Below are 91,017 nucleotides of genomic sequence, written 5' to 3' on the forward strand. Positions count from 1 at the left end.
TGACCCCGTGGCTGTGCGACTACAATAGCCGCAGACCCCACTCCGCACTCGGTGGACAACCGCCAACAAGCAGGCTCACCAAGGACAACCTCCTTGGAAACGACATCTAGGTCATCGACGCTGCCCGGCCCCTAGCTCCAGGGTCCGGCTACCACCCCCGCCGCTCCGCCTCCCCCGGCACCCGCCCCTGCGGCGTGAGCGCGTGCACCACCTCCGGCAGCGCCTGGGCCAACTGAGAAAGAAGCGTCTCGCGGTCCATCCCGGTCTGCTGCTGGAGGGTGTCCACCGTGTCGGGGCCGAGCGCCCGGGCGAGCTGGTCCGGGGCCACCGGGCGGTTGGCGCCGTGGTCGATCCAGGCCTCGATCACGTCGCCGAGGCCCCCCTGGCGGAACCGGTCCACCAGCCCGTCGAGGCCGCCGAGATCTCGCGGCGGCAGTCGCGCTCACCAAAAGGTTCCGCGTTCCCGGGCAGCGCCCGCTTGCAAAGCCGAGGCCCGCACGTATCCTCGCGCCATGGTGTTGGCCCGTGCCTATCAGTTCCGCCAGGACGACCCGCGATCGGACCTTCGGGATCTCGATCGCGTCGCGCTGACGGCTGCCGTGGTCAGCGACGACGGGGACGCGCTGCCGCCCGGGACGGAGGGCACCATCGTCAGCGTCTACCGCGACGGGGAGGCCTACGTCGTCGAGTTTCCCACGCCGCTCGGCGCCCTGGCGACGGTTCGGCCCGGCGATCTGAAGCTCATCGAACGCGCCCCGATGTGACAACGGACGTCGCCGCCGTCGTCTGGACCGTCGAACGGCCCAAGATCGTCGGTTATCTGCTCAATCCTGCGCACACGGACGGCGCCTCCAAGGCGAAGTATCTTCTCGCGTTCGGCTACACGGCCGAGGCACCGGAGCGGCTGGCCGACGATCTGGTGAGCCACGCCGTCGCCCATTGGCCGGGGCGTCGGATGCTGCCCCCGCTTGGGAGACCGCGGTTGATCTTCGAAGGGCCTGTGCAGGCACCGGATGGTCGTCGCGTGTCGCTGCGGAGCGTCTGGGAGGAGACCACACCCGTGCAGATGCGCTTCCTTACCGCCTATCCGTGGAAGGCCTGAGCGCTACCACCCCCGCCGCTCATCTTCCCCCGGCATCCGCCCCTGCGGCGTGAGCGCGTGCACCACCTCCGGCAGCGCCTGGGCGAGCTGCGACAGCAGCGTCTCGCGGTCCATCCCGGTCTGGCTCTGGAGGGTGTCCACCGTGTCGGGGCCGAGCGCCCGGGCGAGCTGGTCCGGGGCCACCGGGCGGTTGGCGCCGTGACCGATCCAGGACTCGATCACGTCGCCGAGGCCCCCCTGGCGGAAGCGATCCACCAGCCCGTCGAGGCCGCCGAGATCCCCGCCGACATCCCCTTGCCCCGCCGGCGCGGCGCGGCTCGGGGCCGGGGCGTCGCCGGGGCCGTCGAGCATGCCGGACAGGTCCGAAAAATCGCCGGGCGGCAGGGACGGATGGACGGTGCCGTCCGGGCCGCTGTCGCGGCGGCCGCCATACTGATCCCAGCCGCCGATATCGCCGGTCTCGTCGGGCCGGCGTCCGCCGGCATCGGCGGGGTGCTGGCCGGGATCGCGGCTATAGGGTCCGGCACCGCCGGAGCGGTCGGCCTCGGGGCCGGGCTCGCCCTGGCGCCCGCGCCCAAAAATGTCGCCGAAGCCGCCGCTCGCGCCCTTGGCGAGGAGCAGCATCAGCAGGGCCTTCACCAGGGGCGACATCCCGCCGGCGCCGCCCTTCTGCCCGCCGAACACCTGTCCGAGCACGCCGCCGATCGCCGATTCGAGCAGTCCCATGCGCCCCTCCCCGGTGCCCGCAGCGGGCCCGGGCGAACAACCGGCGAGGTGCGGGGTCGGTTGCCTCGCGGGGGCGGTGGTCCGTCGCTTCATTGGACAGGCACGCGCCCCCCGCGTCTCCCCCTCCCCCCTCTGCGGGGGAGGGTGGCCCCTGCGTCAGCAGGGGTCGGGAGAGGGGAGCGACGGTGCAGAATATGGCTGTGCCCGCGATGAACGTCGCGCCCCTTCCGGAAGCCGGGTTCCCCTCTCCCGACCCCCTTCGGGGGCCACCCTCCCCCGCAGAGGGGGGAGGGAGGGCGCGCGGGCCGCCCCGCCCGATCTCAGCGGCCCGGGCTGGTCAGGGATGCCTGCGCGGTACCGTGGGCGGTGGTGGCGTCGGCGGGCTCGGCCAGCGGCACCGTCGCGGCGGCGAGCGCCAGGGCGGTCAGGAACAGGCCGGTGGCGGCGGCGCCCGCCCGGGGGCGCGGCAGGCGGAGCGTGGCGCGTATCGGGCGCGATCGTCGGTCGGTCATCGACATGGGGACCTCGTCGAACGGGGTGGGCCTCGGGCCCGTCTGACGAGGCAACGCGGGCCGGGGGCGGGACGGTTCCCGGAGGCTCAGCGCCGGGCGACGAGGTGGCGTCCGAGGGCGCCGAGGGCGCAGCCGGCGATGTAGGGCGGCAGGATCAGGGCCGCCCCTTCCAGCCAGAGACCGGCTACACCGGGCACGATCGCGGCGAGCGCCGCCGCCGCCAGGAGGCCGGCGGCCACGAACAGGCCGAGCGGCACGGTATAGCGGTCCGGCCAGCCCGCGAGCGCCCCGACGACGAGGCCGAGCGCTCCCGCCCCGGTGAGTCCGGGCCAGAATCCGGCAAGCAGCAGCATCACGGCCGTGCAGTCTCCAAACGGATGCGGCGCCCCGGTGCATCGGGGCGCGCGGCGGATCGAGGGGGCCTCACGGCAGCAGCGCGAAGGTGACGGCGCCGGCGGGCGCCTGATCCGTCAGGACGCTCACCTGATCCGCCCGGGCGCCGGCCTGGAGCAGATACTCCACCACGGCCTGGGCGCGCAGCCGGGGCAGGTCCTGCGGCGGCTCCTCGGCAGCCGCCTCGGGCTTCTTCTGGGGGGCCGGATTGCCACGCTTGGCGGCGTCCTTGGTGGATCCTTTGCCGGATCCCTTGGGATCAGGCCTGGCCTCTGCCTTGTCGTGCTTGCCGCTTGGCTTTGCATCCGCCTTGCCGGTCGCCGCCGCCTTGGCCGCGCTGGCGATGCGGGTCGGCTCGGGCTCCGGCGGCGCAGCCGGATGGGCGCCCTCCCCCGGGCCGGCGGCCGGTGTCGGCGCGGCCTTCGCGGGATCGGCGGGGCCCGAGACGGCGATGCGCAAGCCGGGGCAGGCCTTGGCCAGGGCCGCCAGGGTGTCGAGGACCGGATAGAAGGCCGGGTCCGGCACCGCGCTGCCCGCCGGGAAGCGCAGATCCGCCCCTGCCAGGGCGGCGGCGAAGTCGGCGCGGCAGGTCGCCGGGTCGCGCCGCTCCGCCGGCTGCCGGGCCGAGACCGCGGCCTGCCCGGTCCAGCCGGGGGGCAGCGCCTCGGCGAGCCGGTCGGGGGCGCGGGCGGCCACCTCGCGGTAGAGGCTCTCGCCGGTCAGCGTCAGCGTCCGGTCGGAGACGCTGGCCTCTCCGGCGGCGAGATCTGCCACCAGCGGCGCCGCTGCGGCCAGCGCCGCCCCGAGATCGGGCGGCGCGCCGTCGGCGAGGCGCGTCCGGTCGAGGATCGGCTCGCGGAACAGGCGCGGCCGCAGGGCATCGAGCACCCGCTCCCGTGTGGCCACATCCGGCACATGCCCGGTGAGCGTCACCGCCTCCGGCGTCCGGCGGATCGCCACCCGGTAGGGCGAGAGCGGCCGCGCCGTCAGCGAGATCCGCCCGGCCGCGACGCCCCCGGGGCGGCCGTCGCGCATCAGCGCTTCGGCGTCGGGGATCGCCTGCCCGTCGATGGCGTCGCCGCTGACCGAGACCGCGCCATCCGCGAAGGTGACGCGGCCCGTCTGGATCAGCGCGGCCAGCCGAAACGCGAAGGCGATCAGGCCCTTCGGATCGATCGCCGGATCGAGCCCCCGGGCGGTCACCAGCCGGTCGTCGACGGCCGCGCCGGCGGTCTCCTGAGCCGCCTCTTGAGCGGCCTCCTGGGCGGCGCGCTTGTCAGCCGCCGAGGGAATGAAACCGTCGAGCACGATCCCGCTGGCCTTCTTCTCGACGGTGAAGCGGTACTGCGCCACCCGCGGCGGCAGGATCTCCACGCGGCCGAGGCTGAACCCCGCCGGTGGTTCCGACAGGGCCGCCCGCAGCGCCTCGTAGGCCGGCACGTCGACGGCCTCGCCCGACAGGCTGAGCACGGTGTCGCTGAGCGCGGCGCGCCCGCCCGCCGCCAGCCCGGAGAGCCGCGCCGCCAGGAAGGCCGCCGCGCTCGGAAAATCCGGCGGCGCGCCCCGTGCGGCCCGGGCGGTGTCGTCGAGGCTGGTGCCCGGGCCGAGCGCCCCGGTGATCCGCGCCTCCAGCGCCCTGCGCCCGATCTCCACCGGACGGCTGCCCTCCAGGGCGACCCGGCCCGGCCCCAGGCGGATCGCCGCCCACGCGAACGGCGTGGCGGTCTCGACGAGGCCGACACCCGAGACGATGCGCCGGGGGCCTTCCAGGACGGCGAGGCGGAACAGCGTGGCGGCGCGGGCGCCCGCATCCGGCGCCTCACCGGCCGCCACGAGGTCGCGGCCCTGCACCGTCAGGCGGAGCCACGGCTCGCCGGTCTCGGTGGCCGTGCCGGCCGCCACGGCCGCCCCCTCGGCTTCGAGCCGCTCGGCGATCCGCGGGGCGGCGTAGAGCGTCGCGCTCGCCCAGACCAGGGCGAGCGCCGGCAGGCCGGCGAGCCAGCCGGCGCGGCGCAAGCCTCGGGCGAGGGAATCGGGCACGGGCACAAAGGTGGGTTGATCGGATCCTGATCCGAGACGACACCGCCTTTCCGGCAGTATGAAGGCCGGGCCGCGGCGGCACGTCGCCGGAACGACCGGGACCCGTTCCGGTTGGGCCTGACATTGGTTGCGCGGAGACCGCCATGCGCGCGTTGATGGTCGCTATCCTGCTCGTTCCGATCGCCGCCCCGGCCTCGGCGCAAAGCCTGTCGGCCACCGCGACGGCGCCGAATGCGGCCTCGCTGGAGCCGATCACCGCGATCGCCAATCCCGGGCAGCTCAGCCTCGGCGGCACGTCCACGACCGGGCCGTTCCCGACCCTCTCGGCCCAGACGGGCGGGATCCTGAATGCCGGCCAGCTCAGCTTCGGCGGCGGCGGTGGCGGCGGCACGATCGGAGCCCCCGGCAGCGGGCTCCGCAGCGCCGGCCAACTCGGGCTTACCTCGAGCACCGGAACCACGGGCGGCGCCGGCGTCACCGGGTTGACGCTCGGCACGAGCCAAACCGGCGCCACTGGCGCGCTGGGCGGCTTCGGCACAGCGCTGGGTTCGACCTCGAATGCGGCCCTCGGCTCGCTCTCGGGAAGCGCGCTCTCCACCACCTTCGGGTCGGCCAGCCTCGGGAGCAACGCGGCGTTCACGACCAATGCCACCGGTCTGACGACGGGCTTGGCGAATGGCCTGAACGCCGGCACCGGCGCGTCCGGCTCGCGGACGTCCGGCTTCGGGACATCCGCGTTCGGGGCATCCGGTACCGGACTCGGCCGGGTATCGGGCGTCGCCGCGGGCCTGGGCACCAACGCGACGACCGGTTCGGATTTGGCGTCCGATGGGACAGCGAATGCCGTCGATGCGGCGGCTCTCGGGGCGGCATCCTCCGGGCTGGGGACGTTCACGACCGGAGGCGGAACGGCGGGCGTCGCAAGCCTCGCGACGGGGGCGATCGCGACCGGGACGGCGGCGGGCACGGCCTCGGGCGGTGCCGGGATCGCGGCCGCTTCGACCGCGGCGGCGGGCCGCGACCTCGTCCTGACGGCGCCCGCCGGGGGAGGCGCGTCCGGCGGCGCCGGCATCAGCGGTGCGGCGGCCGCGCCCGCCCGGGTCAACGATCTCTGCGGCGGCGCCCTCGCGACGGCCTGCCTCGGCGGCGAGGGCGCGTTCTGATCGGCCCGGCCTGGAACCGCCATTCCAGGGCGGCCGTTCCTTCCGAACCGGCACCTCCGCCGGGACAGGAGACGGAGATGAGCGTCACTCTGGGCCGCGCCTCACTCGCGGCTTTTCTCGTTCTGGGTCTGTCGAGTGCGGCTCTCGCGCGCGAGGCCGGCTCTCAGCCGCACGGGGCCGGGAAGGCTTCGATCCACCACCGCCTCGGCTTCAACGAGCCGGCCTTCCGGGCCGATATGCGGGCCGTCAAGGACCAGCCCTACACATGGCCGGTGAGCGACCGTTACCGGCCGATCTCGCAGCCCTATTACGGCCGGGCTTACTGACGACGGCCTGAGGATATTGCCAACCGCGCCGGCGCATAGGTGCCGGTCGCCATTGCCATCGACGCGGAGGGCGTACGGGATGCGTCTGCGATGCCGGCCCGCTCTCGCGCTCCTGCCCCTCGCGATGCTCGCACCGGCCCGGGCGGGCGAGTTCGCCCAAGCGCCCCCGGCACCCGGCATGGCCCTGACGCCGCCCGATCCCGGCATGGCGAACAGCGAGGCTGCCGGAGCGTCCTCACCGGCCGCGCCCCCGGCCTCGCCTCAGATCGACCCCGGCGAGGGCCGGCGCCGGCTCCGGGCGCTCGGCGCCGGGTTCCCGTCCATCGGCGGTCGCCTTCCGAACCAGCGGACCGGCCCCCGGCATGAGCATGTCGTGAACGACATCTGCATCGGCTGCTGAGCGGCGGCCCCGCCCGACGGCTGCGGGTAATCCTATTGAAGGGCGCGCGCCCGGCTGTTGGCCCGGATCCAGTGCGGCGAAAGGATGTCGCCCGCCTCCGTGATGATCCAGGGTCGGGCATCCTCGGCCTCGATCGCCTGCACGGCGACGGCGAGCGCCTCGCGCAGCGTCGCGAATGGGCGGCCCAGCACCGAGTGGCCGGGCGCACGTTTCGGCCAGACTGTCAGCTCTGCGCTTCTGTCGAGATCAGCGGGCGTCATGCCGTCGCTCCGGATGCGTCGCGGTTCGGATTCTCAATAGCGTCCCCGTGTGACGTGGATTTGGCGAACGTGTTGCCGATTCGTGTCGCCACGATCACGATGCTGCGAAAGCCAGATCTCGAACGGTCAACATCCCACGGCGCCGGCAAGATCAAATTCTATCTCACACTCTTTCAAATTTCATTTGAGGTCTGAGCGGATGAACTTTATTTCATTTGCGTCGGACGCATGGCGGTCGGACCGGTCAACTGTGCGTGACGCCCGACAATGACTGTTCAACTTAGCATCACAATGCCGATACGGCGGTATGATGCATTGCACAGTGAACATACCGCAGCGCACAAAGATGTGGTTTCGTTCGGCGTCGGTCGCGTTTTCGCGATTCGACCTGCGATCGAAACGGAGACGCACCATGCGCACGATCTTCATTCTCGCGTCGGCGGCGCTCACCTCGGCCGCCCTTTTCTGCAGCCCGGCCTCGGCCGATGAGCGCCTGAATCTGACCCCGCCTCTCTATCGCGATCAGGCCGTGGCCGCGCAGCAGGGCCGCCGGCTCGCGATTCTGACGACCACGCCCCAGCCGGTCCCCGCCGCGGCGGCCGATCTTCGGATCGCGTCGATGACGAAACGGTCCCTGGTCCAGGCCTCCGCCGAGGCGCACCGCTGAGGGCCCGATCCCGGGGCGATCGACGGGGTCGCCCGGGATTCGAAGGCGCCTGGGGATGCCTGCTCAGAGGCAGGCCCACACCCCGGGCTTCAGACGATGTGCAACGCGCGGGCGGCCTCCGCCGGCGGCACGCCGCGCTGGATCAGCCGGCGTGTCCGCGCCCGCTGATCCGATACCGCATTCAGGGTAATCGTCAGCGTGCGATATCCTGCGACGCATAGATCCAGCCAGGCATAGTGAACCGCCGTCGCTAAGAGGACGGCAAGCTCGGCCTGCCGGAGACTCAGCTGCAGACTCTCATCGGCCAGCCGGCCGATGTCCCGCTCGATCATCTCTAACCCCCAACCCCGCTGGGACCGGCGATGCTTCGGATCGCCGGCCCGCATCCCCGATGCGATCAAGCTCCGCTCAATGCGAGAGCTGCGCGGTCGTTTGCTGGATCTCCTGACCCGCGTGCCGGGCCGCGTCCTGGCCCTGTTCAACGGCCTTCCGAATCGCATCCCCACCCTGCTGCAGCGCGGTGCGGGCGCGCTCGGCGCTCTCATGGAATGCGCGCTGGGCGAGACCGTTCAGATCCTGGGCCTGGGCCTGCAGGGCGGCGAACCGCTCGCGCAGGAACGCGGTCTGGATCTGCGTCGCCTCCGGAAACGAGCGCGCCGCAGCGAGCTTCTGGGCGAGATCCAGAGCGGCGCGGACATTCTGTTCGGCGTAGTCCAACCCCCGGGAGAACGCGTCCCCGGCGTTGGTACGGGCCAACTCGGTCGAGCCGTGCAGTGCGTCGGTGGTGCGTCGCGCGGCGTCGATGAAGCTGGCAAACGCCTTGCGTGCCTGGTCCAGGCTGCTCTCGGCGAAGTCACGCATGTGTGGCGGGACCTCGAAGCTGGGAATATCGGCCATGCTTGGTCTCCTCAAGGCCGCCCGTCCGATGGCGGCCGGAGCCTTGTGTGCATCGCACAAAGGCGGGCGTCCAGCGCGTCCGTCCGAGATCCCGGCTTCAGATCTCAGTTTCCCGACGGAGCACGGCATCCGCATCGGTGCCCTTCTGGGACAGGCCGACATCCGGATCCGCATCGGTCACCGGCAGGGGCCTGTTCGAGACGTCCCGCTCGAGGTCCAGACGCCCGTCCGATTCCGAATCGGTCGAATCGAGTCGGCGTTTCGACGATGGTGTCTCGCGGGCGTTCGTCATCGGGGACCTCGTCCCCCGTCAACGCGATGCGCCCCATCCGGGTCCACGCGCCGTTGCCCCGGGGACAGGAGCGAGACCGCGGCGCTATATGGCGTTCAGACGAGCGAGGAGAATGGTGTGTACACGGTCAAGGGGATCGATCCGTCCGGGCGTGTCATGACCTTCGCCTGCGGGACCGACGAGCAGGCGATGGAGAAGACCTGGGAGCTGGCCCGGCGGGGCTTTCGCGAGATCACGGTCGCCGATCCGAAGGGCAAGGAGATGTCGGCGGCCGCCTTCGAACGGTCCCTGAACATCGACTGGGATTGAGCGCGCCGCTGAAGGACTGCGCCGCGGATGCTGGCGGCCAGGCTTCAGTGCAGCTCGTAGCAGTTCGTCACGACACGGGGGCTGCGCGTCACGTCGTACAGGATCGAGCATTGGACGAGATACGTCCGGTCCCGCTTGCGAAACAGGATCAGGGACGAGCGATTGTCGAATGTCCCCGTGTAGCCGGCGATTTCCCAGCCCTCCGCGTTGAGCCGCTCGATACTGAGCGGCTGCTCGGCGGCCGAGCCCGTGGCGGTCCAGCCGAGCCAGGCGGCGATGCTCAGGGCGCCTCGTGCGGTGCGTCCCGGCGGCACGCCCGTCACAGGCCGGGAACCGCGTCGATATCGGGTGCCGGTTCTGGACGCGGGGGCGCGGGATCGTCGTCCGGGGCCGGCGGCAGCCGCGGAGGCGGCATGTCGCCGGTGTTCGGCGGCATCGGCAAACCCTGCGGCAGGCCCGGCGTCTCCTCCGCGTCGGGTGATCTTGGATCCGACATGGCGTCTTCCCTCCCCGCGGGCCGCCATCCGACTGGCGGCAGCGAAGGGAGAACGGTCAATCCCCGCGAAGGTGCCACACGGCCGAGGGGCGCTGCTTCAGGCCGTCTCCAGTCCGTAGCGCGAATCCGCCAGGATCGGACGCACCGGCGCGGAGGTTTCGGTTGCTGCGCCGATCTCCTCCCGCCGGCGCCAGACGGCCCGGCAGATGAGGATCTCGTTGCTCGCGTCGATGCTGAGCACGAAGCGATCCGGGACGATCTCGGCTTCCGGGAGGGCGATGCGGATGCCGCCGACCGACCGGTCGTACACGATGCAGGGCAGGCTGCGGTGCTCGTCGACCGAGATGCTGCCGGTCTCATTCAGGATCGTACGCGGAGCGCTGCGCCGTTCGAACATCGCTGCCTCATGGAAGGTCGTGCGGCGAGGATCGGCGAAGCACCTTCACGGGGGGTTTGGGCAAAAGATCAAATTGTCGGTTTCGGCCGTTCCCACCGTCATTTCACTGTTTTGTGCGATGCCCATGCCGAATCCGTGGATATCGGGGACGGAGAGACTAATATTGAGATAGGCAGGATGTCCGGCAGGACCGTCCCGCCCGTCTGCCGGAAACCGAGGCGGACGGCGCGATCGCGGCTGCCGGTTTGGCGACGGAGCCGCGTGGCTGGCGCAGATTCTGAGTCGTTGACGTGAACTGCTCTTCGACGCCGGACCGGTATTCGATCCGGCGGAGAAGGCTCTAGCCTGTCACCACTTCAACGAGGGTTGCCAGGAAGCCGAGGGCGATGGCGCCGATCCCACCCATGAACGCCACGTCCCACCCGGCGAATTCCTTCGACCGTGGGGCGCGCATGAAGGCGAAGAACGTCACGGCGGCGCCGCAGACGACGAGGGCAATGGCGAGATAGATCGGGCGCGACATGAGGTTTCCTCCTCCGCCAGTCCCTCGGCCCTTGAGGGCTCTTGTCCGGATGAGCGAGACCGGCGTGATCCGTTTCATTTCATCCGCCGACGAAGGATGGCAGACGAGCGCGCGATGAACAAGGATTTAATTGGTTCTGCAATGCAGAACAGAGCGCCGGACGGGGCGAGATCTGACTATCTCCGAAATCGATAGTTCCGCAGATCAGGGTTCAGGTAAGCGGTCGGGCATGTCCTGTGATAGCGGACCGGTGCGCGACGCGGCGGGGGGCACGGCTCTAAGCTTTTGTTTCAACGCGCTCTCCTGCGCCGGACCGGCGTCCACTTCGGCGGAGAGCGCTCTAATCAAGGAAGACCCGAACGCCGTCGGTGTTGAGGATGTCACGCTGATCGGCGCACCAGCGCTCGGCGCCGACCGTTGCGATCTCCTCGGCAACGCGTTGGCCTTCGATGGCGATGGCAGCCTCGGCCTGATGTCGTCCCGTGGCCGCTTCGAGGGCGCGGCGGGCCGTCCGGGACAGGCCGTCGGAGATCGCGTCATCCACCGTATAGAGCTTCCGGCAATACAGCACGATGCCGGCCTGCGCCCCCACGATTCGGACCAGTCCGTCGAGGGTCTCGGTGCGTTGGGACGCCGCGTCCGATGCGTCCTCGGCCAGGGCCGACCCGCCGGCCAGCGGCGCGGCGGCGAGCAGAACCGCGAGCAGGGTGCGTCTCATCGTCAGCCACTCCTCGACGGCCGGAGCCGGAACACCGGCGTGCGACCCCTGCGCGTCCGGGAAGGCCGGCCGCGCCGCTCGCGCCGATTACTTCCGCGCGGCCATCAGATCATGGGCGAGCACCGTCAGCTTGCCGATCAGGCTGCTGATATCCGCGCTCTTGCACGACCATTGCGTTCCGATCGCCTCGCCATCCGCCGAAACGGAGACGATCGCCACCGAGCGCAGCCGGCCTTCGCGGGCCAGCGCCAGATGATCCTGCAGCACGGCGATGATCGACGCGGTGTCCTCGTCGGCCACGGCGGGGGCGATGTGCGCCGGGAAAGGCACGACCGTATTCGGCTTCGTCTGCTCGCGCTTCATCTCGCCCATCCCTTGGTTTCGTCTCGGGATCAGGCGTGCGCAGACGCTATGGGCAGAGTGTGGCAGCTTGTCCGTGTCGCGCGATGTCGCCGATCAGTGTGGCACCGCGGCAACGACGGGCCGGGCCACCGGTGCGGTGCCGCGGCCAGACGCCCGGGGCCCCGTTGCCGAACCGTGGGAACGGCCCGCAACGAGGCATCCCTTGCGAGCGAGCGACGTCAGGCAGCTTGACGACCCTTGCGCTCGCGCTCGGCCATGGCGCCGGGCTGGCCGAGGCCGATCGCCTTGGCGAGCGCGGAGCGCTGCTCGGCATAGGCCGGGGCGACCATCGGGTAATCGGCCGGCAGGCCGTAGCGGTCCCGGTAGGTGCGCGGGTCGAGCCCGTGGCTGGTCAGGTGACGCTTGAGCGTCTTGTAGGTCTTGCCGTCGATGAAGCTGACGATCCCGTCGGGCCGGACCGACTTGCGGATCTGGGCGGGGCTCGGCCGGTCGATCTCGGCTTGCGCGGGCGCGCCGGCCTCCGCGGTCAGGGTGCCCGAGACGAGGCCGGCGATGGCCCCGTGCACCCGGGCGATCAGGGCCGGCAGCTCCGCGGCCGGGACGGGATTGTTCGACACATAGGCGGCGACGATGTCGCCGGCTAGCTCTATGAAGTTGGGGGTGGGCCCGGTGATTTCTTCTGTCACTTCTGCATTCCTAGTGTGCCCCTCGCAAGTGATTTGCTACTTCCTACCGCTGAATGCAAGTTACAAAATTGTTCATGGGGCGGCATCCGGTGCATGATTGGCATGCCCTGTAGCGCCAGCGGGCGGGTATTTTCGGCAAGCGTCCACCACATCTTGGCGGCAGCGACCCGGCGCGGCGGTCGACTGCGGGAGTGTTTTTCCCAGGCTGCGAAACGTTTCGGCAATGCAGCCAGGGGTCAGGAATATCCACGACCGCGCGCTTGAGGTATTCGCTCGGCGCGGCTGCGGCGCGATATCGCCGTGGTGACGCCGCCGCCGCGGCGTGGCATTGCGCAACCATGCTCCTCCCGGCCCTCATCCTCGCCCTTCTCGTCGTCCTGGTGATGATGTTCGTCCTGCGGCAATGGACCGGCCGGTTGGCCTCGCTGGCGACGCTGCTGGCGGGCGCGATCATGGCGCTCTGGCTGGCCGAGGTCGGGCTGCTCCCGGGCTCCAAGGGACCCCTGACGGCCGAGCGTCCCCTCGTCCCGGGGCTCGACCGGTAACGGTCCGGTAAGCCTGTCGCGGCCAGCATGGACCATGCCTACGCTCTCCGCTCCGCGCCTCCTGACCTTTCTCGTCTCGGCCGTGCTGATTGGTCTCGCCGTCGCCAGCCTGTACACACGGATACCCATGGTCGGACGGACGGTGGTGGCGCACCGGCAATGGTTCTTCATCGGCGCCTACGCGCTTCTGGCGCTTGGGGTGACAACCCGCAGCCTGTGAGGGGTGAGTCCCAGCCCCGGTCCCGCAGGCCGTCCGCACCGCCGCCCGCAGCGAGGAGACGGCCATGGCCCTGAAAACCACCTTCGTGGTCCAACCCTTCGAGCTGCATCGCAATCGCCTGCGCCCTGCACGCCAGGAGCCCGCCCAGAGCGAGTTCGGAGCCCTCAAGAAGGCGGAGGCGCTGGCCGCACGCCTGCCCGGCGCGGCGGCCCTGAAGGTCGTCGCCGATGACGAGACCGGCGAACTCGACAGCGTGGCGATCCTCGGCCAGTTCGGCGCCGTTCCGGACGATTTCGCCGAGAGCCTGCTCGGCGGCTGACGCCTTCACGGGCAAGCCCCCGTCTGCTTGTCATGCGGCGAGTATGACGCAGGTTTTTAGTTCGGCGGAAACTACGTAGAAACAACGGATAATGATTCTTGCGGGCAAATGCGCTCGCTGAGCCAGAGCCCGTGCCCCGCTATTTCATCGACATCCATGACGGCACCAACCTCGTTCGCGACCATGAAGGGTTTGATGTCCCCGATCTGACCGCGGCGCGGGCGCAGGCGGTGCGGATAATGACCCGCATCGCCCAGGGCTTGTCGGATCCGCGGGAGCGGCAGGATTACGTCATCGCGGTGCGGGACGCGCAGGGCGTGGTCCGCCTGCGCCTGCGCCTCTCGTACGACATCGAGCCGGGCTGATAGCGTTCGCGGGAGAGAGGAAGACGGATGAGACGAGCGACAGGTGCGATCGGATCGTTTGCGGCGCTCGCGCTGCTCTGCGCCCTGCCGGCGCAGGCTCAGACGGCACCGCCGCCCCCGGCGGGTTCCGCGACCGCGACGCCCGATAACGCAATCCTGCTGACGGTCTTCCTGCGCCACGACCAGTCGCGGCCGCTCGCCGAGCTGAACGCGCAGCTCGCCCGGCAGGGCTTCTACAAGGCCTTCCCGCCCCCCGGGATCGAGGTCGTGTCGTGGAACGTCGTCATGGGGATCGGGCAGATCATCACGCTGCGGCTGCCCGCGAGCCGGCTCCGGGAGGTCAACCGCGTCCTGGAGGACACCGCCTGGGGCGCCTACCGCACCGAGTTCTACCCCACCTACGATTACAAGGCGGTCGGCCTCGCGGAGCACGAGAAGGCGCGCTGATCGCCGATGGCGGTTCAGCGCTGGCCGCTGTCGCTGTTGCGCTGCGTGCAGCGCCAGCCCGCCCAGCAGGACGGCACGTCGGCGGAGGGCTCGAAGGCCGGGGCGCTGGTCTCATCCTGCCGGCACGATCCGGAATCCAGATGGACGGTCTCGTAGGCCATCTCGCTCCGCGCAAGGATCAGGGTGCGGTCCCGGACGACGCGGGCCCGCAGGGCGGCACAGGTCAGGGCGCGCGTGTCGATCCGCTCCTGCGCCACGGCACCGGTCGCGAAGGCGCCCAGGACGAGGGCACAGGCGAGGCGGATCATGGATTCCTCCGGGGTTTCCGGTCCGATACCGGATTCCGGTATCGCGGATGTGTCCGGATTTCTCTGATCGATCGCCCGATCGCCGCGGTTAGAGGGTGTTATTGAATTTTATCCGGTCACGGCTTGTCGCTACCGGTCGTTTGAGCTTCGATCGAGAGTTTCCAAAGGGCTGAAGCCTTTTGGTGGGTCGCCAGGGCGAAGCCCTGGCTGTTCGCAGGGCTCCGCCCTGCACCCGCAAAAGGTCTCGACCTTTTGAAACCATGATGTTCGAGCATCTTCATGGATCTCTGCCCGGAAATCCAGCGCGAGCCGTCAATAATACGCTCTCGCGATGCCAAAGATCTGTTCGAGACCGAGAACAAACAGTTCCGTTTCTTCCCCTCCCCTTTTGCGGAGGAGGGAAACGCGCGGAGCCGGCGCTCCCGTCAGGGCGCGGGCTGCACCGCGTGGTGCCCGTCGAGCACCGTGTCGCTGCTCGGGACCGTCTCGGCCACGGCCTCGGCCCGGCGGATATCCGGCGCGGTCGCCTCCGCCACGAAGGCCGCCACCGCCTCGGTCAGCGGCAGCGTGCGGGTCTGCTGGCTGCCCAGGCGGCGGATCGAGACCGTCCGCTCCTCCGCCTCGCGCTTGCCCAAAGCCAGCAGCACCGGAACCTTCGCCAGTGAGTGCTCGCGGACCTTGTAGTTGATCTTCTCGTTGCGCAGATCCGCCTCGACCCGCAGGCCGGCCCGCTCCAGGGCGCGCACGACGTCCCGGGCATAGGCGTCGGCCTCGCCGGTGATCGTCGCCACCACCACCTGCACGGGCGCCAGCCAGAGCGGGAAATGCCCGGCAAAATGCTCGATCAGGATGCCGGTGAAGCGCTCCATCGAGCCGCAGATCGCCCGGTGGACCATCACGGGCGGCTTCCTTGCGCCGTCGGCGTCGATGTAGAAGGCGCCGAACCGCTCGGGCAGGTTGAAATCCACCTGCGTGGTGCCGCATTGCCAGTCGCGGCCGATCGCGTCGCGCAGCACGTACTCGAATTTCGGCCCGTAGAACGCGCCCTCTCCCGGATTGACCGCGGTCTTGATCCGGCCGCCGGACTGCTCCTCGATCTGCGCCAGAACCCGGGTCATCACCGCCTCGGCATGGTCCCAGAGGGCGTCGGAGCCGACGCGCTTCTCGGGCCGGGTCGAGAGTTTTACGACGATCTGGTCGAAGCCGAAATCCGCGTAGGTCGAGAGGATCAGGTCGTTGATCTTCAGGCACTCGTCGGCGAGCTGGTCCTCGGTGCAGAAGACGTGGGCGTCGTCCTGCGTGAAGCCGCGCACGCGCATCAGCCCGTGCATGGCGCCCGACGGCTCGTAGCGGTGCACGACGCCGAACTCCGCGAGCCGCAGGGGCAGGTCGCGGTAGGATTTCAACCCGTGCTTGAAGATCTGCACGTGGCCCGGGCAGTTCATCGGCTTGAGGGCGAACCAGCGCTTGTCCTCGGCCTCCTCGCCGGCCGATTGCGCGGCGAACATGTTCTCCCGGTACCAGCCCCAGTGGCCGGAGGTCTCCCACAGGGCCTTGTCGAGAATCTGCGGCGCGTTCACCTCGGCGTAATCGCCCTTCAGGCGGCGGCGCATGTAGGCGATCAGCGCCTGGAAGATCGTCCAGCCCTTGGCGTGCCAGAAGACGACGCCCGGCCCCTCCTCCTGGAAGTGGAACAGGTCCATCTCGCGGCCGAGCCGGCGGTGGTCGCGGCGCTCGGCCTCCTCCAGCCGGTGCAGGTAATCGTCGAGATCGGCCTGGTTCGCCCAGGCGGTGCCGTAGATGCGGGTCAGCATGGGGTTGTTCGAATCACCCCGCCAGTAGGCGCCCGCGACCTTCATCAGCTTGAACGCGGTGCCGACCTTGCCCGTCGAGGTCATGTGCGGGCCGCGGCACAGGTCGAACCAGTCGCCCTGACGGTAGATCTTCAGATCCTCGCCGGGCGGGATCGCGTCGACCAGCTCGACCTTGAATTGTTCCTGCTTGTCCGCGAACAGAGCGCGCACGTCCTCGCGCTTCCAGACTTCCTTGGTGAAGGGCGCGTCACGCGCAATGATCTCGCGCATCTTCGCCTCGATCTTCGGGAAGTCCTCGGGCGTGAACGGGGTCTCGCGGTAGAAATCGTAATAGAAGCCGTTCTCGATCACCGGGCCGATCGTGACCTGGGTCTCCGGCCAGAGCGATTGCACCGCCTCGGCGAGCACGTGCGCGCAATCGTGCCGGATCAGCTCCAGGCTGCGCGGATCGGTGCGGTCGAGGAACTCGATGCGGGCGTCGCGGTCGATCGGATCGTCGAGGTCGGCGACCGTGCCGTCGAGCGCCATGGCGACGGTGCGCTTGGCCAGCGACTTGGCGATGCCCTCGACGACGGTGCGGCCGGTGGTGCCGGCGGCAAACTCCCGGGTTTCGCCATTGGGGAAGGTGAGAATCGGCATGGATCAAGCGTCTCCGGGCTCAGTCCTGCATACGCAGCAGGTAAGCGGTTTCGGGGGAGCGGCCGTGTAGACCGATTTTTTCGGCGAGGGAACAACGGTGCGGCGCATCTCGCCGCATCCCTGACCCGGTTGGCCTGCACCAGCCTGTCCTCGCGGTATGCGCCATCGTCCCCACCCGCCTGCGGCGCCGGGGGCATGGCCCAGGAATGACAAACACGAGGGACGCGGGACGCCGCGGGAACCCAGGTGGTGACATGACGCGCGGGATCCGGTCCCCGCGGCGTCCCGCGGCATCGACCGGGCGTGGTCCCCGATCGCTGCCGTCTTGTCGTCGCGGTGTCTGCTCGACGCTCCCGATCCTGCGACGTCCCGGCAGACGGTCTCGGACGCGGTGACACGCACCGCCGGAACCCGCGAGGGTCTGTGGCCTTCCAGCCGTTTGCCCGCCTCGTCGTGGACGGGTCCGCAGGTCCCTTGGGGTCGGCCCAGACAGAGGGTCGGCGCGGGGGCATTTCCTCCCCCGCCGGGTTCACCCGTTGTTGCTCCGCCCGTAATCCGAGACACGCCCCGTATCGGTCACGCCGCCCGGGGCGATGGCGGCTGAGAGCCACCGACGCGGGCACCGCCCTGTCCGGCACGCCCGCCCGGTCAGCCACCGGGCGGACCCCCGAAGAGCGGAGCCGGATCACCCCGAAGGGTCACCCCGGCACCGCCGCGGACAGGTGGCGGCTAATGAGCACAAAATAGGAACATTGTCAAGATCTAACCGGTGCCGCGCGCTTCCTCCCCCGCAGAGGCTACGATCTTCACACCTCTTCGCCGATGCGCTCTCCTCCCCTGGCGATCCCGGGCCTGCCCGGGAGTTTTGTGAGGAGCTTTAAGCATCGGGACGAGACGTGTGAATCCGCTAGCCCACACAGGGGGGAGGGAAAGACGCGGCGCCCACACTGCCCTTTGAACCGGCCGCCCCAGCCCTTTTAAGGTGTTTGCGGAAGCAACGAGACAGGGGCCAAGCGCACTCTCCTCCCCCTTGTGGGGAGGAGTTGGAGGTGGGGGTGGTGCAGACGGCACCGCTGCGCCTCATCCTGCACCACCCCCACCCCTGGCCCCTCCCCACAAGGGGGAGGGGAAAAGGCGGTGCTCTTTCAGGACGTTAGAGCCACGACTTGCGATTTTCGCAGCTAGCCCAAACACCTTAAAAGGGCTGCCGGCCGCCCCTACCCCACGCGCTGCAACCGGCTCGCGAAAAACCCGTCGAGGCCGCCGCGACCCCCCGGAACCTCGGGCAGATGGCATGGCAGGGTCCGCAGATCGCCGTTGGCGTCGATCAGTTCGGCGGCACCGCCGATCTCCTCGGGCCGCACGGGAACGCGCGTGAAGCGCGAATCCCGCGCCAGGAAGGCCGCGACCTGCGCCTCGCCCTCCTCCGGCTCCAGCGAGCAGGTGCAATAGACCAAGCCTCCACCCGGCCGCACCAGCCCGGCCGCGTGGTCGAGTAGCCTGCGCTGGAGCCCGGCGAGCCGGCCGATATCGGCCTCCGCCTTGGTCCAGGCCACGTCCGGATGGCGGCGGATCGTGCCCGTGGCCGAGCAGGGCGCGTCGAGGAGCACGGCATCGTAGTCCTGCCCCTCCAGCACCAGGGCGTCCGCGACCACGATCTCCACGTCGAAGCCGAGCCGCGCGACGTTCTCGCGCAGGCGTTCAAGCCGGGGTGCGGAGCGGTCGACCGCGGTGACGTGGGCGCCCGTGGCGGCGAGCTGCATCGTCTTGCCGCCGGGGGCCGCGCAGAGGTCGAGCACGCGGGCGCCGGGCGCGGGCGCGAGCAGCCGGGCCGGGATCGCGGCGGCGGCGTCCTGCACCCACCACGCGCCATCCGAAAAACCCGGCAGCTCGGGGATCGCCGGCCCGTTCTCCGGCAGGCGCAGGGCGCCGGTGGGGAGCACCACGGCGCCGAGCCGCTCGGCCCATTCCGCCGGATCGCCCCGCAGCGTCAGGTCGATCGCGGCGCCCGCCAGATGCGCCCGCGCGATCGCACCCGCCCGCTCCGGCCCGTAGGCGGCGCTCCACCGGCGGGCGAGCCAGTCCGGCGTGTTGGTGGCGAGCGCGTCGGCGCCCTCGGCCAGGATGGAATCGCGCTCCCGGGCGATCCGGCGCAACACCGCGTTGACGAGGCCGGCGAGGTGGGCCGTCCGGTTGTCCCCCTTGGCGAGCCGCACTGCGCAATCGACGGCGGCGTGGTCGGGGACCGCGAGATCGAGGATCTGGGCGGTCGCAGTCGCGAGCAGGGCCGTGAGCTGGGGCTTGTCGGTGGGCAGCCCGCGCTCAAGCCGGTGGCTGAGCGCCGCGCGGATCTGGCCGTAGCGCCGGAAGGTCGCGACCGCGATGGCCCGGGCCAGGGCGGCGTCCGCCGGCGTCAGCGCCTCGGCGCGGATCGCCTGCGCGAGGGCCTCGTCGAGGGCCGGCGGCCGCGCCTGGCCGAGCAGCGCCGCGACCGCCTGCTGCGCCGCCCGCCGGGCGCCGAGGCCCGCCGTGTCGGCGCCCGTGCCCTGCGGTGAAGTCTGAACCCGCGTGTTGCGGCCGTTGTCCCGCGATGCCACTTCTGCTCCGGAGCCGAATTCTCTCGGTCCACGCCCTCACATCCGAGCGAGCGCGATGCAAGACCCGAACGAACAGGACCCGAACGCGGCCAGCGCCGCCCCCCGCACGCTCAGCCCCGCGGCGGAACGCGCCCTCGCGGAGGCGGCCGAGCGCCGCGCCGCGATCGACGCCCGCGCGGCCGAGATCAGCGCCAAGCCGGAGCGCCAGGGCCGCGGCGGCCTGGAGCCGGTGCGCTACGACGACTGGGAGGTGAAGGGCCTCGCGGTCGACTTCTGACGCCGGAACGCGGCGGCCCGAGGGCCGTTCCCCCTGCCGGATCGACAGGGAGCAAACGCGATGGCGACGAAGGTATCGGCCCGTGGCGCCGCCGAGGGGCCGCACGGTGAGATCACGCTGGCCCGCGGCGAGCGGCTCGGCATGCGCATGTGGCGCGCCGAGGAGCCGAACGCCGACAAGCCGATGACCACCTCGCCCCACGAGACCGTGGGCTACGTGATCAGCGGCAAGGCGGAGCTGGTGGTGAACGGCGAGACCGTCGCGCTCGCGGCCGGGGATTCCTACTGCGTGCCGGCCGGAGCCGAGCACACTTACCGGATTCTGGAGACCTTCACGGCCGTCGAGGCGACCGCGCCGCCGGCCGGCTGATAATCCGGGATCCCAAAGGGCTTGCCCTTTGGCGGGTTCTCAGGGCGGAGCCCTGAGACGTTTCCCAGGGCTCCGCCCTGGACCCGCGAAAGGTCTGACCTTTCGAAACCATGACCTGGTTTCAGTGCGTCATGTAGACCGGCGTGCCGACATCGACCCGGGCGTAGAGATCGACCACGTCCTGGTTGTACATCCGGATGCAGCCATAGGACGCGTAGGTGCCGACCGAACTCGGCCGGTTGGTGCCGTGGATCGCGTACTGGCCGCCCTGCAGCGTCATGGCGGCCGCGCCCATCGGGTTGTGCGGCGAGCCGCCCGCGATCAGGTTCGGCAGGCGCGGGTTGTCGCGCTTGACCTCGGCGGGCGGCGACCAGGCCGGCGCCACGTACTTGCCGTCGATGGCGGCGGTGCCGAACCATTGCTTGCCGGGCTTGCCCACCGCCACGGGATAGCGGATCGCCGTCCCGTCGCCGTTGACCAGGTAGAGCTTGCGCTGCGTGACGCTGATCACGATCGAGCCCGGCGCGACGCCGTTCTGGAAGGGCACGATCTCGCGCGCCTGCGCGGCGCCGAAGCTTCCGGCCAGCATCGCGCCGGCCAGACCGAATAAAGCCGCCACCCGACCCGACATAACCTGTTCCTCGACAAGCAAGAGTATCCGCGGCCGAGTAATCCACGGCCGAGCTTGTCGTTCCAGGGAAAGCTATGGTTGATGCGTGGATGGCGCCTGAAACCCCTGATCACGGTAAAGCAGCAACGTAAATCCGGCGCCGGGGCGCTCTGCACGACGGCCCACCTTGCGGCGAGCCTTCAGCGCTCGAACAATCGGCGGCCGCGCGCGTCCTCGTCCTGCCAGCCGTGGCGCTCCAGCTCCGGATCGAGGTGCTCCTCCACCGGATGGCCGACGCACAGATAGGCGACGAGCCGCCACGTCTCGGGTACCGCCAGGACCGCGGTCACGGCGTCGGGTTCGAGGATCGAGACCCAGCCGACGCCGAGTCCCCGCGCCCGGGCCGCCAGCCAGAAGCACTGGATCGCCCCGACCACCGAATATGCCAGGGTCTCCGGCATGCTGGCCCGGCCGAGCCCGAGGCCGGTCTCGGTCGCCGCGTCGCAGAAGGCCGCGAGATGGACCGGCGCCTCCCGCAGGCCGGCGAGCTTCAGCGCCCGGTAGCGCGCCGCGCGGTCCGCGTCGTAGGCCTCCGCCGCCGCCGCGTTGCAGCGGCCGAAGCTCGCGATCACCGCGGCGCGCCGGCCGGGGTCCGAGACGCGCACGAACCGCCAGGGCCGGCTGTTGCCGACCGAGGGCGCCCGGTGGGCCGCGGCGAGGCACGCGTCGAGCTGGCCGGCATCGACCGGGTCGCTCCGGAACCGGCGCACGTCCCGGCGCCACGCGAACAGCGCGTCGAGATCCTGCAGGAAGGCGTCGTCGAAGGCGGGCGGACCCATCATGGCGTGGCATACAGGCATCCCGGCCCGGACCGGAACAGAAAAAAGGCCGCCCGGGTGGGCGGCCTGAAGTCTTGGGTCTCGAAACCTCGGAGTGCCGGACCCTGGGAGCCCGACCGGCGACCGATGGCTGGGGAGCTGGGTCGCGGGCGCCGGCCGGTCAGAACCCGGCGAGGTTCGACTCCTGTTGTGCCACCGCAACGCGGCCTGCAAAAGGCGCGAATCGGGCGGAATGGTGTTTTTTGTCGCTTGGGTGTGTCCTGCACGACACGAACCGGCCCTAGGCTCACCCTTGCGGGCGGCTCCGGCGGGGCCCATCATCCGGCAAAGCAATGATGCGCGGGAGTTCGAATGACTGAGCGGATGGGCGCCGGGCCCGGGCCCGACGAGGCGGCGGGCCATGTGATTCCCTTTCCGGCCCGCGCGGCGCCGCCCCAGATCGCCTTCAACCGGGACGAATTGCGCGTGATCTTCAACCTCTATGGACGGCAGGTCGCGGCGGGCGAGTGGCGCGACTACGCCCTCGATTTCCGGCGCGACAAGGCGGTGTTCTCGATCTACCGCCGCGCCTCCGAGATGCCGCTCTACCGGATCGAGAAGGATCCAAAACTCGCCCGCCGCCAGGGCGCCTACGCGGTGATCGCCGCCAGCGGCCAGATCCTGAAGCGCGGCACCGAGCTCGCCCGGGTGATCGCCGTGCTGGAGCCGGCGCCCCGGGCGGTCTGACGCGACGATCTCAGGACAGGGACAGCCCGCGCAGCGTCCCGGCGATCTCGGCCCGGATCTCGGGCGAGAGCGGCCGGATCGGACGCGGCGGCACGGCCCGGCAGAGACCCAGGATCTCGGCGAGCGCGTAGACCACCCGCAGGCTCGAATGGGCCTTGAACAGCGCCCAGAGCGGTTCGAGCGCCGCATTCAGGGCCCGCGCGCGGTCCGCGTCGCCCGCCTCGGCCGCCCGGACGATGGCGCGACAGGTGTTCGGAAACAGGCCCGCGGCCACGCTGAACCACGCGGCGCCCCCGGCGAGCAGGGCCTCGGTGGCGTTCCAGTCGCCGCTGAAGCCGATGGGGAAATCCGCCGGCACCGTTGCGCGGAGCGCGCGGACCCCGGCGATTGCGGCTCCCGGCTCCGGCGCCGGGCACTTGGCGGCGACCACGCCGGGCAGGCGCGCGATCCGGCCGACCAGCGCCGGCGAGAAGCGGAAATGCGTGGTGGCGGGATTGTCGTAGATCACGAGCGGCAGGCCGCCCTCCCCGGCCACGGCCTCGAAATGCTGGAAGACCTCGTCCTCCGTGAGCGGCGTGTAGGAGACGGGCGCGAGGAGACCCGCGGCCGCGCCGGCCGCGCGCGCATCCCGGGCCAGGCGGATCGCCTCGTCGGTGCGCAGCGCGCCGATGCCGACCAGAAGCGGCACGCGGCCGGATACGGTCTCGGCGGCGATCTCCACCGCGCGGCGCCGCTCGTCGCGGGACAGGTAGGCATAGGTGCCGGTGCTGCCGAGCAGGCCGATCGAATCCACGCCGGCCGCCGCCAGCGGCTCCAGCAGCCGGCGCAGGGCCTCGGCCTCGACGCGCCCGTCGGCGTCGCTCGGCGTGATCGGGAAGGCGGAGAGGCCGGTGATTCTCGACATGGCGGCAGGGTAGAGCGCGCGCCACGGAAGTGGAAACAGGTTCGGGCCGTTAGCCGGCGGCACAGACGAGCCGCAGAGCCGTGCGTGCTGGCGCCGCGCACGGGTGTCCAACCCCTCTCCCTCAGGATCAGGGGGGATGGGATCGCCCGACAGGTCGGCGGCTGGCCCGTCAGGCAAACAGAAACCCCGGCGGTGTCCCGCCGGGGTTTCCTCAGTCACTCAGTCCGTCTTGGACCTAGTCCGTCTTGCACTCAGTCCGTCTTGCCTAGCGGCGGTCGCCGATCAGGCTGAGCAGGAACTGGAACATGTTGATGAAGTCGAGGTAGAGCGTCAGGGCGCCGTTGACCGACACCTTGGCCGCGGTCTCACCGTCGAAGTTGCCGTAGAGATACATCTCCTTCAGCTTCTGCGTGTCGTAGGCGGTGAGGCCCGCGAAGATCAGCACGCCCAGCACCGAGATGGCGAACTGGAGGGCCGACGAGGCGAAGAAGATGTTCACCAGCGAGGCGAGGATGATGCCGATCAGGCCCATCATCAGGAACGAGCCCATGCCCGAGAGGCTGCGCCGCGTGGTGTAGCCCCACAGGCTCAGCGAGCCGAAGGCCGCCGCCGTGATGAAGAACACCTGGACCACGCTCGCGCCGGTGAAGACCAGCAGGAGCGAGGACATCGAGGCGCCCATCACGGCCGCGAAGGCGAAGAACATCGTCCGCGCCGACGAGGCCGACATCCGGTCCATCCGCATCGAGAAGACGAAGATGAACGCGAGCGGGGCGAGCATCAGCACCCACTTGAGCGGGCTCAGGTAGAGGGCCTGACCGAACGGGGTCAGGAGCGGGCGCGTGCCCTGGTAGGCCGCGACCGAAGCCATGTTCAGGCCGAGGGCGACGAGACCGGAGATCCCGAGCCCGACGACCATGTTGTTGTAGACGCCGAGCATGAAGGCACGCAGGCCCTGGTCGACCTCGACCTGGGTGCCGGCGTAGCCCGTCGGCTGCTGGGCGCCGTACCGGAAGGGACTGTTTTCGAATGCCATGGGAGTTTCCTTGCGGAGGCTCTCTCAGCGTGGTGTTTCGGGCGAGGCCCACGCAGGACCTCTGGCGCCGGGCTGGCGCCTCGATCCGGAATATGTTGCGCGCGCCGCGTCAGCACAAGTGCCCGGCCACGGTTGCGGGGCCGGTTTTCCGTGTCCGGACGATGTATTTTTGTCCATCGCGATAGGGATTAAAATGCATTCCGGCCGTGCGCCGGCCCGTTCGACTGGCGGTTGCCGGATTCCCATCGTCATAAAGGCTCCGGGCGAAGTCTTAACGGCTTCCTGATGACACGGGTGAACACGGGCACGTTATTGTCGCGCGCGACGATTCGAGAGAGCGGGCCGGCGCCGCGCGTCCTCCCTCCCCCACAGAGGGGGGAAGGAGAGCGGCGGAGCCGGTCGCGCTTTTTCCGACACGGACGACGCGTGAATCCCTCGATAACCCGCGCGGGATCCATCCCCGGCGATGGGCGCTGTCCCGATATCGCCCACGAACCCGACCGGCCATGACCGCACTCGAGACCCTGTTCGGCACCGCGCCGCATCTGACCGCCTGGCAGGAATGCGCCCGCGCCGTGCTGATCTTCGCCTACGGGCTGCTGCTCATGCGGGTCTCGGGGCGACGGACCTTCGGCAAGTGGTCGGCCCTCGACATCGTCGTGTCGATCATGCTCGGCTCCTCGCTGAGCCGGGCGCTGACCGGGAACGCGCCGCTCCTCGGCACGATGGCGGCGAGCGCCGTCCTCGTCCTCCTGCATGGGCTGCTGGCCCAGGCGGCCGCCCGCTCGACCCGGCTCGCGCGGATCATCGAGGGCACGGCCATCACGCTGAGCCGCGACGGGCGCCTCGACGAACGCGCCCGCCTGCACCAGTCGGTCAGCGCGGCCGACCTCGCCGAGGCGCTGCGCCAGACGGGCGTCGCGGATGTGGGCGAGACGGCCGGGATCATCCTGGAGCCGAGCGGCAAGATCACCGTGCGCAAGCCCGGCTGAGGGCGTCCTCAGATCTGCCGCAGGTATGGCGCCGGCTTCTGCCCCAGGATCCGCCACGTGCCGGCAAGCCCGAGCAGGATCGCCAGCGCCACCGCGGCGAGCGCGGCCACGAGCGCCCCGGAGAGATCCAGCCGGAAGTCGAGGTGCATCACCTTGGCGACGATCACCCAGCCGGCGAGCGTGCCGGCCGCCAGCCCGAACAGGGCCGTGGCGAGGCCGAGCGCCGCGTACTCGATGGCGTAGGCGCTGAGCAGCCGCGCGCGGCTCGACCCCAGCACCTTGAGCACCACGGCATCGTAGAGCCGCGCCCGGTGCCCGGCCGCGATGGCGCCGGCCAGCACGAACAGGCTCGCCAGCACCGCCACCGCGCTCGCGCCGCGGATCGCCAGGACCAGCCGGCCGACGAGGTCGCCGATCGCGTCGAGGGCGTCCTTCACCCGCACGGCGCTCACCGACGGGAAGGTCTTCGCGACGTCGCGCAGGATCTGGTTCTCGGCGCCCGAATCCGTGCCGCCGGGGAGCGTCAGCGTGGCGAGGTCCGAGTGCGGCGCGCCGCGGAAGGTGCCGGGCGAGAACACCATCACGAAGTTGATGCCGAGGTTGCGCCACTCCACCCGGCGCAGGTTGAAGATCGTCGCGGTGAGGTCGCGGCCGAGCACGTTCACCGTCACGGTGTCGCCGAGCTTCAGGCCGAGCTGGCGGGCGAGGTCGGCCTCGAAGGAGACGAGCGGCTTGGCGCCCTGCTCCGGGCTCCACCACGCCCCTTCCGTGAGGCTGGAGCCCTCCGGCACCGTGTCGGCGTAGGTGATGCCCCGGTCGCCGTCGAGCACCCAGGCGGCGTCCTCGGGCGGGCGGATCTTGCCCGCCGGCACGCCGTTCAGGGCGACGATCCGGCCGCGCATCATCGGCACGTCCTCGATCTTCCCGTTCGGGGCGGAGCGGGCCAGGAATTCCCGGAACCGTTCGGCGTCCCGCGAAGGAATATCCAGGAAGAAGAGATTCGGCGCCCGGGCCGGCAGGGTCGCGCTGATCGTGCGGCGGACATTGGCGTCGATCAGGCTGAGCGTCACGAGGAGCGTCACGCCGAGGCCCAGCGACAGGACGATGGCAGGCGTCAGGGCGCCCGGCCGGTGCAGGTTGGCGAGCGCCATCCGGGGTGCGGGCCAGCGCGGATGCGGCAGGCGGCGGGCCACCGCCATCAGGCCGAGCGCCACCCCATGCAGCAGGCCGAACGCGATGGCCGCGGCCGCGATGAAGATCAGCGCCACCCGCCGGTCGAAGGCGGTCGCCACCGACAGGCCGACCAGGGCGGCGAGGCTCAAGGCGAGCCAGATCCGGTAGCGCCAGCGCGGGCGCACCCGGGCGGGATCGACCGTATCGCGGAACAGGCCGGAAACCGGCACGTCGTGGGCGCGGCCGAGCGGCGTGATCGCGAAGGCGAAGGCGGTGATCAGGCCATAGGCGGCGGCGAGCGCGAGTTCGCCCGGGGCGAGTGTGGGATTGAGCGGCAGCGGCAGATCGGCCGAGAACAGCGCGTCGAGGAGGAAGGGCAGGCTCGCGCCGATCACGACACCGATCAGCGTACCGAGGCCGGCGATCAGCATCACCTGGGTCAGGTACAGGGCCACCACCTGCGAACCCGGCGCCCCGACGCTCTTGAGGGTCGCGATCGAGGGCCGCTTGCGCTCCACGAAGGCGTGGACGGCGTTGCCGACCCCGACCCCGCCGACGATCAGCGCGGTGAGCCCCACGAGCGTCAGGAACTGCGTGAACCGCTCGATGCTCTTGGCGAAGCGCGGGTCGGCGTTGGTGCGCGAGCGGATCTCCCAGCCGGCCTCCGGGGTCGCGGCGCGGATCCGGGCCTGCGCGGCGTCGAGGTCGGCCTCCGGCGTGCCGGGCGGCAGGATGAGGCGGTAGCTCCAGCGGTTGAGGCTGCCGGGCTGGACCAGGCCGGTGGCGCGGAGCGTCGGCTCGGCGATCATCAGCCGCGGCCCGAAACCGATGCCGCCGGCGATCTTGTCGGGCTCCGACACGATGGTGCCGCGGATCGCGACCGGGTGGCCGGCCAGCGTGATCCGGTCGCCGACCTTGACGGCGAGGCGGGTGAGCAGCGCCGGGTCGGCCAGCGCCCCCGGTACCCCGTCTTGCACCGCCAGCAGGTCGGCGATGGGCTGCTGCGGATCGGTGGCGAGTTCGCCCGCGGCCGGGTAGGTGGCGGGATCGACCGCCTTCAGCTCGACCAGCGCCGCGTCGCCGCTCGGTGCCACCGCCATCGCGCGCAGGGAGGCGACCACGTCGAGCCGGCCTTCCTTCGCGAGGGCCTGCTTCTCCGCGTCGGTCGCCTCGCGGTTGATGAGGTTATAGGCGAGGTCGCCCCCAAGGATCCGCCGGCCCTCCCGGCCGAGCCCGTCCGAGAGCGAGCGCGAGATCGACGCCACGCCCGCGATCGCCATGACGCCGAGCGCGATGCAGGCCAGGAACACCCCGAAGCCCGAGAGACCGGCCCGCAACTCACGCAGCGCGAGGCGCAGGGTCAGCGGGATCCGGCGGGGCGCGGGGTCGGGGCGGGTGATCGTGCCGTGCATGACGCTACACTCCCCCCAGGCGCGACGCCCTCCCTCCCCCCTCTGCGGGGGAGGGTGGCCCCTGCGTCAGCAGGGGTCGGGTCGGGACGAAGTCCCGCAAGGGGGGAGCGACGTTTCCGAAAAGGGGGCGACCTTCATGACGGATACGGCCCCATCCTGCGCCGTCGCTCCCCTCTCCCGACCCCCTTCGGGGGCCACCCTCCCCCGCAGAGGGGGGAGGGCATGCGCACAGACCGTCGCGCTTGAACGCCCCCATCACGCTGCCACCGCTTCCTCGATCCGCCCCGAGCGCAGCCGCACGGTGCGGTCGCACAGGCGGGCGAGGCCGTTATCGTGGGTGACCAGCACCAGCGTGGCGCCGCGGTCGCGCTTCAGGCGGAACAGGAGATCGACGATCTGGCGGCCGGTGGCCTCGTCGAGGTTGCCGGTGGGCTCGTCGGCCACCAGGATCGCCGGATCCGGGGCGACCGCCCGGGCGATGGCGACGCGCTGCTGCTCGCCGCCCGAGAGTTGCGCCGGGTAATGGTGCAGCCTGTGCCCGAGCCCGACCGCCTCCAGCTCGGCGCGGGCCCGCTCCAGGGCGCCGGGCCGGTCGGCGAGTTCGAGCGGCAGCGCCACGTTCTCCAGGGCCGTCATGGTCGGCACGAGGTGGAAGGCCTGGAACACGATGCCGATCCGCCGGCCGCGGAACCGGGCGAGCGCGTCCTCGTCGAGGCGGACGAGGTCGGTGTCCTCGATCACCACGCCGCCGGAATCCGGCCGCTCCAGCCCGGCCATGACCATCAGCAGCGTCGATTTGCCCGAACCGGACGGGCCGACGAGCCCCACCGCCTCGCCCCGGCCGACGCTGAGCGAGATGCCGCGCAGGACATGGACCCGGGCGGCCCCACGGCCGAGGCTGAGATCGATGTCGGACAGCGCGATCGCGGGGGCGCTTCCCACCTTGCCTTGGTTCATCGAGCGGACGATCTGTGGACGATGACGAGCATGGCGCGCGAGGTCCTGTCTTGGGCTCAAACTTGGCGGCACGGGCCGTGGTTGCACCGCGATATGGGTCGCCCATTGGGGCCGCGCCATGACGGCGGCGCCGTGTTCCGGCGCACGGCCCTGTTTGCCGCAGCGCTAGCGCTCATGATTCTCCCTTTCATGACAGCCGCCCAGGCCGCGGGCGGCCCGACCCGGCTCGTCGCCCTCGGCGACAGCCTCACCGCCGGCTACCGGCTCCCGGCCGATGCCGCCTTCCCCACCGTGCTGGAGCGCCTGCTCAAGGCCAAGGGCGAGGACGTCACCGTGGCCAATGCCGGCGTTTCGGGCGACACCGCCACCGGCGGCCTCGACCGGGTCGACTGGTCGGTGCCGGACGGGACCGCCGGGGTGATCCTCGAACTCGGCGCCAACGACATGCTGCGCGGCACCGATCCGAAGGTGACCGAGGGGGCGCTGGCGGCGATCATCGAGCGGCTGAAGGCGCGGGGCATCCCGGTCCTGCTCGCCGGCATGCAGGCCGCGCCCAATCTCGGGCCGGACTACAAGGCGCGGTTCGACGCGATCTACCCGGACCTCGCCAAGCGCTACGACCTGATCCTGTATCCGTTCTTCCTCGACGGGATCATCGGCGACCGGGCGCAGCACCTCGACGACATGCTGCACCCGAACCGGCAGGGCGTGGAGACCATCGCGGCCCGCATGCTGCCGACGGTGGATTCCTTTCTCGACCGGATCCGCCAGGCCCCGGTGCGCTGATGCCGCGCCTGTTCACCGGCCTCGCCGTGCCGCACGCGGTCGCCGCGGCGCTGAAGGCCTACCAGGGCGGCCTGCCCGGCGCCCGCTGGATCGAGCCCGGCGATTTCCACGTGACCCTGCGCTTCATCGGCGATGTCGAGGCGACCGTGGCCGACGACGTGGTGGAGGCGCTCGCCGAGATGCGGGCGCGCCCGGCCCTCACGGTGACGCTCGACGGCCTCGGCCTGTTCGGCGGCGACCGGCCCCGGGCGCTCTACGCCTCGGTGGTGGCCGATCCGGCGCTGATGGATCTCCAGGCCGAGCAGGAGCGGCTGGTCCGGCGGGCCGGTGTGGATCCGGAACGGCGGAAATTCACCCCGCACATCACGCTGGCCCGCCTGCGCCGCGACGCAACGCCGGAGGCGGCCGCGATGTATCTCTCGCAGGCGCCGGTCTTCGCACCGCTGACGTTCGGTGTGGACCGGGTGACGCTGTTCTCGGCGCGGGACTCGACCGGGGGCGGGCCGTATGTGGCGGAGGCGGAATTCCCGTTCGCGTGAAACGGCTGCTCCAATTCTCCACCTCATCCTGAGGTGCCGGAGCGCAGCGCCGGCCTCGAAGGAGACCACCAGCCAGCCGCGCGATCTCTGGAGCCCTCCTTCGAGGCCCGCTGCGCGGGCACCTCAGGATGAGGTGGAGGGTTGGGACTTCGAAGAAACTACAACCGCCGCAGCGCCACGCTCTCGATCCGGTGGCTCGCCCCCTTGGTCAGGATCAGGCTCGCCCGCTGGCGCGTGGGCAGAATATTCTCGCGCAGGTTCGGCAGGTTGATCGTGGTCCAGAGCCGGTCGGCGATGTCGAGCGCCTCGGCCTCGGGGATCTCGGCGTATTTCCGGAAGTACGAGCGCGGATCGCGGAACGCCGTCTGGCGCAGCTTCATGAAGCGCGTGACGTACCAGCGGTGCAGGTCGTCCTCGTGGCCGTCGAGATAGATCGAGAAGTCGAAGAAGTCGGACACGAACGGGATCGCGGTCCCATCCCGCGGCAGGCGGGCGGGCTGGAGCACGTTCAGGCCCTCCACGATCAGGATGTCGGGGCTCTCCACAACCCGCTCCTCCCCGGGCACCCGGTCGTAGACGAGGTGCGAGTAGAGCGGCGCGGTCACGCGCTTGTGGCCGGCCTTCACGTCATGGAGGAAGCGCAGCAGGGCGGCGGTGTCGTAGCTTTCCGGAAACCCCTTGCGCTCCATCAGGCCGTTGGCGGCGAGCTCGGCATTGGGCAGCAGGAAGCCGTCGGTGGTGACGAGGTCGACCTTCGGGGTGTTGGGCCAGCGCGCCAGCAGGGCGGTCAGGATGCGGGCGGTGGTCGATTTGCCCACCGCCACCGATCCGGCGAGCCCGATGATGTAGGGCGCCTTGGTCTCCCGCTCGGCGAGCAGGAATCGCTGCGTCGCCTTGAACAGGCCCTGGGTCGCCGCGACGTAGAGCGCCAGCAGGCGCGACAGCGGCAGGTAGATCGCCTCCACCTCCTCCACGGAGATCGGGTCGTTGATCGATTGCAGCCGCTCCACGTCCTCCTGGTTGAGGGTGAGCGGCGTGTCGGCCCGCAGCTGGGCCCATTCCTGGCGTCCGAAGCGGCGATAGGGCGAGAGCCCGTCCGACGCTTGGAGGATCGCCTCGACCGTGCCCGGCAGCGCGGCCGCGTTCACGCGGGGCGCCTCGCGGCCTTCTCGGCGATGCCGCTCTGCGCCGTGCGCCGCTCCAGCTCGGCCATCACGTCGGCGAGTTCGACCCCGCCGGCGCGGAGCAGCACCACGAGGTGGTAGAGCACATCCGCCGCTTCGTTGCGCAGGCCGGTTTTGTCGCCCTGGACGGCCGCGATGGCCGCCTCCACCGCCTCCTCGCCGAGCTTCTTGGCGGCCTTGGCCGGCCCTTCCGACAGGAGCTTGGCGGTGTAGGAGGTGGCCGGGTCGGTCCCGGCACGGCTCGCCACGAGGGCGGCGAGGTCGGCGAGCGTGTAGGCGGTCATGAAGCGATCTGCATGGTGGGCCGGTCCGGTCGCCGGTTGGAGGCCGAAGTTCGGCAGGAAACTGCGCCACACCTGGCCTGCGGGCAAGCGGGATGGGTGAAGGCCGCCGTGCTTTGTCTGGCCCGACGTCCATGGCACGTCGGCCTGTCGCACGTGCAGGAACTTCGCACTATCCCGCAGCGGGGCGACGTTCGGTAGCGATTGTCAGACGGTAGCTGCATGAACTGGACGGCTCTTAAGCGCGCCGGACTTGAATGCCAGAACGCAAGTGCCTTTGAAATCATCTCTGACGCTGCGCGATACGGATGTGCGAGCGGTCAGGCACCAGTCTGTGGTCAGCGTTGATGGCAACCGGAAGCGCAACCCACGAAGACCTAACATCCTATCTCGCCGTCATGCGTAATCGTGGCGGTCTATCAGGGTCAGAAATGCATCCACGGCCGATGGAGAGTTCAGATAATATTCAATAGATCTACCTAATCGTTGTTAAAAAATCGGTCGATCAGCCTCAATGCGCTGTCAGCAGGCGATGTTCCGGAAAATTCACAATCTTTAAAAGTTAAAAACCGGCTAATATACCTTTTTATTTGTTCGTAATTTACGGAACGATGCCGCATTGATTGTCTTCTTCCTCTAGAGCTAAATATAGATGGCGCATATTTAATGGTTGGTGGAGCGCGATCGGATTTGGCAATGATGCTTTTGACGTGATAACTCGTCCAGGTGACGAACTTGAGTTGGCAGACAAAAGATTCTGAGCAATATCAGCTATGTCAACTCTTGGAATGTCTGCGCCGGTGCCTATTTGTGTGCGCAAATGATTTGGAAACTGCCTGATCATGACGCAAAATATAGATGGAATCGATTTTGCGCATAAATTTTTGATAGGCGAACAGTCTTGCCAGACGAGCAAGTATTCCTGTTTGACAGAGATTATGGGCAGAGTTGATAGAATTTTTCTGGAAGAGGGGGCGAACGGAAATGGCTGAAATGCACGATGAGTTTTCGTTGGTTGTGCATGGCGACAGCAAATCGACATTGTCTGCAACGTTGGTCGAATTTGCATTCGCTAAATCTATGGCCCTTCAACACAGATTGCCAAATTTCGTACTTGGTATGCGAGGAATGTCGGGAAGAAAATATCGATCTTTTATCAATAATCTAATTGCTCTCGTGCCGAACGCACGTTACTTTGAGGTCGGTTCATGGGCGGGATCTACTGCTTGCGCAGCAATGTACGGTAATAAAGCAAAAATAACATGCATCGACAACTGGTCGCAATTTGGCGGGCCACGTAATCAATTTCTGGAAAATGTCGAACGTTGCAGCAATGAAAATATCGATTTTCAGCTTATCGAATCAGATTTCAGGGAGGTAAATTACTCGCAGATTGGGAAGTATAACGTATATCTTTTCGATGGCCCCCATTTGCGTGAAGATCAGCGTGATGGCATCGTTCTCGGCATGCCAGCTCTTGATAGAGAATTTATACTTATCGTCGATGATTGGAATTGGGCCGAGATTCGTGAGGGCACTTTCGCAGGTATTCAAGCGGGTGGTCTCGCTCTCAATTATTGCATGGAAATTAAGACCACCCAAAATGGATCGCACGCATCCGTCCCTGGAGAACGCGGCGAATGGCATAACGGGTACTTTATCGGTGTTCTTACTAAACCGTAGATAGCATCAGCGCAGATGCGGCTGGGTGGCGATCGGGACCAGTCCGAGTTCGAACCTGTTTCGACGCGTTCGCCGCAGAATCGGAAGCTGCTTCGACGACGAACGCGCCAAAGGCATCTCGAGGCCTACCCGTTCGGCAGGTGCCGGGCGAGCGCCTCCAGCACCGCCATGCGCACGGCGACGCCCATCTCGACCTGTTCCCGGATCAGCGACTGCGCCCCGTCGGCGATTTCCGAAGAAATCTCGACGCCGCGGTTCATCGGGCCCGGATGCATCACCAGCGCATCGGGCTTGGCCAGAGCCAGCTTCTCGCCGTCGAGGCCGAAATAGCGGAAATACTCCTTCACGGAGGGGACGAACGAGCCGTTCATGCGCTCGCGCTGAAGGCGCAGCATCATCACGATGTCGCAGCCCGCGAGACCTTTGCGCATGTCCGTGAAGGTCTCGACGCCGAAGCGCTCGATACCCGCCGGCAGCAGCGTCGAGGGCGCGATCAGGCGGACCCGCGCGCCCATGGCCTGGAGCAGGATCAGGTTCGAGCGCGCCACCCGCGAGTGCAGGACGTCGCCGCAGATCGCCACCTGCAGCCCCTCGATCCGGCCCTTGTTGCGGCGGATGGTGAGCGCGTCGAGGAGCGCCTGGGTCGGATGCTCGTGCGCGCCGTCGCCGGCATTGACCACCGCGCAATCGACCTTGCGGGCGAGGAGATGCACCGCGCCGGCCGATTCGTGGCGGACCACGATGATGTCGGGCCGCATGGCGTTGAGCGTCGCGGCGGTGTCGATCAGGGTCTCGCCCTTCTTCACCGAGGACGAGGCCACCGACATGTTCATCACGTCGGCGCCGAGTCGCTTGCCGGCGAGCTCGAAGGAGGATTGCGTCCGGGTCGAGGGCTCGAAGAACAGGTTGATCTGCGTGCGGCCCCGGAGGGTCGTGCGCTTCTTCTCCACCTGCCGCGAGATGTCGACGGCCGCATCGGCGGCGTCGAGCAACCCCTCGATGTCGGGCCGGGTCAGGCCCTCGATGCCGAGGAGGTGCCGGTGCGGGAAGGGCGCGGGCGTCGTCATGATGAGGCCCGGGTGTAGGTGCGTCGCGCCCGGCGGGCAAGGCTGTGATGCTCAGTCATCCCGATTCAGCGCGCGGCGCGCTCCTCTCTCATGTGGTTTGCGGCCTTTCCTGCTGCTTTGGCGAAAGAGAGCAGTCGGCCCCGCATCTCTCCCTCCCCCGCAGGGGGAGGGAGCGCCCTCGGGTTCGCGGTGGCTCCCATACTGCTCACGATGTGGGACCATCGGAGCCTCCCCCTTCGCGCGTGGATCCAAAGACGCCTGCGGCCTTTTTTTCCGGCGGATGGTAACCGGAGCAGCCCGCGCCACGTATTCGCCCGGACGGTCGGGATTCGGACGATTCTCGGCCCTGCGAGACTTGCCCGGGATCCAGACGCTTGGCCGCCTCCCCTGCCCTCGAAGCCCCCGAGACCGTCGACCGGACGGGGCGCCGCTGGTTCTACCGCCACCCGCTGGTGATCCGGCTGGCGCACTGGGTCAACGCCGCGGTGCTGCTCGTGCTGCTGATGAGCGGCCTGCAGATCTTCAACGCCCACCCGGCCCTCTACTGGGGCGCGACCTCGACCTTCGACAATCCGGCGCTCGCCATCACCGACGTGCAGGGAAGCGACGGCCGGAGCCGCGGCGTCGTGACGATCGGTTCCCACACCCTCGACACCACCGGCGTGCTCGGCCTGTCGAAGCAGGGCGGCATCGAGGTGGAGCGCGCCTTCCCGTCCTGGGCGACCCTGCCGGCCGATCAGGACCTCGCCACGGGGCGGCGCTGGCACTTCCTGTTCGCGTGGTTCCTGGTCCTCAACGGGGCGGTCTACCTCCTTTACGGCGTGTTCAGCGGCCAGTTGCGCCGCCGCCTGATCCCGGACGGCGACCAGATCCGCGACTTCGGCGGCTCCGTGAGGGAGCACCTGCTCCTGCGCTTCCCCGAGGGCACGGAGGCCAAGCGCTACAACGTCATCCAGAAGCTGACCTACCTCGTCCTCGTGCTGGGCCTGCTGCCCGCCATGGTGCTGGCCGGCCTCGCCATGTCGCCGGGTATGGATGCGGCCTGGCCCTGGCTCACCGAGCTGTTCGGCGGCCGGCAATCGGCGCGCAGCGTCCACTTCATCGCGGCCGGGCTGATCCTGCTGTTCGTGGTGGTCCACGTGCTGCTCGTGATCGTCTCCGGACTCGTCAACAACATGCGCGGCATGATCACCGGCTGGTTCAGCCTCGGCCGCGACCGGGAGACCGCGCGATGATCCTCCACCGCCGCAAGATCCTCACCGCCGGCGCCGGCCTGATGGGCACCGCGCTCCTCGGCGGCTGCGACCGATTCGCCGGCACCGAGGCGGGGCAGCGCACCCTCAGGGTCGGCGAGGACGCGAATGAATACGTCCAGCGCCTGCTGATGTCGCCGACGACGCTGGCCCGGGAATTCCCGGCCTCGATGATCTCGCCCTGGTTCAAGCCGAACGGCTCGATCGACCCGCCGGACCGCGGCTACCGGGCGCTGGCGGCGCAGAACTTTTCGGACTTCAAGCTGGCGGTGGACGGGCTCGTCCAGACGCCGCTGGCGCTGAGCCTCGCGGACCTGCGCGCCCTGCCCGCCCGGACCCAGATCACCCGCCACGATTGCGTGGAGGGCTGGAGCTGCATCGGGCAGTGGGCCGGCGTGCCGCTCGGCGAGGTTCTGAAGAAGGCCGGGCTGAAGCCGCAGGCGCGCTACGCCGTGTTCCACTGCGCCGACACGCTGGAATACGAAGCCGGTCCCAAGGGTGGGGGCAAGGGGCGGGCCCAGGGGGCCTCCCTGTGGCGCCCGACCCATCCGGGCGCGGTCCGTGAGGCCTATCTCCAGCTCGCGGCCGCCGACGATTGGGGCGGCCCCGCCACCGCCACCGACGCCCCCAAGGACGATTGGGGCCAGGGCAGCCCGGCCCCGGAGCCCGAGGAGACGCGCACGCCGATCCGCTATTACGAGAGCATCGACCTCTACGACGCCTTCAACCCGCAGACGATCCTGGCCTACGACCTCAACGGCAAGCCGCTGCCGGTCTCGAACGGCGCGCCCCTGCGCCTGCGGGTCGAGCGCCAGCTCGGCTACAAGCAGGCCAAATACGTGATGCGGGTGGAGATGGTGGAATCGCTCGCCGGCATCGGCCAGGGCGGCGGCGGCTACTGGGAGGATCGCGGCTACGAGTGGTACGCGGGGATCTGAGGCGCCGATCGGGATTCCGAGCCGCTGACGCGGCAAGTCTCGTGCTGGATCCCGGATCAGGTTCCGCTTCGCTCCACCTGTCCGGGAAAGGGATCATCCAGGATGACGCGCAACCCTTTCCCGGACGCATGCAGCGAAAGCGGAATGCGATCCGGGACCCGGCGCAAAAGTGCCGCGCAGCGGCTCAGCCGAACAACCTCACGATTTGACATCCCGCCGCCCGTGACCCACTTGTCCCCGGCGCGCGGCCCCGGCCCGACGGCGGGCATACGTCCCTCGCGAATTGCGAACAGAATTCGTCCGTCGTGCCCAGGCTCCGTCAGGGGCAGAGGTCTTAATGAAAGTCGTCGTCGTCGAGTCGCCGGCCAAAGCCAAGACGATCAACAAGTATCTCGGCCGCGACTATGAAGTCATCGCCTCCTTCGGGCATATCCGCGACCTGCCGCCCAAGGACGGCTCGGTGGATCCCGAGCAGGATTTCCACATGGTCTGGGAGCTGGCCGACCGGGGCGCGAGCCGGGTCAGCGAGATCGCCAAGGCGGTCAAGGGCGCCGACAAGCTGATCCTGGCGACCGACCCGGATCGCGAGGGCGAGGCGATCTCCTGGCACGTGCTGGAGGCGCTCACCGCCCGCAAGGCGCTCAAGGGCATCCCGGTCGAGCGCGTGACCTTCAACGCCATCACCAAGGCGTCGGTCGAGCAGGCCATGCGCAAGCCGCGGGAGATCGACCAGGCGCTGGTCGATGCCTATCTGGCGCGCCGGGCGCTCGACTACCTCGTGGGCTTCAACCTCTCGCCGGTCCTCTGGCGCAAGCTGCCGGGCGCCCGCTCGGCCGGGCGCGTGCAGTCCGTGGCGCTCCGCCTCGTGGTCGAGCGCGAGATGGAGATCGAGCGGTTCAAGCCGCGCGAGTACTGGACGATCGTCGCCACGCTGACGACCGCCGACGGCGCCACCTTCGAGGCCCGGCTCGTGGGCGCCGACGGCAAGCGCATCCAGCGCCTCGATGTCGGCACGGGCGAGGAGGCGGCCGCCTTCAAGCGCGACCTCGAGCGCGCGACCTTCCAGGTGGCGAGCGTCGAGGCGAAGCCCGCCAAGCGCCACCCGCAGCCGCCCTTCACCACCTCGACCCTCCAGCAGGAAGCATCGCGCAAGCTCGGGATGGCGCCGGCCCAGACCATGCGGGTCGCCCAGCGCCTCTACGAGGGTGTCGATCTCGGCGGCGAGACGGTCGGCATCATCACCTACATGCGGACCGACGGCGTCGACATGGCGCCGGAGGCGATCCAGGATGCCCGCCGGGTGATCGGCAAGGAGTTCGGCGACCGCTACGTGCCGGATGCGCCGCGCAAGTACAGCGTCAAGGCCAAGAACGCCCAGGAGGCCCACGAGGCGGTGCGGCCGACCGATATGGGCCGCCTGCCCAAGATGGTCGCGCGCCATCTGGAGCCCGAGCAGGCCAAGCTCTACGAGCTGATCTGGACCCGCACCATGGCGAGCCAGATGGAATCGGCCGAGCTGGAGCGCACCACCGTGGACGTCACCGCGAAGGTCGGGCCGCGGACCATCGATCTGCGTGCGACGGGGCAGGTGGTGAAGTTCGACGGCTTCCTGGCCCTCTATCAGGAGGGCAAGGACGACCCCGATCCGAACGCGGCCCCTTTGGGGCGCGCTATGGAGGAGGACGAGGAGAGCCGCCGCCTGCCGCCCATGAAGGCCGGCGACCCGCTCAAGCGCGAGCGGATCAGCTCGACCCAGCACTTCACCGAGCCGCCGCCGCGCTACTCCGAGGCGAGCCTCGTGAAGCGCATGGAGGAGCTCGGCATCGGCCGGCCCTCGACCTATGCCGCGGTTCTCCAGACCCTGCGGGATCGCGAATACGTCAAGATCGAAAAGAAGCGGCTGCAGCCGGAGGATAAGGGGCGGCTCGTCACGGGCTTCCTCGAGAGTTTCTTCCGGCGCTACGTGGAGTATGACTTCACGGCCGACCTGGAGGAGCAGCTCGACCGCGTTTCCAACGCGGAGATCGACTGGCGGGCGGTTCTGCGCGACTTCTGGCGCGATTTCTCCGCGGCGATCGGCGAGACCAAGGAATTGCGCGTCACCGACGTGCTGGAGGCGCTGAACGGGCTGCTGGGTCCGCACATCTTCCCCGACAAGGGCGACGGCTCGAACCCGCGCACCTGCCCGACCTGCGGCTCGGGCCAGCTCTCGCTGAAGCTCGGCAAGTTCGGGGCCTTCATCGGCTGCTCGAACTATCCCGAGTGCAAGTATACCCGTCAGCTCTCGGCCTCCGGCGTCGAGGGCGAGGGCGACGGCTCCTCGGCGGAGGGCGGCCAGCCGGGCGTGCGGGTGCTGGGCAACGATCCGGCGACCGGCCTGCCGGTGACGCTGCGCGACGGCCGGTTCGGGCCGTTCCTGCAACTCGGCGAGGCCTCCACCGAGAAGGGGGCGGAGAAGCCGAAGCGCTCGTCGCTGCCCAAGGGGCTCAGCCCCTCTGCGGTGGATCTGGAGAAGGCGCTGGCGCTGCTGTCGCTGCCGCGCGAGGTGGCGCGCCATCCCGAGACCGGCGAGCCGATCCTGGCCAATCTCGGCCGGTTCGGACCCTACGTGCAGCACGGGAAGACCTACGCCAATCTCGGCAAGGACGATGACGTGCTGGAGATCGGGGCGAACCGCGCCATCGATCTGATCGTCGCCAAGGAGCAGGGCGGCGGTCGCGGCCGCCCGGCCGCCGATCCCGGCCGGCCGCTCGGCAAGGACGAGGCGAGCGGGCGCGACCTCGTGGTCAAGGCCGGACGCTACGGTCCCTACGTCACCGATGGCGAGGTCAACGCCACCCTGCCGAAGACGATGACCGCCGAGGCGCTCACCCTCGACGAGGCGATCGCCCTGGTGAACGCCAAGCGGGCGTCGGGCGGCGGCAAGCCGGCGAAGCGCGGGGCGGCTCGGAAGGGCTCGGCCCGGGCGGCGAGCGGCGACAAGCCGGCGGCCAAGAAGACCGCCGCGAAGAAGCCGGCCGCCAAGAAGGCGCCGGCGAAGAAGACGAGTTCGGGCTGAGGGCGGGGCGCCGCCCGCCTCAGACCAGGTAGGTGATCGTCGCCGCCAGAGCGGTGGCGAAGGTCGCCAGCGCGATCGTGGTGGCGTTCACCAGGGTCCGCGCCTGCGGCAGACCGGCCGCATCGTCCTCGCATCCGAAGGCGGCGCCGGCCGCGTGCTCGAAGCGGATCAGCGTCAGGCGGCGGGCCTCGATCGCGGCGTCACTCATGGACGGGGTCTCCCTGGACTGCGGCTCCCTGACCACGGTCAAGTTTTATCTCCGCCGATAACGTGGATCGTACCGAACTGTTCCGGTGGAGATCTGCTGAGATCTGACGGACATGTCGCGAGAAAGCTTTAACCCATCGTTGTGCAACGTCCCGATGACGGTTGGCGGGCCGATCCGCGGCCGGCGCAGCCGATCGCCCCTCGCTCGCGGCGGCGCAGCATGCGATGATGCGGCCGTAGCGCCGAGGCGGAACGCTTCGCGCGAATGGCTTTGATGTTTACGTTTTGTTCCGCTATGATGCGGGGATGAAGGCGCATGCACCACGACCCCAGATCCGTCTGCGCGAAGCCGAGCCGGCCGACGCGCCGCGCCCCCGGAGGCCGCGCGTGAGCGATCCGGCGCGCGATCTGTTCGCTCCGGGCGGGAAGGCGCCCGCCGCCCGCACGCCCGAGCCGCGCCGCCGCCTGGACGCCTCGGCCTCGGTGACGGCGCTCGCCTCGGCGGCGCCCGAGGCCGGCTACACCGCCTCCGATATCGAGGTGCTGGAAGGTCTGGAGCCGGTCCGGCGCCGGCCCGGCATGTATATCGGCGGCACCGACGAGCGGGCGCTGCACCACCTCTTCGCCGAGGTGATCGACAATTCGATGGACGAGGCGGTCGCCGGCCATGCGAGCTTCATCGAGGTGGAGCTTGAGGAGACCGGTGCGCTCGTCGTCACCGATAACGGCCGCGGCATCCCGGTGGACCCGCACCCGAAATTCCCCGGCAAGTCGGCGCTCGAAGTCATCATGACCACGCTGCATGCCGGCGGTAAGTTCGACTCGAAGGTCTACGAGACCTCGGGCGGCCTGCACGGCGTCGGCATCTCGGTGGTGAACGCGCTCTCCGACCTTCTCGAGGTCGAGGTGGCGCGCAACCAGACCCTCTACCGCCAGACCTTCTCGCGCGGCCACGCGCAGGGGGCCCTGGAGCTGGTCGGGCGCGTCCAGAACCGCCGCGGCACCCGGGTGCGCTTCCACCCGGACGCCCAGATCTTCGGCTCGCTGAAGTTCGACCCGCGCCGCCTGTTCAAGATGGCGCGCTCGAAGGCCTATCTGTTCGGCGGCGTCGAGATCCGCTGGCGCTGCGCCCCCGCCCTCCTCGAAGGGCTGGAGGACGTGCCGGCCGAGGCGGTGCACCGCTTCCCCGACGGGCTGCGCGACTACCTCGCCCGGGACCTCGAGGGCAAGGAACTCGTCACCGAGGCGATGTTCTCCGGCAAGATCACCAAGCCGGGCTCGCACGGCTCGCTCGAATGGGCGGTGGCCTGGATGGTCGCCGAGGACGGGATCTCGCATTCCTACTGCAATACGATCCCGACGCCCGAGGGCGGCACCCACGAGGCGGGCCTGCGGGTCGCGCTGCTGCGCGGCCTGCGCGAGCACGCCGAGCGCGTGAACCAGGCCAAGCGCATGACGGCGGTGACCACCGACGACGTGATGGCGACCTGCGCGTCGATGCTCTCGGTCTTCATCCGCGAGCCGGAATTCCAGGGCCAGACCAAGGACAAGCTCGCCACCGTGGAGGCGCAGCGCATCGTCGAGACGGCGGTGCGGGACGCCTTCGATCACTGGCTCGCCGCCTCCCCGGCTCAGGCCAACAAGCTGCTCGACTGGGTGATCGACCGGGCCGAGGAGCGCCTGCGCCGCCGCCAGGAGAAGGAGGTCGCCCGCAAGAGCGCGACGCGAAAACTCCGCCTGCCCGGCAAGCTCGCCGATTGCTCGGCGGCCGGCACCGCGGGTTCCGAGATCTTCATCGTCGAGGGCGATTCCGCGGGCGGCTCGGCCAAGCAGGCCCGGGACCGGGCGACCCAGGCGATCCTGCCGCTGCGGGGCAAGATCCTGAACGTTGCCTCGGCCTCGCGCGACAAGCTCGGCGCGAACCAGCTGATCTCCGATCTCACCCTGGCGCTCGGCTGCGGCACCGGCTCGGCCTTCCGCGAGACCGACCTGCGCTACGAGAAGGTGATCATCATGACGGACGCCGACGTGGACGGCGCCCACATCGCCTCGCTGCTGATCACGTTCTTCTACCGGCAGATGCCGAAGCTGATCGACCGCGGCCATCTCTACCTCGCGATCCCGCCGCTCTACCGGCTGCAGCAGGGCTCGAAGATCGCCTATGCGCGGGACGACGCGGATCGCGAGCGGATCATCAAGACGGTGTTCAAGGGCGGCAAGGTCGAGATCGGCCGGTTCAAGGGCCTCGGCGAGATGATGCCGGCCCAGCTCAAGGAGACCACCATGGACCCGAAGAAGCGCACGCTGCTGCGGGTCGCGGTCCTGGACGAGGCCCGGGAATCGACCGGCGACACGGTCGAGCGCCTGATGGGCAACAAGCCCGAGGCGCGCTTCGCCTTCATCAGCGAGCGCGCGGCCTTCGCCGAGGGGGCGGATCTCGATATCTGAAGCGGGAGGTGTTCAGCCAGGGCTCCGCCCTGGCAGCCCGCCAAAGGGCTTCAGCCGTTTGGGAACCCTGGATGGCCCGTGACGGGCCGGGGCGAAGCTTCAATGCGTGGCTATCGCCTTGGCGGGATCGAAGGGCTGGGCGGCCGAGAGCGTGTCCTTGCTCATGTTGAGCACCGCCGAGAAGCGCTCGCCGCCCGGCCGCAGCACGATGGCGCCGGGTTCCACCGCGATGCGCTTGCTGCCGAGGCCGAGGAAGCCCCCGACGTCGAGCACGACCGCCTTCAGGGTCCCGCCATCGGTGATCAGCAGATCGTCGATCTTGCCGACGCTGTCGCCCGCTTGGTTGCGCACCGCGACGCCGATCATCTTCGAGGTCAGGAACGCCACGGGCTTGAGGCCCTGACGCTTCGCCGCATCCTCGGCATTGGCGGCTTCCATCAGCCGGCTGGCCCCGGTGCCGCTGGTCGAGGTTCCCGGCCCGGTGCCGGGCAGGATGGTGCCGTGGCCGATCACGCTGGCATCCTGGGCGTGCGCCGGAGCGGCCGCGAGGCCGAAGGCTGCCAGCAACAGGAGAAGGATTCGGCTCCGCATGGCTGATCGCTCCGCTGCGCCCGCATCCGTCGAGGCGCCGCGGGCACAATCGCCCGGTTCCGGTCCGGTTCCGGCCCTGCATGTCGCACCCGCCTTCACCGGGCCGGCGGGGCGCCATGCAGGGGGGGCGCCATGCAAGAAGGGGCCCGGCCTTGCGGCCGGACCCCCTCAAGCACGAGCCCGACAACCCGGCTGCGTCGGTCGACCTTAGTACGAGCCGAACTTGTAGTTCACGCCGGCTCGGACGACCGCGAACTCGGTCTTGGCGGCGCCGCCGTTGAGATAGGCCACGCCGTTCGGCGGCAGGAGGCTCGGGACATAGACGCCGGCCGCGGCGTTCTTCTGCCGATCGAGGCTCACGTACAGGCCTTCGACCTTCAGGGTGACGGCGGAGGAGTGGAAGAAGTTCAGGAACGAGTCGGTGGGCAGGGCGTACTCGATGCCGCCGCCGACTGCGTAGCCGGTGCGGAAGCTGTCGCGGAAGCGACGGCCGGCGAAGTTCTGGTCGTCCTGGCCCGAAGCGTAGGCGTAGCCGCCGGTGGCGTACACGAGGGTGCGGTCGAAGGCGTAGCCGAGGCGGCCGCGCGCCGTGCCGAAGTAGTCGAGACCGTTGCCGCTGGTGGCGACGAAGGCGCGCGGACGGCCGAAGGCGTTGCCCGGGTTTCCGAAGCCGACGTAGTCCTGCGTGCCGTTCGCGCGGCGGGCGAAGTCGACGTACTGGGCGTCAGCTTCGAAACCGATCACGACGCCCGAACCCGGCGTGAACTGGTAATTGTAGCCGATCTGCGCGCCGCCGCTGAAGCCGTCGTTGTTCGCGCGATTCCGCACGCTGATGACCGCGTTCGTGTTCTCCGAGTTGACCACGGAACCGTACGGCAGGTTGTAGTTGGTGGTCCGGCGGTTGGTGGCATCGAAGCCGTAGCCGGCGTTCACGCCGAAGTAGAACCCCGTCCAGGTGAAGACCGGCACGGGCGTGAAAGCGGGCGGCGGGGCCGCGCGGCGCGGCAGGTCGGCCGCCGAGGCCGCTGCAGTCATGCCGACGAGCACAGTCGACGCAAGGAGAAGCTTCTTCATAATTCCAAAGGTCCTGGGTTAGCGGGAGCCGGCGATCTTCTAGGCGCTCTCGACCGCAAGGTCTGTCGCTTTCATGCAACAAGGATCGTCAGACTAGGCGGATCGAATCAACAAACTGCGAAGACTTGTTCGCGCTTACATCGACAATAGAGGTCAAATTAATACGTTTCATTGCCTGTTTATTGGAGATATGGTCTTTAGATATCAGATAAATTAGAGCTTATCTTATGGATATGCGATCGAACTGCTGAAATAGCGTCGAGCATTGTACGGTGACGGCGCACCGATGCTGGCCTGACGCCGTCTGGTTTTGGCGTCGTCGGGCGGCGCGTTGCGTAACGTGCGCTTAACTCTGCGGCCGGATGCTTGCCGGCTGAAGGTCGGGCGCACGCTCGGTGAAGTGAGTCGCCCATGCAAAGCCGTCACGATCGGGCGCCGAGACCTTTCGGCAGGCGGCGGCTGACAGACCCGGCCCGCGCATCGGACTGGCAAAGGCCCGATTCATCGGTGAGCCTCCTCGCCTGGACTCTGCGCGTGTCGGCTGTCGTCGGGCTCCTGGCGAGTGTGGGCACGATGCAACTGGCCCGCTGGATCAAAGCCGGCGACGCGCCCACCCGGATTGCCGGCGCGGCGGATCCGGTGACGGCCGACCCCGGGGTGACGGGCGCCATCGCGGTCTCCGGGGCCGCGCGGGCCACGCATCTGGACCCCTGTTTCCTGCCCGCCGCGGACCGCCTGCGGCCCTGATCGCCTGTGCGTGGCGAGGCAGGCCTGCGCATTGCGAGATTGACAAGCCGCGCCAAGCCCCTAACTGACACCGAGAATGCGCCCCGCGGCCCCGGGAGCGTACCAGCGCCCCGCGCGAGCCTTCCCCAGCCGTTGCCGCGACGGTGTCCATCGCGCCGGCCGGGCGCGCAACGGTTCCTGAACGCAGATGCCTTTTTCCGACCTGGGACTGAGCGAGAAAGTCCTGAACGCCGTGGAAGCGGCGGGTTACACCGAGCCGACGCCGATCCAGGCCGAGGCCATCCCCCACGTGCTGGCACGCCGCGATGTCCTCGGCATCGCGCAGACCGGCACCGGCAAGACGGCCGCCTTCACGCTGCCGATGCTGACGCTGCTGGAGAACGGCCGCGCCCGGGCCCGGATGCCGCGCACGCTGATCCTCGAGCCGACGCGCGAACTCGCCGCGCAGGTGGTCGAGAATTTCGACCGCTACGGCACCAACCACAAGCTCAACGTGGCGCTGATCATCGGCGGCGTGTCCTTCGCCGATCAGGACGCCAAGCTGATGCGCGGCACCGACGTGCTGATCGCCACGCCCGGCCGCCTGCTCGACCATTTCGAGCGCGGCAAGCTGCTGCTCACCGGCGTCGAGCTCTTGGTCATCGACGAGGCCGACCGGATGCTCGACATGGGGTTCATCCCCGATATCGAGCGGATCGCCAAGATGGTGCCGTTCACCCGGCAGACCCTGTTCTTCTCCGCGACCATGCCGCCGGAGATCGAGCGGCTGGCCGACATGTTCCTGCACAACCCGCAGCGGGTCGAGGTGGCGCGGCCGGCCTCCACGGCGACCACGATCACGCAGCGCCTCGTCGCCACCGGCTCCGAGGGGCACGCCAAGCGCGAGCGGCTGCGGGACCTGATCCGCGGTGAGGCGGAGCTCAAGAACGGCATCATCTTCTGCAACCGGAAGCGCGACGTCGCCCTGCTGCAGAAATCGCTGGTCAGCCACGGCTTCGACGCCGCCGCGCTCCACGGCGACATGGACCAGCGCGCCCGCACCACCGCCCTCGACGCGTTCCGGAACGGCGAGACCGCCCTGCTGGTCGCCAGCGACGTGGCGGCCCGGGGCCTCGACATCCCGGCGGTCAGCCACGTCTTCAATTTCGACGTGCCGCATCACCCGGAGGATTACGTCCACCGGATCGGCCGCACCGGCCGCGCGGGCCGGACCGGCACCGCCTACACCCTCGTCGCCCCGGAGGATGCCCGGTCGCTCGGCGCCATCGAGGCGCTGATCGGTCAGCCGATCCCGTGGCTCGACGGCGACCTGTCCACCGTGGCCGAATCGTCCGGCGAGACCGGCACCCGGCATCGTGGGCGTTCGGGCGAAGGCCGCCGCGGGTCCCGATCGAAAGGCGCCGGGAAGGTCGCCGAGGCCGCGGAGCGCCCGAAGGCGCGCGGCGGCCGCGGCGGATCCGCTGCCCCGCGGAGCGAGAGCCGGCCCGCACCGGAGCCGCGCCGCGACGAACGGGTCCGGGACGAGCGCCGGAGCCGGAACGAGGCGGAGGGTGATACCCCCATCGGCCTGGGCTCGCACGTCCCCGCCTTCCTGCTTCGTCCGGTCCTGGCGAAGAAAGAGAAATAACCGGGTCTATTCCGGCTTAACTTTCCCGCTACCACCCTGCCGTACATTGATTTTCGGGCGCGATGCCGTGACGCATCGAGGGCCTGCGGGCGGCGGGACGGGCATGAGCCAGGAGACCCATTCGGATCGTGACCGCAGCTTCGCGCTGGCGAAGCGGGCGCAGGATCTGATTCGCGACTACGGCCCCTCCGCGACGCCGCGCGCCTACGCGGTCTGGTACACCTACGTGTCGGCGGAGCTTCCGCTGCTCAGCGATGCCGTGAAGCGCCTGACCACGCAGAATGGCGGCCTCACCGAGGCCGATATCGACGCGCTGCACGAGACGTATCTCGACGGGCGGCGGCTGGCGAGCGCGGCCGGCGACATCAGCGGCGTGGTCCTGAGCGAGATCGCGGCGGTCACCGAGATTCTCGATCTTTCCCTCGGCTCCACCACCCAGTACGGCGAATCCCTGCGCGGGCTGGCGCAGGACCTCGCGCAGGGCCTGCCGAGCGGGGCGCGGCTCGGCGAGATCGTGGCGACCCTGGTCTCCACCACGCGCGAGGTCGCGGTGAACAACCGGGTGCTCGAAGCGCGCATGCGCGAGAGCCGCAGCGAGATCGAAACCCTGCGCGAGAAGCTGGAGGCGACCCGCCTCGAAAGCCTCACCGATGCCCTGACCGGCCTCGCGAACCGCAAGCAGTTCGAGGAGACCCTGAAGGCGGCGATCGAGGGAGCCCGCCTGCGGGCCGGCCCGATGAGCCTGATCATCCTCGATATCGATTTCTTCAAGCGCTTCAACGACCTGTACGGCCATCTCACGGGCGATCAGGTGCTGCGGCTCGTCGCCATCGTGATGCGCGAGAAGGCGGGCAAGGACGCCCATCTCGCCCGCTTCGGCGGCGAGGAGTTCGGCATCGTCCTGCCCGGGGCGGACCGGGCCGGGGCGCGGCAGGTGGCCGAGACTGTCCGTACCGCCGTGATGGGGCGGGAACTCGTCAAGCGTTCGACGGGCGAGTCGCTCGGCAAGATCACGGTGTCGCTCGGCGTCGCGGTTCTGCGCCCGGGCGACACGCCGGCCTCGCTGATGGAGCGCGCCGACCTGTGCATGTTCGCGGCCAAGCGCGGCGGCCGCAACCGCGCCGTGGACGACACGGCCGAGGCCCTATCGCAGGTGGCGTAACAGGTTTCCAAAGGACGGGTCCTTTGGTGGGGTGTCGGGGTGAAACCCCGACGAAGAACGGCCCTTCCACCCCCTTCGAGGGGGTGGAAGGGCCGTACCGCAGGGCTCCGCCCTGCACCCGCGAAAGGGCTCGCCCTTTCGAAACCCGGGATTTCAGACCGGTGCCGGCACCCGATCGGCGGAGACGGGCGTGATCGCCACCGACTCGCCGCAGCCGCAGGCCGAGGTCTGGTTCGGGTTGTTGAACACGAACTGCGACGCGAGTTTGTTGGTGGTGAAGTCCATCTCGGTGCCGAGCAGGAACAGCACCGCCTTCGGATCGACGAAGACCCGCACGCCCCGATCCTCGACCACATCCTCGCCGGGCTTCGGGCTTTCCGCGTATTCCATCGTGTAGGTCATGCCGGCGCAGCCGCCGTTGCGGACGCCGACGCGCAGGCCGGCGATCGGCCGGTCGGCATCCGCCATGATCGCCTTGATCCGGTCGGCGGCCCGATCGGTCAGCGAGAGAACCTTGAACCCAGTCGACATCGTCACCCTCCCGCCCATCCGGGTTCAAGGCCCGGGGACGCGCATTCTGACGCCCACAAGATAAGCATTGGGTTGCACCCGGTCCACCGCGCCCGGGTCACACCCGCCCGGCATTCGGCGCCGAAGCGGCGTGCCCGATCGCAAGGCGATCAGGGGATCCCACCCAACCCCCTCATCCTGAGGTGCCCGCGTCAGCGGGCCTCGAAGGAGGGCTCCAGAAGACGCCACGATCCCTGGAGGTCTCCTTCGAGGCCTCCGCTGCGCTCCGGCACCTCAGGATGAGGCGGAGGGTTGGATCGCCGATTCCGGGACTTCCGAAGGGATGCCGTATGGCTCCCGACCCAACTCCGCTCAGGCCCCGCCGGCGGTGAGCCGCGCGAAGGTCGCGAGATCGACGTTGCCGCCGCTGATCACCACGCCGACCCGCTTGTCCTTGACGTCCACCAGCCCGTGCAGCACCGCCGCCGCCGCGAGGCAGCCGGTCGGCTCGACCACGATCTTCATCCGGCTCGCGAAGAACCGCATCGTCTCCACGAGCTGATCGTCGGTGACGGTCACGATATCGGCGACCCGCTCCCGGATGATCGCGAAGGTGAGCGGGCCGAGCGCCGTCGATTGCGCACCGTCGGCGATGGTGCGGGGCACCGGGATCGTCACGATCGCGCCGTCGCGGAACGAGCGCTGCCCGTCATTGCCGGCCTCCGGCTCGACGCCGATCACCCGGCAGCCCGGCGAGAGTTCCGCGGCGGCGAGCGCGCAGCCCGCGAGCTGGCCGCCGCCGCCGAGGCAGGCCACCAGCACGTCGAGTTCGCCCACGGTCTCGATCAGCTCCTGGGCGAGCGTCCCCTGCCCGGCGATGACGTCGGGATGGTTGAAGGGCGGGATCAGCGTCAGGCCCCGGGGCTCCGCGATCGACCGGCCGAGCGCCTCGCGGTCCTGGCTGTAGCGGTCGTAGAGCACCACCTCGGCGCCGTAGCCGCGGGTGCCCTCGATCTTCGCCGCGGGGGCGTCCGCCGGCATGATGATCGTGGCCGGGGCGCCGAGCAGCCGGCTCGCCAGGGCGATGGCCTGGGCGTGGTTGCCCGACGAGAAGGTGATCACCCCGCGGGCGCGCTCCGCCTCGGACAGGGCGCTGATGGCGTTGTAGGCTCCGCGGAACTTGAAGGCCCCGGCCCGCTGCAGGTTCTCGGCCTTGAAGAACAGTTTTGCGCCGGTCATCGCGTCGGCGGTGCGGGAGGTGAGCACCGGCGTGCGGTGCGCGACGCCCGCGATCCGGTCGGCCGCCCGGGCCACATCGGCATAGGTGGGCAGCCCGCCGGCCGCCTCGATCGATTCGCCCCGCATCGGATTCCGCCCCGCGCCCGCTTCTTCCCCGGACGAGTCATACGGGCGAACGGCCCGCGCCGCATCCCGCGCCCATGCACAGCCGGAAGCGGAGCCATTCGCCGGCTCAGGGCTTAACCCGGCGGGATCATCGCGGCTGAGCTTGGGGGGCGGCATCGCATGCGGACGGGATCGAGCGGACGCCACAGCGCGGGGGCCGCCCGGTTGGCCGACGGGACGGCCCGGTGAGCGGCTGGGTCCGGGAGCGTCCGCCGGGCGACGGCGCGACCGAGGTCACGTTCCGGGGCCGCGGGCTGGCCCTGCGCGCTGGCGGGCGGCTGATTCTTCTGGTGTGTCCACTCTGCTCGCAGCGGAACGCGCCGCGGGGGGCCGAGCGGGGGATCTGTGAATGGTGCGCGTATGTGCCCTCGCCGGAGGAGGCGGAGCCGGTGGAGGTGGGGCGGGGTTGAGTGAAGTAAGAGCTCCTCACAAAACTCCCGGACACCGGACATGTCCCTCTGGCCGCGACAGCGCGGCGGGAGTTTTGTGAGAGGCTTTAAGACCCCTAATTGGCATAGGAAGTCAATTTGTTCGTATCACGCCGGGCAAGCGCGTCGAACAGCCCAACCCAAACACCCTTCGGCGGCCTACGCACGAAGTGATTGTAGAGGGTCTTCTTCGGGCGCTAAATTTCGCGCGGTGCGTCCGTCTAACGGAGTCCGGAGTTCATCCCGTGGACCATGCCACTGATCACGCGCCGGCCGTCCAGACGCTATAGCAGCAGTGAGAGGTTTGCGAGTTTAAATGATCGCCTTGAATTATGCGACGTCCTGGGAGATCATGGCGTAACGGCATCAATATTGCTTCATAGGATTGGCAATAGAGATCCTGTGGCCGGGGTTGCTGAGGTCAATCAGTGGTGATTCACTGCCGAAAGTTCGGTCCTAGCCTCATGGCTTCAACGGGCAAGGCTGCTATCTGAAGCTGGATATGAGTGGCAGGGGATTATAAGCAGCTTCCATAGGCTTGTGCATCTACGAAGAAACTGGGAACTATGAGGCTATCTTTGGCAAATACATTCTTTGTAACTCCATTTCCGTCAACAGTCTGATGACTCATCCAGAGAGAGTTTTGGAACTTAGATGCGTCCCAAACATAAGTTACAAAATCAACACGGCTTGTTGATTTGATGAATCTAGCTATCGTTTCATTCAGTTCGGCTTGTGAGATGGAGTCTGGGCCAATTTGAACTTTAAAGACAATTGATCCAGGCTCCCCCTTTGCCAATTGACTCTTTGCATCCTTTAAGAAGTCAATCACTCTCTTAGGGCTCTTGAGGGTTTTGTTTCTGGCCTTCACTTCCACATTCAAGATTGGCTTCTCAAGAAAGCCATAAACCTTCAAGTCGAAGTCGCTTCCGCGGGCATTGGTTGGCACGACGAAATCGACATGATCGGCTACCTTGGCGAACAAGTTGGCGGTATATAGCTCGTAATAGGCACCTTCAAAATCTTTCAGCTTTGCTCTTTTTATGAAGCTCTCGAATCCCGCCGCAGATTTGAGCTTCCAGATCATATGAGCTAAATGGATCGCAATTACATCAGACTTTTTTGCGAATAAAGGCTGCTTATCACCAAAGCTTGTACATTCATTGGCCCAGAAATCACCTCCAAGACTGTTGATTATGACTGTGTGAGCTAAGCCAATTTCAACGGCGTGTGCGAATCCGAGACGAGTAAGATCTTGCATTGTCTCCCACATGACTGCCGGAGTGAGATTGTGCAAGCCTGGATTCCTGGACATTGGATAATTGCTCGGTGTGCCTCAATTTAGGAATAGCCGCGGACGGCCCGTGGTGGTTGAGAGCGCGATGTGAACGGCCTGAATGCCTTCCAGAAGACTGCTATGGAAAGTATCTCAGACCAGGACCGCATGGTCGCTGCGTGTGCCTCGCGCCAGAACGGCAACCAATTCAAAAGGTAGCGCATCTTGTGGAATGATGGGGTCGAGAAGGGACCCGCATAGGCCGGAGCGCGCGCCAGCAATAGCGGACCGACAGCCAACAGGAAGGCACAAGCCCAAGCGGCCTTCAGGCGGTCCCTTAGGTCGCAGGGAAGTCGTCAGGCTCCAGCAGCGGCATGGCGCATCATAGCGCTCTCAGAGGCCGCTGGCGCCATTGTGTGGTCTAGTCAGGATGCTCGTCGGCACAATCCGGGCACAGTGAGAGCCGGCACCCGGCCCTCCTCTGGCTGACCCTGGGCTTGACCCAAGGTCTGATAACCACCTGGCCTCCTTCGGCTAACGGCTTGTTTTGAAGGAGCTTTTGGTCAACGTCACGCCCTACGTATGGATCACCTTCCCATACGCATCCAGCACGCTCTCGTGCATCATCTCGCTGAGCGTCGGGTGCGGGAACACCGTGTGCATCAGCTCCTCCTCGGTGCTCTCCAGGTTCATCGCCACCACGTAGCCCTGGATCAGCTCGGTCACCTCGGCGCCGACCATGTGGGCGCCGAGCAGCTGGCCGGTCTTGGCGTCGAACACGGTCTTGATCAGCCCGTCCGGCTCGCCCAGCGCGATCGCCTTGCCGTTGCCCGCGAAGGGGAAGCGGCCGACCTTCACGGCAAAGCCCTGCTCCTTGGCCTTGGCCTCGGTGAGCCCGACGCTGGCGATCTGCGGCTGGCAATAGGTGCAGCCCGGGATCTTGGCCTTGTCCATCGGGTGGGTGTGCAGGCCCTTGATGGTCTCGATGCAGAGGACGCCCTCGTGCTCGGCCTTGTGGGCGAGCATCGGCGGGCCGGCGACGTCGCCGATCGCGTAGAGGCCGGGCACGTTGGTGCGGCCGAGCCCGTCCGTCACCACGATCCCGCGGTCGATCTTCACCCCGAGCTTTTCGAGGCCGATATTCTCGATGTTGCCGACCACGCCCACCGCCGAGATCAGCTTCTCCGCGGTGATCTGCTGGGTCTTGCCGTCGCCACCCTCGATGGTCGCCGTGACGGAGTTGGCGCCCTTCTCGACCTTCGTGACCTTGGCGCCGGTGAGGATCTTGATCCCCTGCTTCTCGAAGCGCTTGCGGGCGAGGCCTGCGATCTCGGCATCCTCCACGGGCAGGATCTGCGGCAGCAGCTCCACCACGGTCACCTCGGCGCCCATGGTGCGGTAGAACGAGGCGAACTCGATGCCGATGGCGCCCGAGCCCATCACCAGCAGGCTCTTGGGCATCGTCTCGGGGACCATGGCCTCGTAGTAGGTCCAGATCAGCTTCTTGTCGGGCTCGATCCCGGGGATGGCGCGGGGCCGGGCGCCGGTCGCCACGATGATGTGCTTGGCCTGGTAGGTGCCGGCGCCCTTGGCGCCCTTCGGCGCCTCGGCGCGCTTGGATTCCTTCACGGTGACCTGGCCGGGCTGGTTGCCCTTCGCGACGCTGTCGACCGCGGCCTCGCCCCAGATCACGTCGACCTTGTTCTTCTTGAGCAGCATGCCGACGCCGCCGTTGAGCCGGCCCGAGACGCCGCGGGAGCGCTTCACGATCGCCGCGGTGTCGAACCCGACCTTCTCCGCGGTCAGGCCGTAATCGCCGGCGTGCTGGAAATAGTGAAAGATCTCGGCCGAGCGGAGCAGGGCCTTGGTGGGGATGCAGCCCCAGTTCAGGCAGATGCCGCCGAGATGCTCGCGGTCGACCACGGCGGTCTTGAACCCGAGCTGCGCCGCCCGGATCGCCGTGACGTAGCCGCCGGGCCCGGCGCCGATGATGAGGACGTCGTAGGTGTCGGACATCGTGTCTCAGCTCTCCGCTGTGGGGCGCGCGACCGCACCGTCGTTGAGGCGGCGATCAGGGCGAGGTCTCCAGCGCGCTCAGCCGCTGCTCCATGGCCTTGATCGTCTTCTTGATCGACTGAAGATCCGCCTTCGCCTGCGTGCCGAGGCCGGTCTCGTAGGCGACGTAAATCTCCAGCTCTTCGAGCTTCTCGGTATGACCCGTCAGGGTTGTCTTGATCACCGCGACATCGCACTTCACCTCGGCGATGTCGCTCTGCATCCGTTGAAGGACCGGCAGGACCAGATCGGTGACTTCGGACACGCGACTCTCCTTTGATCGCTCAGGCGATCATAGCAGGGTCGCCCCTCACACCAGCATGCCCATCGGGTTCTCGATCAGCCCCTTGAAGGCCGAGACCAGCTCCGCGCCGAGCGCCCCATCGAGCACCCGGTGGTCGCAGGACAGGGTGCAGGTCATCACCTGGACCACGGCCGGCGCCCCGTCCTTCACGACGACGCGCTTCTCGCCCGCGCCCACCGCCAGGATGCTCGATTGCGGCGGGTTGATCACCGCGGTGAAGTGCTTGATCCCGAACATGCCGAGATTCGACACCGAGGTGACGCCGCCCTGATATTCTTCCGGCTTCAGCTTCTTGGCGCGGGCGCGCGCCGCAAAATCCTTCATCTCGTTGGAGATGGTCGAGAGCGTCTTCTCGTCCGCCCGGCGGATCACCGGGGTGAACAGCCCGCCGTCGATCGCCACCGCGACGCCGACCTCGGCGTGCTTGAACCGCAGGATCCGGTCCTCGGCCCAGACCGCGTTGGCGGCCGGCACGCGGGTCAGCGCGAGGCCCATCGCCTTGATGACGAAGTCGTTCACCGAAAGCTTGAAGGCGGGCTTGCCGTCCTTGTCCTTGCCGGCCGACCCGTTCAGCGTCTCGCGCAGCTTCATCAGCGCGTCGAGCTCGCAATCCACCGTCAGGTAGAAGTGCGGGGCGACCTGCATCGCCTCGGTGAGGCGCTTGGCGATGGTCTTGCGCATGCCGTCGAGGGGGACCTCCTCGTAGGCGTCCTTGGCGAAGAAACCCTTGACCTGGTCGGCCGTGAGCCCGGCCGGCGCGCCGCCCGCGGGGGCGGCCTTCGGAGCCGGGGCCGCCTTCGGCGCCTCGGCGGCGGGCTGCGCGGCGGCGGGCGCCTTGGTGGCGCCGGAGGCCTTCGCGGCCTGGACGTCGCGGGCGATGATGCGGCCGTGCGGGCCACTGCCCTGGACGGCGCCGAGATCGACGCCCTCCTGCTTGGCGATCCGCCGGGCGAGCGGCGAGGCGAAGACGCGGCCGCCCGAACCAGCCTGGGCGCCGGCCTGTGGGGCGCCGCCCGGCTGCGCGCCCTCCGGAGCGGCGTTGACCCGCTCGTACGCCATGTGGCCGCCGCCGGGCGTGGTGTTCTGATTGGCAGCCGAGGCGTCGACCTTCGGCTCGGGCTTCGCCGCCCCATTCGAGGCCGCCTTGGGCGCGCCGCCGGCCTGCACGCTCGACGGGTCCTCGCCCTCGGCGGCGATGATGGCGATCAGGTCGTTGACCGGCACGTCCGCGGTGCCCTCGGGGACGAGGATCTTGGCGAGGACGCCCTCGTCGATCGCCTCCACCTCCATGGTGGCCTTGTCGGTCTCGATCTCGGCCAGCACGTCGCCGGACTTGATCGGATCGCCCTCCTTCTTCAGCCACTTGGCGAGGTTGCCCTTCTCCATGGTGGGCGACAGCGCGGGCATCAGCACGTTGATCGGCATGGCATCAGGTCTCGGGCAGGGCCGGGGCGGCCGGATCGTCGAAGGGGAAGAGGTCGTCGAAGGGGAACGGCACGGCGTCGAAGGGTGGCAGGGCCACGGTCTCGCCGCGCTGGATCGTGGCGAGGAGGACCCAGCGCCCGTCCGCGAGGGCAAAGCCTTCCAGCACGCCCGCGGCCGGGTCCAGCAGCCAGAGGTGACCGACGCCGGCCTCCCCGTAGATTCGGCGCTTGCGGCCGCGATCCAGCCGGACCGTGGCTGGCGACACGATCTCGCAAACCCAATCCGGTGGCGTCGTGATGAAGGCGTCCTGGGGCTCGGTTTGTAACCGTTGGCGACGCCAGCCGGCGAGATCGGGCACCAGCACCTGAGGACCGAAACGGAGTTCCGACCGGCTCATGAAGATCCACGCGTCCGGGTCATTCCGTCTGCGCGGCATGCGGGAGCCGAGCAGAGCTGCCAGGGAGAACGCGGTTGCCCCCAGCAGAGGAGGCCGTCCCCGCGGATGCGTCTCCAGCACCCCGTCGATGATCTCGGCGACGCGATGCTCCGGGACCGCCTCCAGATCCGCGTAGGTCGCCTGCCGGAGAACCGCCTCAGCCATGGTCGGACGCCATCGCTAGTTGAGGCCGCCGGGGTCGAGCCCCTCGGCCTCCCAGCCGGCGCGGATGCGCTCCAGCGCCTCCTCCTCCGACAGGTCGGTCTCCAGCGCGTAGGCGCGGGCCGCCTGCCGGGCGAGGTCGATCAGCAGCCTTCCCCAGGTCGCCGGATCGTCGAACGAGCGGCGCAGCGCCACGCTCACCGCGCCGTCGACCACAGCCGCGCGCAGCACCTCGATGCCGCCCTGTTCCAGGGCGTCGGGCGGGATGGCGAGTTCGGCGAAGTCGCTGTTGGAATTCTGGCTCATGGCGCGCCGGCTGTTCCTCGATCCTGCCGGGGCGGGCGACGGGGCCGCCCGCGCGCCGGTCACTTGTAGCAGACGCTCTTGGCGGCCTCGACCACCTCCGCCACCGTCGGCAGCGCCAGCTTTTCGAGGTTGGCCGCGTAGGGCATCGGCACGTCCTTGCCGGTGATGCGCAGGACCGGGGCGTCGAGGTAATCGAAGGCGTCCGCCATCAGCCGCGCCACGATCTCGGCGCCGACGCCGGATTGCGGGAACCCCTCCTCCACGGTGATGCAGCGGCCGGTCTTCTTGACCGATTCCACCACCGTCGCGCTGTCCATCGGGCGGATCGTGCGCAGATCGATCACCTCGGCCTCGATCCCCTGCTCGGCCAGCGCCTGCGCGGCCTTGAGCGCGTAGGTCATGCCGATCGCGAAGGACACGATCGTCACGTCGCTGCCGGTGCGGTGGATCTTCGCCTTGCCGATCGGCAGCACGAAATCGTCGAGCTTCGGCACCGGGAAGGACTGGCCGTACAGGATCTCGTTCTCGAGGAAGATCACCGGGTTCGGGTCGCGGATCGCGGCCTTGAGCAGGCCCTTGGCGTCGGAGGCCGTGTAGGGCGCGATCACCTTGAGGCCCGGCACGTTGGAGTACCAGGCGGAATAGTCGTGGCTGTGCTGGGCGGCGACGCGGGCGGCCGCGCCGTTGGGGCCGCGGAATACGATCGGGCAGCCGAGCTGGCCGCCCGACATGTACAGGGTCTTGGCCGCCGAGTTGATGATCTGGTCGATCGCCTGCATGGCGAAGTTGAAGGTCATGAACTCGACGATCGGCTTCAGCCCGGCGAGCGCCGCGCCCACGCCGATGCCCGCGAAGCCATGCTCGGTGATCGGTGTGTCGACCACGCGCTTCGGACCGAATTCCTGCAGCAGGTTCTGGGTGACCTTGTAGGCGCCCTGATACTCGGCGACCTCCTCGCCCATGATGAAGACGTCGCCGTCGCGGCGCATCTCCTCGGCCATGGCGTCGCGCAGGGCCTCGCGGACGGTCTGGGTGACCATCGGCGTGTCGGCCGGGAACTCCTCCATCACCGGCTCCTGGGCCTTGTTGGTGATGACGGACGGGGCTGCGGGCGCCTTCGGGGCGTCGTCGCCGGTCTTCGCGGCCGGAGCGGGCTTCTCGGTCAGGCCCTCGGCCTGCATGTCGGGCGTCGGGGCCGGATGGCCGCCCGCGCCGTTGGTCTTCGGCGCGCCGCCGGACTGGACGCTCGCCGGATCCTCGCCCTCGCCCGCGATGACGGCGATCGGCGTGTTGACCGCGACGCCCTCGGTGCCCTCCGCGATCAGGATCTTGGCGAGCACGCCCTCGTCGATCGCCTCCACCTCCATGGTGGCCTTGTCGGTCTCGATCTCGGCCAGCACGTCGCCGGACTTGATCGGATCACCCTCCTTCTTCAGCCACTTGGCGAGCTTGCCCTCCTCCATGGTGGGCGAGAGGGCGGGCATCAGGATGTCGGTCGCCATGCTCAGCTCTGCGGTCGTCTTTTCGGTAGGGAAGCGGCCAGCGGTGTCGTCCGCGCTCAGGCGTGCGCTTCGAGCAGGATATCGGTCCAGAGCTCGGACGGATCGGGCTCGGGGTCGTTGGTGGCGAACTCGGCCGAGGCGTTGACGATCTCCCGGACCTTGGCGTCGGTGGCCTTCAGCTCGGCCTCGGGCACGCCGTGCAGTTCGAGGAGGCGCTTGCGCACCATCTCGATCGGGTCGTGCTCGTCGCGCATCTTCGAGACCTCGTCCTTGGTCCGGTACTTGGCCGGATCGGACATGGAATGGCCGCGATAGCGGTAGGTCTGCATCTCCAGGATGTAGGGGCCCTGGCCGGTCCGGGCGTGCTCGATCGCCCGGGTGGCGGCCTCGCGGACGGTGCGCACGTCCATGCCGTCGACCTGCTCGCCCGGGATGCCGAAGGAGAGGCCGCGCTTCGAGAAGTCGGTCTGCGCCGAGGCCCGGGCCACCGAGGTGCCCATGGCGTAACGGTTGTTCTCGATCACGTAGACGACCGGCAGCTTCCAGAGGGCCGCCATGTTGAAGCTCTCGTAGACCTGGCCCTGGTTGGCGGCGCCGTCGCCCATATAGGTCAGGCTGACCTTGCCGTTCTCCCGGTAATGATCGGCGAAGGCGAGGCCGGTGCCGAGCGAGACCTGCGCGCCGACGATGCCGTGGCCGCCGAAGAACTGCTTCTCGCGGCTGAACATGTGCATCGAGCCGCCCTTGCCGCGGCTGTAGCCGCCGCGGCGGCCGGTCAGCTCGGCCATCACGCCCTTCGGGTCCATGCCGCAGGCCAGCATGTGGCCGTGGTCGCGGTAGCCGGTGATGACCTGGTCGCCCTCGACCGAGGCCATCTGCATCCCGATCACCACGGCCTCCTGGCCGATATAGAGGTGGCAGAAGCCGCCGATCAGGCCCATGCCGTAGAGCTGGCCGGCCTTCTCCTCGAAGCGCCGGATCAGCAGCATCTCGTGATAGGCGTGGAGGTCTTCCGCGCGGGTGAATTGCGGCATGTTGGGCGCCGGCTTGTGCGCCTCGGCGGCCTGAGGACTTCCCGCCTGCGTTTGGGAGGACGAAGCGTCCTTGGCAGGCTCCTTGGCAGCGTCCATCGGCGCACTCCCCATGATTCCACGCGACTGCGGGGGGTGTAGGACAGCGACGAAGGGAAAGCGAGGGCTGCCGCTCTGACAGGAAGCCGCTCTTGTCAGAGGGCTTTCGGGACTCGGTCATGGACCCGCGGGGCGGGCAGCTGCACCCGGGAGGCGGTGACCTTGCCGCTCGGTCGGCGACCGCTGTCGAAGGGGGCGCGATTGAGCCGCGAGACGCCGATGCGAAGGCGGTGGAAACGAAGCGGCACGCGGGTCCATCCGCCGGATGGCGCACGCTGCATGCCATCTCGGCGAAAGAGATTAAAACTGTAGCGTGAAAACTTGTCCCGGCCCATCAAAGCGCGCTGCGCAGTTCGTCAAGACGTCGCGTCCAACGAGGCCATCGATTCCCTGTGCGCTGAAGTCACCACACAGGATGGACATCGATTCCAGCACGAAATCCATCTGCCCTAAAACCGTCGTGGCGATCCGCAATCTGATCTCATACTGATTGAAGAGAAACGGTTGACCGCCGGGGATACCTGTTTGAACCTGAACGGCATTGATTGGATTCAATCTCAGTTGGTCCAAAACCAAGCGATTTACGTAGCTGTCTTCAGCGCCTGTATCCAAGAGAAACGTGCAATCGATGGGCTTGGGAATGCGACGGCCAGCATTGGCAAGTCCAAAAATCATAGGTTGACTGACGCCCACTACCACGGGCAAGAGAGGTCGGCCGCCAGTATATGCGTAATGAACTGTGGTCATCCTGGCAAGAGCGATCTCGAAAGTTGCTTTGTTCCATCAGTGGGCTTGATCTGCCGAACTAAAAAAGCCTCGTCGAGAAATCTAAGGTATCCCGCCTTCAAGGCTTCATGTTTTGTAGGATAGAATCCCAGTATCGAACTGTCTTTAATCAAGACATACTCGTTGGCGTGATCGAGGAGCGCGCCCAGATGCGCTTGGTAGGTTGCAATCTCGCGGTCTAACGCGGCCATGCCGAACCTCCGATGGATCGCCACGGTCGAGACAGTACGCGAGATGCGTGCCGCCGCAAGACGACAGGGTGACCGACCGCTGAGCGCGGCAGACGACAGCATCCCGAGAGCGAAGCCAAGCGCTGCCCGATCAAGGCGGCGCGGGCGTTCCTGACGAAGATCGGGGCAGCCCCGGCTGCGGCGGACGCGCGTGAGGGTCGAGACCTGCGCCAGGTTCGGCAAGGCCCTCCAGCGTCCTTACTCCGGCCGCCTGCAATTCCGCGTCTCACCGGAGCTGCACGCCAACGTGGTCCGCGCGGCGGAACTGTCGGGCAAGAGCCTCAAACGATGGGGCGAGGAGGTTCTTCGCAGGGCCGCGGAACAGGCAGCGGCTTGATCGCATCGCCTGCGATCACGATGGTGGCAGCGGCAGGACGGTCAGTGCCCCTTGCAGGAAGCCCGTGCCGGACACATCACGGCGTGATGATGACCACGTCGTTGGCGTGGACGCGTCCGAGCACGATCCGGGCGCGCTCCTCCAGCAGGTCGCGGTCGATCTGGTCGCTCTTGAGCAGGGCGACCCGGTGCTCCCAGGTGGCGCGCTCGGCCTTCACGGCGTTGAGCTCCTGCGTGAGCTGGTAGGCGCGGATCTTGAGGGCCTTCTTGGCTTCGAGGCCGCGGTTGCCGCTCTCGGCCTGCCAGACGAAAAAGCCGACGACGAGCGCCGACAGGGTCCAGAGACCCAGCGGCAACACGACCATTCTGACTCGGCGGCGCACAACCATGGGGCGACCGTCGCGCGGAAAGGTTAAGGGTTCTTTGCGAGCGTGCCGCGACCGGCGCAGACAGGGGCGAGCCCGAGGGATGGACCTGACGCGACTGAGCCGCTGGATCGCCGAGCATGCCACCGCCACCGACGACCACGACACGCTGCTGACCGGCTTCTGCGAGGCGCTGGTCGGCGCCGGTATCCCGGTCTGGCGGGTCAGCGTCATGGCCCCCGCCCTGGACCCGACGCTGCGCGGCGTCAGCCTGAACTGGCACGCGGGCGAGGGGATTTCCGTCGTGGCCAATGCGCACGGCGCCGACGAGGAGAACGACTGGCTCCTGAGCCCGGTCTACGCGCTGGTGGAGAAGAGCGAGAGCTTCGGGCGCTGGCGCCTCGACGCGCCCGGGCTGGAGGCGGACTTTCCGGTCCTGCGGGCCCTCGGGGCTCAGGGCGGCGTCGACTACATCCTGCACATCGTCGAGTTCGCCCCCGGCACCGCGCTGCGAGGCATCGCGGTCTCGTTCTGCACCCGGGAGGGCGCCGGCTTCACCGCGGCGCACCTGGCCGCCATCGCCGACATCCTCCCGTTCCTGACGCTCGCGCTCGCCAAGATGAGCTTGGCCCACACGTTCCGCGAGGTGTCGGCCACCTATCTCGGCCGGTCCGCGGCCGAGCGTGTCCTCGACGGTCAGATCCGGCGGGGCGAAGGACGGGCCGTGCCGGCGGCGATCCTGCTGACGGATCTGCGCGGCTTCACGGCGCTCTCCGACCGGGTCGATCCGGCCGACATGGTCACGTGGCTCAACGCGCATTTCGACGCGCTGGGCGATCCGGTGGCGCGGCACGGCGGCGAGATCCTGAAGTTCCTGGGCGACGGGTTCCTGGCGATCTTCCCGGTGCCGGAGGTCGGCCCCCTGCCCTGTCCGGTCTGCGGCGCGGCCCTCGACGCCGCGACCGAGGGGCTCGCCGCCAACGCGGCGCTCAACGCCCGCCGACGCGCGGCGGGGCTGCCGGAACTCGCGGCCGAATGCGTCGTGCATTTCGGAACGGTGATCTACGGCAATGTCGGGACCGAGCGGCGCCTCGATTTCACGATCATCGGACGGGCGGTCAACGAGGCGAGCCGGATCGAGAGCCAGTGCGCGGCCCTCGGCCACGACCTCCTCGTGTCGGACTCCTTCGCCGAGCGCTGCGCCCGGCCGCTGAAGCCGGTCGGGACGATCGAGCTGCGGGGCCTGTCGCGGCCGATGCGGATCTGGACGGTGCCGGGGGAGACGTTCGACGGGGTACCTGGCTGAGGCGGTGCGGGGCGGCACCGGCTCCGTTCCGGCCTGCCGGTGCCCTCAGAACAGCGCGCAGCTCTGCGACAGGACCAGCCCGACCGCGTTCTGCGCGAAGCGGCTGCGATACGCCTCCTGGATGGCGCGCAGGGCCGCGACCGCCTCGGGCCTCGCGTCGGTGACGATCAGGACGATGCGGGCGGCCTCACGGACGATCCGTCCATCCGGTCCGCGCCACTGGCCCCGGCCCGCGAACACGCTCAGCCCGTCCGGGAAGCGCGGGGTGATCCGCTCGGCCAGGAACCGGTCGAACGCCTTTTGCGAGACGCGGCCGCCGTCCGGCCGCGACAGGCCGAACAGCAGCTGCGCGCTGAGCGTCGGGCGGGCGCCGTCGCAGAGCGGATCCGCGCCGGCGGGACCGGCCGCTCCCAGGGCGAGCAGGCCGGCCAGCAGGATAGGCCGGATCAGCGGCGGGCGAGCTGCTTGAGCGCGGCCGGGCCGGCGTAGAGCGCCTGCGGGCCGAGGCCCTCCTCGATGCGGATCAGCTGGTTGTACTTGGCCAGTCTGTCCGAGCGGGCGAGCGAGCCGGTCTTGATCTGCCCGCAATTGGTGGCGACCGCGAGGTCGGCGATGGTCGAATCCTCGGTCTCGCCCGAGCGGTGCGACATCACCGCGGTATAGCCGGCGCGCTGGGCCATATCGACCGCCGCCAGGGTCTCGGTGAGCGAGCCGATCTGGTTGACCTTGATCAGGATCGAATTGGCCGTGCCCTCGCCGATGCCCCGGGACAGGCGCTCGACATTGGTGACGAACAGGTCATCGCCCACGAGCTGGCAGCGGTCGCCGATCCGGTCGGTCAGCAGCTTCCAGCCGGCCCAGTCATCCTCCGACATGCCGTCCTCGATCGAGACGATCGGGTAGGCGTCGACGAGCTGGGCGAGGTAATCGACCTGCGCCTCGATGGAGCGGGTCGTGCCCTCGCCCGCGTAGGCGTAGCCGCCATCCCTGAAGAACTCGGTGGCGGCGCAGTCGAGGGCGATCGCGATGTCCTGGCCCGGCTTGAAGCCGGCGGCGCCGATCGCGTCCATCACGAAGTCGAGGGCGGCTTCCGCCGAGGGCAGGTTCGGGGCGAAGCCGCCCTCGTCGCCGACGTTCGTGTTGTGGCCGGCCTTCTTCAGCTTGCCCTTCAGGGTGTGGAACACCTCGGAGCCCATGCGCACGGCCTCGGCGAGCGAATCGGCGCCCACCGGCATGATCATGAATTCCTGGAAATCGATCGGGTTGTCGGCATGCGCGCCGCCGTTGATGATGTTCATCATCGGCACCGGCAGCACCCGGCCCTGCACGCCGCCGACGTAGCGGTAGAGCGGCAGGCCCGAGGCCTCGGCCGCGGCCTTCGCCACCGCCAGGGAGACGCCGAGGATCGCGTTGGCGCCGAGCCGCGCCTTGTTGGGCGTGCCGTCGAGCTCGATCATCGCCTCGTCGACCGCGACCTGATCCTCGGCCTCCATGCCGCCGATCGCGTCGAGAATCTCGGTCTGCGCCGCTTCGACCGCCTTGAGCACGCCCTTGCCGAGGAAGCGGTTCGTGTCGCCGTCGCGCAGCTCCACCGCCTCGTGGGCGCCCGTCGAGGCGCCCGAGGGGACCGCGGCGCGGCCGAAGGAGCCGTCCTCCAGGATCACGTCCACCTCGACCGTGGGGTTGCCGCGGCTGTCGAGGATCTCGCGGGCGCTGATATTGGTGATCGCGGTCATGGAACGTCCTCTCGCGGGGCCGCGGGTCGGCGGCCGGACCCGGATCATCGGGTGCGGCGCATCGCGGCGGCTTATCCGTCAAGCCGCGTTCGGCGGCAAGCGCCGGAGGGCGGTGGGCTTGTGCATGCCGCGGGCGAGACCAGCACGATGCCGGACCGGAAAAATCGCCGCGGTGCCAAGGGATGCGCCGCGCCGCGCGCCGTTCTATACGCGCGCCATGACGATGTCCGAACACCTCCAGCTCGGCCAACCGGCGCCTTTGCCGGCCTCCCCCGAGGATGCGCGCCTCGACCGCGTGCCGAATCCCCATCCGGATACGGACTACGTAGCCCGGTTCACCGCGCCCGAATTCACCTCGATCTGCCCGGTCACCGGTCAGCCCGACTTCGCCATCCTGGTGATCGACTACGTGCCGGGCGACTGGCTCGTGGAATCGAAGTCGCTGAAGCTCTACCTCGGGTCGTTCCGCAACCACGGCGCGTTCCACGAGGATTGCACGGTGGCGATCGGAAAGCGGCTGCGGGACCTGCTGGCGCCGCGCTACCTGCGCATCGGCGGATACTGGTACCCGCGCGGGGGCATCCCGATCGACGTGTTCTGGCAGACGGGCGAACTGCCGAAGAACGCGTGGCTGCCCGATCCCGGGGTGCCGCCGTATCGGGGACGATGACGAACCTCGACCGGGGGACTGTCTTGCCCACGCGAGAGACCAAAAGAAAGGGCGACCGGCTTGCGCCGGCCGCCCCTTGATCGGGGGTCCTGAGACCTCAGTAGCCGTAGCCGTAGTAGCCGTAGCCCGGGGCGGCGTAGCCGTAGCCGCCATAGACGGGGGCGTAGCCGTAGGCCGGGGCGTAACCGTAGCCGCCGTAGTAGCTGTCACGGGCTGCGCCGGCGGCGATCGCACCGGCCGCGAGGCCGGCGATGCCGAGGCCGATCGCGGCGCCGGTGCCGATGCCGCGACGGCCGCGGTAGTAGCCGTGGCCATAGCCGCCGTAGCCGCCGTGGAAGCCGTAGGGACGCGCCTCGGCGCCCGAGGTCGCGGCGACGCTGCCGAGGGCCAGGGCGGCGGCGGTGGCGATGATACCGATCTTGCGCATGATATTCCTTCTCGATCCTCGATCGAACTGGCCCAATAACGTAGCCGCCGGGGGACAGTTCCAAGTTTCGGCAGGTCTTGGCGTGCGGACCCGCACAAAGGCGGATTCATGAACCGCGGTTCATCAAGAGCATCGCGCGGCGAAGCCGCCATAGCTTGACGGTTCGGACCGCTGCGCGGCCCGAAAACTTGCGAAGATTTTCCGGTTCCGGGGAATTCCGTCTGTTCCGGCCGGCCCGCGATCCTGGCGCGGGCGGCCAGCGGGCATCGCCTCCGACCGGTGCCGCCTCTAAGATGCGGGCCTTGGAGGACCGACCATGGACGCCCTGACCCTGATCCGCGAGACCTTCGCGCCCCTGTCCGGCAAGCGGATTCTCGACATCGGATGCGGGACCGGAACCCTCGCGAAGCGCCTGAGCGAGGACGGCGCGGCCGTGACCGGCGTCGATCCGGGCGCGGCGGCGCTCGCCCAGGCCCGGGCCGCCGTGCCGGGGGCGCGGTTCGAGGCCGCCTCGGGCGAGGCCCTGCCCTTCCCCGATGCCAGCTTCGATGGGGCCGTTCTGCTCAACGCCCTGCACCACGTGCCCGACCCCGCCGGCGCCCTCGTCGAGGCGGCGCGCGTGCTCGTCCCGGGCGGGTGCCTCGTCGTGGTGGAACCCCTCGCTTCGGGCAGCTTCTTCGAGGCCTTGCAACCGATCGAGGACGAGACCGCGGTGCGCGCGGCCGCGCAGGACGCGATCGCGGCCGCCCGGGCAAGCGGCCGGCTCGCCTGCCGCCGCGACGTCACGGTCGAGCGGCGCGAGAGCTTTGCCGATCTGGATGCCTTCCTGAAGCGGGTCTGCGCCGTGGATCCCGCCCGCGCGGCGACGATCGCGGCCCGCCGCCCCGTCGTGGAGGCCGCCTTCGAGACGGCGGCCGAACGCGGGGCGGACGGCCATTACGGCCTCGTGCAGCCCCTGCGGATCCACGTGCTGGAGCCGGTGTGATCGGGGTTTCGAAAGGGCGGGCCCCAGCCCTTTTAAGGTGTTTGGGCTAGCTGCGAAAATCGCAAGTCGTGGCTCTAACGTCCTGAAAGAGCACCGCCTTTTCCCCTCCCCCTTGTGGGGAGGGGCCAGGGGTGGGGGTGGTGCAGGATGAGGCGCAGCGGTGCCGTCTGCACCACCCCCACCTCCAACTCCTCCCCACAAGGAGGAGGAGAGTGCGCTTGGCCCCTGTCTCGTTGCTTCCGCAAACACCTTAAAAGGGCTGGGGCGAGCCCTTTCGCGGGTGCAGGGCAGAGCCCTGGGATTTGTCGTCAGGGCTTCGCCCTGACGACCCACCAAAGGGCTCGCCCTTTGGAAACCCCGTTTACGCGGCGCGGGCCTTGGCCAGCCTGTCGAAGGCGATCAGCTCGTCGAGCAGCGCCGGCATGTCCTTCAGCGCCACCATGTTGGGGCCGTCGGAGGGCGCCCGGTCGGGATCCGGATGGGTCTCGATGAAGACGCCCGCAACCCCCACCGCCACGGCGGCCCGGGCCAGAACGGCGACGAATTCCCGCTGTCCGCCGGAACTCGCGCCCTGGCCGCCCGGCTGCTGCACGGAATGGGTCGCGTCGAACACGACCGGCGCGCCGCCCGTCACCTGCGCCATGATCGGCAGGCTGCGCATGTCCGAGACGAGCGTGTTGTAGCCGAAGGAGGCGCCCCGCTCGGTGACGAGGACGTTCGGGTTGCCGGCCTGCGTCACCTTGGCGGCGACGTGCTTCATGTCCCAGGGCGCCAGGAACTGGCCCTTCTTGATGTTGACCGCCCGACCCGTCGCGGCGGCCGCCAGGAGCAGGTCGGTCTGGCGGCACAGGAAGGCCGGGATCTGGAGCACGTCCACCGCCTCCGCGGCCCGGGCGCATTGCTCGGCCGCGTGCACGTCGGTCAGCACCGGCAGGCCGAGGGAGTCGCGGATCTCCGCGAAGACCGGCAGCGCCTCGTCGAGGCCGACGCCGCGGGCGGCGCTGCCCGAGGTGCGGTTGGCCTTGTCGAACGAGGTCTTGAACACGAGGCCGATCCCGGCGCGCGCCGTCATCTCCTTGAGGGCGGCGGCGATCTCCAGGGCGTGGTTCCGCCCCTCCAGCTGGCACGGGCCGGCGATCAGCGCGAGCGGCAGGTGGTTGGCGAAGCGGGCCGCGCCCACTTGCACGACGGGGCCTTGGACGATCGGTCCGGGAGTCTCGGGATTCGACATGGAGGCGGTCTAGCCCGCACGGCCGATCCGCGAAAGCCCGGTGCGGGGCGCGATCCGGCAGACCGTCAGATCCTCCCGGAGGGCATCGGTGCGCGGACCGGTCTCGCACAGCATCACGGCCCGGCCGGAGCCGCCGCGGCGCGCGGCGTTCGCCAGGAGGCTCGCCTGATGCAGGTTGAGCGCCAGCACCTCGGCGTCTGCAGGATCCGCCCCGGCCAGGGCCCGGGCCGCGCGGCCGACCAGGGTGAAGTAGGCCGCGGACGGTTCCCGATCCCGGGAGGCCACGGTGATCCGCGCGGGCTTCCGGCAATCGAGGCTCATCCGCTCCGCGTCCTCGGCGCGGAACACCGCATAGGGGCCGGCGCGACCGGCGAGCGAGGCGCCGGTGTCGCGGATCACCTTGGCCGTGAGCGCGTCGCAGGCATCCGCGGCGCGGACCGGAGCTGTGCTGAGGCCGGTCAGGATAGCAAGCGTTAAGATCGTTTTCAAAGCCCGCGTCATTGACTCGTCTCAAATCCTCTGCAAGAGCTCATCGCAGACTTGGCCGTGAGAAGGGTAAAATATCCCGCGTTTTTCTTTATTCGTGTCGATCTTGTTCGACCATGCATTTAGAATTGCGATGATGTCCCCCGAATATGGCCTCTGGATTATGCATATTATAAATCCATCCGAGGTGAATAGTTCTCGTCTGATGTCATCGATCGGCGGCTCGTCCGGATCGCGTACCCGGGCGGGACAGGCAGAATGACACGCCGGTCGATGATTGTCGGCCGAAAAGGTTCGGGGCCTGCGGCGGACCGATCGCAAGGACGTGTGTAGAGGAGTTGGATCGTGGAAAATGAGCTTGGAATCGTCTTCAGGTCGGTCTTGAGCGTCCGAGACACGCTCGAAGGGTCGATCGCGGAGATCAAGAGCCTCGTCGGTCAGGGCCAGGAGGCTCACGCCGAAGCGATCGATTTCCTCGCCTTCGCGGCCCGGCGCGCCGCGCTCTCCAGTGCGCCGCTCCTGCAGGATCTCTGGGTCCTGTTCGAGCTCGGGGAGAAGCGGAACGGCTATTTCGTCGAGTTCGGTGCCGCGGACGATCGGGGCGCCAGCACGACGCGGCTGCTCGAGAAACTCTATGGCTGGCAGGGCGCCATCGCGGAACCGGCGCGCAGCCGGTACGAGAAGCTGCGCGCCGACCGGGCCTGCTACGTCACGAACAAATTCGTCTACACCGACGACGGCTTGAAGATCCTGTTCAACGACCCCGAGAATGCCGAGGATGCCTCGGCGGGCGCTTCTGCGGCTCCGCGTCGGGGTGGCAAGCGGTACGAGGTCGAGACCATCACGCTGCGCAGCCTGCTGCAGGCGGCGGATGCGCCGCGCACGATCGACTTCCTGAGCATCAACGCCGAGGAGGATACGCTCGACCTTCTGGAGCGCTTCGATGGCTCCGAATACGAGGTGGCGCTCCTCAGCGTCGCGAATACCGATCCGCAGCAGGGCGAGGCTCTCGCCGAGCTGATGGCCCGGAAGGGGTACGAGCGCCGGTTCGCGGCGTTCTCGATGTCCGACGCTTGGTATGCCAAGCGCAAGACGGCCGAGGCGGCGCAGCCGGCCGCGGCCTGAACCTGCCCGGCTCGGGCGGGCCCGATGGCCGATAGGCCGGGCTCGCCGCATGGACAGCGCCCTCCGGATGCCCGATCTGTGCCGGCGGCGCGGCGTTTCACGCCGCTGGCACAAGAGGCTCCGACGCGGCCCATGCTCCGACCCTTCCTCGCCGGCGCGCTCCTCGCGCTGGCCACCCTCGGCCCGGCGATGGCGGATCGCATCGCCACCCCGGCTTTCGGCCCGGAGCTGGAAGGGTTCGCCTATCCGTTCCCGGTGCAGCGCTTCACGTTTCCCTCGCAGCGTCAGGCGCTCCAGATGGCCTATCTGGATGTCCCGGCCGGGACGCCGAACGGCCGCACCGTCGTGCTGCTCCACGGCAAGAACTTCTGCGCCGCCACCTGGGAGAGCCAGATCCGCGCGCTCAGCGCGGCCGGTTACCGGGTGATCGCGCCCGACCAGATCGGCTTCTGCAAGTCGAGCAAGCCGGCGGCCTATCAGTTCACCTTTCGGCAGCTCGCCGAGAACACGCATGCGCTGCTGGCGCAGCTCGGGGTCGAGCGCCCGATCCTCGTCGGCCATTCGACGGGGGGCATGCTGGCCGCCCATTACGCCCTGCTCTACCCGAAGGCGGTGGACCAGCTCGTGCTGGTCAATCCGGTCGGCCTGGAAGACTGGAGCGCCAAGGGCCTGCCGCCGATCTCCCTGGCCGAATGGTATCAGCGCGAGCTGAAGGTCTCGCCGGAGTCGATCCGGGCCTACGAGACGACGACCTACTATGCCGGCCGGTGGGAGGCGCGCTACGAGCCCTGGGTGACGATGCTGGCCGGGCTCAACAATGGCCCCGGCAAGGAGGCGGTCGCCTGGGACTCGGCGCTCATCTACGACATGATCGTCACCGAGCCGGTGGTCTACCGCTTCCCGCAGATCGCGGTGCCGACCCTGCTGATGATCGGCCAGAAGGACAACACGGCGATCGGCAAGGATCTCGCCCCGCCGGAGGTGCGGGCGAGCCTCGGACACTATCCAGAGCTGGGGAAGGCGGCCGCGCAGGCGATCCCGGGGGCGCGGCTCGTCGAATTCCCCGACCTCGGCCACGCGCCGCAGATGTCCGACCCGGACGGGTTCAACACGGCACTGATCGAAGGGATCGCGGCTCACTGATCCTGGATGGCCCCATCCCGCGTCCGCGGAGGGGCCATCCGGAGTATCAGAAATACGACTTCAGCACGCCGCGGCGGCGCACGTCGAGGGTCGCGCAGTGGAACGAGCCGCCGAACGGGCCGTAGCTCAGGAACGGCGCCGGGATCGGATCGAAGCCCCAGTCCTTCAGCGCCTTGATCAGGGTCGGCTGGCTCTGGTCGACCACGATCTTCCTCTCGGTGATCGCGAGCACGTTGATCGAGGTCCAGGGCGAGCACATCGAGATCTTGCTCATGAAGCCCGTCACCGGGTCGGGGCGCGGGGCGATCAGCACGTCCCACGTCTTGAGCACGGCGGGCAGCTTCTCGACGTCGATATAGTCCGGATTCACCAGCACCTTGCCGGGTGCGAGCGGCATGAACGACGAGTCGATATGCATCGGCTGCGGGCAGCGGCTCTCGATCTCGTGGATGCGGAAGCCCGGCCCGAGATGGCGGCGCAGCCACTCGATGCCCATCAGGTTGGTCACGTTGGAGCGCGTCACGAACAGGTCGCGGCCGCAGCGGACGAAGTCGGCGGCGTCGAAGACCGGCTCGAACTCGTTGACGGTGAACTGCATGGGCTCGCCGGCCTTCAGGTTCGGCACCCGGTAATCGTAATTGTAGAGCTCGTCGGTCAGTTGCGGGCGTGGTGCCGAGGTCCAGCGGGCGCCGGCACGAAAATATTCCTTGAACAGCGAGCGGTAGGCGTCACCCTCGAAGTAGCGCGAGCGCCAGCACATCGGGCTCTCGATGATCTCGTCGCCGATGACGAGGTACGGGTCGCGCGGGCAGGCCACGCAGAAGCCCCGGGAGGACCAGCGCGGCGCCTTGAACTTCCTGGAGAAATCCACCGGGTCGGGGCGGCGGACCTTCACGCCCTCGCCGGCCAGGATCGTGATGAAGTTGTCGAGCTCGGCCTGCGCCAGCTTCTTCATGAACGTCGGATACTTCCAGCCGCTCGCGAGCCGGTAGAAGGGCTGCGCGGCGCGCGGCAGGTTGAAGATCACCGTGAGATGGTGAGTCGGGATGGTGGCGCCGTCGAGGGATCCGACGATCACCTCCTCCAGCGGATCCCACTCGTTCCAGGCCATCACGGGCGAATGGGGGGCGGGCACGCCCGGCGCCGCGCCGCTCGCAAAGCTGCCGGCATGCGTCTCGTCGGTCACGGCCTCCAGGGCCGTGATCGGTGATTCGCGCTCCATGACGTGTGCCCCTTCTGCGACGTGCCGCGGCCTTCTAGGCAGGCCCTTGAGCCCCGCCGCCGCTTTGGCCCCCGGTGTGTTAAACGGGTGATAGACAGCGCTCATCCATGCTGCAACGTGACAGGAACGTTCCCGGCCCGGTGGACCTATTTCTGCCGCGACCGTGGCCGATTTCCCGCATCAAGCCTTTTGCGAGCTTGAAAGACGACAATGAAGCGCCTGACGACCTTGGCCTCGATCGCCGGTCTCTGCACGGTCGTCGGCCTGTTCATGTCCTCCGGCCTTGAGGATGTTTCGGCCGCCGTCGTGAGCGCCGGCTGGGGTGCCGCCCTGGTGGTGCTGGCCCGCGTGGTGGCGGTCGGCTGGGCGGGCCTCGGCTGGTACACCGTGTTCCCGAAGGGCACCGCCAAGGTCACCGATTGCGTGTCGCTGCGCTTCGTGCGCGAGGGCATCAACACCCTGCTGCCCGTGGCGACCGTGGGCGGCGACTTCGTCGGGGCGCGCCTCCTGTCCAAGCGCGGCGTCCCGGGGGCGCTCGCGGGCGCCAGCATGTTCGTCGACCTGATGACCCAGGCGCTGACGCAGCTCCTGTTCACCATCGTCGGCCTCGTCCTGCTGGTCATGATCTGCGGCGACGGGCCGATCGCCCGGACGGTCGAGGGCGGCCTCGCCCTGGCGATGCCGGCGCTCGGCGCCTTCTACCTGATCCAGCGCCGGGCCGGGCATCGCCTGATCCAGGGGCTGCTCAGCCGCTTCGCCTCGGGCCGCGAGTGGCGCGCCTTCGGGGCGATCGACCAGCTCTACGACAGCCTGCGCCGCCTCTACGGCAATCACGGCCGCTTCGCCTCCGCCCTGGGCGTCCACTTCATCGGCTGGGTGATCGGGACGTTCGAAGTCTATGTCTGCCTGCACTTCATGGGCTATCCGGTGGACTTCGCGCAGGCCCTGATGATCGAGAGCTTGGCGCAGGCGGTGCGCGGGGCGGCCTTCGCGGTGCCCGGGGCGCTCGGCGCCCAGGAGGGCGGCCTGATCGCCCTGTGCGGCCTGTTCAACATCCCGGCCGAGGCGGCGCTCGCCCTCTCGCTGGTCAAGCGCTTCGCCGATCTCGGCGTCGGGCTCCCGAGCCTGCTGCTCTGGCACCGGATCGAGGCCAGGCTGCGCGCGGAGGCGCCGGAGGACGAGGAGCGCGAGGCGGAGATGGATGCCGGGCGCAGCGCCCAGCGGGTGGCGCAGCCCGCGACGCTCGGGCCGTTCTACAGCTACGCCCCGCCCCGCATGGTGGCGCGGCTCGGCGAGGGCGAGGAGTTGAAGAAGTGCGCCTGACACGCCGGCTCGCGGCCGCCCTGATCGCCGCACCGCTGCTCGTCCCGGTCCCGTCCTGGGCCGCGGACGATCCCGCCGTTCAGACGGTGCGCGACCTCTATGCCGCCTTCTCGGCCGCTCTGAAGGACGGGCCCGGCCCCCTGCCCGCACGGGTCGAGGCGGTGGGTCCGGCGATGGACAAGGCCTTCGACTTCACCGCCATGGCCCGCATCGCGGTCGGCGCGAAATGGTCGAGCTTCACCCCGGAGCAGCAGGCGGCGGTCACCGACGCGTTCAAGCGCAGCCTGACCGTGACCTATGCCAACCGTCTCGCCCGCGCCGCCGGGGGCAAGTTCGACGTGACGCCGAAGGTCGAGGAGCGCGGCGCCCAGCGCGTGGTGGCGACCCGGGTCACTGCGGCGGATGGCGACGATTCCGAGGTCGATTTCGTGGTCAACGCCGAGAATCGGATCCAGGACGTCCTGCTCAACGGCGACGTGAGCGAGATCGCGGCCCAGCGCACGGCCCTGTCGGCGCCGCTGAAGTCGGGGGGCGCGGACGGCGTGGTGAAGTTCCTGCGCCAGCGGACCGACGGCATCCTCGCCGCCAAGCCGGCGCCGTGAACGCCACCATGAACCGGCCGTTCGCGGCCATCGCTGCCTGAGGCGGCGGGACGATCGCACGGACCCGATCGGATGGATGTTTCCGCCCTGACGTCGCTCGCCCTCTCCGGGCTGTCGCTGATCTGCCTGATCCTGGCGGCGGCGGGCTGCCTCTACGCGCTGGCGGCCGCCTTCTGCGCCGGCCGCTACGTCGCCCGTCCCGCCCCGGCCCTGGCGCCCGGCGCGTCGCGACCCTCGGTGACGGTGCTCAAGCCCCTCTGCGGACTGGAACCGTCCCTCTACGCCAATCTCGAGAGCGTCTTGCGCCAGGATTATGCCGGACCGGTTCAGGTCGTGTTCGGTGTCCAGAAGGCCACCGATCCGGCGATCGGCGTGGTGGAGCAGCTGAAGCAGGCCTATCCGGCGGCCCGCATCGACCTCGTGATCGATGCCCGCCAGCACGGCTCGAACCGCAAGGTCTCGAACCTGATCAACATGGCCGAGCGGATCGCCCACGACATGGTGGTGCTGGCCGACAGCGACATGGTGGTCGGCCCCGATTATCTGGAGCGTCTGGTCGCCGAGCTGTCGCAGGAGGGCGTCACCGGGGTCACCTGCCTCTATCACGGGGTGCCGGCCTTCCGGGGCCTGTACGACCGGCTCTCGACGCTGGCGATCGACACCCACTTCCTGCCCAACGTGGTGATGGGCCTGAGCCTCGGGCTCGCCAAACCCTGCTTCGGCTCCACCGTCGCCTTCACCCGGGCGAGCCTGGAGGCGGTGGGCGGCTTCCGCACCTTCCGCAACGATCTGGCCGACGACTACGCGATCGGCGCCGCGCTGCGGGGCTTGGGCGGCCGGGTCGCGATCCCGAGCTTCACGATCGGCCATACCAGCGTCGATACCGATCTCGGCGGCCTGTGGCGGCACGAGCTGCGCTGGAACCGCACCATCCGCACGGTCGACCCGGCGGGCTATGCCGGCTCGATCGTCACCCACGCCTTCCCGCTGGCCCTGGTGGCCGCTGTGCTGCCGGGTGCGGGGCTAGGCACCCTGGCGGTGGCCGCCCTCGCTTTGGCGAGCCGCATCCTCCTCTGCCGGCAGGTCGAGCGGGCCTTCGGCCTCGCCCCGCACCCCTACGGACTGTTGCCGATCCGCGACATCCTCTCCTTCCTGAACTTCGCCTGGGCCTTCGTGTCGGGGGCGGTGACATGGAAAGGTCATGATTATCACGTGGTTGCGGATGGCACCCTGATCCCCGATGCGGAGCTCGGCAGCGACGCCGGCGCGCCGCTCCGCTGAACCCAGCACCCTCCATCCCTCCCCGCACTGCCCTGAGGCCTTGAACCCCATGCGCACGCTCTTCCTCCAGGCCCCCACCTTCGACGGTTTCGACGGCGGTGCCGGCTCCCGTTACCAGGCCAAGCGCGAGATCAAGTCGTTCTGGTACCCGACCTGGCTGGCCCAGCCGGCCGCGCTGGTCGAGAATTCCAAGCTGATCGACGCGCCCCCGCACAAGACCAAGCTCGACGAGGTCGTGCGCCAAGCCAAGGACTTCGACCTTGTGGTGCTCCACACCTCGGTCCCGTCCTTCAAGGCCGATGTCGCCACCGTCGAGGCGCTGAAGGCCGCCAACCCGAACCTGAAGGCCGGCCTGATCGGCGCCAAGGTGGCGGTGGATGCCGAGGGCAGCCTCGCCAAGGCGCCGGCCATCGACTTCGTGGCCCGCAACGAGTTCGACTTCACCTGCAAGGAGGTGGCCGACGGCCGCGACCTGTCGCAGATCAAGGGCCTGTCCTACCGGAACAATTCGGGCGTCATCGTGCACAACGAAGACCGCCCGATCATGATGGACATGGACCAGCTCCCCTTCGTCACGAGCGTCTACAAGCGTGACCTGAAGATGGAGAACTACTTCATCGGGTACCTGAAGCACCCCTACATCTCGTTCTACACCGGCCGCGGCTGCAAGAGCCGCTGCACCTTCTGCCTGTGGCCGCAGACGGTGGGTGGCCACACCTACCGCACCCGCTCGGTCGCCAGCGTGGTGGAAGAGATCAAGTACTGCATGAAGGCGTTCCCGCAGACGAAGGAATACTTCTTCGACGACGACACCTTCACCGACAACCTGCCGCGCGCGGAGGAGATCGCCCGCGAGCTCGGCAAGCTCGGCATCACCTGGTCGTGCAACGCCAAGGCGAACGTGCCGCGCGAGACCCTGAAGGTCCTGAAGGACAACGGCCTGCGCCTGCTGCTGGTCGGCTACGAGTCCGGCAACCAGCAGATCCTGCACAACATCAAGAAGGGCATGCGGGTCGAGGTCGCGGAAAAATTCACCAAGGATTGCCACGAGCTCGGGATCGCGATCCACGGCACCTTCATCCTCGGCCTGCCGGGCGAGACGAAGGAGACGATCCAGGAGACGATCAAGTACGCCACCCGGATCAACCCGCACACGATCCAGGTCTCGCTGGCGGCCCCCTACCCGGGCACCTTCCTGTACAAGCAGGCGGTGGAGAACGGCTGGCTCGACATCGAGAACGCCGAGCTGGTCGACGAGAACGGCGTGCAGGTCGCGCCCCTGCACTACCCGCACCTGTCGCATACCGAGATCTTCAACTCGGTCGAGGACTTCTACAAGAAGTTCTATTTCCGCGCCCCGAAGATCGCCTCGATCGTCGGCGAGATGGTCCGCTCGCCCGACATGATGAAGCGCCGCCTGCGCGAGGGCGTCGAGTTCTGGCACTTCCTGCGCGAGCGCTCCGCCAGCCCGGCCACCAAGGCGGCGTAAATCAGGGGTCCGGGGTCCACGGCCCCGGCGGGGAGTGCGGGGCAGAGCCCCGCCTCTTCTCCCAGGGCTCTGCCCTGGACCCGCGAGAGGGCGAGCCCTCTCGACACCCGTTACGAGGTCATCTTGAAGCGTCTGGTCGTCACCGCGGATGATTTCGGGTTGAGCCCTGAGGTCAACGAGGCCGTCGAGCAGGCCCATCGCGACGGGATCCTCACGGCGGCGAGCCTGATGGTCTCGGCGCCGGCCGCCGCGGACGCGGTGGCGCGGGCCAAGCGGATGCCGTCCCTGCGGGTCGGGCTGCACCTCGTCCTCGTGGAGGCGTGGCCGACCCTGCCGGCCGCCGCACTGCCCGACCTGACCGACGCAGCCGGCCTGATGCGGGCCGACATGGCCAAGCTCGGCCTCGACCTCGCCCGCAGGCCCGCGGCCCGGCGCCAGCTCGCCGCGGAGATCCGCGCGCAGTTCGAGGCCTACCGGGCGACGGGCCTGCCGCTGGACCACGTCAACGCCCACAAGCACTTCCACGTGCATCCGCTGATCGCCGGCGCGGTCCTGCGCATCGGCCGCGCCTTCGGGATGCGCGCCCTGCGGGTACCCCGGGAACCGCGGGAGATCCTGCGCCGCGCCGAACCCGGCGCCCGTCCGCGTCCGGCCCTCGACATCGCCCCCTGGGCGGCCCTGCTCGCCGTACGCGCCCGGCAGGCCGGGCTGCTGATCCCGGACCGGACCTTGGGTCTTGCATGGTCCGGCGCCATGACGCCGGCACGGGTGGCGGGTCTGCTGGCCGAACTCCCGGACGGCCTGACCGAACTCTACACCCACCCGGCCACCGCGGGCGGCTTCCCCGGCGAGGCGCCGGGTTACCGCTACGCCGACGAGCGGGACGCGCTGGTGGCGTCAGCTTCGATTGCGGCCGTCAAAGCATCAGGAGCCCTTACCGGCGGGTTCTCGGATTTCAGATAGCCTTTCAGCTTAGATCTGCGCCGTGAGCGGATGATTGCGCAGGGCACCGTCGACCGTGACTAAGAGACAGCCTTCGATCTGACATTGCACGAGCAACATGCGATCGAACGGATCCTTCGTCGGTGGTAGCGGCACGACGGAGACGAGGGCGTGCGCTCGCGTGATAGGCACGATCCCGATCCCAAAGGCCTGCAGCGCCGGAGGCAGTAGACCCAATGACATCCCAGGATTGAGCTTGCCAAGGCGCGTCTTGATGGCGATCTCCCAAAGGCTCGCCACGCTGGCGTAGAGTTGATTATCGCTGTGGGTCAGTAATTTGGCAATCTTCGGACTCTGTGAATGTAAACGGAGACCGACAACGGCGAGAAGAATATGCGTGTCGAGGATAAATTTCATGGTTCTGGCAATGGCCGAATCAGAAAATCCTCTGGCAGTTGATCATCGAAATCGTCGGGTATGAATGGAAACGGATCTGTGATCCCGTGGGCGCGCAGGAATGACTCGCCCGCCTCCAGATCTAGCCCGCCCCTCCGGCGATGCGGCACGAGATCGAGCACAGGCCGACCATCGCGCGTCACGACAATGGTCTCGCCGCCTTCGACGCGGGCCGCCAGTTCCGCCAGGGTCGTGGCCGCTTCTTCCAGAGCGATCATCGTCATACCGCGAGGTTAGAATGCGCGGCGCGCGATGAAAAGATCAAGCTTGGATCATATGACGATCGAAGAAGTCGATCCCACGAGCGAGCCGGCCCGCACCTGCCTGGCCGCCTACTACGCCGAACTGGCCGCTCGCTTCGCCGGCGGGTTCGATGTCGCCCGCTCCTGCGACCCGGAGGCGACCGACATGGTACGGCCGCGCGGCACCTTCCTGATCGCCGTCGCGGACGGCCTGCCGGTCGGATGCGTCGGGCTCAAGGGCAGCGGCGGCCCGGTGGCGGAGATCAAGCGGCTCTGGGTCGATCCCGCCGCCCGGGGCTTGGGCCTCGCCAAGCGGCTGATGCAGGCGGCCGAGCTCGCGGCCCGCGACCTCGGCATCCGGACGCTGCGGCTCGACACCAGCAGCGCCCTGCCCGAGGCGCTGGCGCTCTACCGGCGCGCGGGCTGGGTGGAAATCGACCGCTTCAACGACGACCCCTACCCGGACCACTTCTTCGAGAAGGCGCTTTAGCCGAAGCCTATTTGGCCGGCACCGGATCCTGCGCGGGCGCGCTCTTCCGCAACGCCGCGCCGGCAGCCTTCTCGGCCTCGGGGCGGTCCTCGTCCGGCTGCGCCGGCGGCTCGCCGAGCGTTGCCGGCACGACGAAGAACGCCGCCACCAGGGTGAAGAACAGCGACAGCGCGAGCAGCTTGCCCATGCTCGCCGTCCCCGGATGGCTCGACAGGACGAGCGATCCGAACGCGCTGCCCGTGGTGAGCGCCGAGAAGAAGATCGCCCGGGTCAGGCTGGAGGCGAGCATGTCGGTCACGCCCGCCCGCCACGCGATCACGTAGTAGATGTGGAACGCCACGCCGACCGCGAGCATCAGCGGCAGCGCGATGATGTTGGCAAAGTTGAGCGGCATGCCGACGATGCGCATCGCCATCAGCGTCCAGAGGGTCGCGATCACCAGCGGTCCGAGCGTCATCGCGACGTCCCACGGCTTGCGCAGGGCGACCGACAGGATGACGAAGATCAGCACGAAGGCCGTCACCGCCGCCTGCACGAAGGCGCCCAGGATCGTGTAGCTCGATTGCGTGGTGGCCACCGGCGCGCCGGTGGCGTGCGGGGCGACCTTCAGGACCTCGTCCGAGAAGCGGCGCAGCACCGTGTCGTCGTTCGAGTCGCCCTTCGGGTGGACCTCGATGCGGGCGCGCCCGTCCGCCGCCACCCAATCGGCCTTCAGCTGCGGCGGCAGGTTCTCCAGCGTGATCCGTTCCGGGTGCAGCAGGTCGCGCAGGCGCGCGAGCAGCGGTCCGAGGTCCTTGGTCAGGGCGACGGAGGCCGCCTCGCGCTGCGGCACCGGGCCGGCGGCGAGCTTGTCGAGGGTGCCGGCGAGCTGCTTGGCCGCCTGCGCACCCTTCTGGTCACCCTTCTGGTCACCCTTGGCCTCGCCCGCGACGCCGTTCAGCGCCGTGGCGGCGTCCTTCAGCGCCTTCACGTTCTCGGCGTCGGTGGGCGGGGGCGGCCGGCGGCCGGGGTTGAGCACCGGATCGAGGAGCTGCGCCGTATCGGCGATCTGCGCGAGCTTCTTGTCCTGGTCGCGCGGTACGAAGGTGTCGATGCTGTTGACCGAGGCCGTCACCGGCAGGGCCAGCAGCTTCTTCGACAGGGCCGGGACGGCGTCGACGCTCGGGGCCAGCACGTCGATGAAGTTCGGGCTGGTCTCGGGGTTCTTGATGAGATCGAGATAGGTCGCGATCGATTGCGTCTTCGCGCTGCGCAGGTGCATCGGGTTCGAATCGAACGGCAGGTGCCAGAGCAGCGGCGCGCCCGCGAGCGTGATCAGGCCGACCACGATCAGGATCGGCTTGCGGTGCTGGATGATCCAGGGATCGACGCCGACCAGCCAATCGGTCTGAACCGCCGCCTTCTCGCCCTTGGGATTGAACACGGCGATCAGGGCCGGGAGCAGCGTCAGTGCGAACAGGTAGGCCACGATCATGCCGACGCCGGCGATGAGGCCCAGTTCGGAGACGCCGCGGAAGGCCGTCGGCAGGAAGGCGAAGAAGCCGGCCAGCAGCGAGATCGCCGCCAGCGTCAGCGACCAGCCGACGCCCCGGGCCGCGGCCCGGATCGCCGCGCCGATCTCGGGCTGCTCGAAGCGGTCCGCCCGGTAGCGCACGGCGAACTGGATGCCGAAATCGATGCCGAGCCCCACGAACAGCGCCGCGAAGGCCACCGAGATCGGATTGAGCTCGCCCACCATCGCCAGGCCCAGGCCTGCGGTGACGATCAGGCCCGCGAAGGTCGTGATCAGCACGGAGGCGACCAGGGGCGCGGAGCGCAGGGCGAGCCAGATGAACAGGACGATCGCGCCGACCGTGACGCTGTAATTGACGCCCGCATCCTCGGAGAGCGTCGCGAATTCCTCGTCCGCCACCGCGACCGTGCCGGTGAGCCGCATGCGCAGGCCGTGCTCGGAATCGATCTTGAGATCCTGGGCGACGTTCCGGATCAGCTTGGTCGCCTGATAGCCGGGCTCCAGGGCGTTGAAGTCCAGGACCGGCTGGATGACCACGAACTTCATCTTGTCGGTGACGCTGCTCTGGCCGCCCGACAACAGCTCCTGCCACGACATCCGCGCCGGCTGGCCGGCCAGCACCTTCTGCAGGGTGGCATCGATCTGCCCCATGGGCTTCTCGAGATCCTCCAGCTTGGCGTCCCCGGTCTTCACGCCGCGGGCGCCGAGCGTCAGCACCCGCATCACGCCGCGCAGCGACGGGTCGGCGGCGAGCGGCCCGAGCAGGCCCTGCTGCTGGGTCAGCGATTCGAGGGTCTTGTCGAGATCCGCCTGCGATATCAGCAGCAGGCCGTTCTTGTCGAAGAACGGTCCGCCATCCGGGCGATTGACCGTTTCGATCAGGTTCTTGTGCGCGCTCAGCGCCTTGGCGAGGTTGGCGGCCGCCTCCTCGGTCTCCTCCGGCGTCTGGCCATTGATGACCGCCACGACGGTGTTCGAGCGCTGCGGGAAGGCCTGCTCGAAATTGATCTCGTCCTGGCGCCAGGGCTCCTTCGGATCGATCAGCCGTTCGACATCGGTGTTGATGCGGAAGAGGTGCGCCGCGACACCGGCGCTCGCGACCGTGAGGAACGCCAGGACGGCGATCACGATCCACCGATACCGTACCGAGAACGCGACGAGACTTTCGATCACGAGCACCCTGCCTGTTCGCCCCGGACGCGCGCACGGCGCGGCCGACACATGCCATCGAACACATCGGGATCCCGGTGACCGGCTCCGGCAGGGCTCAGAGCCTGCGTGCCGATCGCCCCGCAATCCGTTCGGATGCGTGCCGGGATCGGGGAACGCCGCACGATCCGACCCGGGCGCACGGCACGCGTCCATCCGCCGATCGCGGCCGATATGGATCGCGGCGCAGCCGTCTGCCATAGGCCACAGCTCGGGCCCCGGCTTGCATCGACGCCTCGGGGTTCAGTAAAGAGCGTGGTGCCAGATTGCAACGCGGCCGATCCGGTGCGGTCGTCGCGGAGGATATGTGCGCTGGCGCACCGCATCTGCTGCAGTGCGGCTGGAATCCCGGGTGCCCGGTCGCATTGCCGACGCAATGCACGTGCTGTCCTCGATCGCTGGATGCCCTCGCCCACGAGGCCCGTATAGGCGGCTCATGTGGCACGGTTGCGTCAGGCGCGGAATAAGATGTCATGGCCCCGCCGAAACAGGGTCGATTGAGATTAGTTCCAAGCTAGATCGCTGGAAATCGCGTTTTTTTTCGTGTTAAGCACCCCGATGCCTCCGGGGCCGACGAAGTGAAGGAGCCGCAATCTTGGGTATCCCCCTCCGGTACGTCGCGAAGATCGGCGGCTACATCCTGAAACAGCACCTGACGGGTCGCAAGCGTTACCCGCTCGTGATGATGATGGAGCCGCTGTTCCGCTGTAATCTGGCCTGCGCCGGCTGCGGCAAGATCGATTACCCGGACGAGATCCTGAACAAGCGCCTGCCGGTGGCCGACGCCCTCGAATCGGTGCGCGAATGCGGCGCCCCCGTGGTGGTGATCGCCGGCGGCGAGCCGCTCCTGCACAAGGACCTGCCGCAGATCGTCGAGGGCATCATCGCCCAGAAGAAGTTCGCGATCGTCTGCACGAACGCGCTGCTCCTTGAGAAGAAGATCAAGGAGTACCGCCCGAGCCCGTACTTCACGTGGTCGATCCATCTCGACGGCGACAAGGAGATGCACGACCAGTCGGTGTGCCAGCGCGGCGTCTACGACAAGGCGGTGGCGGCGATCGCGAAGGCCAAGGAGATGGGCTTCCGCGTCACCATCAACTGCACCTTCTTCAACAACTCGAAGCCGGAGAAGATCGCCGACTTCTTCGACAGCGTGACCCGGATGGGCATCGACGGCATCACCGTCTCCCCTGGCTACGCCTACGAGCGCGCCCCCGACCAGAAGCACTTCCTGAACCGCAAGGCGACGAAGGAATTGTTCCGCGGCGTCTTCCGTCATGGGAAGGAAAAAGGTCGCGAGAAATGGACCTTCCAGCAGTCGGGCCTGTTCCTCGACTTCCTGGCCGGCAACCAGACCTACCATTGCACCCCATGGGGCAACCCGACCCGGACCGTGTTCGGCTGGCAGAAGCCCTGCTACCTGCTCGGCGAGGGCTACGCGGCGACCTTCAAGGAGCTGATGGAGACCACCGACTGGGACGCCTACGGCACCGGCAACTACGAGAAGTGCGCCGACTGCATGGTCCATTCGGGCTACGAGGCCTCCTCGGTGGTCGATTCGGTCCGCAAGCCGTGGAAGCCGCTGGTCCACGCGATCCGCGGCATCAAGACCGACGGCGCGATGGCCCCGGAGGTCAGCCTGGAGAACCAGCGCCCGGCCGAGTTCGTGTTCTCGCGCAACGTCGCGCAGAAGCTGTCCGAGATCAAAGCGGCCGGCGTCGACACCAAGCAGGAAGCCCGCAAGCGCACCGCCGCCTGACCGGCGCCGCAAGGACGGAATGAGGACCCGCGGTCGAGAGGCCGCGGGTTTTGCTTGTTCAGGGTATCGCCCGCGGGGCGTCGCGCGGAGGGCTCTGGTCCTGGTTTCGAAAGGTCGGGACCTTTCGCGGGTGCAGGGTGGAACCCTGCAGTCGGGCGAAGCCTGACGTCGGGGCTCTGCCCCGACACCCCGCCAAAGGGATGATCCCTTTGGAATCCGCGGGATCGCGCTGATCAGCCCCCGCGCAGGGCCTCCAGCACCTTGCCGCCGGGGCGGCCGGTCGGGGTCATGCCGAGGCGGCGCTCCACGTCCTTGATGGCGTCGCGGGTCTTCTGGCCGACCTTGCCGTCCGGCTCGCCGACATCGTAGCCGCGGGCGGCCAGCCGGGTCTGGAGATCGCGCCGCTCGGCACGCGACAGGGGCGGATCGTCGGTCGGCCACGCCGCCTGGACGCCCGCCTTGCCCCGCAGCCGGTCCGACAGGACCGCGATGGCGAGGCCGTAGGATTCGGCGGCGTTGTACGAGTAGATCGCGTCGAAGTTCTTCGTGACCAGGAAGGCCGGCCCGTCGATCCCGGCCGGCGCGATGATCCCGGCCGGTCCCTCGCCCGAGAGCGGGCGGCCGTCGATCCGGGTGACGCCGAGGGACGCCCAGTGGGCGATCGGCTTCTTGTTCCTGCGCCCGGCGGCCGCGACGTTGAAGCCGCGGGGCAGCTTCACCTCGTAGCCCCAGACCTGCCCGTGCTGCCACTTGGCGACGTGCAGGAAATTCGCCGTGGAGGCCACGGCATCGGCCGTCGAATCGACCACGTCGCGCCGCCCGTCGCCATCGCCGTCGACCGCGAGGCGGTGATAGGTGGTCGGCATGAACTGGGTCTGGCCGAAGGCCCCCGCCCAGGAGCCGGTGAGCCGCTCCGGTGCGATATCGCCGCGCTCGATGATCCGGAGTGTCGCGATCAGCTCGTTGCGGAAGAAGTCGCGGCGGCGGTTGTTCGAGCAGGCCAGCGTCGCGAGCGATTGGACCAGCGGCATCTTGCCGAGGTTCTTGCCGAAATTCGATTCGACGCCCCAGACCGCCGCGATCGTGTAGCGGTCGACGCCGTAGCGCGCCTCGGCCTGCGCCAGGGCTGCCGCGTTCTGGCGCATCGCCGCCCGCCCGTCCTCGACCCGCTCGTCATCGACCAGGGCCGCCATGTAGTCCCAGATCGGGGTCTTGAACTCGGGCTGCGCCTGGGACAGCTCGATCACCTTGTCGTCATAGCTGATGCCGCTCGTGGCCGACCGGAAGGTCTGCGCCGAGACGCCCGCGGCGGCCGCCTGGGCCTGGATGCCGGCGAGGCAGCCGTCGAAATCCGCATGCGCGGGAAGGCTCGCGACGCCCGCGGCGAGGAGACCGAACCCGAGCGCGACGCCCGACCCGAAGCACTGATGGCGCATCCTGGCGTTCCTGTTTCTCATCCGCGGTGTAGCGGCCGAATCAGGCAGCACGAGGGTTAACTGCGCGTTAGCGCCCAGGCCCGATGCGCCAGGGCTCTGCCCTGGCAACCCGCCAAAGGGCTGGGGCTGATCCCTTTGGAATCCCCTTCCCTCAGGCCCATTCCCGCTGCGCCAGCTTCTGCTCGTAGGCGTCGATCGCCGAGGCGCGCTCCAGGGTCAGGCCGATCTCGTCGAGCCCGTTCAGGAGGTTGTGCTTGCGGCCGGGCTCGATGTCGAAATGCAGGCTTCCGCCGTCCGGCCCCCGGATGGTCTGCGCCGCCAGGTCGATCGACAGGGTCGCGTTGGCGCCGCGCTCGGCGTCCTCGAACAGCTTCTCCAGATCCTCCGGGGCGACCGTGATCGCCAGGATGCCGTTCTTGGCGCAATTGTTGAAGAAGATGTCGGCGAAGCTCGTGGAGATCACGCAGCGGATCCCGAAATCCGCGAGCGCCCAGGGCGCGTGCTCCCGGGACGAGCCGCAGCCGAAATTGTCGCCCACCACCAGGATCTTGGCGTTCCGGTAGGCCGGCTGGTTCAGCACGAAGTCCGGGTTCTCCGAGCCGTCCTCGCGGTAGCGCATCTCGGCGAACAGGCTCTTGCCGAGGCCCGTCCGCTTGATCGTCTTGAGGTACTTGGCCGGGATGATCCGGTCGGTGTCGACGTTGATCGTCCGCATGGGCGCCGCGACGCCCTCCAGGGTCGTGAATTTTTCCATCGTCTGCACGCTCGCGCGATTGGGCCGCCTGCCGGGGGGTTTAGCAGCGCCCGGCGCGCGCCGGAAGCGTCAGGCCAAGCCCGCCGCGTCGGCCCGGGACAGGGTGCCGTCGTGCAGGGCCGAGGCCACCAGGGCGCCCGTGATCCCGGCTTCGCGCAGCGCCCGCAGGTCGTCCGGGCCGCGCACGCCGCCGGCCGCGTAGAGCCGGCGATCCGGCGCCCGGGCCTGGATCGCCCCGAGCGCCGCGAGGTCGGGCCCCTGCCCCGCCCCGACCTGGGCGAGCGTCATGGCGATCACCTCCGGCGGCCAGAGCGACGGGTCGTCGTGGAGCGCGGCGGGGCCGAGGCGCTCGGTGCCGCGCGTGTCGAGGGAGAGCACCGCGCGGTCGCCGAATCGCGTCGCCAGACCGGGATCCGCCTGGCTCTCGCTGCCGATCACCGGCCGGCCGAGGCCCGTGGCCAGGAAGTCCGCGACGCCCTCCGGATCGGCGAAGCCCGCATCCACCCACAGGGCGAGGCCCGGGCAGGCGCGGGCGATCGCCGTGAGCGCGGCCAGATCCGGCGGCGCCCGGTCGATGATCGCGTCGAGATCCGCCACGTAGAGGATCGTCGCCGGCCATGCCTCGCACAGGCCGCGCGCCACCGCGTCGGGCGCGGATCCCTTTGCCAAGGGCGTCTCGATCGGCGCATAGGAGGAGCGCTCGCCCCGGCGCGCCCGCACCACGCGGCCGCCCCGGAGATCGAGCACCGGGATCACCGCGAAGCCGGGGCGCCCGAATCCGTGGTCCATCGAGGCGTTCATCGCGGCCCCATGCTGTCAGCTTCCCCCGTGCGGGTGACCTCAAGGACGATCGGGTGGGACCTCGGCGGGGTCCACGTCAAGGCCGCGCTGGTGGAGGCCGGGCGTGTCGCAACGGCCGTCCAGGTGCCCTGTCCGCTCTGGCAGGGGGTTCCGGCCCTCGACCGGGCATTGGCGGTCCTGCCGGACTGGGCCCGGGGCGAGGCCCGGCACGCGGTCACCATGACGGGCGAGCTGACCGACTGCTTCGCCGACCGGCGCGAGGGCGTGGCCGCGCTCTCCGGATGGGCCGCGACGCATTGTGTCGGCCCCGTGCGGATCTATGCCGGCCGGTCCGGCTTCGTCGCCCCGGAGATGGCCGCGGAGGTCGCTGCCGACGTGGCCTCGGCCAACTGGCACGCCACCGCGGCGCTCGCCGGGCGGCTCGCCCCGGACGCCCTGCTGGTCGATATCGGCTCCACCACCACCGACCTGATCCCGATCGTCGGCGGCCGCCCGGCGTCGACGGGCTACAGCGACGCCGAGCGCCTGGAGACGGGGGAACTCGTCTACACGGGCGTGGTGCGCACCCCGGTGATCGCGCTCGCCGACCACGCCCCCTTCGCCGGCCGCCGCACCCGGCTGATGACCGAGACCTTCGCCCACATGGCGGATGCCTACCGGATCCTCGGCCTGCTCCCCGAGGGGGCGGACCAGCAGGCGAGCGGCGACCGCAAGGGCAAGTCCGTGGCCGAGAGCGAGACCCGGCTCGCCCGGATCGTCGGGCGGGACCGGGGGGACGCGCCGGGATCGGCCTGGGCGATGCTCGCGGGACATTTCGCCGAGGCGCAGCTGCGCCTGCTGCACGACGCGGCGGCGCTCCTGCTCGGCCGGCCGGATCTTTTCGAGAACGCCCCCCTGATCATCTGCGGGGCCGGCGCCTTCCTGGGTGACCGCCTCGCGGAGAGGCTCGGCCGCGTGTCCGTCCCGCTGGTCGCGCTGCTGGAGGACCGGATCACCGGCCCGCGCGATTGGGTCTCGACCTGCGGGCCGGCGGCGGCGGTCGGCCTCATCGCCGCGGAGGAGAGAGACGCATGAGTGCCATCAAGATCCTGGCCCGGATCCTCACGGCCCGGGTCGGGCCGCATATCGAGCTGGCCGTGGAGACGGAGACCGGCGAGGTCCTGAAGGTGCTCGCCACCGAGGATCAGATCGACCGGCTGGTCGACGAGCTGGAGGACATCCTCCACTCGCCCGCCGAGCCCGACGACGACGGGCCGCCCACGGCGGCCTGAGCCGCGCCCGGGGCTGAGCTCTGCCGTGAGCCTGATCGCCGCCAAGATCGTCGTCACCCCGACGCTGATGTGGGCCGTCTCGGCGGCGGCGCGCCGCTGGGGCAGCCTCGTCGGCGGCCTGCTCTCGGGATTGCCGCTCACCTCGGCGCCGATCTCGATCTACCTCGCCGCCGAGCAGGGCGCGCGTTTCGCCGCCGAGGCGGCTGTCGGCGCGGTCGAGGGGCTGGGGGCGGTGACGCTCTGCTATCTCGCCTACGCCCTCTGCGCCCCGCGGATGGGCGCCGTCGCCTCCATCGGCCTCGCCCTCGCGGCCTTCGTGCTGGGCGGCGCCGTGCTGCACGGGCTCGTCCGGCCCGGCCTGTGGCTCGCCACGGCGATCGACCTGCCGGCGATGGCGCTCGTCGTCGGCCTCAGCCGGGCGGGATCCTCACCCTCTGTGCCGACCCGCCGGCCGCCGCGCTGGGACATGCCGGCCCGGCTGGCGGCGGCCACGACCCTGGTCCTGCTGGTCTCGACCCTGGCGCCCCGGCTCGGCCCGGGCCTGAGCGGCGTCCTGTCGCCGATCCCGATCATCTCCTGGCCGCTGATCGTGTTCGCCCGGGTGCAGGACGGGGTCGGCGCCTCCCTCGACGTGGTGCGCGGCAGCGCCCAGGGCGCGTTCGGGGTGCTGGCCTTCTACATCTGCGTGCATACGATGCTCGGGGCGATGGATCCGGTCCCGGCCTATGCCCTGTCGATCGCCGCGTCGGCCGCCTGTGTCCTGCCCTGGCTGTTCGCGCGCCGGATTCCGCGGGCGGCGTGACCGCTGGGAGGCGACCCATGATCACCGCCGCCACGACGCTCGCAGCCGGCTACGCCGCCGTGCCGCCGGGCCATCTCGCGACCATCGTGACCTCTCTGGAGATGGTTCGGCCGCCGTCGCGGCCCGGGCGTCCCGTCCCGCCCGGGCTCGTGCTGCAGCCCTTCGCGGATCGCGATCCGGAGGCGTATCGAAGCCTGTTCCGGGATGTCGGCGCCGACTGGCTCTGGTTCTCGCGCCTCACCCTTGCCGATGACGCGCTGGCGGCGATCCTCGCCGACGAGGCGGTCGAGATCCTGGTCCTGCGGCAGGCGGGCCGCGACGTCGGCATGCTGGAGCTGGATTTCCGGCAGCCCGGCCTGTGCGAACTGGTCTTCCTCGGTCTCACCGGGGACATGATCGGGACCGGGCTCGGCGGCAGCCTGATGGACGAGGCGCTGCGCCGGGCTTGGTCGCGGCCGATCGAGCGGTTCTGGCTGCATACCTGCACCCTGGACCATCCCGGCGCCCTGGCCTTCTACCGGCGCTTCGGATTCACGCCCTTCGCGACCCATGTCGAGATCGCTCCGGATCCGCGGCTGACCGGATTGCTCCCCCGGACCTGTGCGCCTCACGTGCCGCTGCTCGGGTGAGATCGGTCCGGCCGGGCGACACCGCTCCGGCGTACCGGCCGCGACAGACCCAAAGAAAAGGCCCGCCCCGATGCGTCGGAGCGGGCCTCGATCCAGGGTCAGCGAAGGCCGGCGCTGAAGGCCGGTCCTGCCGCGATCACTCGGCGGCGGCGGGCGCCTCGGCCGGGGTGTCCTTGGCCGGGCTCTCCTTGGCCTTGTAGCGGTCGGTGCGCTCGACGATGCGGGCCGACTTACCCCGGCGATCGCGCAGGTAGTACAGCTTGGCGCGGCGCACCTTGCCGCGGCGGGCCACCTTGATCGAATCGATCATCGGGGAATGCACCGGGAAGACGCGCTCCACGCCCTCGCCGTAGGAGATCTTGCGGACCGTGAAGCTCTCGTTGAGGCCGCCGCCCGAGCGGGCGATGCAGACGCCCTCGTAGGCCTGGACGCGGGTGCGCTCGCCTTCCTTCACGCGGACGTTGACGATGAGCGTGTCGCCCGGCTCGAAATCCGGAATGGTCTTGGCCAGGCGCGCGACTTCCTCGCGCTCCAGCTGCTCGATGATGTTCATGGCATAGCTCCAGCCGTCGCGCCGTGACGCCCCTCATGGGCGGTCGGCGCCAGGATTTCGGCGATCCTGTTGTGAGTTGGCCGGCTCTCTACAGGATCAATCCCGGCTTGTCGATTGCCGTCGCGCAGCGCGCGCGGAACGCCGTCAGGCCGGGACCGCGCCGGCCTCGGGCAGCACGCAGTTCGACAGGAAGGCCGCGAGGTCGTCGGTGATGTGGTCGATATGCGGCTCGCGCACCGCCTCCTGCTCGAACGCCTCCCGGTAGGGGTCGATGATCTTGGGCACCACCAAAACGGTCGCCATGCCGAGGTCGTGCGGCACCGCGAGGTTGCGGGCGATGTCCTCGAACAAGGCGGCCCGGGTCGGCTCGACGGCGTGCGCCTTCAGGAAGCGCTCATAGGTCGAGCGCTCGGGCTTCGGCACGAAATCGGCGGCCGCGATGTCGAACACGTCCTCGAAATGGTCGAGGATCCCGAGCTTGGCCGCCACGTTCTCGGCATGCCGGCGCGACCCGTTCGTCAGAATCAGCTTGCGACCCGGCAAGCGCTCGATCGCGTCGCCGAGATTCCGGTCGAGCTTGATCGTCGAGTGGTCGATATCGTGTGCGAAATCGAGGAATTCGTGGGGATCGACCCCGTCCTCGATCATCAGCGCCTTCAGGGTCGTGCCGTAGGTATGGTAGAAATGCTTCTGCAGGGCACGGGCCGAGATCCCGTCGAGCCCGTAGAGCCCCATCACGTAGAGGGTGATCCGCTCGTCGACCTGTGGCCAGACCCGGGCGTCGCTCGGGTAGAGCGTGTTGTCGAGGTCGAACACCCAGGTGTCGACATCGGCGAATCCGCGCGCGCCCGGGGTGGTGAACTGGGCCTTATCGGGCTGATGCACCGTATCCCCTTGGATTCATGGTCCCCGGACGGGCGAATCTGAACCTTTGCGGTCAAGCTCGCAAGCCTGGCTGGCTTGGGGCTGGCCCGGAGCAGGACAATGCGCGCGCGGGACGGAAGTTTCCGCCCCGCGCCGCCTATCGGCCGATCGCGCCCTCAGCCCCGGCGGATCAGCGTGCCGGCGCCGTAATCGGTGAACAGCTCCAGCAGCACCGCGTGGTTGACCTTGCCGTCGAGGATGACGACCGCCTCGACGCCGCGCTCGATCGCGTACATGCAGGTCTCGATCTTCGGGATCATCCCGCCCGTGATCGTGCCGTCGGCGATCAGGCGGCGGCAATCCTCCACGGTGAGTTCGGGAATCAGCTTCTTGTCCTTGTCGAGGACGCCCGGGACGTCGGTGAGCAGCAGCAGGCGCTTGGCTCGCAGCGCCCCCGCGATCGCCCCCGCGAAGGTGTCGGCGTTGACGTTGTAGGTCTGCCCATCCGCCCCGTAGGCGACCGGCGCGAGCACGGGAATCAGCTCGGCCTTCAGCACCGCGTCGAGCACGCCGCGCTCGACATGCTCCGGCTCGCCGACGAGGCCGAGATCGACGGTCTGCTCCAAGTGGCTCTCGGGGTCGAGCACGGTCTTCATGGCCCGCTTGGCCCGGACCATGTTGCCGTCCTTGCCGCACAGGCCGATGGCCCGCCCGCCCTCGGCCGAGATCCAGCCGACGATCTGCTTGTTGATCAGGCCGGCGAGCACCATCTCGACCACCTCCACGGTGGCCGCGTCGGTCACCCGCAGGCCGCCGCGGAACTCGGACTGGATGCCGAGCCGGTCGAGCATCTTGCCGATCTGCGGCCCGCCGCCATGCACGACGATCGGCTTCAGCCCGGATTGTTCGAGGAGGACGATGTCCTCGGCGAAATCCTCCGCCGCCGACCGGTCGCCCATGGCGTGGCCGCCATACTTGATGACCACGATCTCCTGATCGTAGCGCTGCATGTGGGGCAGCGCCTGGGCCAGAACTTCGGCGCGCACGTGCACGTTCGGCAATTCGGTCATCGCGGTCCTTCGCCGATCCTTGGGTCAGGTCCCGCGGGCCGGATTGCGGCCGCACCCGTCGGGCGGGGCGCTTCTACAGGAAGCCGTCGGCACTGCGAAGCCGCCTCCGGGCGGGATGCCGGACAGAAGAGGGCGCGCCTCGAAACTGCGGGGATGACGGGGTTCGGCCCGGCGCGGCGGCCGCCCTGTCAAAAAACAGTCACCCTTCCCGTGTGTTGCAAACCGGCTACAGATTGGAGCGGAACCAGAGTCGCCTGGGTTGAACCCCCGCGTCTCCCGGCTCATGCTGCGCTGCAGCAAGCCGGAAGCTGGTGGCCGGGAGGGCCGGATGCGGATCGCGATGATTGGGGCCGGATATGTCGGCCTGGTGTCCGGGGCGTGCCTGGCCGATTTCGGGCACGGCGTCGTCTGCATCGACCGCGATCCGGACAAGATCGCGAGCCTGAACGCCGGCCGCATGCCGATCTACGAGCCGGGGCTCGACGCGCTGGTGGCCGAGAACGTCCGGCAGGGCCGGCTCGCCTTCCGCACGCACATGCGCGAGGCCGTGGCCGAGGCGGACGCGGTGTTCATCGCGGTCGGCACCCCGTCCCGCCGCGGCGACGGCTTCGCCGATCTGAGCTTCGTGTTCGACGCCGCCCGGGAGATCGCCGGCGCGCTCTCGGGCTTCACCGTGGTGGTCACCAAGTCCACCGTCCCGGTCGGCACCGGCGACGAGGTCGAGCGCATCATCCGCGAGGCCAACCCCGACGCGGCGTTCGCGGTCGCCTCCAACCCCGAATTCCTGCGCGAGGGCGCGGCGATCGCCGACTTCAAGCGCCCCGACCGGATCGTGGTCGGCACCGAGGAGGCCCGGGCCGAGGCGGTGATGCGCGAGGTCTACCGGCCGCTCTACCTCAACGCCGCGCCGATCCTCGTGACCAGTCGCCGCACCGCCGAGCTGACCAAATACGCCGCCAACGCGTTCCTGGCCGCCAAGATCACCTTCATCAACGAGATCGCCGACCTGTGCGAGGAGGTCGGCGCCGACGTGCAGCAGGTCGCGCGCGGCATCGGGCTCGACAACCGGATCGGCACCAAG

General features: G+C 69.0%; 102 protein-coding genes and 3 pseudogenes. 45 read left to right on the plus strand and 60 right to left on the minus strand.

Annotated features, from left to right (window positions below):
- Window positions 1–110: integrase core domain-containing protein (locus FVE89_RS07695; protein ID WP_160533457.1), on the plus strand; the 110-nt coding region annotated here is incomplete at its 5' end.
- Between the two features lie 38 nt (window positions 111–148).
- Here FVE89_RS07695 and FVE89_RS07700 read toward each other — a convergent pair.
- Window positions 149–424 (minus strand): annotated as a pseudogene (locus tag FVE89_RS07700) (YidB family protein); the annotation flags it as partial.
- A gap of 88 nt (window positions 425–512) precedes the next feature.
- Here FVE89_RS07700 and FVE89_RS07705 point away from each other — a divergent pair.
- Together FVE89_RS07705 and FVE89_RS07710 are read left to right on the plus strand one after the other, a co-directional pair.
- Window positions 513–764, plus strand: coding sequence for a DUF4926 domain-containing protein (locus FVE89_RS07705; protein ID WP_160533458.1), 252 nt, complete (start codon window positions 513–515; stop codon window positions 762–764).
- On the plus strand, window positions 761–1,102 hold the full coding sequence (locus FVE89_RS07710) for a DUF6883 domain-containing protein (protein WP_160533459.1): 342 nt from the start codon (window positions 761–763) through the stop codon (window positions 1,100–1,102). Before FVE89_RS07705 ends, FVE89_RS07710 begins: the two co-directional genes overlap by 4 nt.
- Window positions 1,103–1,105: 3 nt before the next feature.
- On the opposite strand, the gene FVE89_RS07715 is transcribed toward FVE89_RS07710, so the two are convergent.
- The 4 genes from FVE89_RS07715 to FVE89_RS07730 form a co-directional block, all read right to left on the minus strand.
- On the minus strand, window positions 1,106–1,828 hold the full coding sequence (locus FVE89_RS07715; RefSeq protein ID WP_160533460.1) for a YidB family protein: 723 nt from the start codon (window positions 1,826–1,828) through the stop codon (window positions 1,106–1,108).
- A gap of 320 nt (window positions 1,829–2,148) precedes the next feature.
- Complete coding sequence (locus tag FVE89_RS07720; RefSeq protein WP_246730540.1) at window positions 2,149–2,340, minus strand: hypothetical protein; 192 nt, start codon at window positions 2,338–2,340, stop codon at window positions 2,149–2,151.
- Window positions 2,341–2,426: 86 nt separating this feature from the next.
- Window positions 2,427–2,693: a hypothetical protein gene (locus tag FVE89_RS07725; RefSeq protein WP_202130670.1), complete on the minus strand. Its 267-nt coding sequence runs from the start codon at window positions 2,691–2,693 to the stop codon at window positions 2,427–2,429.
- Window positions 2,694–2,763: 70 nt separating this feature from the next.
- Window positions 2,764–4,779 (minus strand): hypothetical protein, encoded by a 2,016-nt coding sequence (locus tag FVE89_RS07730; RefSeq protein WP_348644670.1) that lies wholly within the window; start codon window positions 4,777–4,779, stop codon window positions 2,764–2,766.
- Between the two features lie 137 nt (window positions 4,780–4,916).
- On the opposite strand from FVE89_RS07730, the gene FVE89_RS07735 reads away from it, so the two are divergent.
- The 3 genes from FVE89_RS07735 (at window position 4,917) to FVE89_RS07745 (ending at window position 6,662) form a co-directional block, all read left to right on the plus strand.
- On the plus strand, window positions 4,917–5,936 hold the full coding sequence (locus FVE89_RS07735; RefSeq protein WP_160533464.1) for a hypothetical protein: 1,020 nt from the start codon (window positions 4,917–4,919) through the stop codon (window positions 5,934–5,936).
- Window positions 5,937–6,013: 77 nt separating this feature from the next.
- Window positions 6,014–6,262: a hypothetical protein gene (locus FVE89_RS07740; RefSeq protein WP_160533465.1), complete on the plus strand. Its 249-nt coding sequence runs from the start codon at window positions 6,014–6,016 to the stop codon at window positions 6,260–6,262.
- Window positions 6,263–6,341: 79 nt separating this feature from the next.
- A complete protein-coding gene (locus FVE89_RS07745) occupies window positions 6,342–6,662 on the plus strand; it encodes a hypothetical protein (protein WP_160533466.1) in 321 nt (106 codons plus the stop codon).
- A 32-nt stretch (window positions 6,663–6,694) separates the two neighbouring features.
- On the opposite strand, the gene FVE89_RS07750 is transcribed toward FVE89_RS07745, so the two are convergent.
- Window positions 6,695–6,922 (minus strand): hypothetical protein, encoded by a 228-nt coding sequence (locus tag FVE89_RS07750; RefSeq protein ID WP_160533467.1) that lies wholly within the window; start codon window positions 6,920–6,922, stop codon window positions 6,695–6,697.
- Between the two features lie 412 nt (window positions 6,923–7,334).
- Here FVE89_RS07750 and FVE89_RS07755 point away from each other — a divergent pair, with 412 nt between their 5' ends.
- On the plus strand, window positions 7,335–7,589 hold the full coding sequence (locus tag FVE89_RS07755) for a hypothetical protein (protein WP_160533468.1): 255 nt from the start codon (window positions 7,335–7,337) through the stop codon (window positions 7,587–7,589).
- 89 nt (window positions 7,590–7,678) lie between these two features.
- Here FVE89_RS07755 and FVE89_RS07760 read toward each other — a convergent pair whose 3' ends face one another.
- From FVE89_RS07760 to FVE89_RS07770, 3 genes are all read right to left on the minus strand, one after another.
- Window positions 7,679–7,921 (minus strand): hypothetical protein, encoded by a 243-nt coding sequence (locus FVE89_RS07760; protein WP_160533469.1) that lies wholly within the window; start codon window positions 7,919–7,921, stop codon window positions 7,679–7,681.
- Between the two features lie 76 nt (window positions 7,922–7,997).
- Window positions 7,998–8,486, minus strand: coding sequence for a phasin (locus FVE89_RS07765; protein WP_160533470.1), 489 nt, complete (start codon window positions 8,484–8,486; stop codon window positions 7,998–8,000).
- Window positions 8,487–8,583: 97 nt separating this feature from the next.
- Window positions 8,584–8,778 carry a hypothetical protein gene (locus FVE89_RS07770; protein WP_160533471.1) on the minus strand — a complete coding sequence of 65 codons (195 nt, stop codon included), beginning with the start codon at window positions 8,776–8,778 and terminating at the stop codon, window positions 8,584–8,586.
- A 117-nt stretch (window positions 8,779–8,895) separates the two neighbouring features.
- Between FVE89_RS07770 and FVE89_RS07775 the strand changes: the two genes are divergently transcribed.
- Window positions 8,896–9,087, plus strand: coding sequence for a hypothetical protein (locus FVE89_RS07775; RefSeq protein WP_160533472.1), 192 nt, complete (start codon window positions 8,896–8,898; stop codon window positions 9,085–9,087).
- 44 nt (window positions 9,088–9,131) lie between these two features.
- On the opposite strand, the gene FVE89_RS07780 is transcribed toward FVE89_RS07775, so the two are convergent.
- The 7 genes from FVE89_RS07780 to FVE89_RS07810 all read right to left on the minus strand — a co-directional run bounded on the left by FVE89_RS07780 (window position 9,132) and on the right by FVE89_RS07810 (window position 12,270).
- The gene (locus tag FVE89_RS07780) at window positions 9,132–9,401 is read right to left on the minus strand and encodes a hypothetical protein (protein ID WP_342389964.1); all 270 of its coding nucleotides are present in this window, start codon (window positions 9,399–9,401) and stop codon (window positions 9,132–9,134) included.
- 5 nt (window positions 9,402–9,406) lie between these two features.
- Window positions 9,407–9,583 carry a hypothetical protein gene (locus FVE89_RS07785; protein WP_160533473.1) on the minus strand — a complete coding sequence of 59 codons (177 nt, stop codon included), beginning with the start codon at window positions 9,581–9,583 and terminating at the stop codon, window positions 9,407–9,409.
- Between the two features lie 97 nt (window positions 9,584–9,680).
- Window positions 9,681–9,980 (minus strand): PilZ domain-containing protein, encoded by a 300-nt coding sequence (locus FVE89_RS07790; RefSeq protein ID WP_160533474.1) that lies wholly within the window; start codon window positions 9,978–9,980, stop codon window positions 9,681–9,683.
- A gap of 340 nt (window positions 9,981–10,320) precedes the next feature.
- The gene (locus FVE89_RS07795; RefSeq protein ID WP_160533475.1) at window positions 10,321–10,503 is read right to left on the minus strand and encodes a hypothetical protein; all 183 of its coding nucleotides are present in this window, start codon (window positions 10,501–10,503) and stop codon (window positions 10,321–10,323) included.
- A gap of 340 nt (window positions 10,504–10,843) precedes the next feature.
- Window positions 10,844–11,221 carry a hypothetical protein gene (locus tag FVE89_RS07800; protein ID WP_160533476.1) on the minus strand — a complete coding sequence of 126 codons (378 nt, stop codon included), beginning with the start codon at window positions 11,219–11,221 and terminating at the stop codon, window positions 10,844–10,846.
- Between the two features lie 87 nt (window positions 11,222–11,308).
- Window positions 11,309–11,584, minus strand: coding sequence for a hypothetical protein (locus FVE89_RS07805; protein WP_160533554.1), 276 nt, complete (start codon window positions 11,582–11,584; stop codon window positions 11,309–11,311).
- A gap of 218 nt (window positions 11,585–11,802) precedes the next feature.
- A complete protein-coding gene (locus FVE89_RS07810; RefSeq protein WP_160533477.1) occupies window positions 11,803–12,270 on the minus strand; it encodes a MucR family transcriptional regulator in 468 nt (155 codons plus the stop codon).
- A 338-nt stretch (window positions 12,271–12,608) separates the two neighbouring features.
- Between FVE89_RS07810 and FVE89_RS07815 the strand changes: the two genes are divergently transcribed.
- The 5 genes from FVE89_RS07815 (at window position 12,609) to FVE89_RS07835 (ending at window position 14,166) form a co-directional block, all read left to right on the plus strand.
- Window positions 12,609–12,815 carry a hypothetical protein gene (locus FVE89_RS07815; protein WP_160533478.1) on the plus strand — a complete coding sequence of 69 codons (207 nt, stop codon included), beginning with the start codon at window positions 12,609–12,611 and terminating at the stop codon, window positions 12,813–12,815.
- 34 nt (window positions 12,816–12,849) lie between these two features.
- Entirely contained in the window at window positions 12,850–13,035 is a 186-nt protein-coding gene (locus tag FVE89_RS07820; RefSeq protein WP_050731805.1) for a hypothetical protein, read from the plus strand.
- Window positions 13,036–13,099: 64 nt separating this feature from the next.
- Window positions 13,100–13,354 carry a hypothetical protein gene (locus FVE89_RS07825; RefSeq protein WP_160533479.1) on the plus strand — a complete coding sequence of 85 codons (255 nt, stop codon included), beginning with the start codon at window positions 13,100–13,102 and terminating at the stop codon, window positions 13,352–13,354.
- Window positions 13,355–13,485: 131 nt separating this feature from the next.
- On the plus strand, window positions 13,486–13,719 hold the full coding sequence (locus tag FVE89_RS07830; RefSeq protein WP_160533480.1) for a hypothetical protein: 234 nt from the start codon (window positions 13,486–13,488) through the stop codon (window positions 13,717–13,719).
- 27 nt (window positions 13,720–13,746) lie between these two features.
- The gene (locus FVE89_RS07835; RefSeq protein WP_160533481.1) at window positions 13,747–14,166 is read left to right on the plus strand and encodes a hypothetical protein; all 420 of its coding nucleotides are present in this window, start codon (window positions 13,747–13,749) and stop codon (window positions 14,164–14,166) included.
- A gap of 14 nt (window positions 14,167–14,180) precedes the next feature.
- Here FVE89_RS07835 and FVE89_RS07840 read toward each other — a convergent pair whose 3' ends face one another.
- From FVE89_RS07840 to FVE89_RS07855, 3 genes are all read right to left on the minus strand, one after another.
- Window positions 14,181–14,474 carry a hypothetical protein gene (locus tag FVE89_RS07840; protein WP_160533482.1) on the minus strand — a complete coding sequence of 98 codons (294 nt, stop codon included), beginning with the start codon at window positions 14,472–14,474 and terminating at the stop codon, window positions 14,181–14,183.
- A 425-nt stretch (window positions 14,475–14,899) separates the two neighbouring features.
- The gene (gene thrS / locus FVE89_RS07850) at window positions 14,900–16,927 is read right to left on the minus strand and encodes a threonine--tRNA ligase (RefSeq protein WP_160533484.1); all 2,028 of its coding nucleotides are present in this window, start codon (window positions 16,925–16,927) and stop codon (window positions 14,900–14,902) included.
- 1,217 nt (window positions 16,928–18,144) lie between these two features.
- Window positions 18,145–19,524: an RsmB/NOP family class I SAM-dependent RNA methyltransferase gene (locus FVE89_RS07855; RefSeq protein WP_160533485.1), complete on the minus strand. Its 1,380-nt coding sequence runs from the start codon at window positions 19,522–19,524 to the stop codon at window positions 18,145–18,147.
- 55 nt (window positions 19,525–19,579) lie between these two features.
- On the opposite strand from FVE89_RS07855, the gene FVE89_RS07860 reads away from it, so the two are divergent.
- Entirely contained in the window at window positions 19,580–19,801 is a 222-nt protein-coding gene (locus FVE89_RS07860) for a DUF1674 domain-containing protein (RefSeq protein WP_160533486.1), read from the plus strand.
- Between the two features lie 60 nt (window positions 19,802–19,861).
- Window positions 19,862–20,170: a cupin domain-containing protein gene (locus tag FVE89_RS07865; protein WP_160533487.1), complete on the plus strand. Its 309-nt coding sequence runs from the start codon at window positions 19,862–19,864 to the stop codon at window positions 20,168–20,170.
- A gap of 121 nt (window positions 20,171–20,291) precedes the next feature.
- Here FVE89_RS07865 and FVE89_RS07870 read toward each other — a convergent pair whose 3' ends face one another.
- Window positions 20,292–20,801: a L,D-transpeptidase gene (locus FVE89_RS07870; protein ID WP_160533488.1), complete on the minus strand. Its 510-nt coding sequence runs from the start codon at window positions 20,799–20,801 to the stop codon at window positions 20,292–20,294.
- 179 nt (window positions 20,802–20,980) lie between these two features.
- Window positions 20,981–21,619: a 5,6-dimethylbenzimidazole synthase gene (gene bluB / locus FVE89_RS07875; RefSeq protein ID WP_160533555.1), complete on the minus strand. Its 639-nt coding sequence runs from the start codon at window positions 21,617–21,619 to the stop codon at window positions 20,981–20,983.
- A 351-nt stretch (window positions 21,620–21,970) separates the two neighbouring features.
- Here bluB and FVE89_RS07880 point away from each other — a divergent pair, with 351 nt between their 5' ends.
- Window positions 21,971–22,345: a DUF2794 domain-containing protein gene (locus tag FVE89_RS07880; protein WP_160533489.1), complete on the plus strand. Its 375-nt coding sequence runs from the start codon at window positions 21,971–21,973 to the stop codon at window positions 22,343–22,345.
- A gap of 10 nt (window positions 22,346–22,355) precedes the next feature.
- On the opposite strand, the gene FVE89_RS07885 is transcribed toward FVE89_RS07880, so the two are convergent.
- Together FVE89_RS07885 and FVE89_RS07890 are read right to left on the minus strand one after the other, a co-directional pair.
- Window positions 22,356–23,249, minus strand: a complete 894-nt coding sequence (locus FVE89_RS07885; protein ID WP_160533490.1) for a dihydrodipicolinate synthase family protein — start codon at window positions 23,247–23,249, stop codon at window positions 22,356–22,358.
- A 265-nt stretch (window positions 23,250–23,514) separates the two neighbouring features.
- Window positions 23,515–24,285, minus strand: coding sequence for a Bax inhibitor-1/YccA family protein (locus FVE89_RS07890; protein WP_160533491.1), 771 nt, complete (start codon window positions 24,283–24,285; stop codon window positions 23,515–23,517).
- A gap of 506 nt (window positions 24,286–24,791) precedes the next feature.
- On the opposite strand from FVE89_RS07890, the gene FVE89_RS07895 reads away from it, so the two are divergent.
- On the plus strand, window positions 24,792–25,277 hold the full coding sequence (locus FVE89_RS07895) for a YetF domain-containing protein (protein WP_160533492.1): 486 nt from the start codon (window positions 24,792–24,794) through the stop codon (window positions 25,275–25,277).
- Window positions 25,278–25,285: 8 nt separating this feature from the next.
- Here FVE89_RS07895 and FVE89_RS07900 read toward each other — a convergent pair whose 3' ends face one another.
- Both FVE89_RS07900 and FVE89_RS07905 read right to left on the minus strand, forming a co-directional pair.
- A complete protein-coding gene (locus tag FVE89_RS07900) occupies window positions 25,286–27,862 on the minus strand; it encodes an FtsX-like permease family protein (RefSeq protein ID WP_160533493.1) in 2,577 nt (858 codons plus the stop codon).
- Window positions 27,863–28,117: 255 nt separating this feature from the next.
- Window positions 28,118–28,819 carry an ABC transporter ATP-binding protein gene (locus tag FVE89_RS07905; RefSeq protein ID WP_160533494.1) on the minus strand — a complete coding sequence of 234 codons (702 nt, stop codon included), beginning with the start codon at window positions 28,817–28,819 and terminating at the stop codon, window positions 28,118–28,120.
- Between the two features lie 189 nt (window positions 28,820–29,008).
- Between FVE89_RS07905 and FVE89_RS07910 the strand changes: the two genes are divergently transcribed.
- Together FVE89_RS07910 and thpR are read left to right on the plus strand one after the other, a co-directional pair.
- Window positions 29,009–29,605: an arylesterase gene (locus tag FVE89_RS07910; RefSeq protein ID WP_160533495.1), complete on the plus strand. Its 597-nt coding sequence runs from the start codon at window positions 29,009–29,011 to the stop codon at window positions 29,603–29,605.
- A complete protein-coding gene (gene thpR, locus FVE89_RS07915; RefSeq protein WP_160533496.1) occupies window positions 29,605–30,144 on the plus strand; it encodes an RNA 2',3'-cyclic phosphodiesterase in 540 nt (179 codons plus the stop codon). The genes FVE89_RS07910 and thpR overlap by 1 nt, the downstream gene beginning before the upstream one ends.
- 158 nt (window positions 30,145–30,302) lie before the next feature.
- On the opposite strand, the gene coaA is transcribed toward thpR, so the two are convergent.
- Both coaA and FVE89_RS07925 read right to left on the minus strand, forming a co-directional pair.
- Entirely contained in the window at window positions 30,303–31,292 is a 990-nt protein-coding gene (coaA, locus tag FVE89_RS07920; RefSeq protein WP_160533497.1) for a type I pantothenate kinase, read from the minus strand.
- Window positions 31,289–31,612, minus strand: a complete 324-nt coding sequence (locus FVE89_RS07925) for a phosphoribosyl-ATP diphosphatase (protein WP_160533498.1) — start codon at window positions 31,610–31,612, stop codon at window positions 31,289–31,291. The genes coaA and FVE89_RS07925 overlap by 4 nt, the downstream gene beginning before the upstream one ends.
- Before the next feature lie 990 nt (window positions 31,613–32,602).
- Between FVE89_RS07925 and FVE89_RS07930 the strand changes: the two genes are divergently transcribed.
- The gene (locus FVE89_RS07930) at window positions 32,603–33,292 is read left to right on the plus strand and encodes a class I SAM-dependent methyltransferase (protein WP_210254046.1); all 690 of its coding nucleotides are present in this window, start codon (window positions 32,603–32,605) and stop codon (window positions 33,290–33,292) included.
- Between the two features lie 125 nt (window positions 33,293–33,417).
- Here the strand turns inward: FVE89_RS07930 and FVE89_RS07935 are convergent, their stop codons facing one another.
- Window positions 33,418–34,359, minus strand: a complete 942-nt coding sequence (locus tag FVE89_RS07935; RefSeq protein ID WP_160533500.1) for an aspartate carbamoyltransferase catalytic subunit — start codon at window positions 34,357–34,359, stop codon at window positions 33,418–33,420.
- Window positions 34,360–34,733: 374 nt separating this feature from the next.
- Here FVE89_RS07935 and FVE89_RS07940 point away from each other — a divergent pair, with 374 nt between their 5' ends.
- The 3 genes from FVE89_RS07940 (at window position 34,734) to topA (ending at window position 39,608) form a co-directional block, all read left to right on the plus strand.
- Window positions 34,734–35,594: a cytochrome b/b6 domain-containing protein gene (locus FVE89_RS07940; RefSeq protein ID WP_160533501.1), complete on the plus strand. Its 861-nt coding sequence runs from the start codon at window positions 34,734–34,736 to the stop codon at window positions 35,592–35,594.
- Window positions 35,591–36,550 carry a molybdopterin-dependent oxidoreductase gene (locus FVE89_RS07945; RefSeq protein WP_160533502.1) on the plus strand — a complete coding sequence of 320 codons (960 nt, stop codon included), beginning with the start codon at window positions 35,591–35,593 and terminating at the stop codon, window positions 36,548–36,550. Before FVE89_RS07940 ends, FVE89_RS07945 begins: the two co-directional genes overlap by 4 nt.
- 337 nt (window positions 36,551–36,887) lie before the next feature.
- The gene (gene topA / locus FVE89_RS07950) at window positions 36,888–39,608 is read left to right on the plus strand and encodes a type I DNA topoisomerase (RefSeq protein ID WP_160533503.1); all 2,721 of its coding nucleotides are present in this window, start codon (window positions 36,888–36,890) and stop codon (window positions 39,606–39,608) included.
- 19 nt (window positions 39,609–39,627) lie between these two features.
- On the opposite strand, the gene FVE89_RS07955 is transcribed toward topA, so the two are convergent.
- The gene (locus FVE89_RS07955; RefSeq protein ID WP_160533504.1) at window positions 39,628–39,816 is read right to left on the minus strand and encodes a hypothetical protein; all 189 of its coding nucleotides are present in this window, start codon (window positions 39,814–39,816) and stop codon (window positions 39,628–39,630) included.
- A 386-nt stretch (window positions 39,817–40,202) separates the two neighbouring features.
- Here FVE89_RS07955 and parE point away from each other — a divergent pair, with 386 nt between their 5' ends.
- Window positions 40,203–42,263, plus strand: coding sequence for a DNA topoisomerase IV subunit B (gene parE / locus FVE89_RS07960; RefSeq protein WP_160533505.1), 2,061 nt, complete (start codon window positions 40,203–40,205; stop codon window positions 42,261–42,263).
- A gap of 99 nt (window positions 42,264–42,362) precedes the next feature.
- Here parE and FVE89_RS07965 read toward each other — a convergent pair whose 3' ends face one another.
- Together FVE89_RS07965 and FVE89_RS07970 are read right to left on the minus strand one after the other, a co-directional pair.
- The gene (locus FVE89_RS07965) at window positions 42,363–42,854 is read right to left on the minus strand and encodes a PRC-barrel domain-containing protein (protein WP_160533506.1); all 492 of its coding nucleotides are present in this window, start codon (window positions 42,852–42,854) and stop codon (window positions 42,363–42,365) included.
- 207 nt (window positions 42,855–43,061) lie between these two features.
- A complete protein-coding gene (locus tag FVE89_RS07970) occupies window positions 43,062–43,928 on the minus strand; it encodes a porin family protein (protein ID WP_160533507.1) in 867 nt (288 codons plus the stop codon).
- A 507-nt stretch (window positions 43,929–44,435) separates the two neighbouring features.
- Between FVE89_RS07970 and FVE89_RS07975 the strand changes: the two genes are divergently transcribed.
- From FVE89_RS07975 to FVE89_RS07985, 3 genes are all read left to right on the plus strand, one after another.
- Window positions 44,436–44,675 carry a hypothetical protein gene (locus FVE89_RS07975; RefSeq protein ID WP_160533508.1) on the plus strand — a complete coding sequence of 80 codons (240 nt, stop codon included), beginning with the start codon at window positions 44,436–44,438 and terminating at the stop codon, window positions 44,673–44,675.
- A gap of 187 nt (window positions 44,676–44,862) precedes the next feature.
- Complete coding sequence (locus FVE89_RS07980) at window positions 44,863–46,302, plus strand: DEAD/DEAH box helicase (protein WP_160533509.1); 1,440 nt, start codon at window positions 44,863–44,865, stop codon at window positions 46,300–46,302.
- 103 nt (window positions 46,303–46,405) lie between these two features.
- On the plus strand, window positions 46,406–47,464 hold the full coding sequence (locus tag FVE89_RS07985; protein WP_160533510.1) for a GGDEF domain-containing protein: 1,059 nt from the start codon (window positions 46,406–46,408) through the stop codon (window positions 47,462–47,464).
- Between the two features lie 153 nt (window positions 47,465–47,617).
- On the opposite strand, the gene FVE89_RS07990 is transcribed toward FVE89_RS07985, so the two are convergent.
- The 13 genes and pseudogenes from FVE89_RS07990 to FVE89_RS08045 form a co-directional block, all read right to left on the minus strand.
- Complete coding sequence (locus FVE89_RS07990; protein ID WP_160533511.1) at window positions 47,618–47,995, minus strand: iron-sulfur cluster assembly accessory protein; 378 nt, start codon at window positions 47,993–47,995, stop codon at window positions 47,618–47,620.
- A gap of 351 nt (window positions 47,996–48,346) precedes the next feature.
- Window positions 48,347–49,339 (minus strand): threo-3-hydroxy-L-aspartate ammonia-lyase, encoded by a 993-nt coding sequence (locus FVE89_RS07995; protein ID WP_160533512.1) that lies wholly within the window; start codon window positions 49,337–49,339, stop codon window positions 48,347–48,349.
- 580 nt (window positions 49,340–49,919) lie between these two features.
- Window positions 49,920–50,090, minus strand: a pseudogene (locus tag FVE89_RS30985) (IS5/IS1182 family transposase); the annotation flags it as partial.
- A 233-nt stretch (window positions 50,091–50,323) separates the two neighbouring features.
- Complete coding sequence (locus FVE89_RS08000; protein WP_160533513.1) at window positions 50,324–51,103, minus strand: hypothetical protein; 780 nt, start codon at window positions 51,101–51,103, stop codon at window positions 50,324–50,326.
- 555 nt (window positions 51,104–51,658) lie between these two features.
- Entirely contained in the window at window positions 51,659–53,098 is a 1,440-nt protein-coding gene (lpdA, locus tag FVE89_RS08005; RefSeq protein WP_160533514.1) for a dihydrolipoyl dehydrogenase, read from the minus strand.
- A 55-nt stretch (window positions 53,099–53,153) separates the two neighbouring features.
- The gene (locus tag FVE89_RS08010; protein WP_342389962.1) at window positions 53,154–53,402 is read right to left on the minus strand and encodes a hypothetical protein; all 249 of its coding nucleotides are present in this window, start codon (window positions 53,400–53,402) and stop codon (window positions 53,154–53,156) included.
- A 45-nt stretch (window positions 53,403–53,447) separates the two neighbouring features.
- Window positions 53,448–54,866: a pyruvate dehydrogenase complex dihydrolipoamide acetyltransferase gene (locus FVE89_RS08015; protein WP_160533515.1), complete on the minus strand. Its 1,419-nt coding sequence runs from the start codon at window positions 54,864–54,866 to the stop codon at window positions 53,448–53,450.
- A gap of 4 nt (window positions 54,867–54,870) precedes the next feature.
- Window positions 54,871–55,467 carry a Uma2 family endonuclease gene (locus FVE89_RS08020; protein ID WP_160533516.1) on the minus strand — a complete coding sequence of 199 codons (597 nt, stop codon included), beginning with the start codon at window positions 55,465–55,467 and terminating at the stop codon, window positions 54,871–54,873.
- A gap of 15 nt (window positions 55,468–55,482) precedes the next feature.
- Window positions 55,483–55,770: a DUF5076 domain-containing protein gene (locus tag FVE89_RS08025; RefSeq protein ID WP_160533517.1), complete on the minus strand. Its 288-nt coding sequence runs from the start codon at window positions 55,768–55,770 to the stop codon at window positions 55,483–55,485.
- Between the two features lie 59 nt (window positions 55,771–55,829).
- Complete coding sequence (locus FVE89_RS08030) at window positions 55,830–57,272, minus strand: pyruvate dehydrogenase complex E1 component subunit beta (RefSeq protein WP_160533518.1); 1,443 nt, start codon at window positions 57,270–57,272, stop codon at window positions 55,830–55,832.
- Between the two features lie 56 nt (window positions 57,273–57,328).
- On the minus strand, window positions 57,329–58,402 hold the full coding sequence (gene pdhA, locus FVE89_RS08035) for a pyruvate dehydrogenase (acetyl-transferring) E1 component subunit alpha (RefSeq protein WP_160533519.1): 1,074 nt from the start codon (window positions 58,400–58,402) through the stop codon (window positions 57,329–57,331).
- A 300-nt stretch (window positions 58,403–58,702) separates the two neighbouring features.
- Window positions 58,703–59,149 (minus strand): hypothetical protein, encoded by a 447-nt coding sequence (locus FVE89_RS08040; RefSeq protein ID WP_160533520.1) that lies wholly within the window; start codon window positions 59,147–59,149, stop codon window positions 58,703–58,705.
- Window positions 59,146–59,601, minus strand: a complete 456-nt coding sequence (locus tag FVE89_RS08045; protein ID WP_160533521.1) for a hypothetical protein — start codon at window positions 59,599–59,601, stop codon at window positions 59,146–59,148. Before FVE89_RS08045 ends, FVE89_RS08040 begins: the two co-directional genes overlap by 4 nt.
- Between FVE89_RS08045 and FVE89_RS30990 the strand changes: the two genes are divergently transcribed.
- Window positions 59,570–59,755: a toxin-antitoxin system HicB family antitoxin gene (locus tag FVE89_RS30990; protein WP_342389960.1), complete on the plus strand. Its 186-nt coding sequence runs from the start codon at window positions 59,570–59,572 to the stop codon at window positions 59,753–59,755. The genes FVE89_RS08045 and FVE89_RS30990 overlap by 32 nt on opposite strands.
- A 76-nt stretch (window positions 59,756–59,831) precedes the next feature.
- Here FVE89_RS30990 and FVE89_RS08055 read toward each other — a convergent pair whose 3' ends face one another.
- A complete protein-coding gene (locus FVE89_RS08055) occupies window positions 59,832–60,143 on the minus strand; it encodes a septum formation initiator family protein (RefSeq protein WP_160533522.1) in 312 nt (103 codons plus the stop codon).
- 79 nt (window positions 60,144–60,222) lie between these two features.
- Here FVE89_RS08055 and FVE89_RS08060 point away from each other — a divergent pair, with 79 nt between their 5' ends.
- Window positions 60,223–61,425 carry an adenylate/guanylate cyclase domain-containing protein gene (locus FVE89_RS08060; RefSeq protein ID WP_160533523.1) on the plus strand — a complete coding sequence of 401 codons (1,203 nt, stop codon included), beginning with the start codon at window positions 60,223–60,225 and terminating at the stop codon, window positions 61,423–61,425.
- Window positions 61,426–61,470: 45 nt separating this feature from the next.
- Here FVE89_RS08060 and FVE89_RS30995 read toward each other — a convergent pair whose 3' ends face one another.
- Together FVE89_RS30995 and eno are read right to left on the minus strand one after the other, a co-directional pair.
- Complete coding sequence (locus FVE89_RS30995) at window positions 61,471–61,875, minus strand: DUF3574 domain-containing protein (protein ID WP_246730545.1); 405 nt, start codon at window positions 61,873–61,875, stop codon at window positions 61,471–61,473.
- Window positions 61,872–63,161 (minus strand): phosphopyruvate hydratase, encoded by a 1,290-nt coding sequence (gene eno, locus FVE89_RS08070; RefSeq protein ID WP_160533525.1) that lies wholly within the window; start codon window positions 63,159–63,161, stop codon window positions 61,872–61,874. Before eno ends, FVE89_RS30995 begins: the two co-directional genes overlap by 4 nt.
- Before the next feature lie 217 nt (window positions 63,162–63,378).
- Here eno and queF point away from each other — a divergent pair, with 217 nt between their 5' ends.
- The gene (gene queF, locus FVE89_RS08075) at window positions 63,379–63,831 is read left to right on the plus strand and encodes a preQ(1) synthase (RefSeq protein ID WP_160533526.1); all 453 of its coding nucleotides are present in this window, start codon (window positions 63,379–63,381) and stop codon (window positions 63,829–63,831) included.
- 97 nt (window positions 63,832–63,928) lie between these two features.
- Here queF and FVE89_RS08080 read toward each other — a convergent pair whose 3' ends face one another.
- Complete coding sequence (locus FVE89_RS08080) at window positions 63,929–64,258, minus strand: hypothetical protein (RefSeq protein WP_160533527.1); 330 nt, start codon at window positions 64,256–64,258, stop codon at window positions 63,929–63,931.
- Window positions 64,259–64,574: 316 nt separating this feature from the next.
- Here FVE89_RS08080 and FVE89_RS08085 point away from each other — a divergent pair, with 316 nt between their 5' ends.
- On the plus strand, window positions 64,575–65,243 hold the full coding sequence (locus tag FVE89_RS08085; RefSeq protein WP_160533528.1) for a class I SAM-dependent methyltransferase: 669 nt from the start codon (window positions 64,575–64,577) through the stop codon (window positions 65,241–65,243).
- 361 nt (window positions 65,244–65,604) lie between these two features.
- On the opposite strand, the gene kdsA is transcribed toward FVE89_RS08085, so the two are convergent.
- Window positions 65,605–66,474, minus strand: a complete 870-nt coding sequence (gene kdsA, locus FVE89_RS08090; protein ID WP_202130669.1) for a 3-deoxy-8-phosphooctulonate synthase — start codon at window positions 66,472–66,474, stop codon at window positions 65,605–65,607.
- Window positions 66,475–66,483: 9 nt separating this feature from the next.
- Window positions 66,484–66,975, minus strand: coding sequence for a hypothetical protein (locus FVE89_RS08095; RefSeq protein WP_160533529.1), 492 nt, complete (start codon window positions 66,973–66,975; stop codon window positions 66,484–66,486).
- Window positions 66,976–67,305: 330 nt separating this feature from the next.
- Between FVE89_RS08095 and FVE89_RS08100 the strand changes: the two genes are divergently transcribed.
- Entirely contained in the window at window positions 67,306–68,085 is a 780-nt protein-coding gene (locus FVE89_RS08100) for an FkbM family methyltransferase (protein WP_210254047.1), read from the plus strand.
- 132 nt (window positions 68,086–68,217) lie between these two features.
- Window positions 68,218–69,228, plus strand: a complete 1,011-nt coding sequence (locus FVE89_RS08105) for an alpha/beta hydrolase (protein ID WP_160533531.1) — start codon at window positions 68,218–68,220, stop codon at window positions 69,226–69,228.
- A gap of 46 nt (window positions 69,229–69,274) precedes the next feature.
- Here the strand turns inward: FVE89_RS08105 and FVE89_RS08110 are convergent, their stop codons facing one another.
- On the minus strand, window positions 69,275–70,450 hold the full coding sequence (locus FVE89_RS08110) for an amidinotransferase (RefSeq protein ID WP_160533532.1): 1,176 nt from the start codon (window positions 70,448–70,450) through the stop codon (window positions 69,275–69,277).
- 210 nt (window positions 70,451–70,660) lie between these two features.
- Here FVE89_RS08110 and FVE89_RS08115 point away from each other — a divergent pair, with 210 nt between their 5' ends.
- The 5 genes from FVE89_RS08115 (at window position 70,661) to hpnK (ending at window position 76,108) form a co-directional block, all read left to right on the plus strand.
- Window positions 70,661–71,773 (plus strand): flippase-like domain-containing protein, encoded by a 1,113-nt coding sequence (locus tag FVE89_RS08115; protein WP_160533533.1) that lies wholly within the window; start codon window positions 70,661–70,663, stop codon window positions 71,771–71,773.
- On the plus strand, window positions 71,764–72,375 hold the full coding sequence (locus FVE89_RS08120; RefSeq protein ID WP_160533534.1) for an ABC transporter substrate-binding protein: 612 nt from the start codon (window positions 71,764–71,766) through the stop codon (window positions 72,373–72,375). The genes FVE89_RS08115 and FVE89_RS08120 overlap by 10 nt, the downstream gene beginning before the upstream one ends.
- Before the next feature lie 72 nt (window positions 72,376–72,447).
- The gene (gene hpnI, locus FVE89_RS08125) at window positions 72,448–73,656 is read left to right on the plus strand and encodes a bacteriohopanetetrol glucosamine biosynthesis glycosyltransferase HpnI (RefSeq protein ID WP_160533535.1); all 1,209 of its coding nucleotides are present in this window, start codon (window positions 72,448–72,450) and stop codon (window positions 73,654–73,656) included.
- 49 nt (window positions 73,657–73,705) lie between these two features.
- Window positions 73,706–75,145 carry a hopanoid biosynthesis associated radical SAM protein HpnJ gene (gene hpnJ / locus FVE89_RS08130; RefSeq protein WP_160533536.1) on the plus strand — a complete coding sequence of 480 codons (1,440 nt, stop codon included), beginning with the start codon at window positions 73,706–73,708 and terminating at the stop codon, window positions 75,143–75,145.
- A 123-nt stretch (window positions 75,146–75,268) separates the two neighbouring features.
- Window positions 75,269–76,108 (plus strand): hopanoid biosynthesis-associated protein HpnK, encoded by an 840-nt coding sequence (hpnK, locus tag FVE89_RS08135; RefSeq protein ID WP_160533537.1) that lies wholly within the window; start codon window positions 75,269–75,271, stop codon window positions 76,106–76,108.
- A gap of 9 nt (window positions 76,109–76,117) precedes the next feature.
- Here hpnK and FVE89_RS08140 read toward each other — a convergent pair whose 3' ends face one another.
- The gene (locus FVE89_RS08140; protein WP_160533538.1) at window positions 76,118–76,504 is read right to left on the minus strand and encodes a type II toxin-antitoxin system VapC family toxin; all 387 of its coding nucleotides are present in this window, start codon (window positions 76,502–76,504) and stop codon (window positions 76,118–76,120) included.
- Window positions 76,501–76,767 carry a prevent-host-death protein gene (locus FVE89_RS08145; RefSeq protein ID WP_160533539.1) on the minus strand — a complete coding sequence of 89 codons (267 nt, stop codon included), beginning with the start codon at window positions 76,765–76,767 and terminating at the stop codon, window positions 76,501–76,503. Before FVE89_RS08145 ends, FVE89_RS08140 begins: the two co-directional genes overlap by 4 nt.
- Window positions 76,768–76,813: 46 nt before the next feature.
- On the opposite strand from FVE89_RS08145, the pseudogene FVE89_RS08150 reads away from it, so the two are divergent.
- Window positions 76,814–77,275, plus strand: a pseudogene (locus FVE89_RS08150) (GNAT family N-acetyltransferase); the annotation flags it as partial.
- 7 nt (window positions 77,276–77,282) lie between these two features.
- Here the strand turns inward: FVE89_RS08150 and FVE89_RS08155 are convergent.
- Window positions 77,283–79,961, minus strand: a complete 2,679-nt coding sequence (locus tag FVE89_RS08155) for an MMPL family transporter (RefSeq protein WP_160533540.1) — start codon at window positions 79,959–79,961, stop codon at window positions 77,283–77,285.
- A gap of 631 nt (window positions 79,962–80,592) precedes the next feature.
- Between FVE89_RS08155 and hpnH the strand changes: the two genes are divergently transcribed.
- On the plus strand, window positions 80,593–81,756 hold the full coding sequence (gene hpnH, locus FVE89_RS08160; protein WP_160533541.1) for an adenosyl-hopene transferase HpnH: 1,164 nt from the start codon (window positions 80,593–80,595) through the stop codon (window positions 81,754–81,756).
- A gap of 233 nt (window positions 81,757–81,989) precedes the next feature.
- On the opposite strand, the gene FVE89_RS08165 is transcribed toward hpnH, so the two are convergent.
- From FVE89_RS08165 to FVE89_RS08175, 3 genes are all read right to left on the minus strand, one after another.
- Window positions 81,990–83,192: a lytic murein transglycosylase gene (locus FVE89_RS08165; RefSeq protein ID WP_160533542.1), complete on the minus strand. Its 1,203-nt coding sequence runs from the start codon at window positions 83,190–83,192 to the stop codon at window positions 81,990–81,992.
- Window positions 83,193–83,343: 151 nt separating this feature from the next.
- Window positions 83,344–83,946, minus strand: a complete 603-nt coding sequence (gene leuD, locus FVE89_RS08170) for a 3-isopropylmalate dehydratase small subunit (RefSeq protein ID WP_160533543.1) — start codon at window positions 83,944–83,946, stop codon at window positions 83,344–83,346.
- Between the two features lie 69 nt (window positions 83,947–84,015).
- Window positions 84,016–84,735, minus strand: a complete 720-nt coding sequence (locus FVE89_RS08175; RefSeq protein ID WP_246730542.1) for a HisA/HisF-related TIM barrel protein — start codon at window positions 84,733–84,735, stop codon at window positions 84,016–84,018.
- 21 nt (window positions 84,736–84,756) lie between these two features.
- Here FVE89_RS08175 and FVE89_RS08180 point away from each other — a divergent pair, with 21 nt between their 5' ends.
- From FVE89_RS08180 to FVE89_RS08195, 4 genes are read left to right on the plus strand one after another with little or no spacing between them, the layout of a single operon-like run.
- A complete protein-coding gene (locus tag FVE89_RS08180; RefSeq protein WP_160533545.1) occupies window positions 84,757–85,821 on the plus strand; it encodes a hydantoinase/oxoprolinase family protein in 1,065 nt (354 codons plus the stop codon).
- Window positions 85,818–86,018, plus strand: coding sequence for a hypothetical protein (locus FVE89_RS08185; RefSeq protein ID WP_160533546.1), 201 nt, complete (start codon window positions 85,818–85,820; stop codon window positions 86,016–86,018). The genes FVE89_RS08180 and FVE89_RS08185 overlap by 4 nt, the downstream gene beginning before the upstream one ends.
- A gap of 25 nt (window positions 86,019–86,043) precedes the next feature.
- The gene (locus FVE89_RS08190; RefSeq protein ID WP_160533547.1) at window positions 86,044–86,820 is read left to right on the plus strand and encodes a hypothetical protein; all 777 of its coding nucleotides are present in this window, start codon (window positions 86,044–86,046) and stop codon (window positions 86,818–86,820) included.
- 17 nt (window positions 86,821–86,837) lie between these two features.
- The gene (locus FVE89_RS08195) at window positions 86,838–87,449 is read left to right on the plus strand and encodes a GNAT family N-acetyltransferase (RefSeq protein ID WP_160533548.1); all 612 of its coding nucleotides are present in this window, start codon (window positions 86,838–86,840) and stop codon (window positions 87,447–87,449) included.
- Between the two features lie 136 nt (window positions 87,450–87,585).
- Here the strand turns inward: FVE89_RS08195 and rplS are convergent, their stop codons facing one another.
- The 3 genes from rplS to argB all read right to left on the minus strand — a co-directional run bounded on the left by rplS (window position 87,586) and on the right by argB (window position 89,936).
- Window positions 87,586–88,002, minus strand: a complete 417-nt coding sequence (gene rplS / locus FVE89_RS08200; RefSeq protein WP_160533549.1) for a 50S ribosomal protein L19 — start codon at window positions 88,000–88,002, stop codon at window positions 87,586–87,588.
- A gap of 144 nt (window positions 88,003–88,146) precedes the next feature.
- The gene (locus FVE89_RS08205; RefSeq protein ID WP_160533550.1) at window positions 88,147–88,887 is read right to left on the minus strand and encodes a pyrimidine 5'-nucleotidase; all 741 of its coding nucleotides are present in this window, start codon (window positions 88,885–88,887) and stop codon (window positions 88,147–88,149) included.
- Between the two features lie 155 nt (window positions 88,888–89,042).
- On the minus strand, window positions 89,043–89,936 hold the full coding sequence (gene argB / locus FVE89_RS08210) for an acetylglutamate kinase (RefSeq protein ID WP_160533551.1): 894 nt from the start codon (window positions 89,934–89,936) through the stop codon (window positions 89,043–89,045).
- A gap of 328 nt (window positions 89,937–90,264) precedes the next feature.
- Here argB and FVE89_RS08215 point away from each other — a divergent pair.
- Window positions 90,265–91,017, plus strand: a 753-nt coding sequence (locus FVE89_RS08215; RefSeq protein ID WP_160533552.1) for a nucleotide sugar dehydrogenase, incomplete at its 3' end; no start/stop codon positions are given.

The organism is Methylobacterium sp. 2A (genome assembly GCF_009806555.1).
Lineage (GTDB): Bacteria > Pseudomonadota > Alphaproteobacteria > Rhizobiales > Beijerinckiaceae > Methylobacterium.

Excerpts from the sequence above, each read along its gene's own strand:
- FVE89_RS07760 (WP_160533469.1), bottom strand. The coding sequence starts at position 7,921 with ATGATCGAGCGGGACATCGGCCGGCTGGCCGATGAGAGTCTGCAGCTG.
- FVE89_RS07795 (WP_160533475.1), bottom strand. The coding sequence starts at position 10,503 with ATGTCGCGCCCGATCTATCTCGCCATTGCCCTCGTCGTCTGCGGCGCC.
- FVE89_RS07965 (WP_160533506.1), bottom strand. The coding sequence starts at position 42,854 with ATGCGGAGCCGAATCCTTCTCCTGTTGCTGGCAGCCTTCGGCCTCGCG.
- FVE89_RS07790 (WP_160533474.1), bottom strand. The coding sequence starts at position 9,980 with ATGTTCGAACGGCGCAGCGCTCCGCGTACGATCCTGAATGAGACCGGC.
- FVE89_RS07930 (WP_210254046.1), top strand. The coding sequence starts at position 32,603 with ATGCACGATGAGTTTTCGTTGGTTGTGCATGGCGACAGCAAATCGACA.
- FVE89_RS07805 (WP_160533554.1), bottom strand. The coding sequence starts at position 11,584 with ATGAAGCGCGAGCAGACGAAGCCGAATACGGTCGTGCCTTTCCCGGCG.
- FVE89_RS07840 (WP_160533482.1), bottom strand. The coding sequence starts at position 14,474 with ATGATCCGCCTCGCCTGTGCCCTCGTCCTGGGCGCCTTCGCGACCGGT.
- FVE89_RS07725 (WP_202130670.1), bottom strand. The coding sequence starts at position 2,693 with ATGCTGCTGCTTGCCGGATTCTGGCCCGGACTCACCGGGGCGGGAGCG.
- FVE89_RS07995 (WP_160533512.1), bottom strand. The coding sequence starts at position 49,339 with ATGCGGGGCGAATCGATCGAGGCGGCCGGCGGGCTGCCCACCTATGCC.
- FVE89_RS07860 (WP_160533486.1), top strand. The coding sequence starts at position 19,580 with ATGCAAGACCCGAACGAACAGGACCCGAACGCGGCCAGCGCCGCCCCC.
- FVE89_RS07880 (WP_160533489.1), top strand. The coding sequence starts at position 21,971 with ATGACTGAGCGGATGGGCGCCGGGCCCGGGCCCGACGAGGCGGCGGGC.
- kdsA (WP_202130669.1), bottom strand. The coding sequence starts at position 66,474 with ATGTCGAATCCCGAGACTCCCGGACCGATCGTCCAAGGCCCCGTCGTG.
- FVE89_RS08105 (WP_160533531.1), top strand. The coding sequence starts at position 68,218 with ATGCTCCGACCCTTCCTCGCCGGCGCGCTCCTCGCGCTGGCCACCCTC.
- FVE89_RS08055 (WP_160533522.1), bottom strand. The coding sequence starts at position 60,143 with ATGGTTGTGCGCCGCCGAGTCAGAATGGTCGTGTTGCCGCTGGGTCTC.
- FVE89_RS07785 (WP_160533473.1), bottom strand. The coding sequence starts at position 9,583 with ATGTCGGATCCAAGATCACCCGACGCGGAGGAGACGCCGGGCCTGCCG.
- FVE89_RS07955 (WP_160533504.1), bottom strand. The coding sequence starts at position 39,816 with ATGAGTGACGCCGCGATCGAGGCCCGCCGCCTGACGCTGATCCGCTTC.
- lpdA (WP_160533514.1), bottom strand. The coding sequence starts at position 53,098 with ATGTCCGACACCTACGACGTCCTCATCATCGGCGCCGGGCCCGGCGGC.
- FVE89_RS07825 (WP_160533479.1), top strand. The coding sequence starts at position 13,100 with ATGGCCCTGAAAACCACCTTCGTGGTCCAACCCTTCGAGCTGCATCGC.
- FVE89_RS07800 (WP_160533476.1), bottom strand. The coding sequence starts at position 11,221 with ATGAGACGCACCCTGCTCGCGGTTCTGCTCGCCGCCGCGCCGCTGGCC.
- FVE89_RS07720 (WP_246730540.1), bottom strand. The coding sequence starts at position 2,340 with ATGACCGACCGACGATCGCGCCCGATACGCGCCACGCTCCGCCTGCCG.
- FVE89_RS07895 (WP_160533492.1), top strand. The coding sequence starts at position 24,792 with ATGACCGCACTCGAGACCCTGTTCGGCACCGCGCCGCATCTGACCGCC.
- rplS (WP_160533549.1), bottom strand. The coding sequence starts at position 88,002 with ATGAACATCATCGAGCAGCTGGAGCGCGAGGAAGTCGCGCGCCTGGCC.
- FVE89_RS07815 (WP_160533478.1), top strand. The coding sequence starts at position 12,609 with ATGCTCCTCCCGGCCCTCATCCTCGCCCTTCTCGTCGTCCTGGTGATG.
- FVE89_RS08095 (WP_160533529.1), bottom strand. The coding sequence starts at position 66,975 with ATGACGCGGGCTTTGAAAACGATCTTAACGCTTGCTATCCTGACCGGC.
- FVE89_RS07735 (WP_160533464.1), top strand. The coding sequence starts at position 4,917 with ATGCGCGCGTTGATGGTCGCTATCCTGCTCGTTCCGATCGCCGCCCCG.
- FVE89_RS08175 (WP_246730542.1), bottom strand. The coding sequence starts at position 84,735 with ATGGACCACGGATTCGGGCGCCCCGGCTTCGCGGTGATCCCGGTGCTC.
- topA (WP_160533503.1), top strand. The coding sequence starts at position 36,888 with ATGAAAGTCGTCGTCGTCGAGTCGCCGGCCAAAGCCAAGACGATCAAC.
- FVE89_RS07910 (WP_160533495.1), top strand. The coding sequence starts at position 29,009 with ATGACAGCCGCCCAGGCCGCGGGCGGCCCGACCCGGCTCGTCGCCCTC.
- FVE89_RS07925 (WP_160533498.1), bottom strand. The coding sequence starts at position 31,612 with ATGACCGCCTACACGCTCGCCGACCTCGCCGCCCTCGTGGCGAGCCGT.
- FVE89_RS08180 (WP_160533545.1), top strand. The coding sequence starts at position 84,757 with ATGCTGTCAGCTTCCCCCGTGCGGGTGACCTCAAGGACGATCGGGTGG.
- FVE89_RS08110 (WP_160533532.1), bottom strand. The coding sequence starts at position 70,450 with ATGGAGCGCGAATCACCGATCACGGCCCTGGAGGCCGTGACCGACGAG.
- FVE89_RS07755 (WP_160533468.1), top strand. The coding sequence starts at position 7,335 with ATGCGCACGATCTTCATTCTCGCGTCGGCGGCGCTCACCTCGGCCGCC.
- FVE89_RS07745 (WP_160533466.1), top strand. The coding sequence starts at position 6,342 with ATGCGTCTGCGATGCCGGCCCGCTCTCGCGCTCCTGCCCCTCGCGATG.
- FVE89_RS07765 (WP_160533470.1), bottom strand. The coding sequence starts at position 8,486 with ATGGCCGATATTCCCAGCTTCGAGGTCCCGCCACACATGCGTGACTTC.
- FVE89_RS08185 (WP_160533546.1), top strand. The coding sequence starts at position 85,818 with ATGAGTGCCATCAAGATCCTGGCCCGGATCCTCACGGCCCGGGTCGGG.
- FVE89_RS07870 (WP_160533488.1), bottom strand. The coding sequence starts at position 20,801 with ATGTCGGGTCGGGTGGCGGCTTTATTCGGTCTGGCCGGCGCGATGCTG.
- FVE89_RS08165 (WP_160533542.1), bottom strand. The coding sequence starts at position 83,192 with ATGCGCCATCAGTGCTTCGGGTCGGGCGTCGCGCTCGGGTTCGGTCTC.
- FVE89_RS08025 (WP_160533517.1), bottom strand. The coding sequence starts at position 55,770 with ATGAGCCAGAATTCCAACAGCGACTTCGCCGAACTCGCCATCCCGCCC.
- FVE89_RS07835 (WP_160533481.1), top strand. The coding sequence starts at position 13,747 with ATGAGACGAGCGACAGGTGCGATCGGATCGTTTGCGGCGCTCGCGCTG.
- FVE89_RS07740 (WP_160533465.1), top strand. The coding sequence starts at position 6,014 with ATGAGCGTCACTCTGGGCCGCGCCTCACTCGCGGCTTTTCTCGTTCTG.
- FVE89_RS07945 (WP_160533502.1), top strand. The coding sequence starts at position 35,591 with ATGATCCTCCACCGCCGCAAGATCCTCACCGCCGGCGCCGGCCTGATG.
- queF (WP_160533526.1), top strand. The coding sequence starts at position 63,379 with ATGACGATGTCCGAACACCTCCAGCTCGGCCAACCGGCGCCTTTGCCG.
- FVE89_RS07905 (WP_160533494.1), bottom strand. The coding sequence starts at position 28,819 with ATGAACCAAGGCAAGGTGGGAAGCGCCCCCGCGATCGCGCTGTCCGAC.
- FVE89_RS07985 (WP_160533510.1), top strand. The coding sequence starts at position 46,406 with ATGAGCCAGGAGACCCATTCGGATCGTGACCGCAGCTTCGCGCTGGCG.
- FVE89_RS08080 (WP_160533527.1), bottom strand. The coding sequence starts at position 64,258 with ATGCGCAAGATCGGTATCATCGCCACCGCCGCCGCCCTGGCCCTCGGC.
- FVE89_RS07990 (WP_160533511.1), bottom strand. The coding sequence starts at position 47,995 with ATGTCGACTGGGTTCAAGGTTCTCTCGCTGACCGATCGGGCCGCCGAC.
- FVE89_RS07705 (WP_160533458.1), top strand. The coding sequence starts at position 513 with ATGGTGTTGGCCCGTGCCTATCAGTTCCGCCAGGACGACCCGCGATCG.
- FVE89_RS07770 (WP_160533471.1), bottom strand. The coding sequence starts at position 8,778 with ATGACGAACGCCCGCGAGACACCATCGTCGAAACGCCGACTCGATTCG.
- FVE89_RS07935 (WP_160533500.1), bottom strand. The coding sequence starts at position 34,359 with ATGACGACGCCCGCGCCCTTCCCGCACCGGCACCTCCTCGGCATCGAG.
- thrS (WP_160533484.1), bottom strand. The coding sequence starts at position 16,927 with ATGCCGATTCTCACCTTCCCCAATGGCGAAACCCGGGAGTTTGCCGCC.
- FVE89_RS08085 (WP_160533528.1), top strand. The coding sequence starts at position 64,575 with ATGGACGCCCTGACCCTGATCCGCGAGACCTTCGCGCCCCTGTCCGGC.
- FVE89_RS07890 (WP_160533491.1), bottom strand. The coding sequence starts at position 24,285 with ATGGCATTCGAAAACAGTCCCTTCCGGTACGGCGCCCAGCAGCCGACG.
- FVE89_RS08115 (WP_160533533.1), top strand. The coding sequence starts at position 70,661 with ATGAAGCGCCTGACGACCTTGGCCTCGATCGCCGGTCTCTGCACGGTC.
- thpR (WP_160533496.1), top strand. The coding sequence starts at position 29,605 with ATGCCGCGCCTGTTCACCGGCCTCGCCGTGCCGCACGCGGTCGCCGCG.
- FVE89_RS07750 (WP_160533467.1), bottom strand. The coding sequence starts at position 6,922 with ATGACGCCCGCTGATCTCGACAGAAGCGCAGAGCTGACAGTCTGGCCG.
- leuD (WP_160533543.1), bottom strand. The coding sequence starts at position 83,946 with ATGGAAAAATTCACGACCCTGGAGGGCGTCGCGGCGCCCATGCGGACG.
- FVE89_RS07865 (WP_160533487.1), top strand. The coding sequence starts at position 19,862 with ATGGCGACGAAGGTATCGGCCCGTGGCGCCGCCGAGGGGCCGCACGGT.
- FVE89_RS07970 (WP_160533507.1), bottom strand. The coding sequence starts at position 43,928 with ATGAAGAAGCTTCTCCTTGCGTCGACTGTGCTCGTCGGCATGACTGCA.
- bluB (WP_160533555.1), bottom strand. The coding sequence starts at position 21,619 with ATGGGTCCGCCCGCCTTCGACGACGCCTTCCTGCAGGATCTCGACGCG.
- FVE89_RS07900 (WP_160533493.1), bottom strand. The coding sequence starts at position 27,862 with ATGCACGGCACGATCACCCGCCCCGACCCCGCGCCCCGCCGGATCCCG.
- FVE89_RS08060 (WP_160533523.1), top strand. The coding sequence starts at position 60,223 with ATGGACCTGACGCGACTGAGCCGCTGGATCGCCGAGCATGCCACCGCC.
- eno (WP_160533525.1), bottom strand. The coding sequence starts at position 63,161 with ATGACCGCGATCACCAATATCAGCGCCCGCGAGATCCTCGACAGCCGC.
- hpnJ (WP_160533536.1), top strand. The coding sequence starts at position 73,706 with ATGCGCACGCTCTTCCTCCAGGCCCCCACCTTCGACGGTTTCGACGGC.
- FVE89_RS08020 (WP_160533516.1), bottom strand. The coding sequence starts at position 55,467 with ATGGCTGAGGCGGTTCTCCGGCAGGCGACCTACGCGGATCTGGAGGCG.
- FVE89_RS08140 (WP_160533538.1), bottom strand. The coding sequence starts at position 76,504 with ATGAAATTTATCCTCGACACGCATATTCTTCTCGCCGTTGTCGGTCTC.
- FVE89_RS08015 (WP_160533515.1), bottom strand. The coding sequence starts at position 54,866 with ATGCCGATCAACGTGCTGATGCCCGCGCTGTCGCCCACCATGGAGAAG.
- FVE89_RS08195 (WP_160533548.1), top strand. The coding sequence starts at position 86,838 with ATGATCACCGCCGCCACGACGCTCGCAGCCGGCTACGCCGCCGTGCCG.
- pdhA (WP_160533519.1), bottom strand. The coding sequence starts at position 58,402 with ATGGACGCTGCCAAGGAGCCTGCCAAGGACGCTTCGTCCTCCCAAACG.
- FVE89_RS08145 (WP_160533539.1), bottom strand. The coding sequence starts at position 76,767 with ATGACGATGATCGCTCTGGAAGAAGCGGCCACGACCCTGGCGGAACTG.
- argB (WP_160533551.1), bottom strand. The coding sequence starts at position 89,936 with ATGACCGAATTGCCGAACGTGCACGTGCGCGCCGAAGTTCTGGCCCAG.
- FVE89_RS07820 (WP_050731805.1), top strand. The coding sequence starts at position 12,850 with ATGCCTACGCTCTCCGCTCCGCGCCTCCTGACCTTTCTCGTCTCGGCC.
- FVE89_RS07885 (WP_160533490.1), bottom strand. The coding sequence starts at position 23,249 with ATGTCGAGAATCACCGGCCTCTCCGCCTTCCCGATCACGCCGAGCGAC.
- hpnI (WP_160533535.1), top strand. The coding sequence starts at position 72,448 with ATGGATGTTTCCGCCCTGACGTCGCTCGCCCTCTCCGGGCTGTCGCTG.
- FVE89_RS08040 (WP_160533520.1), bottom strand. The coding sequence starts at position 59,149 with ATGACCACAGTTCATTACGCATATACTGGCGGCCGACCTCTCTTGCCC.
- FVE89_RS07715 (WP_160533460.1), bottom strand. The coding sequence starts at position 1,828 with ATGGGACTGCTCGAATCGGCGATCGGCGGCGTGCTCGGACAGGTGTTC.
- FVE89_RS08030 (WP_160533518.1), bottom strand. The coding sequence starts at position 57,272 with ATGGCGACCGACATCCTGATGCCCGCCCTCTCGCCCACCATGGAGGAG.
- FVE89_RS07980 (WP_160533509.1), top strand. The coding sequence starts at position 44,863 with ATGCCTTTTTCCGACCTGGGACTGAGCGAGAAAGTCCTGAACGCCGTG.